Origin of the sequence: Grimontia celer, from assembly GCF_900055185.1 — a bacterium.
In the GTDB taxonomy this organism is placed as follows: domain Bacteria; phylum Pseudomonadota; class Gammaproteobacteria; order Enterobacterales; family Vibrionaceae; genus Enterovibrio; species Enterovibrio celer.
Genome location: NZ_FIZX01000005.1, coordinates 56057 through 170648 on the forward strand (window position 1 = coordinate 56057; position 114592 = coordinate 170648).

Annotated in this window: 113 protein-coding genes (2 of these 113 cut by a window edge); 59 read left to right on the top strand and 54 right to left on the bottom strand. The window is 50.4% G+C overall.

The window, feature by feature from the left end; translation table 11 throughout:
* The 8 genes from ftsY to glpD form a co-directional block, all read left to right on the top strand.
* A protein-coding gene (gene ftsY, locus GCE9029_RS21610) for a signal recognition particle-docking protein FtsY (RefSeq protein ID WP_062666844.1) crosses the window boundary here: on the top strand, positions 1-1004 show its 3' portion. Its footprint begins 592 nt before the window's first position; 1004 of the gene's 1596 nt are visible here — the last part of the coding sequence; its start codon lies off the left edge, out of view; the stop codon is at positions 1002-1004.
* A 5-nt stretch (positions 1005-1009) separates the two neighbouring features.
* Positions 1010-1675, top strand: coding sequence for a cell division ATP-binding protein FtsE (gene ftsE / locus GCE9029_RS21615; protein ID WP_062666845.1), 666 nt, complete (start codon positions 1010-1012; stop codon positions 1673-1675).
* A complete protein-coding gene (gene ftsX, locus GCE9029_RS21620) occupies positions 1668-2573 on the top strand; it encodes a permease-like cell division protein FtsX (protein WP_062666847.1) in 906 nt (301 codons plus the stop codon). Before ftsE ends, ftsX begins: the two co-directional genes overlap by 8 nt.
* A gap of 128 nt (positions 2574-2701) precedes the next feature.
* Positions 2702-3565 (top strand): RNA polymerase sigma factor RpoH, encoded by an 864-nt coding sequence (rpoH, locus tag GCE9029_RS21625; protein ID WP_002535417.1) that lies wholly within the window; start codon positions 2702-2704, stop codon positions 3563-3565.
* Positions 3566-3886: 321 nt separating this feature from the next.
* A complete protein-coding gene (glpE, locus tag GCE9029_RS21635) occupies positions 3887-4216 on the top strand; it encodes a thiosulfate sulfurtransferase GlpE (protein ID WP_062666851.1) in 330 nt (109 codons plus the stop codon).
* Positions 4217-4237: 21 nt separating this feature from the next.
* Positions 4238-5074, top strand: coding sequence for a rhomboid family intramembrane serine protease GlpG (glpG, locus tag GCE9029_RS21640; RefSeq protein ID WP_062666853.1), 837 nt, complete (start codon positions 4238-4240; stop codon positions 5072-5074).
* Between the two features lie 94 nt (positions 5075-5168).
* Entirely contained in the window at positions 5169-5930 is a 762-nt protein-coding gene (locus tag GCE9029_RS21645; RefSeq protein ID WP_062667108.1) for a DeoR/GlpR family transcriptional regulator, read from the top strand.
* Between the two features lie 151 nt (positions 5931-6081).
* Positions 6082-7617: a glycerol-3-phosphate dehydrogenase gene (gene glpD, locus GCE9029_RS21650; RefSeq protein WP_062666855.1), complete on the top strand. Its 1536-nt coding sequence runs from the start codon at positions 6082-6084 to the stop codon at positions 7615-7617.
* 221 nt (positions 7618-7838) lie between these two features.
* Here the strand turns inward: glpD and GCE9029_RS21655 are convergent, their stop codons facing one another.
* Entirely contained in the window at positions 7839-8246 is a 408-nt protein-coding gene (locus GCE9029_RS21655) for a flagellar basal body-associated protein FliL (protein ID WP_062666857.1), read from the bottom strand.
* 201 nt (positions 8247-8447) lie between these two features.
* Between GCE9029_RS21655 and GCE9029_RS21660 the strand changes: the two genes are divergently transcribed.
* Complete coding sequence (locus GCE9029_RS21660; RefSeq protein ID WP_062666858.1) at positions 8448-8984, top strand: chorismate--pyruvate lyase family protein; 537 nt, start codon at positions 8448-8450, stop codon at positions 8982-8984.
* Positions 8985-9845: a 4-hydroxybenzoate octaprenyltransferase gene (gene ubiA, locus GCE9029_RS21665; protein ID WP_062666860.1), complete on the top strand. Its 861-nt coding sequence runs from the start codon at positions 8985-8987 to the stop codon at positions 9843-9845.
* Between the two features lie 68 nt (positions 9846-9913).
* On the opposite strand, the gene plsB is transcribed toward ubiA, so the two are convergent.
* Complete coding sequence (gene plsB, locus GCE9029_RS21670; protein WP_062666862.1) at positions 9914-12346, bottom strand: glycerol-3-phosphate 1-O-acyltransferase PlsB; 2433 nt, start codon at positions 12344-12346, stop codon at positions 9914-9916.
* Between the two features lie 244 nt (positions 12347-12590).
* On the opposite strand from plsB, the gene lexA reads away from it, so the two are divergent.
* The gene (gene lexA, locus GCE9029_RS21675) at positions 12591-13214 is read left to right on the top strand and encodes a transcriptional repressor LexA (RefSeq protein ID WP_062666864.1); all 624 of its coding nucleotides are present in this window, start codon (positions 12591-12593) and stop codon (positions 13212-13214) included.
* Positions 13215-13238: 24 nt separating this feature from the next.
* Here lexA and GCE9029_RS21680 read toward each other — a convergent pair whose 3' ends face one another.
* The gene (locus tag GCE9029_RS21680; protein WP_062666866.1) at positions 13239-13604 is read right to left on the bottom strand and encodes a hypothetical protein; all 366 of its coding nucleotides are present in this window, start codon (positions 13602-13604) and stop codon (positions 13239-13241) included.
* A gap of 44 nt (positions 13605-13648) precedes the next feature.
* On the opposite strand from GCE9029_RS21680, the gene coxB reads away from it, so the two are divergent.
* The 4 genes from coxB to GCE9029_RS21700 are packed head-to-tail and all read left to right on the top strand — an operon-like array spanning position 13649 to position 17864.
* On the top strand, positions 13649-14797 hold the full coding sequence (coxB, locus tag GCE9029_RS21685; RefSeq protein ID WP_062666868.1) for a cytochrome c oxidase subunit II: 1149 nt from the start codon (positions 13649-13651) through the stop codon (positions 14795-14797).
* A 12-nt stretch (positions 14798-14809) separates the two neighbouring features.
* A complete protein-coding gene (gene ctaD / locus GCE9029_RS21690; protein ID WP_062666870.1) occupies positions 14810-16402 on the top strand; it encodes a cytochrome c oxidase subunit I in 1593 nt (530 codons plus the stop codon).
* A gap of 9 nt (positions 16403-16411) precedes the next feature.
* The gene (locus tag GCE9029_RS21695; RefSeq protein WP_062666873.1) at positions 16412-16960 is read left to right on the top strand and encodes a cytochrome c oxidase assembly protein; all 549 of its coding nucleotides are present in this window, start codon (positions 16412-16414) and stop codon (positions 16958-16960) included.
* A 16-nt stretch (positions 16961-16976) separates the two neighbouring features.
* Complete coding sequence (locus tag GCE9029_RS21700) at positions 16977-17864, top strand: cytochrome c oxidase subunit 3 (protein ID WP_062666875.1); 888 nt, start codon at positions 16977-16979, stop codon at positions 17862-17864.
* A gap of 9 nt (positions 17865-17873) precedes the next feature.
* Here the strand turns inward: GCE9029_RS21700 and GCE9029_RS21705 are convergent, their stop codons facing one another.
* Positions 17874-18080, bottom strand: a complete 207-nt coding sequence (locus tag GCE9029_RS21705) for a DUF2909 domain-containing protein (RefSeq protein ID WP_002535390.1) — start codon at positions 18078-18080, stop codon at positions 17874-17876.
* 31 nt (positions 18081-18111) lie between these two features.
* On the opposite strand from GCE9029_RS21705, the gene GCE9029_RS21710 reads away from it, so the two are divergent.
* The 6 genes from GCE9029_RS21710 to dinF are packed head-to-tail and all read left to right on the top strand — an operon-like array spanning position 18112 to position 23274.
* Positions 18112-18834, top strand: a complete 723-nt coding sequence (locus tag GCE9029_RS21710) for an SURF1 family protein (protein WP_082804416.1) — start codon at positions 18112-18114, stop codon at positions 18832-18834.
* The gene (locus GCE9029_RS21715; RefSeq protein ID WP_062666878.1) at positions 18831-19358 is read left to right on the top strand and encodes a redox-active disulfide-containing membrane protein; all 528 of its coding nucleotides are present in this window, start codon (positions 18831-18833) and stop codon (positions 19356-19358) included. The genes GCE9029_RS21710 and GCE9029_RS21715 overlap by 4 nt, the downstream gene beginning before the upstream one ends.
* An 11-nt stretch (positions 19359-19369) precedes the next feature.
* Entirely contained in the window at positions 19370-20428 is a 1059-nt protein-coding gene (locus GCE9029_RS21720) for a COX15/CtaA family protein (RefSeq protein ID WP_062666880.1), read from the top strand.
* Positions 20421-21338, top strand: a complete 918-nt coding sequence (gene cyoE / locus GCE9029_RS21725; RefSeq protein ID WP_062666882.1) for a heme o synthase — start codon at positions 20421-20423, stop codon at positions 21336-21338. Before GCE9029_RS21720 ends, cyoE begins: the two co-directional genes overlap by 8 nt.
* A 29-nt stretch (positions 21339-21367) precedes the next feature.
* Complete coding sequence (locus GCE9029_RS21730; RefSeq protein ID WP_062666884.1) at positions 21368-21886, top strand: GNAT family N-acetyltransferase; 519 nt, start codon at positions 21368-21370, stop codon at positions 21884-21886.
* Between the two features lie 50 nt (positions 21887-21936).
* Positions 21937-23274: an MATE family efflux transporter DinF gene (gene dinF, locus GCE9029_RS21735; protein ID WP_062666887.1), complete on the top strand. Its 1338-nt coding sequence runs from the start codon at positions 21937-21939 to the stop codon at positions 23272-23274.
* 50 nt (positions 23275-23324) lie between these two features.
* Here the strand turns inward: dinF and nfuA are convergent, their stop codons facing one another.
* Both nfuA and GCE9029_RS21745 read right to left on the bottom strand, forming a co-directional pair.
* Positions 23325-23909: a Fe-S biogenesis protein NfuA gene (nfuA, locus tag GCE9029_RS21740; RefSeq protein ID WP_002535379.1), complete on the bottom strand. Its 585-nt coding sequence runs from the start codon at positions 23907-23909 to the stop codon at positions 23325-23327.
* A 101-nt stretch (positions 23910-24010) separates the two neighbouring features.
* Positions 24011-24691, bottom strand: a complete 681-nt coding sequence (locus GCE9029_RS21745) for a ComFC family protein (protein WP_231870181.1) — start codon at positions 24689-24691, stop codon at positions 24011-24013.
* Between the two features lie 40 nt (positions 24692-24731).
* Between GCE9029_RS21745 and bioH the strand changes: the two genes are divergently transcribed.
* The 3 genes from bioH (at position 24732) to GCE9029_RS21760 (ending at position 26516) form a co-directional block, all read left to right on the top strand.
* On the top strand, positions 24732-25514 hold the full coding sequence (gene bioH, locus GCE9029_RS21750) for a pimeloyl-ACP methyl ester esterase BioH (protein ID WP_062666889.1): 783 nt from the start codon (positions 24732-24734) through the stop codon (positions 25512-25514).
* A gap of 98 nt (positions 25515-25612) precedes the next feature.
* Positions 25613-25945 (top strand): hypothetical protein, encoded by a 333-nt coding sequence (locus GCE9029_RS21755; protein WP_002535374.1) that lies wholly within the window; start codon positions 25613-25615, stop codon positions 25943-25945.
* A 97-nt stretch (positions 25946-26042) separates the two neighbouring features.
* The gene (locus GCE9029_RS21760) at positions 26043-26516 is read left to right on the top strand and encodes a hypothetical protein (RefSeq protein ID WP_063856923.1); all 474 of its coding nucleotides are present in this window, start codon (positions 26043-26045) and stop codon (positions 26514-26516) included.
* A gap of 64 nt (positions 26517-26580) precedes the next feature.
* Here the strand turns inward: GCE9029_RS21760 and GCE9029_RS21765 are convergent, their stop codons facing one another.
* Both GCE9029_RS21765 and greB read right to left on the bottom strand, forming a co-directional pair.
* Complete coding sequence (locus tag GCE9029_RS21765; RefSeq protein ID WP_062666893.1) at positions 26581-28920, bottom strand: Tex family protein; 2340 nt, start codon at positions 28918-28920, stop codon at positions 26581-26583.
* 38 nt (positions 28921-28958) lie between these two features.
* Complete coding sequence (gene greB, locus GCE9029_RS21770) at positions 28959-29444, bottom strand: transcription elongation factor GreB (protein ID WP_062667113.1); 486 nt, start codon at positions 29442-29444, stop codon at positions 28959-28961.
* Between the two features lie 239 nt (positions 29445-29683).
* Between greB and ompR the strand changes: the two genes are divergently transcribed.
* The 3 genes from ompR to GCE9029_RS21785 all read left to right on the top strand — a co-directional run bounded on the left by ompR (position 29684) and on the right by GCE9029_RS21785 (position 32263).
* Entirely contained in the window at positions 29684-30400 is a 717-nt protein-coding gene (gene ompR, locus GCE9029_RS21775; protein ID WP_062666895.1) for an osmolarity response regulator transcription factor OmpR, read from the top strand.
* Positions 30401-30403: 3 nt separating this feature from the next.
* Positions 30404-31747, top strand: coding sequence for a two-component system sensor histidine kinase EnvZ (envZ, locus tag GCE9029_RS21780; protein ID WP_062666897.1), 1344 nt, complete (start codon positions 30404-30406; stop codon positions 31745-31747).
* A gap of 144 nt (positions 31748-31891) precedes the next feature.
* On the top strand, positions 31892-32263 hold the full coding sequence (locus GCE9029_RS21785) for a GntR family transcriptional regulator (RefSeq protein ID WP_002535365.1): 372 nt from the start codon (positions 31892-31894) through the stop codon (positions 32261-32263).
* A gap of 46 nt (positions 32264-32309) precedes the next feature.
* Here GCE9029_RS21785 and recG read toward each other — a convergent pair whose 3' ends face one another.
* The 7 genes from recG to GCE9029_RS21820 all read right to left on the bottom strand — a co-directional run bounded on the left by recG (position 32310) and on the right by GCE9029_RS21820 (position 40707).
* Positions 32310-34391 (bottom strand): ATP-dependent DNA helicase RecG, encoded by a 2082-nt coding sequence (gene recG, locus GCE9029_RS21790; RefSeq protein ID WP_062666899.1) that lies wholly within the window; start codon positions 34389-34391, stop codon positions 32310-32312.
* A 38-nt stretch (positions 34392-34429) separates the two neighbouring features.
* Positions 34430-35122 carry a tRNA (guanosine(18)-2'-O)-methyltransferase TrmH gene (gene trmH / locus GCE9029_RS21795; protein ID WP_046307927.1) on the bottom strand — a complete coding sequence of 231 codons (693 nt, stop codon included), beginning with the start codon at positions 35120-35122 and terminating at the stop codon, positions 34430-34432.
* A 67-nt stretch (positions 35123-35189) separates the two neighbouring features.
* Positions 35190-37298 carry a bifunctional GTP diphosphokinase/guanosine-3',5'-bis pyrophosphate 3'-pyrophosphohydrolase gene (gene spoT, locus GCE9029_RS21800; RefSeq protein ID WP_062666901.1) on the bottom strand — a complete coding sequence of 703 codons (2109 nt, stop codon included), beginning with the start codon at positions 37296-37298 and terminating at the stop codon, positions 35190-35192.
* Between the two features lie 24 nt (positions 37299-37322).
* A complete protein-coding gene (gene rpoZ, locus GCE9029_RS21805) occupies positions 37323-37598 on the bottom strand; it encodes a DNA-directed RNA polymerase subunit omega (protein WP_002535357.1) in 276 nt (91 codons plus the stop codon).
* Positions 37599-37694: 96 nt separating this feature from the next.
* Entirely contained in the window at positions 37695-38315 is a 621-nt protein-coding gene (gene gmk, locus GCE9029_RS21810) for a guanylate kinase (RefSeq protein ID WP_062666903.1), read from the bottom strand.
* A 156-nt stretch (positions 38316-38471) separates the two neighbouring features.
* Positions 38472-39674 (bottom strand): M24 family metallopeptidase, encoded by a 1203-nt coding sequence (locus GCE9029_RS21815; protein WP_062666905.1) that lies wholly within the window; start codon positions 39672-39674, stop codon positions 38472-38474.
* Positions 39675-39843: 169 nt separating this feature from the next.
* Positions 39844-40707: a YicC/YloC family endoribonuclease gene (locus GCE9029_RS21820; RefSeq protein WP_062666907.1), complete on the bottom strand. Its 864-nt coding sequence runs from the start codon at positions 40705-40707 to the stop codon at positions 39844-39846.
* Positions 40708-40887: 180 nt separating this feature from the next.
* On the opposite strand from GCE9029_RS21820, the gene rph reads away from it, so the two are divergent.
* Positions 40888-41604, top strand: a complete 717-nt coding sequence (gene rph / locus GCE9029_RS21825) for a ribonuclease PH (RefSeq protein WP_002535353.1) — start codon at positions 40888-40890, stop codon at positions 41602-41604.
* 113 nt (positions 41605-41717) lie between these two features.
* Positions 41718-42359, top strand: coding sequence for an orotate phosphoribosyltransferase (gene pyrE, locus GCE9029_RS21830; RefSeq protein WP_002535351.1), 642 nt, complete (start codon positions 41718-41720; stop codon positions 42357-42359).
* A gap of 227 nt (positions 42360-42586) precedes the next feature.
* On the opposite strand, the gene slmA is transcribed toward pyrE, so the two are convergent.
* The 3 genes from slmA to coaBC all read right to left on the bottom strand — a co-directional run bounded on the left by slmA (position 42587) and on the right by coaBC (position 45085).
* The gene (gene slmA / locus GCE9029_RS21835) at positions 42587-43177 is read right to left on the bottom strand and encodes a nucleoid occlusion factor SlmA (RefSeq protein ID WP_062666909.1); all 591 of its coding nucleotides are present in this window, start codon (positions 43175-43177) and stop codon (positions 42587-42589) included.
* 208 nt (positions 43178-43385) lie between these two features.
* Entirely contained in the window at positions 43386-43841 is a 456-nt protein-coding gene (gene dut, locus GCE9029_RS21840; RefSeq protein ID WP_062666911.1) for a dUTP diphosphatase, read from the bottom strand.
* 20 nt (positions 43842-43861) lie between these two features.
* Positions 43862-45085, bottom strand: a complete 1224-nt coding sequence (coaBC, locus tag GCE9029_RS21845; RefSeq protein ID WP_062666913.1) for a bifunctional phosphopantothenoylcysteine decarboxylase/phosphopantothenate--cysteine ligase CoaBC — start codon at positions 45083-45085, stop codon at positions 43862-43864.
* 226 nt (positions 45086-45311) lie between these two features.
* Here coaBC and radC point away from each other — a divergent pair, with 226 nt between their 5' ends.
* The 5 genes from radC to mutM all read left to right on the top strand — a co-directional run bounded on the left by radC (position 45312) and on the right by mutM (position 48126).
* Positions 45312-45986 carry a RadC family protein gene (gene radC, locus GCE9029_RS21850; RefSeq protein WP_062666915.1) on the top strand — a complete coding sequence of 225 codons (675 nt, stop codon included), beginning with the start codon at positions 45312-45314 and terminating at the stop codon, positions 45984-45986.
* Between the two features lie 287 nt (positions 45987-46273).
* Entirely contained in the window at positions 46274-46510 is a 237-nt protein-coding gene (gene rpmB / locus GCE9029_RS21855; RefSeq protein ID WP_046307935.1) for a 50S ribosomal protein L28, read from the top strand.
* Positions 46511-46523: 13 nt separating this feature from the next.
* Positions 46524-46691: a 50S ribosomal protein L33 gene (rpmG, locus tag GCE9029_RS21860; RefSeq protein WP_002535344.1), complete on the top strand. Its 168-nt coding sequence runs from the start codon at positions 46524-46526 to the stop codon at positions 46689-46691.
* Between the two features lie 114 nt (positions 46692-46805).
* The gene (locus GCE9029_RS21865; RefSeq protein WP_062666917.1) at positions 46806-47312 is read left to right on the top strand and encodes a hypothetical protein; all 507 of its coding nucleotides are present in this window, start codon (positions 46806-46808) and stop codon (positions 47310-47312) included.
* Between the two features lie 4 nt (positions 47313-47316).
* Complete coding sequence (gene mutM / locus GCE9029_RS21870) at positions 47317-48126, top strand: bifunctional DNA-formamidopyrimidine glycosylase/DNA-(apurinic or apyrimidinic site) lyase (protein WP_062666919.1); 810 nt, start codon at positions 47317-47319, stop codon at positions 48124-48126.
* Between the two features lie 30 nt (positions 48127-48156).
* Here mutM and coaD read toward each other — a convergent pair whose 3' ends face one another.
* A complete protein-coding gene (coaD, locus tag GCE9029_RS21875) occupies positions 48157-48651 on the bottom strand; it encodes a pantetheine-phosphate adenylyltransferase (protein ID WP_062666921.1) in 495 nt (164 codons plus the stop codon).
* 184 nt (positions 48652-48835) lie between these two features.
* Between coaD and GCE9029_RS21880 the strand changes: the two genes are divergently transcribed.
* Positions 48836-49873, top strand: a complete 1038-nt coding sequence (locus GCE9029_RS21880; RefSeq protein ID WP_062666922.1) for a glycosyltransferase family 9 protein — start codon at positions 48836-48838, stop codon at positions 49871-49873.
* Here the strand turns inward: GCE9029_RS21880 and GCE9029_RS21885 are convergent.
* Both GCE9029_RS21885 and GCE9029_RS21890 read right to left on the bottom strand, forming a co-directional pair.
* A complete protein-coding gene (locus tag GCE9029_RS21885; RefSeq protein WP_062666923.1) occupies positions 49866-50648 on the bottom strand; it encodes a glycosyltransferase family 2 protein in 783 nt (260 codons plus the stop codon). The genes GCE9029_RS21880 and GCE9029_RS21885 overlap by 8 nt on opposite strands.
* Positions 50645-51700, bottom strand: a complete 1056-nt coding sequence (locus tag GCE9029_RS21890) for a glycosyltransferase family 9 protein (RefSeq protein WP_062666924.1) — start codon at positions 51698-51700, stop codon at positions 50645-50647. The genes GCE9029_RS21885 and GCE9029_RS21890 overlap by 4 nt, the downstream gene beginning before the upstream one ends.
* A 98-nt stretch (positions 51701-51798) precedes the next feature.
* Between GCE9029_RS21890 and GCE9029_RS21895 the strand changes: the two genes are divergently transcribed.
* Complete coding sequence (locus GCE9029_RS21895; protein WP_062667115.1) at positions 51799-52500, top strand: 3-deoxy-D-manno-octulosonic acid kinase; 702 nt, start codon at positions 51799-51801, stop codon at positions 52498-52500.
* On the opposite strand, the gene waaA is transcribed toward GCE9029_RS21895, so the two are convergent.
* From waaA to rfaD, 10 genes are all read right to left on the bottom strand, one after another.
* Positions 52497-53759: a lipid IV(A) 3-deoxy-D-manno-octulosonic acid transferase gene (gene waaA / locus GCE9029_RS21900; RefSeq protein ID WP_062667117.1), complete on the bottom strand. Its 1263-nt coding sequence runs from the start codon at positions 53757-53759 to the stop codon at positions 52497-52499. The two genes, GCE9029_RS21895 and waaA, sit on opposite strands and share 4 nt — an antisense overlap.
* 72 nt (positions 53760-53831) lie before the next feature.
* A complete protein-coding gene (locus GCE9029_RS21905; protein ID WP_062666925.1) occupies positions 53832-55133 on the bottom strand; it encodes a hypothetical protein in 1302 nt (433 codons plus the stop codon).
* A gap of 4 nt (positions 55134-55137) precedes the next feature.
* A complete protein-coding gene (locus GCE9029_RS21910) occupies positions 55138-55545 on the bottom strand; it encodes a GtrA family protein (protein WP_062666926.1) in 408 nt (135 codons plus the stop codon).
* Positions 55542-56522 carry a glycosyltransferase family 2 protein gene (locus GCE9029_RS21915; RefSeq protein ID WP_082804417.1) on the bottom strand — a complete coding sequence of 327 codons (981 nt, stop codon included), beginning with the start codon at positions 56520-56522 and terminating at the stop codon, positions 55542-55544. Before GCE9029_RS21915 ends, GCE9029_RS21910 begins: the two co-directional genes overlap by 4 nt.
* A gap of 20 nt (positions 56523-56542) precedes the next feature.
* Positions 56543-57421: a hypothetical protein gene (locus GCE9029_RS21920; RefSeq protein ID WP_062666928.1), complete on the bottom strand. Its 879-nt coding sequence runs from the start codon at positions 57419-57421 to the stop codon at positions 56543-56545.
* Between the two features lie 29 nt (positions 57422-57450).
* Positions 57451-58509, bottom strand: a complete 1059-nt coding sequence (locus GCE9029_RS21925; RefSeq protein WP_062666931.1) for a glycosyltransferase family 9 protein — start codon at positions 58507-58509, stop codon at positions 57451-57453.
* Positions 58506-59555, bottom strand: a complete 1050-nt coding sequence (gene waaF / locus GCE9029_RS21930) for a lipopolysaccharide heptosyltransferase II (RefSeq protein WP_062666933.1) — start codon at positions 59553-59555, stop codon at positions 58506-58508. The genes GCE9029_RS21925 and waaF overlap by 4 nt, the downstream gene beginning before the upstream one ends.
* A gap of 2 nt (positions 59556-59557) precedes the next feature.
* The gene (locus GCE9029_RS21935) at positions 59558-60112 is read right to left on the bottom strand and encodes an acyltransferase (protein WP_062666935.1); all 555 of its coding nucleotides are present in this window, start codon (positions 60110-60112) and stop codon (positions 59558-59560) included.
* A 28-nt stretch (positions 60113-60140) separates the two neighbouring features.
* Positions 60141-61082, bottom strand: coding sequence for a lauroyl-Kdo(2)-lipid IV(A) myristoyltransferase (lpxM, locus tag GCE9029_RS21940; RefSeq protein WP_062666938.1), 942 nt, complete (start codon positions 61080-61082; stop codon positions 60141-60143).
* A gap of 74 nt (positions 61083-61156) precedes the next feature.
* On the bottom strand, positions 61157-62101 hold the full coding sequence (gene rfaD / locus GCE9029_RS21945; RefSeq protein WP_062666940.1) for an ADP-glyceromanno-heptose 6-epimerase: 945 nt from the start codon (positions 62099-62101) through the stop codon (positions 61157-61159).
* 107 nt (positions 62102-62208) lie between these two features.
* Between rfaD and GCE9029_RS21950 the strand changes: the two genes are divergently transcribed.
* The 3 genes from GCE9029_RS21950 (at position 62209) to tdh (ending at position 65292) form a co-directional block, all read left to right on the top strand.
* Positions 62209-62871, top strand: coding sequence for a TetR/AcrR family transcriptional regulator (locus GCE9029_RS21950; RefSeq protein ID WP_062666942.1), 663 nt, complete (start codon positions 62209-62211; stop codon positions 62869-62871).
* Between the two features lie 177 nt (positions 62872-63048).
* Positions 63049-64245, top strand: a complete 1197-nt coding sequence (locus GCE9029_RS21955) for a glycine C-acetyltransferase (protein WP_062666943.1) — start codon at positions 63049-63051, stop codon at positions 64243-64245.
* A 6-nt stretch (positions 64246-64251) separates the two neighbouring features.
* Positions 64252-65292 (top strand): L-threonine 3-dehydrogenase, encoded by a 1041-nt coding sequence (gene tdh / locus GCE9029_RS21960; protein ID WP_062666944.1) that lies wholly within the window; start codon positions 64252-64254, stop codon positions 65290-65292.
* Positions 65293-65337: 45 nt separating this feature from the next.
* Here the strand turns inward: tdh and GCE9029_RS21965 are convergent, their stop codons facing one another.
* The 3 genes from GCE9029_RS21965 to gpmM form a co-directional block, all read right to left on the bottom strand.
* Positions 65338-66054, bottom strand: coding sequence for a divergent polysaccharide deacetylase family protein (locus GCE9029_RS21965; RefSeq protein WP_062666945.1), 717 nt, complete (start codon positions 66052-66054; stop codon positions 65338-65340).
* An 18-nt stretch (positions 66055-66072) separates the two neighbouring features.
* The gene (locus GCE9029_RS21970) at positions 66073-67236 is read right to left on the bottom strand and encodes a peptidoglycan DD-metalloendopeptidase family protein (protein ID WP_062667122.1); all 1164 of its coding nucleotides are present in this window, start codon (positions 67234-67236) and stop codon (positions 66073-66075) included.
* A 189-nt stretch (positions 67237-67425) separates the two neighbouring features.
* Positions 67426-68964 (bottom strand): 2,3-bisphosphoglycerate-independent phosphoglycerate mutase, encoded by a 1539-nt coding sequence (gpmM, locus tag GCE9029_RS21975; protein ID WP_062666946.1) that lies wholly within the window; start codon positions 68962-68964, stop codon positions 67426-67428.
* 448 nt (positions 68965-69412) lie between these two features.
* Between gpmM and GCE9029_RS21980 the strand changes: the two genes are divergently transcribed.
* From GCE9029_RS21980 to cysE, 4 genes are all read left to right on the top strand, one after another.
* Positions 69413-69853, top strand: a complete 441-nt coding sequence (locus tag GCE9029_RS21980) for a rhodanese-like domain-containing protein (RefSeq protein WP_062666947.1) — start codon at positions 69413-69415, stop codon at positions 69851-69853.
* A 100-nt stretch (positions 69854-69953) separates the two neighbouring features.
* Positions 69954-70427 (top strand): protein-export chaperone SecB, encoded by a 474-nt coding sequence (gene secB / locus GCE9029_RS21985; protein WP_002535289.1) that lies wholly within the window; start codon positions 69954-69956, stop codon positions 70425-70427.
* A 21-nt stretch (positions 70428-70448) separates the two neighbouring features.
* Complete coding sequence (gpsA, locus tag GCE9029_RS21990; RefSeq protein WP_062666948.1) at positions 70449-71465, top strand: NAD(P)H-dependent glycerol-3-phosphate dehydrogenase; 1017 nt, start codon at positions 70449-70451, stop codon at positions 71463-71465.
* A gap of 229 nt (positions 71466-71694) precedes the next feature.
* A complete protein-coding gene (gene cysE, locus GCE9029_RS21995) occupies positions 71695-72540 on the top strand; it encodes a serine O-acetyltransferase (protein ID WP_062667124.1) in 846 nt (281 codons plus the stop codon).
* Positions 72541-72621: 81 nt separating this feature from the next.
* On the opposite strand, the gene pfkA is transcribed toward cysE, so the two are convergent.
* The 3 genes from pfkA to GCE9029_RS22010 all read right to left on the bottom strand — a co-directional run bounded on the left by pfkA (position 72622) and on the right by GCE9029_RS22010 (position 75373).
* A complete protein-coding gene (gene pfkA, locus GCE9029_RS22000; protein WP_062666949.1) occupies positions 72622-73584 on the bottom strand; it encodes a 6-phosphofructokinase in 963 nt (320 codons plus the stop codon).
* A gap of 259 nt (positions 73585-73843) precedes the next feature.
* Entirely contained in the window at positions 73844-74740 is an 897-nt protein-coding gene (fieF, locus tag GCE9029_RS22005; RefSeq protein WP_062666952.1) for a CDF family cation-efflux transporter FieF, read from the bottom strand.
* Positions 74741-74890: 150 nt separating this feature from the next.
* The gene (locus GCE9029_RS22010) at positions 74891-75373 is read right to left on the bottom strand and encodes a CpxP family protein (RefSeq protein ID WP_062666953.1); all 483 of its coding nucleotides are present in this window, start codon (positions 75371-75373) and stop codon (positions 74891-74893) included.
* Between the two features lie 179 nt (positions 75374-75552).
* Between GCE9029_RS22010 and GCE9029_RS22015 the strand changes: the two genes are divergently transcribed.
* The 3 genes from GCE9029_RS22015 (at position 75553) to GCE9029_RS22025 (ending at position 79425) form a co-directional block, all read left to right on the top strand.
* Complete coding sequence (locus tag GCE9029_RS22015) at positions 75553-76248, top strand: response regulator (protein WP_062666955.1); 696 nt, start codon at positions 75553-75555, stop codon at positions 76246-76248.
* A complete protein-coding gene (cpxA, locus tag GCE9029_RS22020; protein ID WP_062666957.1) occupies positions 76248-77618 on the top strand; it encodes an envelope stress sensor histidine kinase CpxA in 1371 nt (456 codons plus the stop codon). The genes GCE9029_RS22015 and cpxA overlap by 1 nt, the downstream gene beginning before the upstream one ends.
* Positions 77619-77751: 133 nt before the next feature.
* Positions 77752-79425, top strand: coding sequence for a methyl-accepting chemotaxis protein (locus GCE9029_RS22025; RefSeq protein WP_231870182.1), 1674 nt, complete (start codon positions 77752-77754; stop codon positions 79423-79425).
* Positions 79426-79475: 50 nt separating this feature from the next.
* On the opposite strand, the gene GCE9029_RS22030 is transcribed toward GCE9029_RS22025, so the two are convergent.
* A complete protein-coding gene (locus GCE9029_RS22030) occupies positions 79476-79940 on the bottom strand; it encodes a tRNA (cytidine(34)-2'-O)-methyltransferase (RefSeq protein ID WP_062666959.1) in 465 nt (154 codons plus the stop codon).
* 114 nt (positions 79941-80054) lie between these two features.
* Positions 80055-80825 (bottom strand): triose-phosphate isomerase, encoded by a 771-nt coding sequence (tpiA, locus tag GCE9029_RS22035; RefSeq protein ID WP_002535276.1) that lies wholly within the window; start codon positions 80823-80825, stop codon positions 80055-80057.
* 280 nt (positions 80826-81105) lie between these two features.
* On the opposite strand from tpiA, the gene GCE9029_RS22040 reads away from it, so the two are divergent.
* Positions 81106-81459, top strand: a complete 354-nt coding sequence (locus GCE9029_RS22040) for a 5-carboxymethyl-2-hydroxymuconate Delta-isomerase (protein WP_062666961.1) — start codon at positions 81106-81108, stop codon at positions 81457-81459.
* 61 nt (positions 81460-81520) lie between these two features.
* Here the strand turns inward: GCE9029_RS22040 and GCE9029_RS22045 are convergent, their stop codons facing one another.
* The 3 genes from GCE9029_RS22045 to GCE9029_RS22055 form a co-directional block, all read right to left on the bottom strand.
* On the bottom strand, positions 81521-81859 hold the full coding sequence (locus tag GCE9029_RS22045) for a DUF3135 domain-containing protein (RefSeq protein ID WP_062666963.1): 339 nt from the start codon (positions 81857-81859) through the stop codon (positions 81521-81523).
* Between the two features lie 278 nt (positions 81860-82137).
* Positions 82138-82881: a ferredoxin--NADP reductase gene (locus tag GCE9029_RS22050; protein ID WP_062666965.1), complete on the bottom strand. Its 744-nt coding sequence runs from the start codon at positions 82879-82881 to the stop codon at positions 82138-82140.
* Positions 82882-82917: 36 nt separating this feature from the next.
* Complete coding sequence (locus GCE9029_RS22055) at positions 82918-83538, bottom strand: helix-turn-helix transcriptional regulator (RefSeq protein ID WP_062666967.1); 621 nt, start codon at positions 83536-83538, stop codon at positions 82918-82920.
* A gap of 302 nt (positions 83539-83840) precedes the next feature.
* Between GCE9029_RS22055 and GCE9029_RS22060 the strand changes: the two genes are divergently transcribed.
* Complete coding sequence (locus tag GCE9029_RS22060; RefSeq protein ID WP_062666969.1) at positions 83841-84869, top strand: HlyD family secretion protein; 1029 nt, start codon at positions 83841-83843, stop codon at positions 84867-84869.
* Positions 84853-86397, top strand: a complete 1545-nt coding sequence (locus tag GCE9029_RS22065; protein WP_062666971.1) for a DHA2 family efflux MFS transporter permease subunit — start codon at positions 84853-84855, stop codon at positions 86395-86397. The genes GCE9029_RS22060 and GCE9029_RS22065 overlap by 17 nt, the downstream gene beginning before the upstream one ends.
* Before the next feature lie 63 nt (positions 86398-86460).
* Here the strand turns inward: GCE9029_RS22065 and glpX are convergent, their stop codons facing one another.
* Together glpX and glpK are read right to left on the bottom strand one after the other, a co-directional pair.
* Positions 86461-87468 carry a class II fructose-bisphosphatase gene (gene glpX, locus GCE9029_RS22070; RefSeq protein WP_062666973.1) on the bottom strand — a complete coding sequence of 336 codons (1008 nt, stop codon included), beginning with the start codon at positions 87466-87468 and terminating at the stop codon, positions 86461-86463.
* Between the two features lie 161 nt (positions 87469-87629).
* Positions 87630-89135: a glycerol kinase GlpK gene (gene glpK, locus GCE9029_RS22075; protein ID WP_062666975.1), complete on the bottom strand. Its 1506-nt coding sequence runs from the start codon at positions 89133-89135 to the stop codon at positions 87630-87632.
* A 558-nt stretch (positions 89136-89693) separates the two neighbouring features.
* On the opposite strand from glpK, the gene zapB reads away from it, so the two are divergent.
* Positions 89694-89936, top strand: coding sequence for a cell division protein ZapB (gene zapB, locus GCE9029_RS22085; protein ID WP_062666979.1), 243 nt, complete (start codon positions 89694-89696; stop codon positions 89934-89936).
* Positions 89937-89993: 57 nt separating this feature from the next.
* Here the strand turns inward: zapB and rraA are convergent, their stop codons facing one another.
* The 7 genes from rraA to priA form a co-directional block, all read right to left on the bottom strand.
* The gene (gene rraA, locus GCE9029_RS22090) at positions 89994-90479 is read right to left on the bottom strand and encodes a ribonuclease E activity regulator RraA (RefSeq protein WP_002535263.1); all 486 of its coding nucleotides are present in this window, start codon (positions 90477-90479) and stop codon (positions 89994-89996) included.
* 155 nt (positions 90480-90634) lie between these two features.
* Positions 90635-91540: a 1,4-dihydroxy-2-naphthoate polyprenyltransferase gene (locus GCE9029_RS22095; RefSeq protein WP_062666981.1), complete on the bottom strand. Its 906-nt coding sequence runs from the start codon at positions 91538-91540 to the stop codon at positions 90635-90637.
* Between the two features lie 143 nt (positions 91541-91683).
* Positions 91684-93018: an ATP-dependent protease ATPase subunit HslU gene (hslU, locus tag GCE9029_RS22100; protein WP_002535261.1), complete on the bottom strand. Its 1335-nt coding sequence runs from the start codon at positions 93016-93018 to the stop codon at positions 91684-91686.
* A 15-nt stretch (positions 93019-93033) separates the two neighbouring features.
* A complete protein-coding gene (gene hslV / locus GCE9029_RS22105) occupies positions 93034-93558 on the bottom strand; it encodes an ATP-dependent protease subunit HslV (RefSeq protein WP_002535260.1) in 525 nt (174 codons plus the stop codon).
* Between the two features lie 412 nt (positions 93559-93970).
* Positions 93971-94537 (bottom strand): SPOR domain-containing protein, encoded by a 567-nt coding sequence (locus GCE9029_RS22110; protein ID WP_062666983.1) that lies wholly within the window; start codon positions 94535-94537, stop codon positions 93971-93973.
* 81 nt (positions 94538-94618) lie between these two features.
* Positions 94619-95647: a DNA-binding transcriptional regulator CytR gene (cytR, locus tag GCE9029_RS22115; RefSeq protein ID WP_255350073.1), complete on the bottom strand. Its 1029-nt coding sequence runs from the start codon at positions 95645-95647 to the stop codon at positions 94619-94621.
* Positions 95648-95807: 160 nt separating this feature from the next.
* Positions 95808-98003 carry a primosomal protein N' gene (priA, locus tag GCE9029_RS22120; protein WP_062666986.1) on the bottom strand — a complete coding sequence of 732 codons (2196 nt, stop codon included), beginning with the start codon at positions 98001-98003 and terminating at the stop codon, positions 95808-95810.
* A gap of 248 nt (positions 98004-98251) precedes the next feature.
* Between priA and rpmE the strand changes: the two genes are divergently transcribed.
* Positions 98252-98464, top strand: coding sequence for a 50S ribosomal protein L31 (gene rpmE / locus GCE9029_RS22125; protein ID WP_002535255.1), 213 nt, complete (start codon positions 98252-98254; stop codon positions 98462-98464).
* Positions 98465-98922: 458 nt separating this feature from the next.
* Positions 98923-100179: a malic enzyme-like NAD(P)-binding protein gene (locus tag GCE9029_RS22130; protein ID WP_062666988.1), complete on the top strand. Its 1257-nt coding sequence runs from the start codon at positions 98923-98925 to the stop codon at positions 100177-100179.
* 77 nt (positions 100180-100256) lie between these two features.
* On the opposite strand, the gene metJ is transcribed toward GCE9029_RS22130, so the two are convergent.
* Positions 100257-100574 carry a met regulon transcriptional regulator MetJ gene (gene metJ / locus GCE9029_RS22135; protein WP_002535253.1) on the bottom strand — a complete coding sequence of 106 codons (318 nt, stop codon included), beginning with the start codon at positions 100572-100574 and terminating at the stop codon, positions 100257-100259.
* Between the two features lie 238 nt (positions 100575-100812).
* Between metJ and GCE9029_RS22140 the strand changes: the two genes are divergently transcribed.
* From GCE9029_RS22140 to metF, 3 genes are all read left to right on the top strand, one after another.
* Positions 100813-101976 (top strand): O-succinylhomoserine (thiol)-lyase, encoded by a 1164-nt coding sequence (locus GCE9029_RS22140; RefSeq protein WP_062666990.1) that lies wholly within the window; start codon positions 100813-100815, stop codon positions 101974-101976.
* Positions 101976-104420, top strand: coding sequence for a bifunctional aspartate kinase/homoserine dehydrogenase II (locus tag GCE9029_RS22145; protein ID WP_062666992.1), 2445 nt, complete (start codon positions 101976-101978; stop codon positions 104418-104420). The genes GCE9029_RS22140 and GCE9029_RS22145 overlap by 1 nt, the downstream gene beginning before the upstream one ends.
* A 248-nt stretch (positions 104421-104668) precedes the next feature.
* The gene (metF, locus tag GCE9029_RS22150; protein ID WP_002535250.1) at positions 104669-105559 is read left to right on the top strand and encodes a methylenetetrahydrofolate reductase; all 891 of its coding nucleotides are present in this window, start codon (positions 104669-104671) and stop codon (positions 105557-105559) included.
* 69 nt (positions 105560-105628) lie between these two features.
* Here metF and GCE9029_RS22155 read toward each other — a convergent pair whose 3' ends face one another.
* Both GCE9029_RS22155 and ppc read right to left on the bottom strand, forming a co-directional pair.
* A complete protein-coding gene (locus GCE9029_RS22155; protein WP_062666994.1) occupies positions 105629-106201 on the bottom strand; it encodes a PadR family transcriptional regulator in 573 nt (190 codons plus the stop codon).
* A 352-nt stretch (positions 106202-106553) separates the two neighbouring features.
* On the bottom strand, positions 106554-109184 hold the full coding sequence (gene ppc, locus GCE9029_RS22160; RefSeq protein WP_062666996.1) for a phosphoenolpyruvate carboxylase: 2631 nt from the start codon (positions 109182-109184) through the stop codon (positions 106554-106556).
* A 478-nt stretch (positions 109185-109662) separates the two neighbouring features.
* Between ppc and argC the strand changes: the two genes are divergently transcribed.
* The 4 genes from argC to argH all read left to right on the top strand — a co-directional run.
* Entirely contained in the window at positions 109663-110670 is a 1008-nt protein-coding gene (gene argC / locus GCE9029_RS22165; protein WP_062666998.1) for an N-acetyl-gamma-glutamyl-phosphate reductase, read from the top strand.
* Between the two features lie 10 nt (positions 110671-110680).
* Positions 110681-111460, top strand: coding sequence for an acetylglutamate kinase (gene argB, locus GCE9029_RS22170; protein ID WP_046307669.1), 780 nt, complete (start codon positions 110681-110683; stop codon positions 111458-111460).
* A gap of 68 nt (positions 111461-111528) precedes the next feature.
* Positions 111529-112740 carry an argininosuccinate synthase gene (locus GCE9029_RS22175; protein ID WP_002535244.1) on the top strand — a complete coding sequence of 404 codons (1212 nt, stop codon included), beginning with the start codon at positions 111529-111531 and terminating at the stop codon, positions 112738-112740.
* A 40-nt stretch (positions 112741-112780) separates the two neighbouring features.
* A protein-coding gene (gene argH / locus GCE9029_RS22180) for an argininosuccinate lyase (protein WP_062667000.1) crosses the window boundary here: on the top strand, positions 112781-114592 show its 5' portion. The gene runs 66 nt beyond the window's last position; 1812 of the gene's 1878 nt are visible here — the first part of the coding sequence; its start codon is at positions 112781-112783; its stop codon lies off the right edge, out of view.

A 114592-nucleotide genomic window follows, 5' to 3' on the forward strand; every position in this document is an offset into this window, starting at 1 on the left:
CTGAAGCGCAAGCACAAGCCGAGGAAGAGACTCGTCTTGCAGCGGAGCAAGCGGCTCAGACTGAGCAGGAAAAACCGAAAAAAGAAGGCTTCTTTGCGCGCCTGAAACGCGGTCTTCAGAAAACTAAAGTCAATCTGGGCGCAGGTTTCTTTGGCCTGTTCAGCGGTAAGAAAATTGACGATGAGCTTTTTGAAGAGCTCGAAGAGCAGCTGCTGATTGCTGATGTGGGCATGGACACCACCACCAAGATCATCGACAGCCTCACTGACAAAGCGTCTCGCAAAGAGTTAAAGGACGGTGAAGCGCTGTACGGCATTCTCAAGCAAGAGATGGCAGACATTCTGAGCAAGGTGGAAAAACCACTGGACGTTGAGAAAAAAGATGGCCCATTCGTCATCCTGATGGTTGGCGTGAATGGTGTGGGTAAAACCACCACCATCGGTAAACTTGCCAAGCAATTCCAGCAGCAGGGTAAGTCAGTCATGCTGGCGGCAGGTGACACTTTCCGCGCAGCCGCAGTCGAACAGCTGCAAGTATGGGGCGATCGCAATAACGTTCCCGTGATTGCACAGCACACGGGTGCGGACAGTGCATCAGTGATCTATGACGCGATTGAAGCTGCAAAAGCACGTAATGTGGATGTGGTCATCGCCGATACCGCGGGTCGTCTGCAAAACAAAGCTAACCTGATGGAAGAGCTGAAGAAAATCGTCCGCGTGATGAAAAAGCTCGACGAGAATGCGCCGCATGAAATCATGCTGACCATCGATGCAGGCACAGGCCAAAACGCGATCAGTCAGGCGCGTCTGTTTAACGACATCGCACCGCTTTCCGGTATCACTCTGACCAAGTTGGATGGTACGGCGAAAGGTGGCGTGATCTTCGCGGTGGCTGACCAATTCAACATCCCAATCCGTTTTATCGGTGTGGGTGAAGGCATTGACGATTTACGTCCGTTTGTAGCGGAAGACTTTATCGAAGCTCTGTTTAGTCAGGAGGACTGATAGGCGTGATCCAGTTTCAGCAGGTAAGTAAGGCCTACCGCGGTGGGCAGCAGGCACTGCAAAAAGTGAGTTTTCACTTACCCAAGGGTGACATGGCGTTTTTGACCGGTCACTCGGGTGCGGGGAAAAGTACCCTGCTGAAATTGCTGTGTGCGATTGAACGGCCAAGTGACGGACAAGTTCTGTTTAATGACCACGACATCTCACGCATTGCGCGAAAAGATATTCCTTTTCTGCGCCGCCATATCGGTGTGATTTTTCAGGATCACAAGCTCCTGATGGACAGAAGCGTGTTCGACAATGTGGCATTGCCGCTACGTATCGAACAGGCGAGTGAAAACGACATCAAGAAACGTGTTTCTGCGGCACTGGATAAAGTAGGTTTGCTGGATAAGGCGGCCTGCTTACCGATTCAGCTTTCCGGTGGTGAACAACAACGCGTCGGCATTGCCCGCGCCGTGGTCAACCGCCCTATGGTGCTGGTGGCTGATGAGCCAACCGGTAATCTGGATGCGGATTTGTCGCAGCAAATCATGGAGCTGTTCCGCCAGTTTAACCAAGTCGGTGTGACCGTACTGATGGCGACCCATGATACGTCGCTACTCAACCGCTATGACATGCGCCGTTTTGAATTGAATCAGGGTCACCTGTCGGAGGTGGCACGTGGCTAACTTCATTTCTGTTCACAAACAGCAGGGCGGTCAGGCGTTTCGCGATTTGATGGCTAAACCTTTGGGTAACTTGCTGACTATTTTGGCGCTTGCGTTTTCACTGGCATTGCCAGCCACGCTGTTTATGCTGGCGAAAAACGTCGTTGCAGTGACACAAGAGTGGCAGGCACCCAACCAATTAACAGTCTATCTGAATCCAGTGTCGGAAAGCCGTGCGGAAGCCTTCGGCGAAGAGCTTGCAGCTTGGTCTGAAGTGACGACTGCTGAATACATCTCGCCGGAGCAGGGACTCACTGAACTTCGACAGATCCAAGGGTTTGAAGAAGCCGTAAGCCTTCTGGAAGATAATCCTCTGCCCGCGGTGGTGGTGTTGACACCTTCTAGTGATGACGCGGGAGCAGTGACAGCCCTTGCCGCGAAACTGCGAGCCACATCGGAAGTGGAAGAAGTGCGTCTCGACAGCGATTGGCTGCAACGTCTGTCTGCCATTGAATCACTGGTGCTGACATTAACTTGGGTGTTCTCCGGTCTATTGCTGATGGCGGTGTTCTTGATTATCGGCAACACCTTGCGCTTGCAAGTACAGAGCCAGAAAGAAGAAATTCAGGTGATGAAACTAGTAGGTGCAACAGATAGTTACATACTGCGCCCGTATCTGTATACCGGCGTGTGGCTGGCGTTGGCAGGTGCGATTGTTGCCTGGCTGGTGACCATAGTGAATAGCCTTTTGATGGATGCAGCTGTGGCAAAATTGGCTACATTATATAGCAGTGGTTTCAGGCTATCGGCGCTGACTCTGGAAGAAGGGCTGATTTTGCTGATGGTGTCAGGACTGATTGGCCTTCTGGCTGCGAGACTCGCTGCTGCAAAACATATGCGGGATATAGAACCTGTCTGATGTTTGAACCTATCCGATAAAAGCAGGTCACAAAATGGTACCTACTTGCAGTTTTTTTGAACTCGAGTAGAGTATCTGGTTCGCTTCGAAAGCGAAGAATAGTTCGATAAAGTCGAAAAGAGGTGAAAATGACAACAGAGATGTATGCACTGGCCCCCATCTCCCAAGATAGCCTTGATAGCTATCTGCAGCAGGTAAACGGCTACCCAATGCTGTCTGCGGACGAGGAGCGTGAGCTGGCAGAACGTCTTCACTACGAGGAAGATCTGGATGCGGCAAAAGGCCTGATCCTGTCTCACCTCCGCTTTGTTGTTCATATCGCCCGTGGTTATTCCGGTTATGGATTGCCAGTGTCTGATTTGGTGCAGGAAGGTAACATTGGCCTGATGAAGGCTGTGAAGCGTTTTAACCCGGAAGTGGGTGTGCGTTTGGTTTCTTTCGCTGTTCACTGGATCAAAGCAGAAATTCACGAGTACGTACTGCGCAACTGGCGTATCGTGAAAGTCGCAACCACTAAGGCGCAACGTAAGTTGTTCTTCAACCTGCGTAAGTCGAAGAAGCGTCTGGGCTGGTTCAACGCCGAAGAAGTGAATATGGTTGCTGACCAGTTGGGCGTAGATGCGGCAGAAGTGCGCGAGATGGAATCCCGTCTTGCGGCGCAGGATGCTGGGTTTGATGCTGGCGCAGACGATGATGAGCGTGAAGGCGGTGCAGTTGCTCCTGTCTTCTATCTGGAAGATAAAAGCTCGGATGTCGCCACCAACCTGGAATCACAGAACTGGGAAGACCACGCGAATCGTCGTCTGGCACAAGCCATGTCCGGACTCGACGAGCGTAGCCAGCACATTATCCGTTCACGCTGGCTGGACGATGACAATAAAGCCACGTTGCAGGAGCTGGCTGATCACTATCAGGTTTCTGCAGAACGTATCCGTCAACTTGAAAAGAACGCGATGCGTAAACTGAAAGAAGCGGTTGGCGACGCTTTGTGATCGCCTAATGAATATGTTGAAGAAAACCGGCAAATTGCCGGTTTTTTTGTACCTTAAATACTGCAAAAATCACCCTGCCAGAAATGTTTTCCACAGTTTTATTACGATCAACACTACATATAGTGGATCCGGCTTTCAGATCATACTTTATCAACGCAATCCACAGTGTTTTCCACAGGTGGTGAAAAAGCATACAAAGCCCCTGTGTTCTCCATGGCATGGAGAATGAAAAAGTCATGTACAATGCAGTTTTACGTGTCTTGGAGCCATAAGTAGCCGGGAGACGTACATTGATCAGGTCAGACGGGAGTGGAATAACCCATGGAACAATTTGCGCATATCTCTGTAACGGACGCTTTGGTAATGCTGGAAAGTGATGATCATCACGCTGTGATGGTGGATATCCGGGATCCTCAGTCATTTCAGTTATCTCATCCACAGGGCGCATTTCACCTTACCAATGACTCCATTGTGCAGTTTATGAATGACGTGGACTTCGAACAGCCTGTATTGGTGATGTGTTACCACGGCGTGAGCAGTCAGGGCGCAGCACAATATTTGATTAACCAAGGCTTTGAGCAGGTGTACAGTGTAGATGGTGGATTCGAAGCCTGGCACCGACAATCCCTGCCGGTGGAATCGGGCATCTGATCGAAAAAACGAAGAGGCACTATGATAAGGCTGACTGCACTTTCTAACCCCCGAGCCGCCCAGGCTTTTATCGATTACATGGCTTCAAGGAACATCGCGATTCAGATGATGCCTGAGGGGGAAGGGCAGTTTGCCTTGTGGCTGGCAGATAGCCAGTACCAGATTGAGGCAGAAGCGGAGCTCGCCGCTTTCCTGCAAAACCCGGGTGATGAGAAATATCAGGCAGCGTCATGGAACATGGCTGAAAGCCGTACCGCCAAGTTTTTCTATCCACGCCAGGGGCTGCTGACATCACTCAAACAAAATGCGGGGCCTTTCACGCTCTCCATCATGGTGGTGTGTATTGTGGTGTATGCCGGACTGACTTTGGGTTTCGGCAATGATGTGTTCTCTCTGCTTCACTTCCCGGCGACAGACGAACAGCAATGGCAACTTTGGCGGTTGTTCTCCCACGCCTTGCTTCATTTCTCAGCGACTCACATTGTTTTCAACCTGCTCTGGTGGTGGGTGCTTGGCGGCAAAATCGAAAAACACAGTGGTAGCGCCAAGCTCATGCAGCTTTTTCTGCTGACGGCACTTTTCTCCGGTCTTGGTCAGTACGCCTTTGAAGGCCCTGCTTTCGGCGGTATGTCCGGTGTCGTGTATGCGTTGTTGGGATACTTGTGGCTCATGGGAGCTTTGGCACCAGAGCGGGGACTTTCCATTGAACCAGCCTATGTTGGCTTTATGCTGCTTTGGCTGGCTGTTGGCTTTTTTGAACCCTTTGGTATGGCCATTGCCAATATGGCGCACCTTTTCGGTCTAGTGTCTGGGTGTGCACTTGGGGTCATAGACGCCAAACTGCGAAAAGCGAGGTAATGTGAGCTCTGCTCATCCTTGAACTGGCCTGATTGGCAATCCCAGTGCAGCCACGTAAACTGTGGGTGGTTTTTACTTTTTCGCAGGGGATGCCGTGAAACAGACATTACGCCACCAGGAAATACTCGATCTTGTTCGAAGCAAAGGATACGTCAGCACTGACGATCTGGTGGTTCACTTTGATGTCAGCCCCCAAACCATCCGCCGCGATCTGAACGAGCTTGCGGCTGAGAACAAAATCCGTCGCCAGCATGGTGGCGCCACCATCCCCTCCAGCTCTGTTAACACCGCTTATGATGCCCGTAAGGCAATGCAGCAGGAAGCTAAGAACAAGTTGGCACAGGCGCTTGTGGCGCATATTCCAGATGGCGCGACCCTGTTTATCGATATCGGTACCACGCCGGAAGCGGTCGCGCGTGCACTGCTGAACCACGAAGATCTGCGCATTGTGACCAACAACCTCAATGCAGCCAGTATTCTGATGGCCAAAGAAGACTTTCGTATCATCATGGCGGGTGGAGAAGTGCGCAACCGTGATGGTGGCATTATGGGTGAGGCGACGCTGGACTTCATTTCCCAGTTCCGTCTGGATTTCGGCATTCTGGGGATCAGTGGTATCGACCTCGACGGTAGCCTTTTAGATTTTGATTATCACGAAGTGCGTGTGAAGCAAGCCATTATGGAGAACAGCCGTTCAGTCATGCTGGCCGTTGACCACACCAAGTTTGGGCGAAGTGCCATGGTGAACGTTGGAGACATTGCGCAGGTCGATATGCTTTTTACCAATGCGCCTTTACCGGAAACGTTACAAGCGCGGTTGCAAGATACTGAAACTCAAATAGAAATGGTCGAGTGATTTTCCTTTCCGATGATGAAACCGCCTGATGGCGGTTTTTTTATGCCCTTAATGCGCGATTTTTCTTCATTTTGTCATTGGGAATGGCGCTTTTTTGTACTAGAATGCTCGAAAACGAAAGTTAAAATGTTCGTATGAGCGTGAGGGTGTAATGGAACAGGCAAAAGAAAATCAAAATAACGACGTGTTGGATGTGATTGTTGTCGGTGGCGGCATTAATGGCGCAGGTATTGCTGCGGATGCGGCTGGTCGTGGTTTAAGTGTTGGCCTTTATGAAGCGGCCGACTTTGCTTCTGCGACGTCTTCAGCCAGCTCCAAACTTATTCACGGCGGCCTTCGTTACCTCGAGCATTATGAGTTTCGTTTGGTCAGTGAAGCCTTGGCCGAGCGTGAAGTGCTTTTGAAAAAAGCCCCATTCCTTGCCTGGCCGATGCGTTTTCGTTTGCCGCATCGCCCACATCTGCGCCCTGCCTGGATGATCCGTATCGGCCTGTTTATGTATGACCATCTTGGAAAGCGCACGACATTGCCCGCCAGCAAAGGACTTCGTTTTGGTGCTGATTCTGTCCTGAAGCCTGAAATGACAAAGGGTTTCGAATACTCAGATTGCTGGGTCGATGACGCGCGATTGGTGATTCTGAATGTCATGGACGCTGCCGAGCGTGGCGCAGAAGTGCGTAACCGCTGTAAGGTCGTGCGCGCAGAGAGAAACGGTGATGTTTGGGACGTGGATATCCTTGATATTGTGACTCAAGAAGTCTTCAGCCGCCGATGCAAAGTATTGGTGAATGCGGCCGGCCCTTGGGTGAAATCTTTCTATGACGATAGCACCTCGCTCAAATCGCCTCGCGGCATTCGCCTGATCAAAGGCAGCCACGTTGTCGTGCCTCGCGCCCATAACGAAGAGGCCGCTTATATCCTGCAAAACGAAGATGGCCGCATTGTGTTTGTGTTGCCGTATCTTGACCGCTTCTCCATCATTGGTACGACTGATGTGGAATACAAAGGCGACCCACGTGAAGTGGCGATTGAACAGAAAGAAGTCGATTATGTGCTGAATGTTTATAACCAGCACTTTAAACGTCAGTTGAGTACGGATGATGTGGTGTGGACCTACAGCGGTGTGCGCCCGCTTTGTGACGATGAATCTGACTCACCACAAGCCATCACCCGTGATTACACCCTCGACCTGGATGACAACGGCGGTGATGCGCCTATGCTGACCATTTTCGGTGGAAAGCTGACGACCTACCGGAAACTGGCTCGTGCAGCGGTGAATAAGCTGGAACCTTTCTTCCCTGAGATGGGCGAAGACTGGACCGCAGACCAAGTGTTGCCTGGCGGTGAGGATATTTCAAGCTTCGACGATGTACAGCAGCGCTTGAAACAAGAGTGTCCGTGGATGGATGATTTCACGGCTAACCGTCTGGCCATCACATATGGTAGTCGCGTCTGGGTATGGCTTAATAGCGCGAAGACAGCTGCTGATCTGGGTATCGACTTCGGTGAAGGTCTGTCACAGCGCGAAGTGGAGTATCTGATGGCATCTGAATATGTGCAGGATGCTGAAGATTTGCTGTGGCGTCGCACCAAACTGGGTTTGTACCTTTCTAAGGAACAGCAACAACAGGTTGCTGACTACATTTCCACTGGCGCATCAGCAATGGATGAAGCCGCGACGGCCTGAGAGCAAACCCCAAACACACAAAAGGCGGCTAACAAGCCGCCTTTTCAGTTTCTAATGCTTATACCAATCGTAGTAAATATCTGCTCATCCTAGCTTGTTAAAATGCTCGATAACCGCGTTGAAAAATTTGATTGTAGAATAACTACTTATCGAAATTTTCTGCCTTGTTCTCGAGTATTTTTCCTGCGCTATTTCTGATCACCTACCTACTGTGATTGGTATTACTGGTACAAGTATTTTGTAAACAGCAGATCAGCAATGACTTTCTGGTTGGTTTCCGCCAACAGTATCTCGTTCACCTTATCCAGACATGCTTTGCGAATCGACTCGCGGCCAGATAGGGACTTCACACGCACTTCATTTTCCTGGCTCAACACTTCAATGATGGTGTCGCGGATCAGCGGCTGGTGATATTCCAGCATCTGTATCAGTGAAGGGTCATCCACCATTAGGTCAACTCGGACATTAATAAACCCAAGTTTGCGGCCTTCCGTAATAAAGTTAGTGGTGATCTCTGGCTCGAGCGTAAAATAGCTGAACTGTGCGGCATTCTCTTCCTCAGCCATGGTTGGAAGGGAAAACAGCAGAGACACGATTAAGGCGAAAACAGCAGTGATATTTTTTTTCATGGTTTTTGCCAAACCCCGGATTTCATCAATCTCTTATGGTAGTTTAGCTGCGCGAATAGGGGCACAGCTTGTACAATAGCGCAATATACCTAAACCACTTAAAGCCCGAATCTCTAAGTGGTTTAGGTATATTAATACTAAACACTATTGGCCGATTCGGCGAAAGTTTTGTGGTTTTTTTGCTCTTTGGCTCAGGATAACATGTCAGAATTCAAGGAATTACACTTACAAGCTCTCATGAATGCAAGGTGGGAGGAGCCAGACTGGCAAACACTTGAAACTACCCGCGAAGGGGCGTGGTTACTGGAACGCCACTCGATGACAGAAAGGCTGAAAGCGCACTGTCGTACGCTGGCCGTTGAAGTGTTGGGCTTACATGAAATAGAACAATCTGCCCTGACTGAGAACGAGCTCAGCCTGTTGGGTGAAGAGTCTTGTTTGGTACGTGAAGTGGTCCTGTCTGGTGATGGGGATGCATGGCTATGTGCACGTACTTTGGTGCCTAAATCGACCCTGACAGAAAAAGAGCAAGACATTGCCGATCTTGGCGCGGTGCCTTTGGGGCAGCGCGTGTTTAATCAGGCCAATGCCCGTCGTGATGCGATTGAAGTTGCGACTGTGGTGGTCGAAGGACAATCCCTGCTAGCGCGCCGCTCGCGTTTGTGGGTCAATGAAAAGCCGATGCTGGTCTCCGAGCTGTTTTTGCCGGATGCGCCGGTGTATCAGGAGGAAGGCTAAATGGATGCGGCCAAGGCGAGAGCGTATTGGCAATTAACGCGAATGGACAGGCCAATCGGCAGTTTGTTACTGCTGTGGCCAACCCTATGGGCATTGTTTCTGGCTGCAGACGGGGTGCCGAATCTGCATGTATTGGTCGTCTTCGTGCTTGGCGTTATTATGATGCGAGCAGCAGGCTGTGTGATTAATGACTTCGCTGATCGTAACTTTGACGGCCATGTGAAACGTACCAAAGCCCGCCCGTTGCCTTCTGGATTGGTGACTGCCAAAGAGGCATTAGCCCTGTTTGGCCTGCTGATTTTGGGCGCATTCCTGCTCGTACTGACGCTTGACCCGCTGACCATCAAGTTATCTGTAGTCGCCGCACTGTTGGCGTCTATCTATCCCTTCATGAAACGATTCACCCATATGCCGCAGTTGGTGCTTGGCATGGCATTCAGTTGGGCGATCCCGATGGCCTATGCGGCGCAGTCTGGCGAATTGCCGCCAGTGGCGTGGATGCTGTTTCTGGCCAATGTGTTATGGACCGTGGCTTATGACACCCTGTATGCCATGGTTGATCGCGATGACGATCTGAAAGTCGGCATCAAATCCTCCGCCATTCTCTTTGGCCGCTTCGACAAGATTGCCGTTGGTATCCTACAACTAATTACAGTCCTGTTGTTGGTTCTGGTGGGCTACCTCAGCGGGCTTTCACAGGTTTACTACTGGTTCCTGTTGGCCGCTTCGGCGCTGTTTGTTTATCAACAGTGGCTGGCGCGTGGTCGTGAGAGGGAGCTTTGCTTCAAAGCCTTCCTGAACAACAACTACGTTGGAATGCTGGTATTTATTGGTTTGGCGCTTGCTGTGTTGATTAAGTAATACGGTGAATGGCAGTAATAAAAAACCTCGCACATTGGCGAGGTTTTTTGTTTTGAGCGATCAGATGATTAGTCTTCTGATGGCTGGTTCAGGATAGCCTGAATGGTCAGCTGCACTTCCGGTGAAATCAATCCGAATACGCACTCGCGGAGCCCTTCAACGCGATCAGCGCGGGCGTGGTCATCATCATTCAGATAGCCTTGTTCACGCAGCGAGTTCAGTAAGGTCGCGAAAACGCCTTTGTCGAAGAATTCTGGTGCGTTGATACCGTGCAGACGGCTCAGACGTTGCGCCATCATCTGGCTTTGTTGCTCCAGATCGGACTTCGACGTATCCGGCTCATGGCTAAACAGCGTCAAGGTGATCGCGTAGCGCTGCAGGGTTTCTGCAATCGTGCGGCCCAGCAACTGAAGTTGTGTGAGCTTGCAGTTGTTACGGGCGATGGTGTCACCATCAATCGCGATAAGGGACTGACGCTCAAGCTCAATCAATGTCGCATCGATGTAGCTTTGCAGTGCGGCATCATCAAAGCTCATGAAGAGCTCGGCTTTCAGTAGAGGGTATAGCTGGCGAATCGAATCCATCAGGTTTTCACGTGAAACACTGGTCTTGAATACCAGCATTTGCGCGATCAGAGATGGCACCGCAAACAGGTGAATGATGTTATTGCGGTAGAAGGTCATCAGGATGGCCTGTTGACGATCCAGTGAAATCACTTCACCCAGCGAATCTTTCTCAACCACGAACTTGTTCAGGCTCAGCGCATGCTCAACCAGTTCCTGCGCAGAGTCTGTTGGCACTGTACTGGTCGCTGAATACGGTACCTGACGCAACAGCTCAAGATAAATGGTGATTTGTTCTTCCAGCGCTTCACGGCTGAGCGCGCTCTGACGGGAAGCGAGCAGGGCGGTCGCACAAAGAGTCAGGGCGTTGGCAGCGGCAGCATCATTGATTTTGGTCATCATGCGCTCTGCCAATTCGTTCACTGCTGGAAGCAGCCAATCTGGACGCTGTGGCTCAATCGGGTCGATGTCTTTTTGCCACTCTGGCACTTTCTCGTTCAGGAAGTGATTCACCGGAATAGGCTCACCGAAGTTCACGTAGCCCTTACCATAGTTACGCAGTTTGCGAAGAATACCCAGCACCTGGCCGAAGCTTTCTTTCTCTTTCCGCTTGCCTTGTAGCTCTTTAGCGTAAGTGCTCACTTCCATCACGTGTTCGTAACCGATGTATACCGGCACTAGGGTCACTGGGCGCTTGAGACCGCGAAGCATGGCTTGAATGGTCATTGCCAGCATGCCCGTTTTCGCCGGAAGCAGACGACCCGTGCGTGAACGGCCACCTTCCGAGAAGTATTCCACGGAGTAACCTTTGGCAAAAAGCTCAGCCAGATATTCGCGGAATACCGTGGAATAGAGGCGATTGCCTTTAAACGTACGACGCAGGAAGAAGGCGCCGCCACGGCGGAAAATTGGGCCCGCCGGGAAGAAGTTCAGGTTCACGCCCGCCGCGATGTGCGGTGGTACCAGTCCTTCCTTGTACAGCACGTACGAAAGCAGCAGATAGTCCATGTGAGAGCGGTGACAAGGCACGTACACAATCTCATGACCATCCTGCGCCAGCTTACGCACACGCTCAGAGTTATTAATATTAAGGCCTTGATACAACTTGTTCCAAAGCCATGTCAGGATGCGATCGCCATAGCGGATAAGGCTTGGCGAGAAGTCCGCGGCGATTTCTTCCATCATATCGATGGCTTCTTTGCGTACTTTCTCTACTGGTACATCACGGCTTGCCGCTTCATCCTGTACTGCCTTGTCAATGGCTTTGGAGGCCAGCAGGCGTTTGAACAGCAATTGGCGATCCGGCAGGCCAGGGCCAGATGCCGCCATTTTCTGGCGTGAGAAATGGATTTTCGCCACACGCGCCAGTTTGTTCGCGATTGTAGTATCCGTGCCGTGCTTGTCTGCCATATAACGCAGGGAAACCGCGTTGCTCAGGCGAACCATGCTGTCGCGACCCAGTGTCAAAATGGTGTAGCACTTTTGCAGGCCGTTCATCGCCTGAAGAGCAGGCGCTGCAGGGCGGGATTCATTGCCCGGATCGCGGTTCCAAACCACGGATGCAGGCACCATCTGTATATCGAGCTCAGAGTCGCGCTTGTGAAGCTCGAGCCACTCGGTAAACAGTTCGATGGAGTCTGCTGGGATAGGGTCGCTGTCCTTGAACATGCGCTTACCCTGAGAAATGAACACGTAACGTGGCAGGCTTTTTCCACCTAGCTCAAGTGGCTCAAGAGGGTCAGGCAATCCCAGCTGGAGACAACTGCTGCGAAGGGTAAGCAGATCCGTATGAGAGCGGAATGGCAATACATAAACCAGAGGTCGGGACACATCCAGGCCCAATTGGTTTATAGGATCTGACGGAATACTGATGGTTTTCACCAGTACCGACAGCGGTAAATTCAATAACTTCTGATAGATTGATTGGCAAGCAGACATCTGATCGCAGCCTCTTATGTTTTGTGCGTGGCAAGTCTAGCAGAAAACGTCTCCGAACTTGCAGGGAAATGACACCAATCCGGGGGCTTATGTCATGTATGAGCCAAGGTCTGGTGGCTTGGGCAGTCAGAAAAAATGTGAGCTGAATAGGCCCATTATTAGAGATTGGCGCAAAATCCGCCTTTTCAAGCGGTTAAACACTGGATATACTCACAGTTAACTGTATAAAAAGACAGGTCATGATATGAAGCCGTTAACCGCAAGACAACAGCAAGTCTTTGATTTGATCAAAGCAAAGATCGATGACACCGGTATGCCACCAACGCGTGCCGAGATCGCGAGAGAACTGGGGTTCCGCTCTGCCAATGCTGCTGAAGAACATCTGAAAGCACTGGCACGAAAAGGCGTGCTTGAAATCGTGCCTGGTGCATCACGTGGCATTCGCTTGCTGGTGGAAACCGAAGCGGCAAACGATGACGAAGGCCTGCCCTTGATTGGCCGTGTCGCTGCCGGTGAGCCTATTCTGGCGCAAGAGCATGTAGAAATGCATTATCAGGTCGATCCAAACCTGTTTAAACCGAATGCTGATTTCCTGCTGCGTGTCAGCGGTATGAGTATGAAAGACATCGGTATTATGGATGGCGACCTGCTTGCGGTACATAAAACGCAAGACGTGCGAAACGGCCAGGTCGTTGTCGCGCGTGTTGAAGATGACGTGACGGTGAAGCGTCTTGAGCGCAAAGGTAATCAAGTGCTACTTCATGCTGAGAATGAAGAGTTTGCCCCAATCGTGGTTGACCTTTCCCAGCAACATCTCACCATCGAAGGTATCGCGGTTGGTGTGATTCGCAACACAGACTGGATGTAATCGTCCCGCTTCGCGTTACAAGAGTTAAAGAAACAGGCAGCTTCGGTTGAAAAGACCGTGGCTGCCTTTCTTTTTGTGGATCTTTCTTGCTACAAGCCGCTTAACCCCTGCATTTTTGCACACTCGCAATTCTCTGTTCTGAGTGGTCACTTTCGCTAAAACCTGCCAGTAACTCTTCTTAAAACAAAGATTTTTCCGCCTTAATTTTCTCAGGGATTTTAAGAAAAGCGGCACAAAATCGTTGAAGGTGAAACAGTTGTCTTCATCTCGTAAATTCGTGGCTGGCATCATGTTTCGGCGCATTCTGCTGCTCAAATTTTGTTCTTTCCACGTTCCTTGCCTAGCTTTATTTGTAAACAGAGTGTTAATCGAACTTTCATTTTTTTGCATCCATTTACATTTTGCACTGCGAAGTGACTTTGAGGAGGGAACCGGTGAAGACTCGCCAACTTCTATACGCGCTCGCAATTTTCTCTTCGTTTGCAGCTCAAGCCGCGAACGAAGCGTCCTCGTTTAACCTGACCCCCGGCGTAACCGAGATCAGTGAGAAGGTGTATGGCCTTCACATGACGATTCTCTGGATCTGTGTCGCTATCGGTGTGGTGGTTTTCGGCGCCATGTTCTGGGCCATCATCCACCACCGAAAATCAAAAGGCGCGGTGGCCGCGAATTTTCATGAAAGCACCAAAGTGGAAATTCTCTGGACGCTGATCCCCTTCCTGATCTTGATAGGTATGGCTGTTCCGGCAACAAAAGTGCTGTTGGCCATGGAAGATCCTTCTGATTCAGAACTGACGATTCAGGTGACTGGCTCTCAATGGAAATGGCATTACCGCTATTTTGACCATGATGTGGAGTTCTTTTCGTTGCTGGCGACTTCTGCCGCGCAAATCGACGGTGAAGCGACCAAACGAGAAACTTACCTGTTGGAAGTTGACCGCCCTCTGGTGGTGCCAATTGGTAAGAAAGTGCGTTTCCTTATCACCTCCGAAGACGTTATCCACTCTTGGTGGGTACCAGATTTCGCCGTGAAGAAAGATGCTAACCCTGGCTTTATCAACGAAGCGTGGACGCGCATCGATAAGCCGGGGATCTACCGCGGTCAGTGTGCTGAGCTTTGTGGTAAAGACCACGGCTTTATGCCGATAGTGGTGATTGCCAAGCCGGTTGATGAGTTCGAGGCATGGGTGACAGAAACCGCAGCCGCACAAGCCAAGGTGAAGGAAGAAGAGCAGAAATTGCTGGCGATGAACATGGAAATGGAAGAGCTGATGGAGCTGGGTGAAGAAGTCTACAACTCTCGTTGTGCGGCTTGTCACCAGGTCAATGGTCTGGGTCTTCCAGGCGTATTCCCAGCGCTTGCCCAGCAAGGCATCTCAGCAGACCCTGACAAGGTACTCGACCACCTCAATATTGTTATTCACGGGAAGCCAGGTACTGCCATGCAGGCATTTGGCGCGCAGCTTGGCCTGAAAGAGCTGGCTGCGGTGATCACCTACGAGCGTAACGCTTGGGGCAACAACACGGGTGATGCCATTCAGGCATCTCAAATCAATGCTGTGCTCAACGGTGACGATCTTTAAGGAGAAATCGCAATGACGGATATGACGCCTGATCAGGTCGGTCACGATGACCACGACCATGATCATAAACCCCGAGGGTTGATGCGTTGGCTGTTAACGACCAACCATAAAGACATCGGCTCCATGTACCTGATTTTCAGCTTCAGCATGTTCTTGCTGGGCGGTGCGATGGCATTGGTTATCCGGGCGGAGTTGTTCCAGCCGGGATTGCAATTGGTTGATCCTAACTTCTTTAACCAGATGACCACAGTTCATGGTCTTATTATGGTGTTTGGTGCAGTGATGCCAGCCTTTACGGGACTGGCAAACTGGATGGTACCAATGATGATTGGTGCGCCGGATATGGCGCTGCCGCGCATGAACAACTGGAGCTTCTGGATTCTGCCCTTCGCGTTTCTGATGCTCATCATGTCGTTGTTTATGGAAGGGGGCGGTCCGAACTTTGGCTGGACCTTCTACGCACCGCTCTCGACTACCTATTCGCCAGACAGCACCGCACTGTTCGTGTTTGCTGTTCACATTATGGGTATCAGCTCCATTATGGGTGCGATCAACGTGATAGTGACCATCATGAACCTGCGTGCACCGGGCATGACCTACATGAAAATGCCGCTGTTCGTCTGGACTTGGTTTATCACCGCTTTCCTGCTGATTGCGGTTATGCCAGTGCTTGCCGGGGCGGTGACCATGGTGCTGACCGATAAGTATTTTGGTACGTCATTCTTTGATGCCGCCGGTGGTGGTGACCCGGTCATGTTCCAGCACATCTTCTGGTTCTTCGGACACCCAGAGGTGTACATCATGATCCTGCCAAGCTTCGGGATTATCTCTGCGATTGTGCCAGCGTTTGCCCGCAAACCCCTGTTTGGTTATGCGTCTATGGTTTACGCGACCGCATCAATTGCGGGTCTTAGCTTTGTTGTATGGGCGCACCACATGTTTACCACGGGTATGCCGGTGTTTGCCGAACTCTTCTTCATGTATTGCACCATGTTGATATCGGTGCCGACCGGGGTGAAAGTGTTTAACTGGGTGGCCACCATGTGGCGAGGGTCAATGACCTTCGAAACGCCCATGTTGTTCGCGCTCGCCTTTATCGTGCTGTTTACGATAGGGGGCTTCTCTGGCTTGATGCTGGCGATAACGCCAGTGGACTTCCAGTATCACGATACCTACTTCGTGGTGGCGCACTTCCACTATGTGCTGGTGTCTGGGGCCATCTTCTCCATCATGGCAGCGGCTTACTACTGGTTGCCGAAATGGACTGGGCACATGTACAACCAGACGCTCGCTAACTGGCACTTCTGGTGCTCACTGATTTCCGTGAACATCCTGTTCTTCCCTATGCACTTCCTTGGGCTTGCTGGGATGCCGCGTCGTATTCCGGATTATGCGCTCCAGTTTGCTGACATCAACGCGATAGTGAGTGTGGGGGCTTTCCTGTTCGGTTTCTCCCAGCTCATCTTCCTTGTGCTGGTGGTGAAATGTATCCGTGGCGGTGAGCCTGCGCCTGCCAAGCCGTGGGATGGTGCCGAAGGGTTGGAGTGGTCAGTCCCTTCACCTGCGCCTTATCACACCTTCTCAACGCCACCGAAAATCGATTAAGGATAGCGTATGGCAGAGCAAGAACAACAGACACAAAACTCAGGTCGCTCAGCTGCAAAGCTGGCGGGCTTGGCTGTGCTGATGTTTGGCTTTGCCTTCGCACTTGTCCCGCTTTATGACGTGTTCTGCGACATCACCGGAATCAACGGTAAAACCAGCGATGTTGCCGCGACGGAAAGTAATCAGGTCGATTTCTCCCGCACCGTTACCGTTGAGTTTGTTGCCTACATCAATCCCGGCCTTGGCTGGGATTTTGTGCCTGAGGTGAAAAAGCTCACGGTTCATCCGGGTGAGACGCGCACCATTGCTTACCGTGCCACCAACAATACCTTGGTGAACTCGGTCGGACAGGCGGTGCCTTCGGTCACGCCGGGTCTCGCCGCGCAATACCTGAACAAAATTGAATGTTTCTGCTTTAACCGCCAGCCCCTTGAAGCAGGAAAAGACGCAGAACTTCCATTGGTGTTTTATGTCGATCCGGAGCTGCCGGAAGACATCAGCACCCTGACGCTGGCATATACCCTGTTTAGCGCAAAGACTGAGCCTGTGACTCAGTAAATGCAGTGAGGTCATCATGACGACAGACACCAATACAGATGCCCAGTACGAAAACTACTACGTGCCCGCGCAGAGCAAATGGCCAATTGTCGGCGCTATTGCTTTGTTCTTTATTGCAATGGGCGCAGGTTCGACAGTCGCCGGATTGTTCGGTGGCAATGGTCCTTGGATGCTGCTGATCGGCACCGGCATTTTGATGTTTATGCTGTTTGGCTGGTTTCGCGATGTGATTCATGAATCGATGGGTGGATTGTATTCGGCGCAAATGGACCGTTCCTTCCGCCAAGGCATGAGCTGGTTCATCTTCTCGGAAGTCATGTTCTTTGCTGCTTTCTTTGGTGCACTGTTTTACGCCCGGGTCATTGCGGTTCCTTGGCTCGGTGGGGCGAGCAACAATGCCATGACGGCAGCGGTTCTCTGGCCTGATTTCATTCCAGGTTGGCCTTTGGTGAAAACGCCAGGTGGCACGGAAACCACGGCTATGGGGGCTTGGGGTTTACCGCTTATCAACACCATCATTTTGCTTGCTTCGTCTGTCACGCTGCACTTTGCACATGTGGCGATGGAAGAGGGCAACCGCCAACGCGTGAAACTGTTTCTTGGTGTCACGGTGTTGCTGGGGTGGATTTTCCTCGGGCTGCAGGTGGAAGAGTATGTACATGCATATCAGGAGCTGAACCTCAGGCTGGATTCAGGGATTTACGGGAACACCTTCTTCCTGCTTACCGGTTTCCACGGTATGCATGTTTTCCTTGGTTCGATCATTCTGTTCATTATTTGGCTGCGGGTACTGAAAGGACACATGACCCCTGAGCATCACTTCGCCTTCCAGGCCGGGGCTTGGTACTGGCACTTTGTAGATGTGGTATGGCTGTGTCTGTTCGTGTTCGTCTACATCTTGTAGCGAAGCGAATCAATAAGGGCGGCTGTTGGGTTCAATCACACCAGTCGCCAAAGCAACCAGCAAGATGACAAACACAAGCACAGAGAACAAAACGCGACGTCCCAAGAAGCGGGACATGGGAACGTCGGATTGACCCTTGAGCATAATCGGCAACGCTCGGAATAAGTTAAAGACGATAAAGACCAACAGGCAGACGAGGATCCCTTTGAGCAGCATATTGCCTCCTGAGAGTCAAAAAGGTGACCGGATGTCTTCTTCCAACATACGGCAAATAAGACGAATTGGTTTCCTTGTATTTACTCTGGCGATGACAGCGCTCTTGGTCAAGCTAGGGATGTGGCAAATGTCCCGCGGGGCAGAAAAAGAAGTCCTTTTGTCGCAACTTGCAGAGCGCTCCCAACAGGAAGTCACGACATTGGCTTCGTTGCCGCCGGACATCAAGGGAATCCGCGTTAACTTAAGTGGCCAGTTTGATGCGTCAAAGAGCGTGCTGCTCGATAACCAAACTTTTGAAGGTCGCGTGGGATATCGCTGGCTTCTGCCGTTCAGAAGTGACAATCAATGGATATTGGTTGAGCTGGGTTGGATAGCGGCTCCAGCAACAAGAGATACATTGCCGACGCTGCCGACGCTAGAAGGGCAGTTTTCAGTGAGCGGCACCATCGACTTTCCGTCAGACAGGGTAGTACTGGCGGAAGTGGAAACAGAGAACGGTTGGCCCAAGCGGGTGCAATCGGTGGAAATTAAAGGTCTGGAACAAGCTTCCGGGCTTTCCCTCAAACCCTGGCTTATCCGCGGTGATGTGATAAGCGACAGCAACGGAGAGAGCTTCAGTACAGGTGCGAAACCCATCTGGGAGCCTGTCGTGATGAAGCCGGAAAAGCACTATGCCTATGCCATGCAGTGGTTTGGTTTGGCGCTGGTGGTAGTGATTGGATTTGGGCTTTGGTGGAGGAAAGGACGCATATGAATGGGAAAAAAGCGCTGATACTGGTCACCGTGATTTTTGTTCTGCCAGTTCTGGCTGCCAAATTGGTGTTGGATTTTGGTTGGTACAATAAAGGCGTGACCAACAATGGCGAGCTTATCGCCGAAGAAGTGAAGGCTGATTGGCTGTCACACAACGGGCAATGGCGTTTGGTCTACTCCTACCCAAATGCCTGTGATGAGAAGTGCGAAAGTGCGCTGTTCCAACTTAACCAAATCCCGGTGGCGGTTGGACGTGAGCGAGAGCGGGTTGCCAGCATCCTGCTGACACCGGAAAGCTCGGCGGTGGAAGAAGGCACCAATGTCACCCGCCAAAACATCGATGCAACGCAACAACAAACCATGTCATCGCTGCCCTTTTCTGAGAACGCGATTTATCTTGTTGACCCTCTGAACAACCTTATTCTTGCCTATCCGGTGCCCGCTGAAAAATCAGCACAGGTGGCACAAAGCAAAGGACTCCTGTCCGATCTTCGAAAACTCATGAAACTCTCTAAAGTCGGGTAAGGGAGGTCGCGATGGAAAAAGACAAACGCTATCTCGGACTGATATACGGCGCACTGGCTCTGGCATTGGTCGTGGTTGCCCTCGGTGCCTTCACACGTTTGACGGAAGCTGGCCTGGGGTGCCCGGATTGGCCCGGTTGCTATGGTTTTCTGACTGTGCCGCAATCGGCAGTGAAAATCGCCCAGGCCACGGAAGCTTTCCCCCATGCTCCTGTTGAAATTCAGAAAGCCTGGAATGAAATGATCCATCGCTATGTAGCGGGAACGCTGGGGTTAGTGATTGCTGCCATTGCCTTTCTGGCTTGGCGTCGTTCTGAACGTAACCGCATGCTCCCGAGTGTGCTGCTGGCGGTAGTGACCTTTCAGGCGGCTCTGGGTATGTGGACCGTGACCATGAACCTGATGCCGATCGTGGTGATGGGGCATTTGCTCGGTGGTTTCACCACCGTGACTTTGTTGTTCATGTTGGCGCTGCTGGAAAGACGACGTATTAAAGAACCGACACAGCTAAAAGTGGGTCTCCAAAAGGGCTCTGTTGGCGGAAAGCTTAAGGCATTGTCAGTCGCGGCGCTTTTGGCAGTGGTGATGCAGATTGCGCTCGGTGGCTGGACATCAGCCAACTATGCAGCTCTCGTTTGTACTCAACTGCCTGTCTGTGAAGTCGATTGGGCAGAGAAATATGACGCCTCGGCGTTCCATCCCATCAGCCCGAAAAACGAGACCTACCAATATGGCGTGTTGAACTTCGATCAGCGCGTCACGATTCATGCTACTCACCGAATTGGTGCCATGGTGGTCACGGCGCTCATTTTACTGCTGGCGTTTGCTGTCAGAAAACCGCTTGGTGCCGGCGCATCGCTACTACTCTTAGGCACGCTGGGTATTCAGATAACGCTTGGCGTTACCAATGTGGTCGCCTTGCTGCCGCTGTCAGTAGCGGTGGCACACAATGTTTGCGGATTACTTTTACTTTTAGTGACTGTCAGGACGGTGATTGGCGTGTTCGCGCCCGTTTCGATGACCGCTGCTCAGTCGTCTTTGAGAGACTCAGGGAGGTTAAGCCATGGCTAAATTCGACACGCCTTCGCTGGCAAACAGCGCCCCGAATACTGAAACCGCTCAATGGCGGGATTATCTGGAGCTGACCAAGCCCAAAGTGGTGGCCATGCTTTTGCTGACCGCCATGGTGGGAATGTGTCTCGCGGTACCGTCTTTGCCTCCTGCTCACGTCGTGATTCTGGGGCTGTTGGGAATTGGGATGCAGTCGGCTGCAGCTGCGGTGTTCAATCATGTGATTGATCAGCGTATTGATAGACAGATGCAGCGCACTATTCACCGCCCCGTTGCGAAAGGCCGGGTAGGTACGTCACAGGCTCTGGCCTTTGGTGGCTTACTCATGGTCGCTGGCTTTGCGCTCCTGTGGGTGTTGAACGCGTTGGTGGCATGGCTAACTTTTGCCAGTTTGATTGGTTATGCTGTGGTATACACCGTATGGCTGAAGCACGCGACACCGCAGAATATCGTGATTGGTGGTTTGGCAGGCGCAATGCCGCCGCTGCTCGGTTGGGTGGCGGTGACAGGAACGCTCGACCCACATGCGCTGTTGCTTGTGATGCTGATTTTCACTTGGACCCCACCGCATTTCTGGGCGCTCGCGATTCATCGTGAGAAAGATTACGCCAAAGCCGGCGTACCCATGTTGCCAGTGACCCATGGTGTGGAATTCACCAAGACCATGATTTTACACTACACCCTGCTTTTGGTGGTGGTGGGCCTACTGCCATGGCTGGCGGGAATGAGTGGACTGATTTACCTCTTCGGTAGTTTGGCGCTCAACCTCGGTTTTGCTTGGTACGCGTGGCAGTTGAAATTCAATGATCGCAAAGGGTTGGCTTGGCAGACGTTTAAATACTCCATTTGGCATGTGTTTGGTTTGTTTGTGGCTTTGCTCGCCGATCATGCGTGGCGTGCGATAGGATAGTTGCACACCCAAGCAGACAGTGAGCAGGGATGATGCTTTCCCATCTTCAATTTTCAACGCCGCGGCTGGATGTCGCGGCGTTATCGTCTGGTTCAGAGACCTCCGGTAATCTCGCTAAGGAATTAGCAGCCCTATTGACGCCAGCAGTGAAGCAGCATTTACCGCCGGATATCCAATCGGTGAACGATTCCCAAAGCGCTGCGGTTTGGCTTCAACAGGCTTTAACAGAGTCCACTTTTCTAGCCGTGACTGAGCGGGATTCGCAATCTCTCGCGGGGTTTATTTTGCTGTATGCAGAAACCAATACAGAAGGTTTACTCGATCTTCGGTTGGGTTATGTGGTGAGTGAAAGGCTGCAGGGAAAGGGATTGGCCAGTGAGATGCTGCTCAGCTTGGTGAGCTGGTGTCAGCAGAGCGGCAAGGTCGCGACGCTTTCCGGTGGGGCTGAAGAGAACAATCTGGCCTCTGTCCGCGTGTTGGAGAAAAACGGATTTGTGCGTGATGGCGAAACCATCAATGGTACCGTCTTTTTAACCCGCACATTCTGATAAACTTCCGCCACTTACTCTCTATCTGTCGATAACCACTGAGCCAATTTATGCTGTCAGCGCTGCAACAAAAAGCCCTCCACATACGCGTATTCTCGCTCGCGTTCCCTATGGTGCTCTCCAACATTACCGTGCCTTTGCTGGGACTGGTGGATGCGGCCGTGATTGGCCACCTCGACCATGCATGGTACCTCGGTGGCGTGGCGGTCGGCAGCACCATGATCGCGGTGACTTTCTGGCTGCTCGGTTTTCTTCGTATGGCTACCACGGGGCTTACCGCACAAGCTTATGGCGCTGACGATAAGGCGGGGCTGGCGAATGTGTTCCTGCAGGGTATCTCTCTTGCTTGGTTACTGGCATTAGCGATTATCGCCGTGCATCCATTGATTGCGGATTGGGTGTTTTCCTACAGTGACGCAAGTGCAGAAGTGAAGCGCTATGCCGACCAGTATTTCTCTGTGCGTATCTGGAGTGCACCTGCTGCGCTGACCAATCTTGTGATCATGGGTTGGCTATTGGGAGCCCAGAACGCGAAAAAGCCGATGATGCTGCTGATTGTTATCAACGTCATCAACATCGTTCTTGATGTGCTGTTTGTTGTGGGTTTTGGCTGGAAAGTGCAGGGCGCTGCAGCAGCGAGTGTGATTGCTGATTACAGCGGTATGGCACTGGGCTTGTATTTCGTGGCGCAGCGCTGGAAGCAAGAGATGTTGCCTGCCCCATTGGCGCAGTGGAAAAAAGCTTCTGCGGGCATGGGGCGGCTGTTAAAGCTTAACCGGGACATCTTCCTTCGAAGCCTCTGCCTGCAGCTGGCCTTCACCTTTATGACCTTTCAGGGCGCGACACTGGGCGATAATGTGGTGGCAGCCAATGCAGTGCTGATGAACTTTCTGATGCTGGTCTCTTTCGCAATGGACGGTTTTGCCTATGCGATGGAAGCCATGGTAGGGAAGGCAATTGGTGCCCGGAATAGAAACGAGTTGATGGACTCACTCACTGCAACCACCTTTTGGAGCTTGGTGATCTCACTGCTTATCACTGCCGCTTTCCTTATCTTCGGTGAGCAGATTGTCGGGGTGATTTCCGATATTCCTGCTGTGCGTGAACAGGCATTTGTGTATCTGCCTTGGCTCATTGCCATGCCGCTGGTGGCCATGTGGTGTTTTCTACTTGATGGTGTCTTTATTGGTGCGACGCGCGGACGTGAAATGCGAAACACCATGTTTGTTGCGATGGCAGGTTTCTTTGTGATTTGGTGGCTGTTAAGTGGCTGGGGCAACCATGCGCTTTGGGCGGCGATGCTCGGATTTATGGCATTGCGCGGATTGACGCTGGGGGTACTTTTTATCCACCAGTGGCGAAGGGATACCTTCCTGGCGGCAAACTAACCAGACAAAAAAGGCGCCATCGGACGCCTTTCTTCTCACGATAATCGCTCTTAATAGTAAGAGTGATCACCATGCGCGTGCTCAGTGACGTCACGAACGCCGTTAAGCTCGCCGCTGAACTCTTCCAGCAGTTGCTTCTCGATGCCGTCTTTCAGGGTGACGTCAACCATTGAACAGCCATTACAGCCGCCACCGAATTGAATCACTGCCACTTTGTCTTCAGTGATTTCAATCAGATTGATGTGACCACCATGGCCTGCCAGCTGTGGGTTAACTTGAGTCTGGATCACGTACTCAACGCGCTCCATCAGTGGCGCGTCGTCAGACACTTTACGCATTTTTGCGTTTGGTGCTTTCAGCGTCAGCTGTGAGCCCATTTTGTCAGTGACAAAATCAATCTCGGCATCTTCAAGAAACGGAAGGCTCAGTTCATCTACGTAGGCAGAAAAACCTTCGAATTTGAGTTCGGTATCAGTCGCTTCCACTGCATCCTGAGGGCAGTAAGAAACGCCGCACTCTGCGTTTTGCGTGCCAGGATTAACCACGAATACGCGGATGTTTGTCCCTTCCGGCTGCTGCTCAAGCAGTTTACCGAAATGGCTCTGTGCACTTTCTGAAATAATAATTTGTGACACGGCTTCTTACCTGATTTATCCAGTATTTGTTTACATTGTACGCTTGTTTTTGTCCGCTATCACCCCTCAAGCTTCGAGGTTACTTTTCCCTCACTTTTCAATTAAGTGGCTTCCGGTGGTGTGCGACAAAGACAATACACATCAATACGTTCCACGCCATGCTGCCGGAGCAAGCGGCAAAGCTGGGCGACAGTCGCACCCGTGGTGACAACATCATCAACCAAGGCGATGTGTGGCGGCAGTTTTCCTTCGATAGAAAATGCCTGCTTTAAGTTTGAAAGACGGGATTGTCGATCTAATCCCTGCTGTTGGCGAGTGGCACGAATGCGTTTTAAGACATTGGGCTCAGATTGAACCTTCAGTTGTCTGGCGAGCTCTGCGGCCAGCACACTGCTATGGTTAAATCCGCGCCAAAGCCTGCGTTTCCAATGCATGGGTACGGGAAGAAGGAGAGGCGCAGGTGATTCAATCTCTGTCGCGAGCAGTTTAGCGAGAGCAGGGGCAAGCCAGTAATGTCCTTGATACTTGAAGCGGTGAAGCAGCTTGTCATAAGGAAAGGAATAGGCACCGACACAAACCAAACTGTCCCACGGCGGCGGCTTTTTCAAACATCTGCCGCAGCTTTCAATCACGTAAGGGGTAGGCAAACCGCAATGCAGGCAGCGTGGCTGACTGGGCAAGCTGGCGTGACAGGCATGACACCAAGGATAAGCATGCTGCTCCAACCTGTGGTGGCAAAGCTGACAACGCAGCGGCAAGGCACGTAAGATAGTGCTTAACATCAAGGACATGCTTGTTGATAAACGAATTTAGGCAGTGTAAATGACGACTTCTCTGTACTGGCATACGGAAGGCCAGGGTTCCGATCTGATTCTCATTCATGGCTGGGGGATGAACAGCGCCGTATGGCAAAACATCCTGCCTGCTCTCACCCCGCATTACCGCGTTCATTGTGTTGACCTGCCGGGCTATGGCTTTAGTCAACCCACCGATGCCTTTTCCTTAGAGGAAATGGCACAGTGCTTGCTTGATAATTCACCGCAGGAATCTGTTTGGGCCGGTTGGTCTTTGGGGGGAATGGTTGCAACTCAGGCTGCACTGCTCGCACCGGAACGTGTGAAAGGTTTGGTCACGATTGCCAGCTCACCAAGATTTGCTGCAGAACATGGATGGCGAGGGATAAAACCCGAGGTATTGCAGGCGTTTACGAAGCAATTGGCTGAAGACTTTCAGACGACGGTTGAACGCTTCATGGCGCTTCAGGCAATGGGAAGCCCAACAGCACGGCAGGATATTAAGTGGTTGAAACAGGCGGTCCTCTCTCACCCGTCTCCTCAGCCAGAGGCGCTTAGCGCCGGCCTTGGTATCCTTGCTGACGCTGATTTGAGGCCAAACTTGCATGATATTTCAATGCCTTGGCTCAGAATGTACGGTCGGCTGGACGGCCTTGTGCCTGTCAAAGTGGCGCAAGAGTTGGATGTTCTGGCACCGCGTTCGCAGCGGCAAATCTTTGCCAAAGCGTCGCACGCACCGTTCATTTCTGATCCCGACCATTTTTCGCAAGAACTTTTAAGGTTCTGCGGACAATGCTTGCCGTCCTGTTAATGGAAAGTAGCGAAATTAAGTGAATTGGGGCTAAATTTTAATCTGAAGCCGCCGATACTTTAATCAAGTTACTTGCTATGGCATCAGGAGAGACCATAATGAATATAGGTAACGTTGGGTATTCTCAGCACGCTTACGCTAAGCCAATGCAGCCAAATCAGGCGGCAAAGGGCAATGAAGCGCAGGCGGCAGAGGGTGCCAAGCAGTCTTACGAGCAGGTCGCGAAGGAAGTGTCGGACGGTAAGACTGTTAACAAAGCAACGGAAGCCGAAGGCACGAACACTTCGTCTAAAGTTGAGTCTTTCACCTATGGGGCGCTTGGCATGGACCACCCTGAAGAAGTGAAAAGCAACGACGATGCTGCGTATTCCGCCGGTCAGGTGCTTTCCGCACTGGGTACCATTGGTGGATTGATCGCAATATTGGTCTAGTTTCGCTATAGAGATATAGCTCGCGCATTCGCGGGGATTACCCCGCCTATGCTCGCAGGCGACGCGCCTTCGGTCGGTGTTGGGAGACAACATTGGCATGAACATTTCGCCCGCTAACGTCAGCATCCCTGCTGTCGTACCGTCAGTAAACCCGCCAACGGAGCAAGTTGCGCGGGAAAATCGCGTGCGCGAAAAAATTGTCCCGCCCAGTCAGGCAAATGCCACTGCTGAAGAAAAACCCGTACTCTCTGAAGAGAAACAACTTAAGAACCCATCCTGGGATCCTTCTGAGCACCCCGATTACGCCGATCTGGAACAAAACCCAAGACAGTTCAATGGTGGTGGTTTTGCTGCACATGAAACGCTCAGCCAACTGACAAACATGCTTTCCAGTGGTTCGTATGTACCGCAGAACGAAAACGGCTATGCCATGCGCATTAAGCTGCCGAAAGAGATCCTGGATAAAATCGACGAGCTGAAAGCTTCTCAACGCACAGGGGCGGTCGTTGCCATGCGTTATCAGCAATCGTCAGCCGCGAATATTCCATCAGAAGTGCTGATCGTGATTTGACGGTAAGTGATGCAAGCAGATAAAAAAACAGCGCCTTTGGCGCTGTTTTTTTGTTTCTCAGCTATCAGTTACGCTTCGCTTTGGCAAAGGCATCTGCAAATGCACCACCGAAACCGGTCTGCTGACCGCCACGGTTATCACGGCGGCTGTTATCATTGCGGTTATTGCCGCTAAAGCTGCGTTCCTGTTGGCGAGGACGTGATTCGCGGGTAGGTTTGTTATCCGAACCTGGCTCATCGCTGAGGCGCATCGATAGACCAATACGCTTACGCTGCAGATCCACTTCCATCACCTTAACTTTCACCACATCGCCGGCTTTGACGACTTCACGTGGGTCAGAAATAAATTTGTCTGACAGCGCAGAGATATGCACCAAACCGTCCTGATGTACGCCGACATCAACAAAAGCGCCGAAGTTAGTGACATTGGTGATGACGCCTTCCAACACCATACCCGGGATCAGATCTTTCACTTCATTGACGCCATCGGCAAAGGTGGCGGTCTTAAACTCTGGACGTGGGTCGCGGCCAGGTTTTGCCAGTTCTGCTAGGATGTCGGTCACGGTCGGGATACCAAAGGTATCGTCAGCGTAGTCTGCTGCTTTCTGTGCACGCAGGAAGTCGTGGTTGCCAATCATGGCATCAACGCCTTTACCGGATTTCTCGGCGATACGTTTCACGACAGGATAGGCCTCTGGGTGAACGGAAGAGCCATCCAGTGGGTTTTTACCCTTCATGACACGAAGGAAGCCCGCACACTGTTCAAAGGCTTTCGGGCCAAGACGCGGCACTTTCAGCAGGGTTTTGCGATCTTCAAAGCGGCCATTTTCGTCGCGGAAGGCCACAATGTTGGCTGCCATGGTGGTAGAAAGGCCAGCGACGCGGGTCAACAGCGCTGCAGAGGCACTGTTTACGTCGACACCGACGGCGTTTACACAGTCTTCCACGACGGCGTCCAGACGCTTGGCCAGTTGGCTTTGGCTAACATCATGCTGGTATTGGCCTACACCGATAGATTTCGGATCGATTTTCACCAGCTCAGCGAGTGGGTCTTGCAGACGACGGGCGATAGAAACGGCGCCACGAAGTGACACATCAAGGCCCGGGAACTCGGTCGCGGCAAGCTCAGATGCGGAGTAAACCGACGCACCTGCTTCACTGACCATCACGGTTTGGATTTTCTCACCCGCATCTTTCAGCATGCCAGCCACAAAGGCGTCGGTTTCACGGGAAGCTGTGCCGTTACCAATCGCAATCAAATCCACATTGTGCTTTTTCACCAGTGCCATCACCACGCGTGCAGATTCTGCAATTTTGTTTTGTGGCGGCGTTGGGTAGATGGTGGCGGTATCTAAAAGCTTACCGGTGTTGTCGATCACCGCGACTTTACAACCGGTGCGAAGGCCAGGGTCGATACCCAAGGTGCAACGAGGGCCCGCAGGTGCGGCCATCAGCAAGTCTTTCAGGTTATCGGCGAAGACCTTAATCGCATCAGTTTCTGCCATTTCGCGTAGGTTGCCCATCAGTTCGGTTTCCATGTGCATCAAAATCTTGATACGCCATGCAAAGCTCACAACCTGCTTACGCCAGCGGTCAGCGGCTGCTGCGCCAAGGGTCACGCCGTAGTGGTCACTGATGATGGTTTCACAATATGAGCCGGTAGATTTTTCATCCTGACCGGGATCGGCATTCAGTGACAGTTGCAAGATTCCCTCGTTGCGACCGCGAAACATGGCGAGTGCACGGTGCGAAGGCACCTTGCTGAGAAATTCATCATGGGCGAAATAGTCTTTAAACTTCGCACCTTCTTCCTCTTTACCTGCCACCAAACGGGCTTGAATTTCCGCGCTTTGGTTCAGGTGACGGCGGATTTTATCCAGCAGCGCGGCATCTTCGGCAAATTGCTCCATCAAAATCGCACGGGCACCGTCGAGTACGGCTTTGGTATCAGCAAAGCCTGCATCAGCGTTGAGGTATTTCGCTGCTTCGGTTTCTGGATCGTGGTCTGGCTGTTCCCAAAGCAGAGTCGCCAGTGGTTCGATGCCGGCTTCAATCGCGATTTGACCTTTGGTGCGGCGTTTGGGTTTATAAGGTAGGTACAAGTCTTCAAGACGGTTTTTACTGTCTGCATCCAGAATGTCTTTTTTCAGTGCGTCGGACAGTTTGCCTTGCTCATCAATCGATTTCAGGATCACCTGGCGGCGCTCTTCCAACTCACGTAGGTAGCCCAAGCGGGATTCAAGGTTACGCAACTGGGTGTCGTCGAGGCCGTTGGTCACTTCCTTACGGTAACGGGCAATAAAGGGGACGGTATTGCCATCATCCAGCAGGGTTACTGCCGCAATAACCTGTGCATCGCGTACATTCAGTTCTGTCGCGATCTGTTGGTAGATTGAAGTTGTCATGGTGTTCCTTAGATTCATTGTCACGCCGGAGCGTAACCTTAGTGTTCGTCTTGCTGGTAGCGGATACTGTTGATGTACCAGACTTTCGGCCCTTCCGGTGTGGTCACCACCGCTTCGTCATCCACTTCTTTTTTAATCAAAGCGCGCGCCATAGGGCTATCGATAGAAATGTAGTCTTTCCGGCCATAAATTTCGTCGGGACCGACAATGCGGAAGGAGAGCGTGTCGCCATCTTCGTTTTCGATATCGACCCAGGCACCGAAAAACACCTTACCGTCCTGTTGAGGGCTATAATCGACCACACGCAGGATTTCGAGACGTTTACGGAGGTAGCGGACGCGGCGGTCTATCTCGCGCAGCAAGCGCTTGTTGTAGGTGTAATCTGCGTTCTCTGAACGGTCGCCAAGACTGGCGGCCCAAGAGACAATCTTGGTGATTTCCGGGCGGCGCTCTTTCCAGAGGTAATCGAGCTCTTGTTTGAGTTTGTTGTAGCCTTCCCGGGTGACCAAATCGGTTTTTTTCATTCTGCTTTCCGAGCGATTGTTTCGTTTTCCGGCAAGAGTTATAACCGCTTTGCTGCCATGATTAAAGCGAAGCAGCCCGGCAACGTTAAGCTGAGGCATGAATTTCGCATTCAATTTTCTGGGGCAGGGTTACAACTGGTAACAGTTTTTCTTCCCACAGGACGTTACTCTGATGTTTTATATCAGAGTCCGAATTTATTATTGGTGGCATTTCCACCACACGGAGAGAAAGGTAAGTCATGCAAGATAATCATAAGATCCTGGTTGTTGACGATGATATGCGTCTTCGCTCGCTGCTCGAGCGTTACTTGTCTGAGCAAGGTTTTCAGGTGCGCAGTGTGGCGAACGCCGAGCAAATGGACCGTTTGCTCTCTCGTGAGAATTTTCACCTGATGGTGTTGGATCTGATGTTGCCGGGTGAAGATGGGCTCTCCATCTGCCGCCGACTGCGTCAGGCGAACAATCAATTGCCGATCCTGATGCTGACGGCGAAAGGCGACGAAATTGACCGCATCGTGGGTCTAGAAGTGGGGGCAGATGATTACCTGCCGAAGCCATTTAACCCACGCGAACTGCTGGCACGTATTCGTGCGGTATTGCGCCGTCAGACGGTGGAAGCACCGGGTGCGCCTTCCAGTGAAGAAAAAATTGTTGAGTTTGGCCAGTTCCGTTTGAACCTGGGCACCCGCGAAATGTTCCGCAACGATCAGCCGCTCACGCTGACATCAGGAGAGTTTGCGGTATTGAAGGCGCTGGTGACCAATGCCCGTGAACCTATGTCGCGCGACAAACTGATGAACATGGCACGTGGTCGTGAGTACTCTGCGATGGAGCGTTCGATTGACGTTCAAATCTCGCGTCTTCGCCGCATGATTGAAGAAGATCCAAGCAAACCTCGTTATATTCAGACCGTTTGGGGTCTGGGCTATGTGTTCGTACCGGACGGAGAAGCCTAATTAATGCGCTTCTCTCCACGCAGTAACTTTGCCCGTACGCTCGTGGTACTGGCTGGCCTTCTGATTGCCAGCCAGATCTTCTCCTACCTCACCATCCTCAATTACGCTCTGCTGCCAAGCATCAAGCAGTTCAACAAAATCCTCGCCCATGAGATCCAGGTGATGCTGGACGACAACCTGTTGCTATCGAATGGCAAGGTTTATCACATGGATGAATTGCTGCGCCGCCAGTTACTCGAGAAGCTCGGTGTGACCATGCACGATGACAATGAGCCAGCGATGATGGAGGAGTTTGATAACGCCGCGTCGGTGGATTACCTCAGTGCGGACATGTCTGAGAAGCTCGGTGCCCCGACAGAAGCGCGTATCAGTCTGGAGTCCAAAAATTATGTACTCTGGCTGGAAAGCGAGGCTTTTCCCGGTTACGTGATGCGAATACCGCTCTCGGAGTTGCATCAGGACGACTTCCAACCCCTGTTCTTCTATTCCATGTTTATTGCCTTGCTGGTGATCGGTGGCGGCTGGATGTTTATTAAGGTGCAGAACCGTCCGTTAGCGGCACTGGAACGTGCAGCGCAGGATGTGGGACACGGAAAATTCCCTGAACCTTTACCGGAACGCGGTGCGTCAGATATTCGTGCGGTGACGAAAGCGTTTAACCAAATGAGCGAGGGCATTCGCAAACTGGAGGAAGACAGAGCACTGCTGATGGCGGGTGTCAGCCACGATCTTCGTACGCCGTTGACCCGTATCCGTCTTGCTACTGAAATGATGTCACCGGAAGACAGTTATCTGGCTGAGAGCATGATTAAAGACACTGAAGAGTGCAATGAAATCATCAACCAGTTCATGGATTATCTGCGTTCAGTGCAATTGCAGGACATGACAGAGATTGACCTGAATGTGGTGGCAGAAGATGTATCGGTGGCTGATGGTGCGACAGGCCATGACCTTGAAGTATTAAAAGGTGAGTTGGTTGGTCAGCTTGACGCCAACGAAGTGGCCATCCGCCGCGCGGTGACGAACTTAGTGGTTAACGCGGTGCGCTATGGTGGTGGCTGGGTCAAAATCAGTACCGGTACCTCGGCTGACCGTCGTCATCAGTGGATTGCGGTAGAAGATAATGGGCCAGGTATTGCCGCTGACCAGATTGAAACTGTACTCCAGCCTTTTACCCGTGGTGATACGGCACGCGGAAGCGAAGGTACCGGGCTTGGCCTTGCCATCGTCAAACGTATCGTCGAGCAACACAACGGCGTTCTTAAGCTTAGTCAGCGCTCTCAAGGTGGGCTTCAGGCACAGATAGTCTTGCCATTGACCAAGCGCCAACCTAGAAAGCGTCGATAGACCCAAAGCCTAATATGATAAAAAACGCGGATGTTTCATCCGCGTTTTTTCATTGCTACATATGAAATTTAACCCATAAACTTGTCTCACATTTGAATCATCTGCTAATACTGTAATAAAGCGCCGATACAGCAGAGATGAAACATGAAGATAGTCATCGACCCGCAGGATCCGTCACCGAAGTTCAAACAATTGATGACGCAGATCCAGCGTCAGATTGTTGCCGGGACGCTCATTCCTGGGGAGAAGCTGACTTCTGTCAGAAAGTTAGCGGCAGAGTTGAATATCAATCCGATGACGATTTCACGTTGCTACCAAAACATGGAAGAAGAAGGCTGGTTAGAACGTAAACGCGGTGTGGGCATGATTGTCGCGCGGCAAGGACTGCAGGGCCGGATGGAAGACCGCTTTGGATTTATAGAGCCGACGCTGAAAGCGCTGATTGATGATGCCCGGGAAGTCGGTTACAGCAAATCAGAAGTGATGGCGTTGGTGATGCAGTATTGGGAAGACTGATTAGCAACATTGGCTGAATGAAGAAAGGGCGGATATCCGCCCTTTTTTATGCGTTGCTGTACTTGTCGTTGTTACCAAGCCAGCGGGTAATAATGGCTTTGGCGTTGTCCGGATAGTTTTGGTGCAGATACAACGCGAGCTTCTGCACTTCCGGGATGAGTTTCTGATCGCGGACCAGATCGGCAATCTTAAATTCTGCCATCCCTGTTTGTTTGGTGCCCAAGAGCTCACCTGGACCACGAATTTCCAAGTCGCGCTGGGCAATCACAAAACCATCGCTACTTTCACGCAATACACCTAAACGCTGGGTAGCGGTTTTTGACAGCGGTGCGTGATACAAGAGTACACAGTGGCTGGCGACGGAACCACGTCCGACACGGCCACGAAGCTGGTGAAGCTGCGCCAGACCGAGACGCTCTGGGTTTTCGATGATCATCAGACTGGCGTTTGGTACATCCACGCCAACTTCAATCACGGTAGTGGCGACCAAAAGATGAAGCTCACCGGATTTAAACGCCTGCATCACCTCCTGCTTTTCTGCCGCTTTCATCCTGCCATGTACCAGACCGATTTTTAGATCGGGCAGGGCGCGCGCCAAATCATCTGCAGTTTCTGCTGCAGCTTGCGCTTCCAACACCTCGGACTCATCAATCAGGGTGCAAACCCAATACGCCTGACGTCCTTCTTCCAAACAGGAAGCGTGGACACGATTAATGATGTCGATACGTCGGGTATCCGGCACGGCAACGGTTTGAATCGGCGTTCTTCCCGGTGGCAGTTCGTCGATGATGGAGGTATCTAGATCAGCATAGGCGGTCATCGCCAGCGTACGTGGAATAGGTGTAGCCGTCATGATGAGCTGGTGAGGATGAATGCCTTGCTTCATCCCTTTCTCGCGAAGCTCAAGGCGCTGGTGGACGCCAAAGCGATGCTGCTCATCGATGATGACGAGCGCAAGTTTGTCGAACTCGACATGCTTTTGGAAAAGGGCGTGGGTGCCCACTACCATTTTGGCTTCGCCGCTGGCGATTTTGGCAAGTTCCGCTTCTTTGGCTTTGCCTGTCAGTTTGCCTGCGAGCCAACCAACGGAAATGCCCAGAGGCTCCAGCCAGTTGGCAAAGTTGATCGAATGCTGCTCAGCAAGGAGTTCCGTCGGTGCCATCAAAGCAACCTGATAGCCTTGCTCAATCACCTGCAAAGCGGCGAGAGCGGCCACTAAGGTTTTGCCTGAGCCCACATCACCCTGTACCAGTCGCATCATGGGCTTTTCCAGTCCCATATCGCGTTCAATATCTGCCACCACGCGTGACTGCGCGCCCGTTGGCGTAAATGGCAAAGATTCCAGGAGTTTTGGCTTTAACTTGGTGGAAGGCGGCAGTGAAAATGTCGGATCTTGTTGCAACTTGCTGCGAACTGCGAGCATCGATAGATTTTGCGCTAACAGTTCTTCTAGGATGAGGCGCTTCTGGGCAGGATGTTCACCTTTTTCCAACTGAGTCACTGAAATATCTGGCGTCGGGCGATGCAGGATTTTCAGTGCATCACGCAAGGTGATTTGCCTGTCGTATAAGCCTTCCGGTAAAAGCTCCTGTACGGCAGCACCATCAAGTAGCTCAAGCGCCTGATCGGTCAGGTTTCTTAGCGTCAACTGGCGAAGGCCTTCTGTAGTCGGGTAAACCGGCGTCAATGTTTCTTCCAGCGAGAGCTCAGTGGGTTCAGAGAAGACTTTATATTCAGGATGGATGATCTCAAGGCCACCCTGACCGCGTTTGATTTCGCCATAAGCTTTCACGCGTTTGCCTTGCTCTAGGCTGTTTTTCATTGCGGCATTAAAGTTGAAAAAACGTAGCGTGAGTGAGCCTTTACCGTCTGTGATTTTCACTGTCAGCATGCGGCGACGGCCAAAAACGGTGTTGTTGCTGATCACTTCACCTTCAACGGTGGCATGCTGGCCCGGCATCAGACTCATGATAGGCCAGATACGGGTGCGGTCTTCATAGCGGTAGGGGAGATGAAACAGCAGATCCTGCACCGTGAAAAGCCCCAGCTTTTCCAGCTTCTCTGCCATTTTGCCGCCGACTCCAGTCAGCGAGGTAACGGGAACGGCATCTAACATTGACGCGCGCATAGTGTGTTCATCTCTCCTAAATCATTACGAGCACAGACTTATTTTGCTGCCTGCATCTTAGCCCACCAGGCTTCATCGGCAACGATTTGGCCTTCTTCATCCAAATCTGGGTAAGGCAGACCTTTACGTTTTGCGACTTTTGCCAACACTGGATGACCACGCTCGAAGATGATGCGGTCAACTTCCGCTTGTGGGATCAAAGTGCGTGTACGTTGGTACATGCCTGCGTTTTGGCGTTGGCGCTGTGCTTCATACAAAATCAGCGCGCTGGCGACCGAGACATTCAACGACTGTACCATACCTATCATGGGAATGATGATGTCTTGATCTGCCAATTCAAGCGCTTGCTTGCTGATGCCGGTCTTTTCCTGACCCATTACGATGGCGGTCGGTTTGGTGTAATCAATCTCACGAAAATCAACGGCGGTATCAGACAGGTTGGTCACCAGTATCTGCATGCCCTTGGCTTTCAGAGTTTCAAATGCCTCTGGCGTGTTGTCATGGGTAACAACATCCACCCAGTTTCGTGCGCCCGCAGAAGTGCCGCCTAATGCGCGCATTTTACTGTCTTTCGGCCATACGGCATGAACCTGATGAACTCCAACAGCATCGGCAGTGCGGATAATGGCGGAGATGTTGTTGGGTTTATGGACTTCTTCCATGCACACAGTAAGGTCTGGTTGGCGGGTAGCCAATACTTCATGGATGCGTGCAAAACGTTCTGGTGTCATGGTTTTTTCTCGTTTATAAAAACGCCCGCAAAGGGCGGGCGTTTGTGTTTGGTGCCTGGGTATGAAATCAGTTTTTCTGGCGGCTGACTTTCACCACATTCGGCATGATACGGATGCGGCGCATGATATTGGCCAGATGCACACGGTTTTGCGTCGTGAGCTTCACGTAAATCGTGTACAAGCGCCCATCACGCTCTTCCGTGGTCAAACCCTGGATGTTAGAGCCCGTTGCGGCAATAGTGTTGGTCAAATCGGCCAGTGCGCCCTGATGGTTGAGCATGTCAACGCGCAGTGCAGTCGCAAAGTCCTGATCAATGTCATCTCCCCACTCGACAGACATGTATTTATCTGGCTCCTGGCTATAACCACGGATGTTGGCACATTCTTCGCGGTGGATGACCAGACCTTTACCTGGGCTGACGTGACCGACGATGTGATCGCCCGGAATAGGACGACAACAGTTTGCGTAAGTCAGCAAGATACCTTCAGCGCCACGGATTGGCAGGCATCCGCCTTGCTCTTCAAGACTGTCAGCATCACCAAGCAGACGCTTGGCAATCACCACGCTCATCAGCTCACCCGCACCGATATCTGCCAGCAGATCTTCCTGGCTTTCGAGCTTGAGATCATGCAACACCTTGTCGATGTTTTCCTGCTCAATATCCTGAACGTTCTTCTCGCCAAGGGCATGGTTCAGAAGGCGACGACCCAGAATCACAGACTCTTCACGGCGTTTGGTTTTCAGTACCTGACGAATCTTGGTACGTGCACGGGAAGTGACCACATAGTTGAGCCACGCCGCGTTTGGACGCGCCCCAGGGGCAGTGATGATCTCGATGGTCTGGCCGTTTTTCAACGGTTGGCTGAGCGGGTAAGACTGACGGTTCACCCTTGCGCCGACACAAGAGTTACCGACGTCCGTATGCACGGCATAAGCAAAGTCCACAGCGGTTGCGCCAACAGGCATTTCAACAATGCGTCCTTTCGGTGTAAACACGAACAGCTCGTCCGGGAACAAATCTGATTTCACGCTCTCGATAAACTCAAACGAGCTACCTGCACTTTGCTGAAGTTCCAGTAGGCTTTGCATCCAACGTTGCGCGCGTACCTGCGCGGTAGTACCACCGCCGCCAGCACGATCTGCACCGTCTTTGTATGCCCAGTGAGCCGCAACACCTTTGTCCGCCATCTGATCCATGTCTTCGGTACGGATTTGTACTTCAACAGGGACACCGTGAGGGCCGATCATGGAGGTATGTAGCGACTGGTAGCCGTTGGCTTTTGGTACCGCGATGTAGTCTTTCATGCGGCCCGGGCGTGGCTTATACAGATTGTGCATTTGTCCCAGCACGCGATAACAGGTATCAACCGAATCGACAATCACACGAAAAGCGTAGAGATCCATGATGGTGTGGAAACGCTGTTCCTTGTTCTTCATCTTGTTGTAGATGGAGTAGAGGTTCTTCTCACGACCCAACACCTTGGCATTGATACCTGCATCCTGGAGGCGGCCTTCAATTTCGGCGTGGATTTTCTGGATCATCTCTTTGCGGTTGCCGCGCGCATGAATCACTACCTCACGCAATACCCGGTATCGGGTCGGATAGAGGGCTTCAAAGCCAAGCTCTTCCAGTTCCACTTTGATATTGTGGATACCCAGTCGGTGCGCCAGTGGTGAGAAAATCTCGAGGGTTTCGCGGGCAATGCGGCGACGTTTGTCAGGACGCAATGCGCCTAGCGTACGCATATTATGCGTACGGTCAGCGAGTTTGATGAGGATAACGCGGATGTCATGGGCCATGGCCATGATCATTTTGCGGAAGTTTTCCGCCTGCGCTTCCTGACGGTCGCGGAATTTGAGCTTATCGAGCTTGGAGACGCCATCTACCAGATCGGCGACGGTATCGCCAAAACGTTGTTGCAGGTCTTCTTTGGTAACGTCGGTGTCTTCAATCACGTCATGCAGCAGCGCTGCCATCAAGGTTTCGTGATCGAGGCGCATCTCCGCAAGAATACGGGCAACGGCGATAGGGTGGATGATGTATGGTTCCCCGCTTGAGCGGGTTTGCCCTTCGTGGGCATCTCGCGCGACCAAATACGCTTGCCGGAGTGCCTCTAAGTGCGACTCCGGCAAGTATTGTGCTGCGACTTCTTTCAGGCTATCGAAGAGATACAATCTGCCTGTTTCCCTGAAGTTAGATTAGCGAAGAGTACCTGTGATGGTGCTTACAGCAGCCATCTCTGCAGCTTCTTGTTCTTGCTGCTCTTGGCGCTCACGTGCATCCAGGATCTCTTTAGTGATCAGGCCTTCCTCAATTTCACGCAGAGCGATAACAGTTTGCTTATCGTTCTCTTCCTGAACCAGTGAGTCTTTACCACCAGTTTGCATTTGGCGTGCGCGACGAGCTGCTACCAATACTAGATCGAAGCGGTTGCCAATTTTTTCAACAGCGTCTTGAACGGTTACGCGTGCCATGAAGAACTCCAGTAAGTAATAAAATCAAAATGACCGAAAATTATACAAAAGCGAACTCGCCTAAACAACAAACATCTTTCGTTGTCAGAGTGCTTATTAGTCCAACAGCCTGTCAATCATGTCGTGGTGACGGCTGTATTGCTTGTCTTGCTTCATTCGCTCGGCGCGAAGGATGGCTTTGATGTCCATCAGCGCCACATCGAAATCATCGTTCACAATAACGTAATCATACTCGTTATAGTGGGAGATCTCAGAACGGGCTTCTTCCATGCGTTTTGCGATGACCTCATCAGAGTCCTGACCACGTGCATTCAGGCGGCGCTCAAGCTCCTCACGGCTTGGCGGCAGAATGAAGATGCTTTTTGCGTTCGGCATTTTCTCGCGAATTTGCTGAGCGCCTTGCCAGTCGATGTCGAGAAAAATATCGACGCCTTTTGACAGCATTTCTTCAATCCACAGGCGTGACGTGCCATAGAAATTACCGAACACTTCGGCGTATTCAAGGAAAGCTTCTTGTTCGATCAGCGCTTTAAAGTCGTCAACTGACACGAAGTGGTAGTGAACTCCGTTCTCTTCACCCGGGCGGGTTGCGCGCGTGGTGTGAGAAACAGACACTTTCATGTCGTAACGAGGGTTGTCTTTCAGCAACGCCGAAATCAGGCTTGATTTACCGGCACCGCTTGGCGCTGAAACGATGTAAAGCGTACCTTGGCTCATGGTCATGATCACTGTGAGGTTAAAGGGCGCGCAGGGTACCATGACCCGCGCAAAATTTGAATTCCACTTTTAGGATAACTCAATAATGGCAGCAACCTAAAGCGGGAGTATAAGTAGAAGCCAAAAGCCTGAAGAAAAGGGCTTGTATAGGGGAAATTAAATCAGTAACTCTTTTTCGAAGGGGTAAGTCGACAGACGTTCGAACCCTGTAGCGGTTATCAATACCATTTCTTCCAATTTAACGCCGTCGGGTTCCCCTTCTGCGCCAGAGTAACTTTCCACCGAGAGAACCATGTTTTCCTGCAATTCACCGGGGCAATTGTTGTGTCGAGCATCTTCGGGGTAATAAATTTTGGGGTACTCATCGCACAAACCAACGCCATGAAATGCACATACATAACGTCTGTCTCTGTACTTTTCGGCTCTCTTAAAGGCGCGCTCGGTCAGCTCAGCAAAACCAACGCCCGGCTTTAATAAGGACATATTGTGGTGAATCTCATCGTATGAATGTCGATATGCTTCTCGCTGCGATCGGCTGCCAGTTCCTCCGCCGCAAATCCAGGTTCTTGAAATGTCAGCGAGATAACCATTTGGGCCGACCATATCTGAATCGAATGCAACAGTATCTCCCAGCTCTATTTTGCGGTGCGTTGCCTCTTGAAGCCATGGATTGGTTCTGGGGCCTGATGCGAGCATGCGGCCATCTATCCAGTCGCCGCCATGCGCGATATTGACCTGATGCAATATCGACCATACCTGTAGTTCAGTCAGGCCAGGGCGAAGGTATTCCCGCATTTTATCCATTCCGTATTGTGCAACATTGACGGTATGGCGAAGGCACTGGATCTCAGTCGGGCTCTTTATCATGCGTGCAGACTCAACCAAGGCTTCGCCATCTATTAGCGAGTAACCCTTTTCCAGTAGTAAGCGGCTAAGTATTGGTGATGTTCGCTCTAGTGCAATATGGAAGCCTGCACCTGAAAGGTTGTTCTGTCTGAGCGTTTGTTCAATGTCTTCAACTATTGTCTGGCAGCTTCCGGTAAAGTCGAGGCCACCATCAAAAGGTGTCGCCATTCGTGAGGGCTGATAGATGTCGATATTTGGGTGATGTCGCTGGCTTGCGCCGAAAACCGTAACAGGCCCTTCTATTGGCACGATCATCATGGTTGTGGGGATGTGCGATTGGAATAGCTGGTATTCATCGAAATTCGCTGCATAGCGCATGCTGACTGGGCTGAATAATACTGCGACTGAGGCTTTTTGCTCGGCCATGGCTGCTCTGATCCGACCCAGACGGTAGGTATACATCTGGTGCAGCGCGGCTTCGCTGATATCAGGTAAAGGGATCAGATCTGTCACTCAAGCCTCCTTACTTTTCCCGAAGTGTCGGCTTTGTGCGCATTGATCGTCAACGCAATTTCTTGGAGTCAGATATCAAGTTTTTCGATATATCAGGGGATATGAGACGGGAATGTAAGAGAAAACTGCCCAGTACAGACCCTAGGATCTGCATGGGCAGTAGTAAACATCACTCGATGTTCTGAATTTGCTCGCGCATTTGTTCAATCAACACTTTCAGTTCAACGCCAGAAGCGGTGATGTCCGTGCTGATGGATTTTGATGCCAGGGTGTTCGACTCGCGGTTGAATTCTTGCATCATGAAGTCCAGACGACGACCACAAGCGCCACCTTTTTTCAGGATCTTCTTGGTTTCTGATACGTGAGAGTCAAGGCGGTCCAGTTCTTCCGCGACATCAGATTTCTGAGCCAGCAAAATGATTTCCTGCTCCACGCGGTTGGCGTCCAGTTCGATTTTCGCTTCTTCCAGCTTGGTCAGCAGTCGCTCACGTTGCCATTGCAGGATTTCCGGCATTTTCGCACGTACTTTCACTACTTCAGCGGCAATGCCTTCCAAACGCTGTTCAATCAGCGCTTTCATGTTGTCGCCTTCGCTGGCACGTGCAGCGATAAAGTCATCAACGGTTTTGTCGAAACCTTCCAACAGGGCTTTGTTGATCACATCCATGTCCTGCTCTGGAGTTTCCATCACGCCAGGCCACTGAAGTACCTGGAAAGGTCCAATATTGCCTTCACCAGACATTTCTTTGATCCACTTCGCCGCGTGAATCACTTGTTTTGCCAGTTCTTCATTGATTTTGAGCTCAGTATTAGCCGATTGGTTGGCTTCAAAGCGCAAGTTGCATTCCACCTTGCCGCGGGCAAGACGGGAGCGGAATCGCTCACGAATGATAGGTTCAAGGCCACGGAACTGCTCTGGCATGCGGATATAGGTTTCGAGGTAACGTTGGTTAACCGAGCGGATTTCCCAAACGGCTGTGCCCCATGTGCCCTTGATTTCCCGACGGGCGTAGGCAGTCATACTGTGGATCATTGAAGTTCACTCATTGATGAAAGTTGTGATGATTATACGCAGTCGCTGCCTTTTATGTCAGCAGCATGACGGGAAAGAGAAGAAAAAAGCAGACATGACTGCTTAGTATTAGCGTGTAAAAGGTGAAGCCGTTATAATCGCCGGTTAACGAAATTCAGCATTTATAAACAGGTGAACCCTATGCGTCCTAGCGGCAGAGAAGTTGGTCAAATTCGTCCAGTCACAATTACCCGTCATTTTACCGCCCATGCGGAAGGTTCTGTGCTGGTGGCATTTGGTGACACCAAAGTTATCTGTACCGCAAGCGTTGAAGAAGGCGTACCACGTTTTCTGAAAGGGAAAGGCCAAGGTTGGGTCACCGCTGAGTACGGTATGTTGCCGCGCGCAACCCATACCCGTAACCGCCGTGAAGCGGCAAACGGCAAGCAGGGCGGCCGCACCATGGAAATCCAGCGCCTGATCGCCCGCAGCCTGCGTGCTGCAGTAAACCTTGAAAAGCTGGGTGATTTCACTATCACCGTTGACTGTGATGTGATTCAGGCTGACGGTGGTACCCGCACTGCATCGATTACTGGTGCAAGTGTGGCGATGGCCGATGCGTTGAACAAGCTGGTGAGCGAAGGCAAACTGGCAGAGAACCCAATGAAGGGTCATGTTGCCGCAGTCTCTGTGGGGATCTTTGAAGGCACGCCAATCTGCGATTTGGAATACGTGGAAGACTCAGCAGCAGACACGGATATGAACGTAGTGATGCTGGAAGATGGCCGAATGATTGAAGTGCAGGGTACTGCAGAAGCGGAACCGTTCACTGCCGATGAGCTTAATGCCATGTTGTCCCTGGCAACCAAAGGTATTCAGGACATTGTAGCGATTCAGAAAGCATCGTTAATTGATTGATGAGAAAGCGGCTTCTATTAGAGCCGCTTTTTTTTAACCTAATTTTAAGGCGAGGCGGATGTGCCTCAGGTAAAACCGGCAAGCTAGCCGACTTTTGTTCGACAGGAGAGAAAATGAAAGCCTATCAGCGTCAGTTCATCGAATTTGCATTGGAAAAAGAAGTATTGAAGTTCGGTGAATTCACTTTGAAGTCGGGTCGTAAGAGCCCTTACTTCTTTAATGCCGGTCTGTTCAACACAGGCAGGGATTTGGCGCGTCTGGGCCGTTTCTATGCTGAAGCGTTGGTTGATGCGGGCATCGAATACGATCTGCTGTTTGGACCTGCGTACAAAGGCATCCCAATTGCAACCACCACAGCGGTTGCGCTGGCAGAGCACCACGATGTGGATACGCCTTACTGCTTTAACCGTAAAGAAGCCAAAGATCACGGTGAAGGTGGCAATCTGGTGGGTAGCGCACTGGAAGGTCGTGTGATGCTGGTGGACGATGTAATCACCGCAGGCACAGCGATTCGCGAGTCGATGGAAATCATTCAGGCGAACGGTGCTGATCTGGCCGGTGTATTGGTGGCAATTGACCGTCAAGAACGCGGTAAAGGCGAGCTTTCTGCCATTCAGGAAGTCGAGCGTGACTTCGGCTGTCAGGTGGTTTCTATTATCAGCCTTGGCGATCTGGTGACGTATCTGGAAGAGCAGGGCGGTAACCCAGAACAATTGGATGCAGTAAAAGCATATCGCGCCGAATACGGTATCTAATACCAATCGTAGTAAATATCTGCTCATCCTAGCTTGTTAAAATGCTCGATAACTGCGTTGAAAAATTTGATTGTAGAATAACTACTTATCGAAATTTTCCGCCTTGTTCTCGAGCATTTTTTCTGCGCTATTTCTGATCAGCTACCTACTGTGATTGGTATAATCAACCTTGAAGAAAACAAAAAGGCTGCATTATGCAGCCTTTTTTTATGCTTTTCGCAGCACAATCAATTCAGTTGAGCGCTCAGAAGCTGCCAGTACTGGTCAAACTCTGCAGTCGGTGCGTATTTGAAGTTTGAACGCACAAAGCGGTTCAGGCTGCCTTCGACTTGTCCAAGGAGCTGAGCAGCCAACACTGTCTCATCAACGGGGAAACCTTTGCCTTCACGAAGGCGGCGCTCACGCAACACTTGACGCAGTTGGCTTTCGATTTTTTCGAACAACTGGTTGATACGTCCCTGCAGTCTGTCCTGCTCAAACATCAAGGCATGTCCGGTCATGATGCGTGTCAGTCCAGGATTGCGCTCACCGAAAACTAACAGTAATTGAAGAATCAAGCGTAAACGGGTCATCGTATCTTTTTCATCACTTTGGATACGGTTGATGCGGGTGATCAGTGACTCTTCGATAAACTCAATCAAACCTTCAAACATGCGCGCTTTGCTTGGGAAATGGCGGTATAGCGCGGCTTCAGAAACGCCTACCTGCGCAGCAAGTTTAGCGGTGGTAATGCGTTGACTGCCCTGATTGGACTCCAGCATTTGCGCCAGGGCCTGGAGGATTTCCTCTCTGCGATTCTGCTTTTTTTGGCCAGCCATGAATAGATGGTTCCTTTATTGTTCTTGGGGTCACTGACCCGAAATCTAGGCTGAAGAGCCGCTATATTAACGACGGCCTCTCTGTATTAAAAGAATAATGCACCTTGATTGCAGGTGAAGCCTACAGTAATTCCCGAAACCGTGAATACGGCATAAAAAACGCCACACTCATGTGGCATTTTTCTGACTTTTCACCGGGTTAACGCTGTTATTTTGTACCAGAGTGTCCAAATCCTCCGGCACCACGCTCGGTCGCGTCGAAGTCTTCAACAATATTGAATTCTGCTTGAACAACCGGCACAAAAACCAGTTGCGCAATACGTTCACCTGGTTCAATGGTAAAGGTTGTGTTGCCGCGGTTCCAGCATGAGACCATAAGCTGGCCTTGATAATCGGAGTCGATAAGGCCAACCAGATTACCCAACACAATGCCGTGTTTATGACCAAGACCTGAGCGTGGCAGGATGGTCGCAGCCAGTGAAGGGTCGGAAATGTGAATAGCAAGACCAGTAGGAAGTAGCTCTGTTTGACCTGGTTCGAGAGTCAGCGGCGCGTCCAGTACAGCGCGAAGGTCCAGACCCGCTGAGCCTTCAGTGGCATAAGCTGGTAGTGGGAATTCGTTACCGACGCGTGGGTCGAGGATTTTCAGATCGATTTTTTTCATAACCTAGTTCCGCTGTTTACTTATTTGATGTTGTAAAGTGCTGTAATTTCGCTGACAAGCTGGTTGCCAATATCTGATTTGCTCGCCAGAGGCAGTGCTTTATCGCCTTTTGGCCAGTATAGGTGCAGCGCATTCTGGTCGCTGTTAAAGCCTTGTCCTTCCTGAGAGACATCGTTAGCGCAAATCAGGTCCAGATTCTTTTTCTGAAGTTTACCGCGTGCGTATTGCTCCACATCCTGGGTTTCAGCAGCAAAGCCGACGGTAAACGGGCGATTTTCTACCAATGAGGCGACAGAAGCGACGATGTCAGGGTTTTTCACCAGCGTGATGGTCATTTCATCTTTGCCGTCTTTCTTCTTCATCTTTTGATCGGCAACATTGGTGGGTTTGAAATCGGCGACCGCCGCGCAGGCAACAAATATGTGATGCTTGGTAGCGTGAGCGTGAACAGCGTCATGCATTTCTTGCGCACTTTCGACATTTACTCGGTGAACGCCATTCGGCGTTGGCAGATTCACGGGGCCACTGACCAAAGTGACACTCGCGCCTCTTTTTGCGGCGGCTTCTGCAATCGCATAACCCATTTTGCCTGAGCTGTGATTGGTGAGGTAGCGTACCGGGTCGATGGCTTCGCGGGTTGGCCCAGCAGTAATAAGAAAAGAGGTGCCAGTGAGATCGCCTTCGGTAAAGTGAGCTTCAACCAGACCGACCAATTGCATCGGCTCTAGCATACGGCCAGGACCTATATCACCACATGCCTGTTCACCGCTTGCTGGCCCCCAAATGGGATATCCGCGACGCTTGAGGGTCGCTAAGTTTTCCTGTGTGGCTATGGCACGGTACATTTGCTGGTTCATGGCAGGTGCTACAGCTATCGGCGCATCTGTTGCCAAGCAAAGTGTGGTCAGCAGATCATTGCCCATGCCTGCAGACACCCGCGCAATCAGGTCAGCTGTAGCAGGTGCCAACAATACCAAATCTGCCCATTTGGCAATTTCGATATGACCCATTGAGGCTTCAGCGGCAGGGTCAAGCAGACTATCAGACACAGGGTGGCCTGAGACAGCCTGCATGGTCAGCGGGGTGATAAATTCCTTCGCTGCATGGGTCATCACAATGCGTACATCCGCACCACGTTCAATCAGGCGTCGCGTCAGATCTGCACACTTGTAAGCTGCGATTCCGCCGCCGATACCTAAAACAATCCTTTTGCCCGACAGGGTCTGAGTGATTTTCTGAGCCATAACTAATTTAGCCAATGGATAATGAGTGGAAAGATAACACAAAAGACCGGGAAAGCGTCTGTTGCACTATGACGAATGTGAAAGCGGCATTATTCGATAACAAAATGTAAATAAGTAGCCACTCAAACTCGCCGAGTTTGTATGTCCATCGCAGTGTTTTGACGTCAATGTTGACGGTTTTCGGCGCGGGATTGACGCTCATGACTTTTGTTTCATCGAGATTGTCATGTCGCTAAAAAATATGCCTGAAGAGTGCCGGCCACGTGAGAAGTTATTGGCGAGAGGCCCTGAGTCTCTGACCAATGCTGAGCTTCTTGCTATTTTCCTTCGCACCGGTGTGACGGGCATGAATGCGATTGAACTCGCTAGCTACCTTTTGGAAGATTTTGGTTCACTCAGAGGGCTAATGCAGGCTGAACTGAAGCAATTCAGCGCGCGCAAAGGGCTGGGCTCGGCGAAATACGCCCAGCTTCAGGCTGTTTTAGAGCTCAGTAAGCGACATCTTGGCGAGACACTGGTGAGAGAAGATGCACTTTCCAGCCCTTCCCATACGGCAAGGTATCTTTCCATCAAACTGCGCGATCGTCCGAGGGAGGCGTTTTTGGTGTTATACCTTGATAACCAAAACCGTCCTATAAAGGACGAAATTTTATTTGAAGGCACGATCAATGCGGCGGCTGTTTACCCAAGGGAAGTGGTAAGGCGTTGTCTTGATTTGGGGGCCAATGCCGTGATTCTGGCGCATAACCATCCATCAGGCGTTGCGGAGCCGAGTGCTGCAGATAGGCATATTACAAACAGAATCGGTGATGCTTTGGCTTTAATGGACATTCGTTTACTCGACCATATGGTGATTGGGGACGGGGATGTGGTATCTTTCGCCGAGCGTGGTTGGATTTAAGAGTATTCACTTACTCTGGTCGTCTTTAACACCTTCTCTCTAATTCGGTAGAAAGCTGCTTACATGGCGTTTTTTCTGGGGACGAGTGAGGTTTACCTCAGGTCAACGCCACCTAGGTTGCTAAAAAACGATCAAAAACTGTCAAAAGGATCTGCTCGGGACTTGAGCAATGGAAAGACAGTTAGTATAATGCGCCACCTTTGATAGCCTTGACGTAGAGCCTGACCTTGTTTGCAGGACTGGCGGACAAGGTTGATATCGAGCTGAAACGATTTGGAGAGACATTCATGTCACGAGTATGCCAAGTAACTGGCAAGCGTCCTGTAGTTGGTAACAACCGCTCTCACGCTAATAACGCCACCAAGCGTCGTTTTCTGCCGAACCTGCAAACTCATCGTTTCTGGGTAGAAAGCGAAAACCGCTTCGTTAAACTGCGTCTTACCCCTAAAGGTATGCGCATCATCGACAAGAAAGGTATTGATTCTGTTCTGGCAGATATCCGTGCCCGTGGTGAGAACGTTTAAGAGGACTTAAAGAATGGCTAAAGGCATTCGCGAGAAGATCCGCCTGGTATCATCTGCTGGTACTGGTCACTTCTACACTACTGATAAGAACAAACGTAACATGCCGGGCAAGTTCGAGATCAAGAAATTTGATCCAGTTGTTCGTCAACACGTTATGTACAAAGAAGCAAAAATCAAGTAATTGGTTTTCGCCTCTTATAAAGAACCCGGCTTTGGCTGGGTTTTTTTATATCTGTAAATCAGAGACTTCCGGATATACACTTTGAGTGACGATTGATGACACTGAGAGTGAGCGATGGCTACACCGTCCCGCAGAACATTCAATAATTTCCTTATCCTAGGTATTTTGGCGTTTATCACACTGATAAACCTGCCAACCTATCTCAGAAGCCAGCTGGAAGAAAGTGAGGCCGAACAACTGGTTGAGCAGGTACTGCCTGATGGGATCATTGCTTTGATGCCATCCGATGTGGAAGTCAAAGCGCTGCGTTTTCCGAAATTTACCCTCACCAATGCAATGCCCTGGCAAACAGATAGAAAGCTTTCTATCTCGGCCACTGAATTGGCAAACCGATGGATTAACCTGTCTGGCACAGAAATCGACACGGACACCTACGACAAGTTAAAACCAGGTCTTCGTGACCCGGCGACTTTGGTGGTGGATAGAGGTGAATCTGTTGAGCCTTTACGTCTGACCTACTATCAATTGCCTCAATTCTGGCTCATTCAAAACTGGGAAAACCGTTGGCTTGCGGTCTCAGTTGATCCAAACTACCTGTTCCCATTCGCCAACCAGAATTAGCAGGATGCCAGAATTACCGGAAGTTGAAGTGAGCCGTATGGGTATTAAGCCCCATGCGACGGATCAGGTAGTCACCAAACTGGAGGTCAGACAGCCCAAACTACGTTGGCCTGTTCCGGACACCTTATTTGATATCGAAGGCCAGACAATTCGTGCAGTGAAACGCCGCGCAAAGTACTTGATATTGGAAACGGATATTGGCTATGCGCTGGTGCATTTAGGAATGTCAGGCAGTTTACGTGTACTGTCGCAGGCGACAGCGCCTGATAAGCACGATCATGTCGATTTACACCTCTCCAATGGAAAAGTGATTCGCTACAACGATCCACGCCGATTTGGTGCCTGGCTTTGGCAGGAAAAGGGCGGTGATCACCCTGCTTTGGAAAAACTCGGTCCCGAGCCACTCACTGACGCGTTTACCGGTGAGTATCTGTTTGAAAAGGCGCAGGGGAAACGCACGGCGATTAAGCAATTTATTATGGATAACGCCGTCGTTGTCGGGGTGGGGAACATCTACGCCAATGAATCCCTGTTCACCTCTAGAATTCACCCAAAGCGTCCAGCAGGACAGCTTAATCTTGATGAAGCTAATACACTGGTGGCTGATATCAAAGATGTTCTGGCAACTGCCATCAAGCAAGGTGGCACGACGCTGAAAGATTTCACTCAAGCTGATGGCAAGCCTGGCTACTTTGCGCAAGAGTTGTTGGTGTATGGCAGGCAAGGTAAGCCGTGCCCAGAGTGTGACACTGAGCTTGAGAGCGTCAAGATAGGGCAGCGAAATACGGTGTTTTGCCCCGAGTGCCAAAAATAACAAAGCCCGCTTAAGCGGGCTTTGTCGTTGTTAATTCTCCAGTTGAGATTTCAATGCCTCCAGCACTTTGGGATGAACAAAACCACTGGTGTCACCACCATGAAGCGCTACCTCTTTCACCAGCGTGGAAGAGATAAACGAGTTTTCTTCAGAAGGTGTAAGGAAGACGCTTTCCAGCTCCGGCATCAAACGGCGGTTCATGTTTGCTAGCTGAAACTCATATTCGAAATCGGACACTGCACGCAGTCCGCGTACCAGAATATTTGCGTTGTACTGCTTGGCAAAATCTACCAAAAGGCCTGAAAAACCGACTACGCTGACATTGTCGAGGTGCTCGGTCACTGCTTTTGCCAACTGGACACGCTCTTCAAGATCAAACAGGGGCTTTTTGCTTGGGCTGGCAGCGATACCCACGACGACTTCATCAAACATTGAAGCCGCGCGCTCAACCAAATCAACGTGGCCATTGGTAATCGGATCAAAAGTACCCGGATAGATCACGCGGGTAATGGCTTTCTTGCTCACAGTCGTATCCTGCAATTTTCTAAACTGGCGACATGCTATCAAAAACTCGTGGAATTTGATTCCCTACTACAACCCAAGATGATGAAAATACCAACAGATCCGACACTTTTTCTTTCCATCCAACCCTTAGCGACAAGCCGCTCATCAGGTATGATCGAGGGAGTCTTGGCGTTAGGTAGCGATAATGAAAAAAATCCTTGTCATCAGAAACGATAAAATTGGCGATTTTATGCTGGCATGGCCGGCATTTGCCATGTTGAAGCAATCTATGCCAGACGCAGAAATTACCGCTTTGGTGCCGTCCTACACCAAAGCGTTGGCTGAGCTTTGTCCTTCGATTGACAAGGTACTGGTAGATTGCGGCAAGAAAGCGGATAAGCTGAGTAAGAAAGAGCTTGTCAGCCAAATTAAAGCCGAGCAGTTTGATGCTTCAATTTGTCTGTTTTCAGACAGCTACAATGCAACGCTGGTTTGGAAAGCGAATATTCCTTTCCGATTGGCACCAGCGACCAAAATCTCCCAATTCCTCTACAACCACAGGGTAACGCAGCGCCGTTCGCAATCAGCCAAGCCGGAATTTGAATACAATATCGACCTTATCCGTGCTTTCCTCAGCAAGCAGGGGGTTGATGCAAAAGAAGTTAGTGCGCCTTACCTGTCTTTTGCTCACGAAACACTGTTAACGCAAAAGCAAAAACTCTCTGCGGCATTAGGACTCAGCGCCGATAAACCTTGGCTTTATGTACATGCAGGGAGTGGCGGCTCAGCGAACAACCTGTCACTGACACAGTACACAGATTTGGTCGTGGGTATTGCCTCAGATAAAGAGATTGAAGTGGTGCTTACCGCGGGTCCAGGGGAAGAAAAGAAAGCTGCGGAACTGCAATCCCTGCTAGCGGAAAAGTCGGTTCACTCTGTCGTCTATGACAAGAACGATGGCTTGCAGGATTTCACCCAATCCATAGCGTGTGCAAATGCATTTATTGCAGGTTCTACAGGGCCTTTGCACATAGCAGCGACGGTTGATGTGCCAACCATTGGCTTTTTCCCTGCCAAACGCAGCGCCACACCACTTCGCTGGAAGCCAATTAACAGTGAAGGAAGCCACATTGCGTTTGCGCCGCCAGCAGCGAAAGACAAGGAAGAGGCGGCAGACATGTCTAAGGTTGCAATCGAAGCCATTCTGCCAGAAGTGAGAAATTTCTTGGGGCGCGTTATTTAGCAGCGCGACTGTCGTTAGCCCGGATCCACAAATCGGCGTACTTCACAAAGGTGGAGTGCGCTGAAAGTACCGCAATTAAAAAACCCTGCTTGCCATCCAAGAAACCACGTTTCAGTACATACATCTTAAGAAAACATCCCAATGCATGAAGGATTCCTTGGCTGATACTGCTTTTCTTTCCCCGAGCCTGGCGTCCGTCTGCCCATGACTTGGCATAGAATGCAGACTTCACCAGATACTGGTGCAGATCCCGATAAGAATAATGCAGCATATCGCCATTAAGCGTTTGCTTGGTAGAGCCTTCCGGCTCAATGATTTTCTCGTGCACCAGTGCGTCGTTGTAGCCAGTTAGCTTGCGAGGATACAGGCGCACGATTTTGTCGTACCAACCCGAGTGTTTGAGGAACCGGCCAAAGACCCACGTCGTACGGCGAAGAATAAATAGCGTGTTTTGCGGTGGATCGGCAAGTACGCCAAGAATACTGTTTTTAAGCTCTTCAGTGATCACTTCGTCCGCATCAATCGCCAGTACCCAATCTTTGGTGGCATAGCTTTGTGCGAGCTGCTTTTGCTTACCAAATCCGGGCCATTCTGCGTTCACATGGACCTTAGCACCCGCGGCTTCAGCAATAGCTATGGTGTTATCTGTGCTGCCAGAATCGACAACAATGATTTCGTCTACCCAGTCTAGAGAAGCGAGGCATTCAGGCAATATCTGCTCTTCGTTTTTGGTGATGATAATTGCGCTGATGGTGGCGCGCTGAGCCTGGCTCATAGCAGTTCCTCTTTGTCGGTGACTTCATCGAATCGAGCTATCACCGACTCAATCGTAATGCGTTGCATGGCGTCCTCGTCTTTCACTCTGGTGCGCCAAGAGACCTCTTCAACTGTTTTACCCGTCTCCGCGTTTATCGCTTCGGCATAAGCACTGACAACATAGTGCCGCCAGTTATAAGGGCCGGTTCGTGCTGGATTGTGATGGGCATAGAGTCCAATCACGGGTGTGCCGACAGCATTGGCAAGGTGAGCCGGGCCGCTGTCGGGTGCCAGTACCAAAGAAGCGTGTTTTTCCAGTGCCAGTAATTGAAGAAGGGTGGTTTTGCCAATGAGGTTTTTCACGGACTGTGATAGCTGGCGTTCAATCGCTTGGCCCAACTCGACCTCAATTTTTCCGGGGCCACCTGCGAGGATAACGTCAAAACCTTTACGTAATGCATGCTCGATGACACCCGCATAGCCTTCTGCAGTCCAGTTTTTGAAAGCCTTGCTGGCCGCAGGTGCCACTATCAGAGTGGGTTTACCGCTCAATTGATCTTTCGCCCAAGTGAGCTCCTCGTCAGCAATGGGCAAAGACCATGTTGGTGTTTGGGGCTGGAGCCCCAGCGTTTCAGTGAACGCCATAAAACCATCTAGTACATGCAGTGATTGTGGTGATGGCACTTTGATATTGGTAAAGAAGGATTGGAGGTCGCTAGCCCTTACTTTATCGAAACCTAGTCGGTATTTGGCTTTGATACCGATGGAAAGCAAGCTGGCACGAATGGCGCTTTGCATGTGCAGAAGTGCATCAAACTTTTGCCCTTTCAGTGATTGCCAAACCGCTTTCATGCCCTTGAACCCTTGCTTCTTATCAAAAGCAATAACAGTGACATTCGGTAAAAGAGGCGTTAGTAAAACGGCCTCTGCTTTACCTGCTATCCAGGTGATCTTGGTTTTTGGCCATTGCGTTTGAATAGCCTGAACTGCGGCCACGGCGTTGCATACATCACCAATCGCAGAAAGACGAAGGATACAAAGAGACTGAGGTGCGGTGGAAAAAAGGGCCATGATGCTGCTTATGTGGTTATCTTGCCTGAAATTATGCAGTTGCCGATCTGCAATGTAAAATGCCTTCGATGAGAATAGGCCGATTAATGGGAGCGCCTGTGGAATTGCTGGCTGATAACAATATCCGTGTTTGGTTCGACGAGGCTTTGCTGCATGAAGATGCATTGAAAAGTTTCGACATTGTTTTTTGGCAAGACGAAGGCGCGGTGATCGGTTCAGCCACAGGCCGCGGTACCACTTGGTTTGTGAAAACGAAAACCGTTCCTGCGGCGCTGCGTCACTATCGCCGCGGTGGGCTATTTGGAAAGTTAGTCAGCGACAGCTATTTCTTTACCGGATGGGAAAGCACCCGCTCTGCCGCAGAATTTAACTTGCTCCACTACTTGCGCGAACAGGGCATTCCCGTGCCACGTCCGTTGGCGGCAAGAGCGATTAAAGATGGGTTGACTTATCAAGCCGATATTTTGGTCGAAAAGATTGATGGTGCGAAAGACTTGGTTGATGTGTTAAAGGGCTCACCGCTCACTGAAGACAAGTATCGCGACATAGGAAAGCTAGTTCGAAAGCTCCATGATGCAGGCGTTTGCCACACTGATCTGAACATTCATAATATCCTGCGCGATGACAAAGGTGCTTTTTGGCTTATTGACTTTGATAAGTGCGGTCGTCGCTCAGGAGAGGGCTGGAAAGCTGCAAACTTAAGCCGGCTGCAGCGATCGTTTCGCAAAGAAGTGGGCAAACGCCAAATCCAATGGCAGGAGTCAGACTGGCAGTTTTTGCTTCAAGGCTACGGCCATTAACGTTCAATCCACTGGCTAACAGTGTCGAGCGTTTTCGAGACGGCGCCTCTGTTCTTCTCCATGACTGATAATGCCGCTTTGCCAGCTTTTTCACGCTGTTCATTGTTATTTAGCAGCGAGACAATCTGAGCGGCTATCTCTACTGGGCTTTCTTTTACCGTGCATGCACCGACATCGATAAGCTGCTCAGCAATCACTTGAAAGTTGTAGTAGCTTGGGCCAGTTACCAGCGGCTTGGACAGCGAAGCCGGTTCCAAAAGGTTATGACCGCCAACTTTATCGCCAATAAGACTACCCGCCATGAAGGTCACATCGCTTGCTTCAAAGAGGTTCATCATTTCGCCCATCGTATCGCCAAGATAAACCTGGGTCTCGGGGATGATGGACTGCCCAACGCTTCTTCTTGCCAGAGTAAAACCGCTGGAGGAAACCAAGTTTGCCACGTCGCCAAAGCGTTCGGGATGTCGAGGAACCAAAATCATCAGGGCGTTTGGTAGGCTTTCAAGCACAGATTTGTGGGCGTCTAACAGGATGCTATCTTCCCCAGGGTGGGTGCTGGCGGCTATCCAAACCGGTCGGTTGGTTAGCTGATTTTTCAAATCAATCACGGCAGGTGCGTGCGTATCGAAATCAGGCAAGTCAAACTTTACAGAGCCGGAAACCGAGACTTTCTCCTCGCGGACCCCAAGTTCGATGAAACGACGAGCATCGTCATCGAACTGACAAAGAATATGATCGATGTTGACTGAGAGTATATTGAACAACGGTTTAACACGTTGATATCCACGCTTCGAACTTTCGGATAAGCGCGCATTCATCACGACAACTGGAATACCCGCCTTTTTAACTGTGACCAATGTGTTGGGCCAAAGCTCGGTTTCCATAATGAGCATGACGTTAGGATGGGTGCGCTTTAAGAATCCTTTTACGGCAAAGCCAAAATCAATCGGCATGTATCTGTGCTCGATACCCTCTATCTTTGCTGCAATTTCTGCTCCAGTAGCTGTGGTAGTGGTCACAAGAATTGCTTCATCGGGGTAGCGCTTTTGCAGTGCTTGAATGACAGGCTTAGCGGCTATAACCTCACCAACTGATACTGCATGGATCCAAATGGGATTTTTCCCTTTTATGGCGGGCGTGTAGCCAAAGTGTTCAACCCAGCGTTTGCCGACCTTGGGTTTCCCGTCTTTGGCGCGGTAAAGACCAAAGAGCAGAAATGGAGCGGCAATAAGCAATAAAAAAGTATAGAGAAAGCGCACGGTTGGGCCTTTTTCGAAAGTTGAAAGGCTAGTGTACAAAGGGCTCTCCTTAGAGAGAACCCTTTATCGAAACTATCGTTGTTTGGTGATGCCTTCTTGTACGAGAAGCACTTGGACTTGCTCTGCATAACTCACTTTGTGGGTATACTTTTCGCTGTCACAGGCGGCGACAAGGTTCACGACTAGAAAAAATGCTGCCAGCCCGACAAGCCCTTTGATGAAGTGCTCTGGAATTTCAACGCGCCATTGCTCCGCTGCAACCAGAATCGGAATTAAGGCAATAGGAAAGGTCAGTATTAAGTGCCAATAGGAGAAGGTAATGGGTGAAAGCATGGCATTGATTATGATGGCCATTACTGCAGCCGCCGCATAGAGCAATAGCCATTGTTGCTTCTCAATTACGTCAGTACGCCGCTTAATGTAAGGCTTGATAGCTTTCCAAGCTTGCCAATTGACTTTGGCAGCGATAACCACAGTTGTTGCTCCTACTACGTATAAAATGGCTTGCCAAAGATACTGAAAGACAAGTTGTAGCCAAGCTATTGTCGTTAGCCAATCAAAAGAAGTGTCCGTAATAATCCGGTTTGAAAAGAGTGTTGACGCGTATCGAAGCCAGTAAAACAGTGCTTTTAGAACAGGATATACATGCACCAAGCCGTATCCGATGTAGCGATCGCTTTCACCTTTTAGCCCCTCATTCACAGCATATTCCTGAAAGTAGGGGATGAGCGATGCCAATATAACAAGACCTGCTGTTATGACACCTGTCCAATTAGGGTGTGACATTTTCCTGTAGAGCAAGTAACAGGAAATAACTGCCAATACTGGCCACGAATAATGAAATTGCATTGCGCCGCCAATGGCTATGACATGCAGGAAGCTAAATACAAAGTTCGATTGCTCACGAAGCTTAAACGCGCTCCAGAAATGTAGTGCTGTGAAAAAGCAAAGATAAGCCGGGTTGTATAGTTGGCTGTCGTAAAGAAGCCAAGGGTTTAGCCAATATGCCACCATAAATAGCAGCCTTACTTGTTGGCTGAATACTTGTTTGATGACAGCATCCAACATCAAATAAGAAAGTACCCGCAAACCGATTAACAACAACATTGGTGCCCATGGGTTATCCCAAAGTAGTAAAGGGCCACCCACCACCCAAGCAGACAACGATCCTGGTACATTTCCAACTGCACTAGCCGCGTTACCAAAAGCTAGCCAAATATCCTGATACGCACCCAGGTAGCCTTTATGGAGCATCTGCCACTGGTCACCCGTCATGATTTGATGTTGTGCGTAGAGCAGAGCGAGAATGAGTCCCAGAACAAACCCACAAAGCTGGAGTAAAGAATGGTGGAGGTCGAGTTTCTTCAGATTCATTGCACTACTTTTTGTTTTCGGTGTTATCGGTATCTTTGTATGTCCACGTTTTGTGGATGATATAAGTGACCATTGGGATAAGAAAAACCACCAACAGCACACGAAGATATTCATTTATTCCAGAAAAGAGTTCACTGATCAGTTGAGAAATCATGAGTGCTGAGAATTGTACGATGAAGAAGCGCCAAGCATTTTGTAATGAAAGCCTGCGTCGAAAAACGAAAACGGACTGCATCAAATAAGAGAGCCCAAAAGCACATAGAAAGCCAAAGAGGTTTGCGATAAATACCGTGGATGCAAAAAAATGTAGCAATCCGAATGCGACAACGATATGTGTAAGGGTCGCCACTCCGCCGGTAAGGCCGAATCGAACGATACGAAGGGACAAAAGGTTATCTAATCTGGCTTTCATTTGTCTTGGGTGTTTTCATGGCTGTCATGCTCAATGATGTAGACAGGCCTTCTTTTGGATTCCATATAGAGGCGTCCAATGTACTCTCCCATTACGCCAAGCCCAATCAATTGGACTCCACCAAAAAATAGTACGATGGTAAGTAACGACGCATAACCCGGTAAATCAATACCAAGCATTAGGGTTTTAAGAATGATGATGCTGCCGTAGATAAATGCGATAGAAGAACAAAATACGCCGAGATATAGCCACACCCTTAGCGGTGCGGTACTGAAACTGGTGATCCCTTCTAAAGCAAAATTCCACAGTCGCCATCCGTTAAAGCTGCTCTCCCCAGCTGCACGTGCTTGTCGCGTATATTCTACAACAGAGGTGCTAAACCCAACCCATGAGAATATTCCTTTCATAAAACGCTGGTTTTCAGGAAGTAGTTGAATAGCTTGAACAACTCGTCTTGATATAAGACGGAAGTCACCTACATTGTCAGGGATTTCTACATCCGCAATACTGTTGTGAAACTTGTAAAAAAGGCTGGCGGTTATTTTTTTTGCCAGAGTATCGCTGCTCCTATCAACCCGCTTTGCAACAACGACATCGAATCCTTTTTCCCACTCACGTAGAAAGTCGAGAATCAACTCTGGAGGGTCTTGTAGGTCCGCATCAATAGGAATAACAGCATCGCCTTTTGCGCGATCAAGGCCTGCCGTCAGCGCAGCTTCTTTACCAAAATTTCGGGACAGATTGATGACTCGGATACAGGTATGCTTTTCTGCAAGTTCATTCAATACCTTCAAGGTATTGTCATTGCTACCATCATTAACGAATAGAAGCTCAAAGCTGTAGGAGGTCTTGCTGATGATAGAGAAGATTTTATCAGTGAAGGTATGCAACACCTCTTGCTCATTATGGCAAGGGCAGATGATGGAGATTAAGGGATGGTTTCGCGTGTCTGGCTTATTTCTATTTTCACTAACCATATTGGCACCATCCCCGATTGTTAAATTGCTTTCCCTTTGAAATATTGCACTTCTTTTGGAGGAAACAGCTTATTAAGGAGTCGATTAACTTTGCCTTTAATACTTTTCTCTTTATAAACAGTTGGCAAGTTTTCTAAATCAACTTCTTGAAGTCTTAACAAATCTTCTTTCATTCCTGAGTTGGAGAGCTTGGAATACATGAAAAACTCGATAATTTTTGCATTCCATGCTTCCTTGTTACCCCAATAGTGACCAATTTGCATTTCTGCAGCTGTTAGCTTGGTTGAATGTGCAAGTGCAACCGAGAAAGCGAACTGTTCTACCAAACGTCTAGTGCAATCGGTTTGACAAATTTCATCACAAATAGAAATGGCATGCTCAATAATATCTTGAGCATGGTTTCCACTTAGTGCGATAACACCAGCGTTCCACATCTCGGAACTTTCATCTATTTTGACTCCTGCAAACGTACGCCCAGCGATAGACCGCCACATTTTGTTGAACGTATTGCTCGTGCTGCCAGCAAGTTTGCCCTCTTTTTCATGCATAAAAGAGAGATTGTCATCTAGTCCTTGCTTAATGACATTTAGATCCTTCACATAAAACGTATCTGAGTCGACATAGAGTAAATCCTTACCAGGATTTTTCTTCGCTGCGGCTTCAATGCCTTTCATTTTTATGCGCCAAAAGAAATCATGCTCTCCGCGCCAGTCATTCATGATGTCATTGTTGATTTCAATGATGTCGATTCTTTCATCAAAGTATGAGTAATACCGAGGCCGATCAGTAACCACACATACACGTGAAATCAGATCACTTTTCAGGAAAGTTAAAATGGCAAAAGAAGCCTGATAGTGATTCTCTAATCGGTCGCCAAAAGTTAAAAGCGTAAGGATCATTTCTTGTCTTGTCCCCTAAAACTGTGAGTTTAAGTTGCTTCTGGCAACAAGCCAGTAGAGGCCATGGTATGCAGTATTTGCGTTGTGGTAGGTATAGAAGCGTCTGCATTCATCGCAATGAAATGGATAGGTTCGTACCGAGGTGTATACCGGAAAGGAACCGTCGCATAGAAAATTCCCACAGTTGGGGTGTGGGTCGATATGGCAACATTCCTGACGCCGGTATCTGGGGCCACTACCATGGTTGCACCAGCGCAATATGCCAGTAACTCATCAAGTGGCAGGCAGGGTTGAACTTTGAAGTTTTTGTACTTTGACAGGTCCGAAAGATACTCGCCCTTTTCATTGTCTTTTACACCCTCAAGGAAAACATGCTCAATATTCGGGTGCTTCTTTATCGCGGCTTCTAACAGTGTTTTCATTTGCTCATTCTGCAACACTTTTCTTGGTTGAGACGCGCCGTTGAAGTAGACGATATACGGGGTCTTCTTATTCACCAACTCTTGATGGTCAGGATAGGCAAAGTCCAAACGAAGCGCTGGGGTATGACCAAGTAGGCGCAGCATATCCAGCATAGTTTCAACCTCTGGGCTGAAATCAGAGCGCCATACTGCAACATTGTAGAGTTTTCCATGAAGCCAGCTTTTATATGGAAAGCCTACCTTGAGCTTGGCTTTGTTTAGGATGTTGACCCAATAGGAGCGGTTCGTGCAAGCAAGGTCAAAGATGATGTCTTGATCGCCAACTTCTTTAAAGTTAGTCATCTTGTCGGAGAATGAAACCTGCCCCTTTTTGTCTCGCCCATGCAGCACTACGGTGCGATCTGCTAAATCAGATGGCATTCCATATTGGTATGTAGAAAGGGCCACTAGAGTGATTTCGGCATTGGGAAAGAATTTGCGAGCTTCCACCAGAAATGGTCGAGTAATCACCTGATCGCCCAGTGCAGCGTGCCGAATTACAGCCACTTTCTTTATCGTGTTTGGATCAAATTCGTTGTTCAGGTAGTACTTCGCTGATTTGGAGGCGTAAGCCCCTTTTTCAAAGCAGGCATGTTTAGATGAAATTTTAGGTTCGCTGAATTTCATGATGTTTCCGTTTGCGCGCTCGATGTTAGGGACAGGTAAGCATCCCAAACCATGTTAGGGGAAAGTTCTGTCAGGCATTTCAAGTGGTTGAATTGGCACTCACGCTTGAAGCAAGGTCGGCATTCAATATCCGTGTTAACCATGACCACATTATCTGAGAGTGGAGGTGTGTACTTGGGAGAACTAGAACCATAGATGGCAACAATGTTTACACCTACAGCAGCAGCAACATGCATCAGACCAGAGTCGTTAGAAAATACGGTGTGGCATGCTGCGAGCAAATCAACTGCATCTACAAGAGCTGTTTCCCCTGCCAAGTTAAAGCAATGTTTTTGAGCCTCTTGTGGAAGTTGACCAATGATAGTTTGAGCAACTTCTCTATCTTTTGGGCCGCCAAACAAGCATATCTGATTGCCTTCCGCGATAAGTTTATTGGCGACATCTGCGTAATGAGAATCAGGCCAGCGTTTCGCTGGTCCAAATTCAGCACCCGGACACAGGCCGACAATTTTTTCATTTGGTTTGATACCAAACTTGGCTAGACAAGCAGCCTGATTTGATTCGTTTACGGTCAGCAAGGGGTATGGAACGTTTTTCAGCTTAACGTCATTTAACATGGAGGCTTTTGGGTGGGCGAGTGCTACGTAGCGCTCGACCATATACTGAAAAACCTTGCGGTCAGGGCGTAAATCATTGAGTAGGCCATAGCGCATTTCGCCTTTCCAGCCTGTGCGCAGGGGAACGTTGGCAAAAAGTGGTATTAGTGCAGATTTTGCGGAGTTAGGTAAAACAAAAGCGTGATCGTATGCTTCAGAACGCAGTGATTTACCGAGTTTCCAACGGGTCACCAAACTAAATTCACCGTGCCCCACTGGCATCTCTATCGCTCGATTTATCTCAGGCATGCGCTCAAGAATGGGTTTACACCAAGCCGGGGCAAGTACGTCTATTTTTGCATTTGGGTGCTGCTCACTCAGTCTTGTATACAGACTTTGAGACATCACCATATCGCCAACCCAAGATGGGCCAATAATTAGTATTTTCATGGCTAGTAGGTCAGTTTCTCGTCCCAAATAATGCCGCTTTTTACAGTTCGCGCTGGATTGCCTGTCGCAATACTGTTTTCTGGGACTGATTTGGTTACTACTGAGTTGATACCAACGATACTTCCATTTCCAATGTTGCAGCCCTTTAAGACAACAGCACTGTCAGCCAACCAAACCCGGTCGCCGATTTGAATATCTTTGGCATAGTTGATGCGAAGGCCGTCTGAAAGAATATCGTGCCCATCACTGGTCATGACTTTGACATTTCTAGATAACATACAGGCTTTGCCAATGCGAAGGCTTGTGTTGTTTTCACGTGCTGATAGGTAACAGCCTTCCCCTATCACGCTCTTTTCACCGACAACCAGAGTGCACCCTTTACCATCAAGCTCTATTTGCACGCCTTTCAAATTGGCGCCATCTTTGATGACAAGCTTATTGCCAGAACCTTTTATTGATATATGGCATTGGCGAACCCGAGTGTCAGAACCCAATTCAATCTCGTTACCGGTTTTAATTTTGACTTTATTTCGAATTCGGAAAAGGACGTTTGACACCTTGCCTCCGAGCTAGTGGATGAGTCGATTAGTAATTCTGACTACCATCTGGCTTTGAGCGGAGTAAATTCATAATCCACATATACTGGCCAGGGTCGTTTTCCAAAAACTGTTCAATGCGTTCGTTCATCATGCGCGCATCTGTTTCTTCGCTACCTGATGGGAACGGAGCCAGTGGCGGCTGCACAATCACCTCAAAGTTTCCGGTTTCACGGTTATAAACAGGCATCAATGGAACGATTTTGGCGCGGCTTAATGTCGCAAGCTTGCCTAAACCAGACAGTGTTGCTTTCTGTGCGGCGAAGAAAGGCACAAACACGCTGTAATCCGGGCCATGATCTTCATCCGGCAGATAGTAGCCAAGGTAGCCCTCTCGCACGGATTTAATAAAGGGCTTAATGCCATCTGCACGCTCGTGAGTGCGACCACCATATTTCAGGCGCTGCACGTTCATCAACCAGTCTGCCACTTTGTTCTTTTGTTTCTTCACCATGGCTGCGACGGGTAGGCCGCGCGAAGCCAGTTGAACCGCGGGGTAATCAATCGCCCAGCTATGAGGTACTAACAGAATGACTTTCTCGCCGTTCTCAACAAGCTCTGTCAGGATTTCCTCATTACGGAATAAGGTGCGTTTTTCCAAATAACGTTTGCTGCGCATCATAATGGTGGCGAAACCAAGCAGAACACATCCCGCATTAATATAGCTTTGCTCTAAGATGGCTAAACGTTCTTCTTCGGTTTTTTCTGGAAAACATTGCTGAAGGTTGATCACTGCACGTTTTTTGGCGCGGTTATTCATTTTCACCAGGCGTTTGGCCAGAAATTCAGCGAATTTGTCGCGAAGTCTGAATGGTACAAAAGCCATAATTGCAGCGAAGAGAATACCCAGCCAGGTACCCCAGTAACGCGGGTGCAAAAAGGCCCATTCAAACGTTGGTAAATAAGAGCTATTTTTAAGGTCTTGGCTCATAGAGTCGGAACTACAAAAATCGAACTTAGGAAGAAAAAACGGGTGGCGTTGTTACTCCACCCGTTTTCAGTCAATTACTTATTAAGAATTGCCATGTACTCGGCAACGCCTTCCGCGACGGTTTTAAACTCGTCAGGGTAACCGGCTGCGCGAACTTTGGTGAGATCTGCCTGAGTGTAAGCTTGGTATCGGCCTTTCAGGTGGTCTGGGAATGAGATTTCTTCTACTTCGCCTTGACCATGGTGCTTGATGACGGCTTCAGCGACCGCACGGAAGGGTTCTGCGCGACCGGTACCACAGTTGAAGATGCCTGATTGGCTGTTTTGCCAGAACCAGATGTTCATTTTGCACACGTCACCAACATATACGAAATCACGCTTGAAGGTGTCGCTGCCTTCGAACAGTTTCGGGTTTTGGCCGTCTTTGATTTGATTATTCAGGTGGAAAGCCACAGACGCCATGCTGCCTTTGTGGTTCTCGCGTGGGCCGTATACGTTGAAGTAACGGAAACCGGTAATTTGAGACAGCGTCTCACCATGCGCTTCAGCGTCTGCCCAAATGCGACGAACGTAGTTGTCGAACAACTGCTTGGAATAACCGTAAACGTTCAGTGCGCCTTCGTATTGTGGCTCTTCGATGAAGTCGTGGTCGCGGCCGCCATAAGTTGCAGCCGATGATGCATACAGGAATGGAATTTCGCGCTCAAGACAGTAATGCAGCAACTCTTTTGAATACTCATAGTTGTTGAGCATCATGTATTTGCCGTCCCACTCAGTGGTTGCAGAGCACGCACCTTCGTGGAATACCGCTTCGATAGGACCGAAATCGTCACCCGCCATGATTTGTGCGATGAAGTCTTCTTTGTCCATATAATCAGCGATATCCAGGTCAACCAGATTCACGAATTTGGTGCCGTCTTTCAGGTTATCAACCACCAGAATGTCGTTGTAACCTTGTTCGTTCAGCGCTTTAACCAGATTGCTGCCGATCATGCCGGCGCCGCCAGTCACTATAATCATATCTTTACCTAAATTCTGTTGACCTGAATTATGAGAAGACCCCACCAGTAATTCAGTGAGGCTATGGTAATATTTCCCTTTCTGGGCTTGAGGATAGCAGTTTAACCATGAAAACCCGTGATCGCATTATTCATTCAGCGCTGGCGCTCTTCAACGAGCAGGGTGAGCCAAACGTCACCACTAACCATATTGCTGCCGATCTGGGGATCAGCCCGGGAAACCTGTATTACCACTTCCGTAATAAGGAAGAGATTATACACAGTATTTTCGATCAATACGCGCTCGATCTTTCAACAGGTTTTCAGCCGGAAGTCCCAGCGGAATCTGACGAACAGCGGCTGCTTGCATACCTCGATGCCACCTTCCAACTGATGTGGAGATATCGTTTCTTCTACGCCAATCTGCCCGATATCCTAAGTCGCGATGCCGAGCTTCAGAATAAATACCTGGAAGCGCAGCAGGCATTGAAAGCCAATCTCTTTGCTATGCTGAGCCGCTTTCGTGAAACGGGATGGCTGGATATGGACGATGAAGCGCTGCAATCGCTGTGCAGCACGCTGAAACTGGTCGCGTCGAGTTGGATATTCTATCAAAGCGCGCAGTCACCACAGGCGAAGGTGACGCCAGTGGTGATTTATCAGGGCGTGCTGCAAATCCTCAATATGGTGTCACCGATGACGACCGATAAAGGCAGAGCAGTGGTATCAGGCTTGATTGAGCACTACCGCGAACAAATGGAAAGCACCAAGGCGGCTTCCGACTCAGCGTGATCGAGCACAATAAGATGTACTAATTCAATAGACGCGACCTTCCTCAGAACTCTATCATCTACACTCTTTCTAATATGTCATACTGTAAGCTGGGTGTTATTTAGACACTTTAGCTTTCAGTGGTGCAATAATCATATTGATATCAACCTGTTCCTGTTTCCATCGATGGAGTAAGCGATGACTGCCGCTTTTTACCAGCAAATCCGCCAGCAGCTTGAAGAAGTAAAAGCTGAAGGCCTGTACAAAGATGAACGTGTGATCACGTCAGCCCAAAAGGCAAACATCTCAGTAACGTCCGGTGACGAAGTGCTGAACTTCTGTGCCAACAACTATCTGGGTCTGGCTAACCACCCTGCGCTGATTGAAGCGGCAAAAGCAGGAATGGATGAGCACGGCTTCGGCATGGCGTCGGTGCGCTTTATCTGCGGCACCCAAGATTCGCATAAGGTATTGGAAGAAAAGCTTTCTGCCTTTCTCGGTATGGAAGACACCATCCTTTACTCTTCTTGCTTCGATGCCAACGCTGGCCTGTTTGAAACTATTTTGGGTGCAGAAGATGCGATCATTTCCGATGCGCTGAACCACGCTTCTATCATCGACGGTGTGCGTTTGTGTAAAGCGATGCGTTTTCGCTATGCCAACAACAATATGGAAGAGCTGGAGCAACAGCTGATTGCTGCGAAAGAAAAAGGTGCTCGCAATACACTGATCGTGACAGACGGTGTGTTCTCGATGGACGGTGTTGTCGCAAACCTGCCTGCTATCTGCGATCTGGCAGAAAAATACGGCGCACTGGTGATGGTGGATGACTCTCATGCTGTGGGATTTATGGGTGAAAATGGTCGTGGTACCCACGAATACCATGACGTGATTGACCGTATCGACATCATCACCGGCACCTTGGGTAAAGCCATGGGCGGCGCGTCAGGCGGTTATACGTCAGGTAAGAAAGAAGTGATTGATTGGCTGCGTCAGCGTTCACGTCCTTACCTGTTCTCGAACTCACTGGCACCAGCGATTGTTTCTGCGTCTATCCGTGTGATTGATCTGCTGGCAGAAAGCGGCGATCTGCGTGACAAGCTGTGGGATAACGCCAACCACTTCCGTGCACGCATGAGTGAAGCGGGCTTCACGTTGGCAGGTGCTGACCACGCCATCATTCCTGTGATGCTGGGTGATGCAAAAGTAGCGGGCGAATTTGCAGAACGCATGATGAAAGAAGGTATCTACGTAGTCGGTTTCTCCTTCCCTGTAGTACCGAAAGGTCAGGCGCGTATTCGCACGCAAATGTCAGCGGCACACAGCCGTGAACAACTAGACAAGGCAATCGACGCCTTTATCAAAGTCGGCAAAGACATGGGTCTGATTGGATAAGCAACGATGACGAACAAAATGAAAGCGCTGGCAAAACTGAAAGCAGAACCAGGGATCTGGATGACAGAGACCGAGTTGCCAGAGCTGGGCCACAACGATCTACTGATCAAAATTCGTAAAACCGCGATTTGTGGTACCGACGTGCATATCTACAACTGGGATGAATGGTCACAAAAGACCATTCCTGTGCCTATGGTTGTTGGGCATGAGTACGTGGGCGAAGTGGTTGGCATCGGCCAGGAAGTGCGTGGTTTCGCTATTGGCGATCGCGTATCGGGTGAAGGCCATATCACTTGTGGCCACTGTCGTAATTGCCGTGCTGGCCGTACGCATCTTTGCCGCAACACCATTGGTGTGGGTGTAAACCGCGAAGGCGCGTTTGCCGAGTATCTGGTGATCCCTGCATTTAATGCATTCAAAATCCCGGAAGACATTTCAGACGATCTGGCTTCTATCTTCGACCCATTCGGTAACGCGGTTCACACTGCGCTGTCTTTTGATCTTGTTGGTGAAGATGTCCTGATCACAGGTGCTGGTCCTATCGGCATCATGGCGGCAGCAGTCGCGAAGCACGTGGGTGCCCGTCATGTGGTGGTCACCGATGTGAATGAATACCGTTTGGAGCTGGCACGTAAGATGGGTGTGACCCGCGCGGTGAATGTGGCAGAAGAAAAACTGGAAGACGTGATGTCAGAACTGGGCATGCGCGAAGGCTTCGATGTGGGCCTTGAGATGTCCGGTAATCCGTCCGCGTTCAACGGCATGCTTCAAACCATGAACCACGGTGGTCGCATTGCGCTGCTGGGAATTCCACCGTCAGACATGGGTATCGACTGGAATCAGGTGATTTTCAAAGGTCTGGTGATTAAAGGTATCTATGGCCGCGAAATGTTTGAAACCTGGTACAAGATGGCAAGCCTTATCCAATCTGGTCTGGACCTGAGTCCAATTATCACGCACCACTACAGCGTGGATGACTTCCAGAAAGGCTTCGATGTGATGTGCTCTGGACAGTCGGGTAAAGTTATCCTCGATTGGACCAAGTAATCGTCGACTGTTGCTTGGGTCTTAAAACCCGCTTCGGCGGGTTTTTTATTGCCTGAGAGCCAGTGAGATTGGCACCAGTTCTACTTCTTTTTGAAGCTCAGGAAGTTGCGCTTGTAAGGTTTCTAACGTGATAGGGAAGGGGTGGGCGATCACCACAGCAACACCGCGGCGCTTGGCTTGTTGTACCGCAAGTTTGAGCTGGTTTTCGATGAAAGCTTCATTGGGAAAATGGTCAAGAAATACATGACGGCGATTGGTGGCGAGACCATGTTCGCGGGCAATCCGCTGGGCAACGGTTTTGGGTGTGGTGCGGCTGTCGATAAAGCCAATTTCACGCTCTTCAAGAAGCTCCATGATCCAATGCATAGGTGCCTTGTGTTGGGTCAGCAGGCTACCCATATGGTTATTGACAGCCACTACCTGCGGTACGCGATACAGCGCCTCTTTCACTGAGCCCTGCATTTCCTTTTTACTCATGGCAAGCGTCAGTGAGTTGGGCTCTTGTGGCGTGCCATCTGGGCTTTGCATCGGAAGGTGAAGCAGGACTTCGCGCTGTTGGCTCAAGGCAGTTAGCGCAACCGCAGTATCGAATTCGGTGAAGGGGATGATGGAGACACTGATTTGCGGCGGCAAAGCGGCAATCTCTCTTGGCATCATTTCGTAGCCAAGATCATCGATAATAAAGGCGATTTTAGGTTTGGCTGCGACGGGCGCAGCCAGAAAGAGAAGGAGTAAGGTGGTAACAGCAACAATCCTTTGCATCTGAAACCTACAGTGCCTTTACCGCGTCAGCCAGGGGCTGGGGTTGGTGGCGTTACCTTTGCGCCGGATTTCGAAATAAAGCGCCGAGGCATCCTGACCGCCACTGTTTCCGACAAGGGCAATCGGATCGCCAGCTTTAACGGTATCGCCGACATTGCGCAGCAAAGCCTGATTGTAACCGTAGAAGCTCATGTCTCCTTTGCCATGGTCGACCACCACCATCAAGCCATAACCGCGTAGCCAGTTTGAAAGCACCACAGTACCATCGTGGGCCGCTTTGACTTCACTGCCTTCTTTGGCGGCGATGACCATGCCATTCCAGCGCAGTTGTCCAGTTTGTGCCGTACCGTAGCGGTGCAAAATTCGCCCTTTCACTGGCCACTGCATCTTGCCTTTGTATTTGCCGAGGCCATCCATTTTGACTTTCGCTTGCTCGGCGGCAATGCGTGCTTGTTCAGCGGCACGTTCAAGCTCTACTTTCAAACGCTTCTCGTTATTACGAAGCTCAGCAAGATAACCCTTGTCACTGTTGATTTCACGGCGGATAGCGCCAGCCGTTTTTTTCTGTGCCTGCTGCTCTTTTTCCAGCTTAGCTTTATCAGCGGCAAGAGAGGCAATCAGCGTCTTCTGCTTTTCGGTTTGCTGTTGCAGGGCGCGGCGTTTTAGTTGTAGCTCGGTATCGGTAGCAGCGAGTTCGTTGATGGCATCTGTGCGAGCTTTGGAGAGTTTCTCTGCATATACCGTCATGCGATCCATGTCTGCGGAGTCTTCACCACTTAATAGCGCATTCAGTTGGCTGTGTTGGCCTTGTCGGTACTGGCTGTTTAAGAGCTCTTTCAAAAGCTCCATCTGGCCCAGCTTGAGCTGTTCAAGACGCTGACTCTCACGGTTTAATGTGGCGATATCTTTTTCGATAACGCTTAAATCAGCATTGGCATCACGCATCTGTGTTGCGATAGCGGCGATGGATTGCTCTTGTGATTTGAGATTGGATTGCAGCGCGTTGAGTTTTTTCGATTTGGAATTGAGCTGCTGTTCCTGACGGGAGATTTCACTTTTCATGCCAGAAAGCTGCTCGTCACTGGCGAGAGAAGCTGGGCTGGTAAGCAGGCACAACAAAACGCCAGCGCTTATGGCACTGACGCGCAACAATTTTAAATGGCGCAACGTTCTTCCCTTCATGGCAGGCAGTATATCAAGCCGATCTGGAGTTGGCATTACTCTGCCTGTCTCAGCATCGCAAGTTCAAGAATAAAATCGGTGAAGTTTACTTCCTCTATTTTAAGAGAAAATCAGGAAGTGAGTTGTCAGAACTGCATAAAAAAACGCGCTCCGAAGAGCGCGCTTTTCATCACTGAAAATGGTGGCTAATTATTTAGCAACGAACAGTGGTTTACCGGTCATGTCCGCTGGCGCTTCAACACCGGTCAGTGCCAGCATCGTTGGAGCCAGGTCAGACAGTTTACCGCCGTCAACCAGGTCGATGTCTTTGCTGCCCGCATAAATCAGTGGTACTGGCAGGTTAGTATGCGCAGTGTGGATACCACCGGTTGTTGGGTCAACCATCATTTCCGCGTTACCGTGGTCAGCAGTGATCAGCAATTGACCATCAACTTCTTTGATCGCTTCAACAACACGGCCAATGCAGTGGTCGATAGCTTCAACGGCTTTAACTGCAGCATCGTAAACGCCAGTGTGGCCAACCATGTCACAGTTCGGGTAGTTACAGATGATTTGGTCAAACTTACCGCTCTTGATCGCGTCAACCAGCTTGTTAGTCAGCTCTTCAGAGCTCATTTCTGGTTGCAGGTCGTAAGTTGCGACTTTCGGAGAAGCAACCAGTGCACGTTCTTCGCCTTCGAATACGGACTCAACACCGCCATTGAAGAAGAAAGTGACGTGCGCGTATTTTTCGGTTTCAGAAATACGCAGCTGGGTTTTGCCTTGCTTAGACAGCCACTCACCCAGAGTGTTAACCAGGTTTTCTGAAGGGTAAGCACATGCGGTGTCGATGTCTGCCGCATATTCTGTCAGCATCACGAAATCTGCCAGCGCAGCAACCTTGTTACGAGCGAAGCCGTCAAAACCAGGCATGAATGCGCGGGTGATTTGACGCGCGCGGTCAGCGCGGAAGTTCATGAAGATCACTGCGTCGCCGTCGTTGAAAGACGCAACAGTCTGGCCTTCAGTGCGGATTTCAGACGCTTGAACGAATTCATCGTTTTCGTCACGTGCGTAAGCGGCTTCCAGCGCTTCTACTGCAGAGCCGTAAGTGAACGCACCTTTAGCTTCAACCATCAGGTCATAAGCTTTTTCTACGCGATCCCAGTTGTTGTCACGGTCCATGGCGTAGTAACGACCTACGATAGATGCCGTACGGCCTTTACCAAGTTTCGCGAACAAGGCATCAAAGCGTTCCAGTGACGCTTTCGCGCTGCGAGGTGGGGTATCACGACCGTCCAGGAAGCAGTGCAGGTACACTTCCTCAGCACCACGCTGAACCGCCATTTCAACTGCCGCTGCAATGTGGTCTTCATGGCTGTGAACGCCGCCTGGAGACATCAGGCCCATGATGTGAACCGCTTTGCCTGCTTTCGCTGCTTTGTCGATAGCACCGGTCAGTACTGGGTTATCGAAAAACTCACCATCTTGGATAGCTTTGGTGATTTTAGTCAGATCTTGGTAAACGATGCGGCCTGCACCAATGTTGGTGTGGCCTACTTCTGAGTTACCCATTTGACCGTCTGGCAAACCAACATCCATACCTGATGCAGAGATCAGGGTGCTGGTGCCCGCCATCAAGCCATCAAGAACAGGTGTATTCGCGTTTGCAACTGCGTTGTCGCTGTTGTCTTCGCGGTAACCCCATCCGTCCAGAATAACGAGTGCCAAAGGCTTCTTAGCAGACATACGGTGTCCTCTTTATGTCGATTTCAATATTCGTGAATTAGCGTAACTTTACTACATTTTATTGGTTAAGCAGTAGGCAAACTTTTTCGCTAAATCTTCAACAAAAACTGTAATGGAGGGTGATGAGTCCCTATTTCACTGGCTTGACGCTGTGTCTTACCTTTTTCAGTGGGTCTCGAGAATGAAGCCAGCGGAATAAAATTTTGTAGTAAGTAAACAGATCAGTCGTTTAGCTATTGTTGGAGAACAATCGAATCAGCCGAAAAACGGCCAAAAATCACATTCTCCCTATTTGTTAGTTATTGAGGCGAATGTGATCGATTTCAAGCTTTTTGATCCTGTTGTCAGTGAGTGGGGGCATGGAAATCCAAGCCCATGCTGTATTTGCACAGTTTGAAGGTTATACTCGGGTTCGATTTTTTGTGCCGACACTTAGTAGAAGCGAGCCATGCAGCAGTTTATTGAATTTGTACAAGCCAACTTGATCTTGTCCCTAGTGTGGGTGGGTCTGGTTGTTGCGCTGATCCTGTCAGTCATCAAACAGAAAACCGCACTTTATAAAATCATCACGCCAAGCGATGCGACCATTCTGGTTAACCGTGAAAAGGGTGTGTTTGTTGACGTTCGTAGCCGCGATGAGTACCGCGCGGGCCATATTGCGGGCGCACTTCACGTTTTGGCGAAAGACATCAAAGCGAACAACGCCGCTGAGATTGAAAAACACAAGTCTGACCCAATTATCTTGGTGTGTAAGACTGGGCAAACAGCAATTGAAAGTGCCAACGCACTGGCAAAAGCAGGTTTCGAGAACGTGAACGTTCTGAAAGATGGCCTGATCTCGTGGAATGAGGCGAATCTGCCACTGATCCGCAGCAAGAAGAAAAAGTAACCACGCAACAGGTTCACTATTCTGAAGGCAGCTCAGTGAGCTGCCTGAATCGTTTTAAAATGCGTGAAAGCATTTGTTTAAATAACAAGGATTTATCACTATGGCTGAAGCAGCAACCAACCCACAAGCGCAACAGAACTTCGCGATTCAACGCATCTTCCTGAAAGATGTTTCTTTCGAAGCGCCTAACTCTCCAGAAGTGTTTCAGCAAGAGTGGAACCCAGATGTAAACCTGGACCTGGATACCCAAAGCCGTGAGCTGGGTGAAGGTGTTTACGAAGTGGTTCTGCGCCTGACTGTAACCGTGAAAAACGGCGACGAGAACGCATTCCTGTGTGAAGTTCAGCAAGGTGGTATCTTCTCTGTAGACGGTATGGAAGCCCCTCAACTGGCACACTGCCTGGGTGCATTCTGCCCGAACATTCTGTTCCCATATGCGCGTGAAACTATCTCTAGCTTGGTAGTGAAAGGTACCTTCCCACAACTGAACCTGGCGCCGGTTAACTTCGACGCACTGTTCATGAACTACCTGCAAAGCCAACAAGCGCAAGAAAAAGACGGCGCTGACGCGTAATAGTAATTTTAAGGTCGACACATGACAGATATCGCCAACGCCAATGTGGCAATGACCGTTCTGGGCGCAGGCTCTTACGGTACGTCTCTCGCAATCTCACTGGCCCGAAACGGCGCCAATGTGGTGCTGTGGGGGCATGAGCCTGAGCATATGGCGCAGCTCGAAATTGATCGCTCAAACGAAGCGTTTCTGCCGGGTGTCGCATTTCCTGACTCACTGATCCTGAGCGCAGATCTTGAAGAAGCGATTCAGGCCACTCAGGACATTCTGGTGGTGGTGCCAAGCCATGTGTTTGGTTTGGTACTGGCACAGGTGAAACCTTTCCTTCGTGATGACCAGCGTATTTGCTGGGCGACCAAAGGCCTTGAGCCAGAAACCGGTCGCCTTTTGCAAGACGTTGCGCGCGAGCAATTGGGTGAGGACATACCGCTGGCGGTGTTGTCTGGCCCAACGTTTGCGAAAGAATTGGCTGCGGGCTTACCGACCGCCATTTCTGTTGCTTCACCAAACACTGAGTTTCTGGCTGAGCTCCAGGATAAAGTGCATTGTGCGCGCTCTTTCCGCGTTTACGCCAACAGCGACTTTATCGGTATGCAGCTTGGTGGCGCAGTGAAAAACGTCATTGCGATTGGCGCGGGGATGTCGGACGGTATTGGTTTTGGTGCTAACGCACGAACGGCGCTCATTACCCGTGGTTTGGCAGAGCTGACGCGTTTAGGCGTGGCACTCGGCGCAGAGCGCGAGACATTCATGGGTATGGCGGGTTTGGGCGATCTGGTACTGACCTGTACCGACAACCAATCCCGTAACCGCCGTTTTGGTCTGGCACTGGGTCAAGGTAAAGGCGTTGATGAAGCGCAGGATGAAATTGGTCAGGTGGTCGAAGGCTATCGTAATACCAAAGAAGTTCGTGCGCTGGCAAAGCGGACTGGTGTTGAAATGCCGATTGTTGAGCAGATTTTCCAGGTGCTGTATGAAGGTAAAGATGCCCGACAGGCAGCGCAGGATTTGTTAGCACGTCAACGCACCTCTGAATGATTCTTCCGTTCAGTCGGGTCTAAGAAAACGCGGGGCTAAGGTCTCGCGTTTTTATTTTTGCGACAAACAGCAAGGAGAAGGTCAACCGAGCTGACAGACTGATTGGTAGTGTTGGGTTGTTTGACGTTCTATGTCACACTTAGGTCAATGTTTCGCCGAAATACCTCACGGAGAAAGAGGTGACGCAGAAACGCAAAGCAATGTTATGACAGCAGATATGGGTAAAAAGATGCAAAGGATGTGCGGTGAAGGCCGCGATAAAAAATGCCAGCAGGAAAAAGTCTGGAAGGCCATCAAGCTTGAGGCAAAAGAGCACTCAGAGCGTGAACCTATGCTCGCGAGTTTCTTCCACGCCACCATCATTAAGCATGACTCACTCGGCGGTGCGCTGAGCTATATTCTTGCCAACAAGCTCGCCACGCCTAGCATGCCTGCAATGGCTGTGCGTGAGGTTATCGAAGAGGCATATGCCGGTGACAAGCGTATTGTTGAATCAGCAGCCTGCGATATTTGTGCGACGGTAGAGCGCGACCCTGCGGTTGAGCTTTATTCTACGCCATTGCTTTACCTAAAAGGCTTTCATGCACTGCAAGGGTTTCGCGTGGCTAACTGGCTGTGGCATCAAGGCCGCCGTGAATTAGCTGTGTACCTGCAAAACCAGATTTCTGTGGCGTGTCAGGTGGATGTTCACCCGGCTGCGCGCATTGGCCGCGGTATCATGTTTGACCATGCAACGGGTATCGTTGTCGGTGAGACAGCTGTGATTGAAGACGATGTCTCCATCCTTCAGGACGTGACCTTAGGCGGTACCGGTAAAGAGTCCGGCGACCGTCATCCGAAAATACGCACAGGTGTCATGATTGGTGCCGGGGCAAAAATCCTTGGCAACATTGAAGTGGGCGAGGGAGCCAAAGTGGCAGCATGCTCAGTGGTGCTTATTCATGTGCCGCCGCATACCACGGCAGCGGGCGTACCAGCCAAGATTGTTGGTGCACCAAGCAGCGATAAGCCTTCGTTCGACATGGATCAGAAGTTCAAATGCGGACAGAGTTTTAATGAAGGCGACGGCATTTAAGCCTTAAGCTTTAACGCTACTCTGATAACAGATACAAAAACGGAGCCATTTGGCTCCGTTTCTTTTTCGACAACCGCTGGATTAGAACAGCTTGGTTGCTACGTCGTACAGATCCTGACGGAATGGACGGCGCATGTTGTCGATAGCATCGATGATGTCGTGGTGAACCAGCTCTTCACGCTGAATACCCACGCAACGGCCACCTTCGCCCTGCATCAGCAGGTCAACCGCGTAAGCACCCATGCGGGACGCCAAGATACGGTCGAAAGCACGTGGCTGACCGCCACGCTGGATGTGGCCCAGGATGGTCGCACGGGTTTCACGGCCGGTTTCTGACTCAATGTAAGCTGCCAGCTCGTTAGTGTCCGTCATCAGCTCAGTAATCGCGATGATAGCGTGCTTCTTACCCTTGTAGATACCTTCTTTGATCTTGGCAACCAGTTGCTCTTTATCCAGACCAATTTCAGGAGTGATCAGGTACTCACAGCCACCTGCAATCGACGCAGCCAGAGTCAGATCGCCACAGTGGCGGCCCATCACTTCAACGATAGAAATACGCTGGTGAGAGGAAGACGTGTCACGCAGACGGTCAATTGCTTCAACAACGGTGTTCAGTGCAGTCAGGTAACCAATGGTGTAGTCAGTACCTGGAATATCGTTGTCGATAGTGCCCGGCAGACCGATACATGGGAAGCCCATTTCAGTCAGCTTCTTTGCACCCATGTAAGAACCGTCACCGCCGATCACAACCAGTGCGTCAATGCCGTGCATCTTCATGTTCTGGATTGCCTGCTCACGCACCTTCTCGTCTTTGAACTCAGGGAAGCGTGCAGAACCCAGGAAAGTACCGCCTTTGTTGATAATGTCTGAAACGCTGGTGCGGTTCAGTTTCTCGATGCGATTCTGATGCAGACCCTGATAGCCGTCGTAAATACCGTAAACTTCCAGACCTTCGCTCAGTGCGGCGCGAACAACGCCACGAATCGCTGCATTCATACCCGGGGCGTCACCGCCACTGGTCAAAACACCAATTTTACTAACCATGGTTACCCTCTGACTTTGGGAATTGAAATTTCAAATCCATTTACCGCATGTCGAAACTGCCATCCCACCCCAGCTTTCCGGTGAAAGTCTTAGCAGGTAACGCGGGTTTGCCCCAACACACGAGACGTGCCAGTTTAGCTTGCTGACCTCGCCTTTGAAACTGTAACTTTCCTACTTATGAAAGACTATTACAATTTTGCTAACGTTTTTCGTTGATAAATATCAGTAACCGTTGCAAATATTCGTGCGCTGGCGTGTATTAAATTTGTTCACGCGGTGATTTTCCTACGATTGAGACCGGATCCTGGTGAATCAGTATGTCTGCGCCCGGGTAGGCCACCTCCAGGCGGTCTTCCACGGCGTCGGCAATTCGGTGTGCATCAACCAGTTTGAGGTTGTCATCCAGCTCCAGGTGAAGCTGGATAAAGCGCGTCGCACCTGCCTGACGCGTACGCAAATCGTGTACACCTTCCACGCCCGGCACTGTCGATGCCAAAGTGTAAATCTTCTCCTGGTCTGCTACAGGAAGCTGGTGGTCAAGCAGTGACTGCACGGCTTCATACGCCATTTTGAAAGCACTGACCAGAATGAAAATACCGATACCAATGGCGAAAATTGCATCTGCCATCGGGAAGCCATACCAAGCCAACCCAAGCGCAACGATAATGGCAATGTTCATGAAAAGGTCAGACTGATAATGCAGGGAGTCCGCTGCTATCGCCTGACTGCCTGTCTTGCGAACCACCCATTTCTGGAACAGCACCAACCCACCAGTAATAAGCGTCGCGATCGCACTGATGAGCACTCCGGCTTCTGGGTGATGCAACTCGGTGGGCTTAAACAGACGCTCAACGCCATTGAGCAGCAGGAAACAGGCTGAGCCAACAATAAATGCTGATTGGGCGAGGGCGGCGAGAGACTCGGCTTTGCCATGTCCGAACCTGTGTTCCTCATCGGCAGGTTGCAGTGCATAACGCACCACCACCAGGTTGGTGACTGAGGCAAGAAGGTCAATCAAGGAGTCGACTAAGGATGCCAGCAAGCTGACTGAACCTGTGTACCACCAAGTGAAAAGCTTCATCAGAAGGAGGAAAGTGGCGGTAATGGTCGCTGCCCAGGCAGCGGCCTGAACGAGTCGGGCGTATCTTTCGGTCATGAGCACTATCAGCGTGATTTAAGTATGTGCAGTATAACGCTTTTTTAAAATGAATTAACGCATTGCTCTGTTGCTCAATAGCATCGCCCTGAAACGCCGAATGCCGGCAAGTGCCGGCATTCAGGGGAACCTATTGGTGTGAAAGGGCAATTAGCCGCGTTTCTCCATGCGTTTTTGCATGCGCTCAGCCATTTTGTCCATATTTTCTTTTACCTGAACTTTTTGCTCAGGGGTCAGAATGGTCATCATTTCGTGCTGGCCTTTCATCATGGCTACACGGCGCTCAACCTGTTGGTCGACCATCTTCTCTGCCAGTGCACGCACCGCAGCTTCGTCGAAATTATCTGCCAGCATCAGCGCTTGCATTTGTTGGCGGTCAGCCATCATCTGAGTGCGGAATTCGCCCTTGCTCGCCTTCATGTCTTCGCGTTTTTGTTCACGCAGTGTTTTGAGTTCTGCTTTTTGCTCGTCGGTTAGGTCTACGCCACGCAGAAGGTGTTTACCCATCATGCCCTTACCGCCGTGCATACCTTCACCATCGTGATGTTTGCCGCCAAATGCCATGGCAGACATTGAGCCCATCATCAGAGGCAGGGCGATAACAGTTGCAGCAATACGTTTTGAAAATTTCATGGTGTTCTCTCCGGTTTTTGTTGTGTCGCTTGATGGGAGTAACTTTACCCACTGGGATGTAAACCGGTGTTCTGCCTACGTAAAGCAATGTAAAGGCGGGTAAACCTAAGACTTACACATGGAATCAGTTCAGGGATTGGCGGATACTAGCTTTAATGAAATCGTATTAGGCGCACACCATGGCAAACATTCTTCTTATTGATGACGACACAGAACTGACCAGCCTGCTTCACGACTTGCTGGAGCTTGAAGGCTATCAGGTGGACATCGCCAATAACGGTCAGGAAGGTCTGGATAAGATCAGTGAAAGCACCGATTTGGTGCTGTTGGATGTGATGATGCCGGTATTGAACGGAATGGAAACCTTGCGCCGTCTTCGTGATACCTGGGAAACTCCGGTATTAATGCTGACCGCTAAAGGTGAAGAGATTGACCGCGTGATGGGGTTGGAACTCGGCGCGGATGACTACCTGCCCAAACCGTTCTCTGATCGTGAGTTGCTTGCACGCATGCGCGCTATCCTCCGTCGCACTGCGAAAAACGGTGATGAAAAGCGCGCAGATGACCCACAGGACAAGCTGGAATATCAGGATATCGTGATTTATCCGGGTAAGATGGAAGTGTACTGCCAGTCTCAGTTAATTGAGATGACAGGGACAGAAACGGCCTTGCTGGCTTACTTGGTTAAGCAGCCGGGCAATGTCGTGGCCAAAGCTGATATCAGCCTGAATGTGCTTGGAAAGCGTCTTGCCCCGTTTGATCGCGCCATCGACATGCATATCTCCAACATCCGGAAAAAATTGCCTGAGCGTGAAGACGGTAAGCCCCGCATAAAAACTTTGCGTGGCCGTGGTTATTTGCTGGTGGAGGCGTAATGAAGCTGCCGACCATTAAAAGTCTTTATGGCCGTATCTTTGCCATTTTCTGGCTAACGCTTTTGTTGGTATTGATTGCAGTATTGGCCGCACAAAACAGCGACCCACGCCAGCAACATACCTTGCCGACAGCGGTGAAAGCTGAGTTTGCACAGCTGTCAGAAAAAGTATCAGCTGAGGTGTCCCGTATGCATGGGACACTGAAACAAAAGCTGATCAGGCTGCAAAAGAAACAACCAGACCGCAAGCCCGTGAAGTTTTACTTCACCACTCTTGATGGCGAATTGTTGGAAAGAGGACATCATGGCAGCAGCCGGATGTTGAAGAATTTCACGTCGCTGGCTGATGACCCGGAAGACCCGATGCAACGCCTCTATGGCCGTTGGATGCTGGCTGGTCCTTTTTTGATTGATGATGGTAGCGAACAGGCGTTGATGTATGTCGGTAAACTTTGGCGAGAGAAGCCGCCATTTTACGTGCAAATTCTCGACAGGCCATTTCAGCTTCTTCTGGTAACCATGGTGGTGAGTACACCTTTGTTGCTTTGGTTGGCATGGGCGGTGACACGTCCGGCACGTCGCTTACAGGCAGCGGCAGAGCGTGTAGGAGAAGGGCGTTTTGAAACTGATCCCTCTTTGGAAAAAGGGCCGCGTGAGTTCGTGCAGGCCGGTGCCAGCTTTAATCAGATGGTGACAGCTCTGAATCAAATGATCAGCGGTCAACAGCGATTGCTATCGGACATATCCCATGAGCTTCGATCTCCTCTGACCCGACTGCGAATGGCCAATGCACTGGCCATTCGAAAGCAGGGCGAAAGCCCTGATTTAACTCGTATTGATACCGAAGCTGAACGTATGGAGCAGATGATCGCTGATTTGCTCTCTCTTTCCCGTATGCAGCTCAACAGCCATGCTGAACGGGAAGAGTTTACCCTTACTGAGCTTTGGGAAACCTTGCTGCAGGACGCTGAATTTGAGGCAGGGGAGAGTGGAAAAACGCTGGTGTATAACACGATCCCTGAGGCAAAAATTGAAGGTAATGGAAACCTATTGTGCAGCGCACTGGAAAATGTGGTGCGCAATGCCATCAAGTACGCGGATGCCAAAGTGGATGTGGTGTTTTCACTCTCGGGCCGTGAGTTGACGGTAAAGGTCAGTGATGACGGTGAAGGCGTACCGGAAGAAATGTTAGATGACATTTTCCGCCCGTTTTACCGGGTCTCGACGGCGCGAGACAGGCAAAGCGGCGGCACTGGATTGGGGCTTGCAATCACTGACAGTGCAATGCGTCAGCATAATGGCAGTGCTAAAGCGACGCTGAACAGCCTAGGTGGTTTAACCGTTCACCTGACACTGAAGACGTTAAGCTGATAATTTAGTCAGCAAAATTTACGATAAACCTCTCATATTTGAAACACTTTGCTAACCTTATTGATAAGTTTGATGGAGAGAGGTTGCCTCTCTCCCTACCTATGTAGTTGAAGGCTTAGCGGAGAGGCTACTCATGTCAGCAAAGAAAATGACGATTAAACAGCGTCTGACTATGTTCGTCGCTTTAGTATGTGGAATACAAATTCTTGTTGGAGCGTTTGTCTTCTATAAGTTGGCTTACATCGAAAGCCATGTTCAAGGTGTCGCTCACCGCGATATTCCCGTTCTAGAATCCCTCAGTAAAGCAACCGAGCATCAAGTCGAGCAACGTGTTCACTACAACAAAGCCTTCCGCTATGCGCTAGAAATCGGCAAAGAGCCGAACGCTCAGGAAAACTACGACAAAGAAAAAGCCTATTTTTATGATTTAGGAACGAAAGTCGGAGAAGACCTGACCAAAATAAAAGCGCTTTTTTCTGATGGTATGGCAAACGGCACCGCTGAAGAAATTGCCGCATTTGGAGCGGCGAACGAGAAAGTGAGCGCTGTTGAGGCACTACACGGCAAGTGGACCGTGCATGTTGATGAAGTCTTTACTGAACTGGACGGCGGTCATTTTCACGAAGCTGAATTGTTGGATCAGGTAGTGGGCGATGAAGCTGAAAAAATCACGAAATCAGTAGATGGCTTGCTAAGCGATTTGGGAAAATTTACTGAAAACGCTGTGCTCGATATTGAAGAAAAAGCGATCATTCTGGAAATGACGGTTATTGGTTCGGTGATTGTGGCGTTATTGGTGGCTATCACTATTGCTAAGATCATTCTTAACCGCATCTATGAAGGTTTAAGCAAAGTGTCGGCGGCGCTGAAAGTGCAGGCAGACGGGGACTTCAGCAAGCCAACCATTTCGGACGAGCCGGGTATTATCGGGGAGCTGCAGAAAAACCTCGAAGGTACCCGCCAAAGCACAAACAGTATGATTGCCAAAGTGGCACAGGAAGTGTCAGAGGCCGTGCATTTACTCAATGAATCGGCGCAGGCTGTGAAGCACAATTCAGACGCGCAAAGTGGAGAAATCATGCAGGTCGCGACTGCCGTTAACGAGATGTCGGCGACAGCACAGGAAATTGCCAATAACGCCACCCAAACCCAGCACGCCACCGAAGAAGCCTCGAGCAAATCGTCTGAGTGTATGCGCATCAATGATGAAGCGGTGAGTCAGACACAACAACTGATTGAAAGTCTGACCCAAAGCAGTGCGGCGCTGACAGAGCTGGAAAAAAACAGCGCCAACATCACCTCTGTATTAGATGTGATTAAGGGGATTGCCGAACAAACCAACTTGCTTGCACTGAACGCAGCCATTGAAGCGGCGCGCGCCGGTGAACAGGGTCGTGGTTTTGCCGTGGTCGCGGATGAAGTACGAAGCCTTGCACAGCGTACCCATGATTCGACCTCAGAGATTGAAACCATGATTGCCCAGCTGACCAGTGTCACCAAAGACGCAGTGGACACCATGCAGCAAAGCTGTGAAATGGGTGATAAGACCATCGCGCTGTCTAATCAATCCGCAGACTTCCTCAACCAGTCCAGCCAAGCGACGTCGACGGTAACGGACATGAATTTGCAAGTCGCCAGTGCTGCGGAAGAGCAAAGCGGTGTGGTGGAAGAGGTTAACGTGAACGTTAACAAGATTAGCGAAATGGCGGAAGAGAGTGCCCATCAGGTCGCGAACTTGGTCAATGCCACAGACAAGCTAAATGTGATTGCGAAAAACCTTAGAAGCTCGGTGGGGATGGCTTCCTGACGCAACGAAAGCACGAAATGAAAAAGCAGGCCAAGGCCTGCTTTTCTTTTTTAGAGTCCGCCTTCAAAGCCAAGCTGGCGCCAGGCTTCATAGCAAATTACTGATACCGAGTTTGCCAGATTCAAGCTGCGGCTGTCCGGCACCATAGGAACGCGGATGCGGTGATCCGGTGTGAAGGCGTTGCGAACCTCATCGGGCAGGCCGCTGGTTTCCGAACCGAACAGAAACACGTCATCCGCTTGATAGCTGACATCAGAATGTGGGCGGCTGCCTTTCGTGGTGCAAGCAAAGATACGGCGATCACCCATCGCATCTAAGAAGGTCGCGTAGTCAGGATAACGGGTGACATTGGTCAGGTCGTGATAATCGAGCCCAGCACGGCGCAGTTTCTTCTCTTCGAAGTCAAAACCCAGTGGTTCAATCAAATGGAGTTTGCAGCCTGTGTTAGCCGCGAGACGGATGATGTTGCCGGTGTTCGGGGCAATCTGGGGTTCATGAAGCGCAATGTGAAACATGGAAGCAGGCTCGCCGTCAAAAGAAAAACGCAGTATAGCGGGCGAGAAAGGTCGGATAAAGAAACAAAAAAGGAGAAGCCTTGGCTTCTCCTTTCGGTTCAGAACGGGTCTGAATTACGCTTTTGCTGCCGCCGCTGCTTTTGCGATAGCTGCAAAGCTTTCTGCGTTCAGTGCTGCGCCACCAACCAGTGCACCGTCGATGTCTGGTTGTGCGAAGTACGCTTCTGCGTTCTCAGGCTTAACAGAACCGCCGTATTGGATAACAACGTTCTTCGCCACTTCTTCGCTCTTCGCTGCGATGTGTGCGCGGATTTCAGCGTGGATGCGTTGTGCATCTTCAGCAGTCGCAGCTTTACCGGTACCGATTGCCCAGATTGGCTCGTACGCGATAACAGCGCCGTTCAGTGCTTCAACACCTTGAGTGTTGATCACAGCGTCAAGTTGACGTGCACATACTGCAACAGTTTCGCCTGCTTCGTTTTGTGCTTCAGATTCACCGATACACAGAACAGGAACCAGACCGTGCTCTTTCAGGAATGCGAATTTCTTAGCAACGTACTCGTCAGACTCTGCGTGGTAATCACGACGCTCTGAGTGACCGATGATGATGTGAGTCGCACCGAAGTCTTTCAGCATTTCCGGAGAAATGTCGCCAGTGAACGCGCCGCTAGCGTTAACGTCAACGTTCTGAGAGCCCAGCAGGATTTTGCTTTCTGCTTTGCCCAGCAGTTGCTCTGCCAGATCCAGGTACATTACTGGTGGTGCAATCGCTACGTCTACACCTTCAACGCCAGCAAGTTGTGCGTCCAGACCTTTGATCAGATCTGCTACCATGGCTTTACTGCCGTTCAGTTTCCAGTTACCCATTACCAATGGACGGCGCATAGGGAATTCCTCCGTAATCCAATTATCGAAATTCAGTTTCGGGAACGATAACAGCACCGCTGTCAGCGTTTCCTGTCCAAAATCATAAATGCCATCGTTTGTACTCGTTTTGCGCGCAAATGTGAACCTTTGAGTAACAAAATTTCGTTATAAATTTTCGGATTAGCGCAAGCGAGTGAAAGACGGCGTGGTGTGATCTGAGGAGAATATTCTTCTCTTTAGTAACAATCGCCCGAAATGCTGCGGTAAAGTGGCTCATTATCGTAACAAGGAGTGAGTTATGCCCCATATTGTCATGGAGTACAGTGATCCGGTTTCAGAGCGGGTCAGCGTTGGCCAGCTCTTGGAAGATCTGCATCAGACTGCGATTGGTAGCGGTATTTTCGATGTCAGTGACGTTAAGTCACGAGCTTATGCCTGCCATGATTGGCTGGTTGCGGATAAGGATGATCAGGAAAACTTCATCCACGTCACCTTGTGGCTGTTGGACGGACGTGACGAAGAGCAAAAGCGAAACCTCAGCCATGCGTTTTTAGATGTGATGCAACAGCATGCGCCGGAAGTGGCAAGCTTATCAGTAGATGTCAGGGATATGGACAGACGCTGGTATGCGAAGGTAAAGCGCGACGCTTAGCTTAGTGCGTGATTGAAGGCAAAAAAGGGCGGCGGTGGCGAACCACCGCTCAAAAACTGAGTTAGCCTTCAATCGCAACGGTTGCTTCGTTACGTTTCGGGTGCAATGTAGTGACGGTTGCGCTTCGCTCAGTTAAAGCTTGTGGGTTATTGATGGCGGTTGAGAAGCGGTCAAATTGACGCATCAACTCTTTCATCAACAACGCATTCACGTGGTTTGGGTTTTTCCCTGACGCGATCACTCGGTTGATATGGCTCATCTGTGCACGCAGCTTTGGCTGCATACTTTCGCTGGCGCTCTCGATGATCTCTTCGCTCATTTCAATCCTCAGCGCTTCCAGTGCTTGCGGATCGTTTTCTGCTAACGCTTTTAATTCGTCAAATGAAGGCAACGTTTTCATGGCATTACTCCTCTGGCTGCGCATGACTTGCCTTAGACTATACGGTTAAAAAATGAGCGATCAATCACACTTGTGATTCATAAGTGAGACAATAACTGTTAATGGATTGGGTGTGTTTTGAGTCTGATACAGGTAATTGGTTGATTGCGCCCAAAAACACGATATACGGTATTTTCCAGTCTCAATAATAAGAATGAGTGTGAAAGTTTGTGATTTTTTCTTTGAGAGGGAAAAACGGACGTTTTCCCCTCAAAAGTAGGCAGGATAAGTAGTCAGTTTTACCAATATTGTTCGGTCGTGATGTTGCCAGGCTTGCGGCGCAGGTTCTTCTCTAACCCTTTTTCTATCAAAATGGCGCGAACATCTTTAACCATCTGTGGGTTACCGCAAAGCATTACCTGACTTTTCTCTTGGGCCATATTCAGCCCGACAACCCGCTCTAATAGACCATCTTCAAGCGCGTGTGTAATGCGTCCCGACAGTGCCCCAGCCTTAGGCTCACGGCTGACAAAAGGTTGTACGATGATTTGATCGCTGCGCTTTTGTTTGAGCTCGTTAATTTCTGCTTGATAGCTAAGATCAGCAGAAAAACGCACGGCATGTACCAACACCACTTTTCGAAAACGTTGCCAAACTTCGTCTTCTTGCAAAATAGACAAGAAGGGACCAATAGCGGTGCCGGTGGACAACATCCATAAGTCTTCCCCTTCAGGAATTTCTTCCAATGTGAAAAAGCCGCTGGCTTCTTGAGTGATCAAGACGGAATCGCCAGCTTCAAGTTCATGTAAGCGGGGAGAGAGCAAGCCATCCGCGACGCGGGTGGCGTAAATTTCAAGGTATTTGCTGCTGGGAGGATTAACGAAGGAGTAAGCGCGTTGAATAATTTTGCCGTCAATTTCCAAGCCGAGCTTAGTAAATTGCCCCGCGGTAAAGGGAGCCACATCGGCATCGAGGACGAGGCTGAACAGATCTTTACTCCAGCGACGATTTTCAATAACTTCCGCTTTGATCCAAGTAGCCATGCAACCCCCTCATTAAAATTTAGTTTTTTGTGCGCATTACTCTCGTGCTTGAACTTTGTATGTACAACGACGCTGCCCTTCAATAATGTGCTCTTCGCGCGTGACCTGATACTCGTCACCGAGTACGGATCGGAAGATATTTTTTTCTGATTTACACAATGCCGGGCAACGCTTGGCGGCCTGACAGATAGGACAGTGATTTTCGATTAACAAGAAACCGTCATCGATTTCCTGCAGCTCAGCCATGTAACCTTCGCTCTCTCTAAGATACGCCAAGGTTTCAAGTTTAGCCTTTAAATTGTGGCAATCTTTGAGCGCGTCGCGGTAATGCTGCAACGTTTTTTCTTCCCGTTGCTGAATCACTTTCTTAAGGCCGGCCTCGCCAAACAAAGACTCCACTGAGTCGATCACTGAAATGGCGAGATCGCCGTGGCTATCGGCAAAGCGGCGATGACCTTCTGCTGTCAGCGACCAATGGCGGGTTGGGCGGCCAACTTTGACGCGAATATCACTAAAATCCAACAGGCCTTCGTCTTCCATAGCCTGAAGGTGCTGGCGTATGCCCATGGTGGTTAAGCCCATTTCATCTGCCAACACTCGCGCACTCACGGCGCCTTCACGTTTTATCTTGTGCAGGATTTTATCGACTGTTTTCATCGCATCTTCGTCACTGATTTGGATACTTCATTATGCGGGGATGTAGGTAAATAAAGCAATGTCTTTACTAATTTAATGCTAATTCATTGGGGCAAGGGCCGCCATTTCAGTAACGGAAAATCAAACGGCGCTGCCCCATGTCGTCAAAGTGAGATGCACTGTCACATCCTTAAAAATCACACCTGAAAGTCAACTGATCGCATAAGGTGGCGGTACGAAGGTGTATTTCGCTGTCTAGACTCTCCCGATGTTTTAAGAATCAGGTTATCTGTTCTCAGCTTTTGGCGGTCGCAGGAGGTCGCATGACGGAGCAAAAAAAATTCCCCATTAGAAATCTCATCATTCTGGCTGGGGTTGCCGCGATACTGGTGATTGCCGCCTATTTCTATATTCGTCATCAAGAGCAGTATCCCAGCACTGACGATGCCTATGTGCATGGCCACATTCTTTACATCGCGCCCCAAATAAGCGGTCAACTGACGGAAGTGAATGTGGTTGATTTTGACCATGTGGACAAAGGGCAGGTGATTGCCCGCATTAATCCTGCGCCTTACCAAGCCAGAGTCGAGCAAGCTAAGGCTGCATACGAAAACGCAGTGGCCGCCAACAAAGCAACCAGTGATGCGATTGTTGGTGCGAGTGCGCAAATCCAATCTGCCTCCGCGCAACTGAATGACACCGAAGAGAAGTACCGACGCAATATGGCGCTGGTGGAACGTGGTGTGCTGCCAAAACAATCCGGTGATGATTTAAAAGCAGAACTGGCAGCGGCGAAAAACAACCTCGACGCCGCGCGGGCGAGAATGTCTCAGCTCATTAGTGAGCAGGGTGCATCTGGTACTGAAGCACCCGCGGTGCGGCAGGCGGCAGCTGCACTTTCAGAAGCGTCTTTAAATCTTTCCTACACCACAATTATTGCGCCGACTTCCGGCACGCTGGGGGATGTGAAAGTGCGTCCGGGCAGTGTGGTTGCGCCGGGACAGTCCTTAATGCCGATGATTGAGGATAATTCCCTCTGGGTGGAGGCCAATTACAAAGAAGATGCGCTGGGTTATATCCAACCTGATATGACGGCCACGATCGTGTTGGATATGTACTCTGATGTGACCTTCAAAGGCGTGGTGCAGGCGATTTCGCCGGCAAGTGGTACCTCTTTTTCCTTGTTGCCACCCGAAAATGCCACCGGTAACTGGGTGAAAGTGCCGCAACGATTTCCGGTGAGATTGACCATCACGAGAGAGGCTGACGAGCCGCCACTGAGGGTTGGGGCAAGTGCGACGGTAACCATTGATACCCTTGCGAAGGCGAAAGCCAATGACAGCCAACAGTGATGTTTCTCCGCAGCCGATGGAGGCTGGCAGTGCGAGGTTGATGGTCACTTTGGCGGTGATGCTCTCCGCCATCATGGTGTTGCTGGACATGACTATCGCCAATGTGTCGCTGCCGCATATGATGGGCGCGCTGGGTGTGACCTCTGAGCAGGTAACCTGGGTGCTGACTTCTTACTCGATGGCAGAGGCGATATGTATTCCCCTGGCGAGCTACCTCAGCCTGAAATTCGGTGTGCGTAAGCTGCTGTTGGTGTCTGTCGCGGGATTTATTACGACTTCTGCACTTTGTGGGCAGGCGGACACCCTGACTGAAATGATCATCTTTCGCATTATGCAGGGCGCATTTGGGGCCGCCGTCATCCCACTTTCTCAATCCATCATGGTGCAGATTTATCCCAAGGAAGAGCGCGGCAAAGCGATGGCGCTCTTTTCTGTCGGGGTTTTACTTGGCCCGATTCTTGGCCCCACGGTGGGCGGTCTTATCACCGAGAACATGGACTGGCGCTGGATTTTCTACGTAAATGTGCCTGTCGGAGCTTTGTGCCTGTCATTGCTGTACTTTTTTGTACACCTGGATGGTCGGGGTAAAACCACTGTCGATTGGCCCTTGGTGTTTGGTATGGCCATCGGTATTGGTCTGCTTCAGATGGTACTTGAGCGAGGAAATGAGGATGGCTGGTTCAGCTCGAACACTATTTTGTTCTCGATGGTGATTGCGGTGCTGGCGTGGGCATTCTTTCTTGTGCGATCGTTTCGTACCAAAGGCGAAATTGCCCCCATGTGGCTGTTGAAAGATCGAAATCTGCTGCTTTCGTGCATTGTCATGACGGGCTTTTCCATGGGTATGTTCGGTATCACCCAATTGCAGCCGATGATGCTTGAGCAACTGTTGAATTATCCGGTAGATACTACTGGCTTTGTGATGGCACCCAGAGGACTGGCCTCCGCCATTGTGCTGCTTTCTATTTCCCGGATTATCGACCGTTTGGATCCGCGAATGCTGATTGTTATTGGACTGGTTCTGAATGGTATCGGCAGCTTTATGATGATGCGCTACTCGCTGGATATCGATATTTATTGGGTGCTGCTGCCAAGCATCATTCAAGGCGCTGGAATGGGCTTGGTCTTTGCGCCACTGAGCCAACTGGCATACGCGACGCTCGCGCCAAATCATGCGGTAGGCGGGGCGGTGGTGTTTAATCTTTGCCGGACACTGGGTGGTTCATTCGGTATCTCTATCGTTAACACTTACTTCAGTCGCATCCAGCAAAAAGAATGGAACTCTCTAGGGGGAGGGATCACGCCCGAAAACCCGGTGGTTCAGCAATTTGCGGCAGCGCAGGGGCAGTCGGTCACTGATCCAGGGTTTATTGCGACGGTGACCAATATGCTTCACCAGCAATCAACGTTGCTCGCCTTCGTTTACACCTTCGGATTTATCATGGTGTCCTACTTCTTTTTGGTGCCTTTATTGGCGCTGTTCAAAAAAGGCGAGAAACGGGAAGGTGATTTGCCGGGCGGCCATTGAGTGCTCTGACCTATAAACAAAAAAGCACGCCTTGGCGTGCTTTTTTGTTGTCCATCTCTGCAATTACAGGATGTTTGCTTTCACTGCGTCGTCTTTACGATCCAGATAGTGGATAGACTTAATACGGCGGATAGTGCGGCACTTACCTCGGATCAGCAGGGTCTCAGTGGTCGCGATGTTGCCTTTGCGGGTGATGCCTTCCAGCAGATCGCCTTTGGTGATGCCCGTCGCGGAGAAAATCACGTTGTCGCTGCTCGCCATGTCTTCCATCTTCAGGCGGACATTGGTTTCGATGCCCATCTCTTTGCAGCGCTCGATTTCCAGTTCACCCATGCGGCGGTTTTCTTCGTTATCTTCTTTCACTTCATGGCGAGGAAGAAGACGGCCGTTCATGTCACCGCCCAGTGCGCGGATAACCGCAGCAGACACCACACCTTCCGGTGCGCCGCCGATGCCATACATCACATCTACTTCACTGTCTGGCATACAGGTCAGGATGGAAGCCGCTACATCGCCGTCAGGAATCGCGAAGACCTTGATGCCCATTTGCTGCATTTCGCGGATGGTGTCGTCGTGGCGTGGCTTCGCCAGCGTGGTGACAACCAACTCGTCCAGCGATTTACCCAGCGCCTTGGCAATGTTGATCAGGTTGTCGCGAAGCGGCAGTTCAATGTTGATGACGCCTTTGGCTTCAGGGCCAACCACCAGTTTTTCCATGTACATGTCTGGGGCTTTCAGGAAGGTGCCTTTCTCGCCTGCTGCCAATACAGCCAACGCGTTGGACTGACCCATTGCCGTCATACGGGTACCTTCGATTGGGTCAACCGCAATATCTACCGCGTCGCCACCCAGTCCCACTTTCTCACCGATGTAGAGCATTGGCGCTTCGTCGATTTCGCCTTCACCGATAACAATTTCACCTTCAATGTCGGTTTTGTTCAGCAAAACGCGCATCACTTCTACGGCAGCGCCATCAGCGGCATTTTTGTCACCGCGGCCAAGCCACTTGTAACCCGCCAGTGCTGCGCCTTCTGTGACGCGTGAAAAAGCCATCGCTAAATCGCGTTTCATCTTAACTCCAGAGAATTTAATACATGAAAGTGGGGCGTTGCCGACATCTTTGAGCGGCAACGAAAAATCTCGGCGCGGATTCTACCATAAGGAAAAAGGAAACGTTTGCGTTTTTGAGACGAAGGCGCGCCCCTCCGTTGGAAAGGCGCGTCAACAATAGGTTAGTGTTGCTCCCAGCCTTTGGCGCATTCCACGGCGCGCTGCCAGCCGCTATGGCGGCGCTCGCGTTTGCCGTCGTCTGCGCAAGGCGTAAACACGCGGTCAATCTGGGCTTTGTCTTTCAGTTCATCAATCGAGCCCCAGAAACCCACCGCGAGACCAGCGAGGTAGGCCGAACCAAGTGCGGTGACTTCCGTCACTTTCGGGCGCTGCACTTCAGTGTTCAAAACGTCAGACTGGAACTGCATCAGGAAGTTATTTGCTACCGCGCCACCATCGACTTTCAGAAAATCAAGTTTAATACCGGAATCTGCTTCCATCGCGGTCAGTACATCGAGAGACTGGTAGGCAACACTTTCCAGAGTCGCTCGGATGATGTGGTTGGAATTCACACCCCGCGTCAGGCCAACGATGGCACCACGCGCGTACGGGTCCCAATGTGGTGCACCCAAACCGGTAAAGGCGGGTACCACATAAACGCCATTGCTGGTGTCTACCTTAGTGGCGAAGTATTCAGAATCGCTGGCGTCGGTAATGAGCTTCATTTCATCACGTAGCCATTGGATGGATGCGCCGCCCATAAACACGGCACCTTCCAGCGCATAAGCCACTTCGCCTTTCGGCCCACAGGCCAACGTCGTCAGCAAACCATTGTGAGAGGTGACTTTCTCTTTGCCGGTGTTCATCAGAAGGAAACAGCCAGTGCCATAGGTATTTTTCGCCTGACCGGCTTCCACACACATCTGACCGAACAGGGCGGCTTGCTGATCCCCTGCGATCCCGGCGATCGGTACGCGGGTGCCGCCTTTGCCGCCGAGGTTAGCCTGACCATAGACTTCAGAAGAAGACTTCACTTCCGGCATCATGGAAAGCGGAATATCGAGCGCTTTGAGCAGGGTTTCGTCCCACTCGAGCGAGTTAATATTAAACAGCATGGTTCGGCTGGCGTTGGTGTAGTCAGTGACGTGGACGCGTCCTTGAGTCATCTTCCAAATCAGCCATGTATCGACAGTGCCGAACATCAGGTCGCCGTTTTTTGCGAGCTCATGCGCGCCATCGACATGGTCGAGAATCCATTTAATTTTGGTGCCGGAGAAATACGGGTCTACCACCAAACCAGTGTTGTCACGAATGTACTCTTCGTAGCCGTCGGCTTTAAGCTGCTCACAAATCGGTGCGGTGCGGCGGCATTGCCAGACAATGGCATTGTAAATCGGCTTTCCGGTGTGGCGGTTCCAGACGATGGTGGTCTCACGCTGGTTGGTAATACCAATAGCAGCGATCTCATCGGAGCGTATTCCCACTTTGCCCATGGCCTCTACCAGTGTTGAGGTCTGGGTGGCGAAGATTTCCAACGGGTCATGCTCAACCCAGCCGGACTCAGGGTAGATTTGGGTGAATTCGCGTTGGGCGACCGTCACGATATTGGCATCGTGGTCAAGGATAACGGCTCTTGAGCTGGTGGTTCCCTGATCGAGGGCGACAATATATTTCGGTTCGGTGCTCATGAAATCTCCTCGCTGTTTTCTTAAATCATAGCGTTTATCGTCCGGGACCATTACCGGAGCCTGGCATCATTACTTTATCGGCGAAACAGTTTTCGGAAAGTGGCGGGCAAGCAAAATGTGCGTTCGCTCATTGTTTGTTCGTTTGGTGAGCGTTTTCGCGCATTGGATGCTTAGAAATGAGAAAGAAGGCGGTGAGATTCCCAGAAAAGAAAAAGGCTGACAGCAAAGTGTCAGCCCGGCCGAGTTCGGCAAGTCTTGGAGTAATCCAAGAGAGATACGATCGCCATTACCCTAACACGGGTTTAGTGAATAGAAATTGCTTGCGATCGCATTTTTAGTCATTCTTGTGAGTGGCAGAGCATAATCATAAAGAATCAAAGGGTTAGGAATTCGCATAAATGGTGATTTTTTGTCCGCTTGTGACCGAAATTGGAAATCCGAAGGTGCGACACATGTCATGGGCAGTTAGAATAGCTCTTTGGGACGCACAAGGCGTGAAACCAGAGATGGCGAGCCTTGGCGAGAGAATTGATAAGTTGGAACACATAGGTGGCCTTGATGTCATTGGAAATTTTAGAGCAGCTTGAAGCCAAGGTTCAGATGGCAGTAGACACAATTTCTCTGCTGCAGATGGAAATCGAAGAACTGAAAGAGAAGAACGAAACACTGAGCACTGAATCAAACTCGATTCGTGAAGGCCGTGAAGCGCTGGAGCAGGAAAATGCTCGCCTGAAGGCTGATCACGAAGCATGGCAACAACGCATTCGCAGCCTGCTTGGTAAAATCGAAGAAGTCGAATAAGCCAAAACAAAAACAGAGCTTTAAGGCTCTGTTTTTCTCTCTGCAGGAAGCAGCGAATTACTCGATATCAATGGCTTCCTGAGAAAGGATAACGCCTGTGGTATCTGCATATAGGTGGTCTTCCGGCAAGAAAGTCACGCCACCGAAATTCACTGGCACATCCACTTCACCAATACTTTGGCTGTCTGCTCCCACCGGAATAGATGCCAGCGCCTGAATACCGATATCCAGCTCGTCAATGGTATCGACATCGCGTACACAACCATACACCACAATACCTTCCCAGTTGTTGTCAGCAGCCATGGCGGCAATGTCTGCATCAACCAATGCACGGCGCAGTGAGCCGCCACCGTCTACCAGCATCACACGGCCTTCGCCGTCCTGCTCGGCCACTTCACGAATCAGTCCATTGTCTTCAAAGCACTTGATGGTAGTTACCTGACCACCAAAAGAGCTGCGGCCACCGTATGAACTCATCATCGGTTCAAGAACATCAACCTGATCCAGGTACATGTCACACAGTTCGGAGGTATTGTATTCCATAGTCAGACTTCTCTTAGGCAATTGGAGCTGAATCGTTGTGGCGCCAAGATTGGGTTTCGCGTCACCCTCAGCAAAAAAGTATACGACAAGCTAAGGCTTTGCAATGACTCACGGCACAATTCATCAGGCCGTTTGTCATCACCTTTGTCACTGTATCAACTAATTAAGATGCCTGCCGCAAACAAGGCGTTAGTTAGCAGTGCGACTTTTACAATATCGCCCATCATCGGACGAAGGGTTTCGCCATCCGGCGATTGCCAAACGGCAATACCGTGTTTTGCTGCCAATGGCAGTGCTAACAGGAACAGCCAACCTGACCAACCCACAGGTTGAAGCAGTGAAAAGAGGGCAAAGCTCGCGAAAGCAGCAATGAGCAACACTTGATGATAGGCGCGGCTCCATCGTGGCCCCATTCGGACTACCAATGTGTGTTTGCCGCAGGCGCGGTCATTATCAATGTCGCGCAGATTGTTGATGTTCAGTACGCCGACGGCCAATAAACCACACGCCGTGGCAGGCAGCAGAACGACGGAATTTAACGTGCCTGCTTGCAAATAATAGGTACCAGCCACGCCGAGCCAGCCAAAGAAAATCAGTACCGACAGGTCGCCCAATCCTTTGTAGCCATAGGGTTTGTTCCCCACGGTGTAGCAAATAGCTGCGACAATCGCGAGCGCGCCAAGGCCGATAAAACTGAGGATGTCAGCAGTTTTGTCGAATGCCGTCAACACCAGTGCCCCGCCTACGACGATAGTCAGGACCACGTTTAGAATCATGGCCTTTTTCATCGTGGCTGGTGTAACAAGACCTTGCTGAATCGCACGTTTAGGACCAAGACGGTCATCATTATCTGTGCCTTTGATGGCATCACCGTAATCGTTGGCAAGGTTCGAGAGGATCTGCAGAAGCAGCGCGGTCACCAGTGCCAATACCGTGAGGGTGATGGAAAACTGCGAGGTCTGCGCTGCCACAGCACTGCCACACAGAATGCAGGCTATCGCCAGTGGCAGGGTTTTCGGACGGGCGGCGTCGAGCCAGGTTTTGAAAGTAGATGCGGACATATCGCCTTGGCATTGAATGATTTAAAGCAGGTCACATTATTGGTGTTTTTGTCGCAGTGGGCAATGCTAATCCCGGATGTGGTGTCTCCAGATACGAGAAAGGGCAGCGATATGCTGCCCTTTGAGTAACTTTACCTGAACAATTACAGGATGAAGCGGCTCAGATCTTCGTCGTCGACCAGCTCTTCAAGGTGGCTGCGCACGTATTCTGAGTTGATTTCGAAAGACTCACCGCCACGCTCGCTCGCGTCGAAGGAGATTTCGTCCACCAGACGCTCCATCACAGTGTGCAGACGACGGGCACCGATGTTCTCGGTTTTCTCGTTCACACGCCATGCAGCGTTTGCGATCTCTTCAATACCATCTTCGGTGAAGGTCAGGTTCACTTCTTCGGTACCCATCAGTGCTGAATATTGCGCCGTCAGGGAAGCATTAGGTTCAGTCAGGATACGTTTAAAGTCAGATGCAGTCAGCGCTTCCAGCTCAACGCGGATTGGCAGACGGCCCTGAAGCTCCGGGATCAGATCTGACGGAGACGCTACCTGGAATGCGCCCGACGCGATGAACAGGATGTGGTCAGTTTTCACCATGCCGTGCTTGGTAGAGACGGTACTGCCTTCAACGAGTGGCAGCAGGTCACGTTGCACACCTTCACGGGAAACGTCTGGACCTGAACTTTCACCGCGTTTACAAATTTTGTCGATTTCGTCGATGAATACGATACCGTTGTTTTCCACTGACGCGATGGCCTGATCTTTCAGCTCTTCCTGATTGACCAGCTTCGCCGCTTCCTCTTCGGTTGCGGCTTTAAGCGCGTCTTTCAACTTCATCTTGCGCTTTTTCGCTGTGGTGCCACCACCCAGGTTTTGGAACATGCTCTGCAGCTGGTTGGTCATTTCTTCCATACCAGGAGGCGCCATGATTTCCATGCTCATCTGTGGAGCCGCCAGATCGATCTCTATTTCTTTATCGTCCAGCTGGCCTTCACGGATTTTCTTACGGAAGCTTTGGCGGGTTGCCGAGTCAGCTTTTGGCTCTTCATTCTGGCCCCAAGCGTCACGTGGCGGTGGAAGAAGTACATCGAGAATGCGCTCTTCTGCCAGCTCTTCCGCGCGGAATTTTACTTTTTCCATCGCTTGCTGGTGGGTCATCTTGATCGCCACATCCGTCAGATCACGGATGATGGTTTCAACTTCCTTACCCACATAGCCCACTTCGGTGAACTTGGTGGCTTCTACTTTGATGAACGGCGCATTAGCCAGTTTGGCCAGACGGCGAGCAATTTCGGTTTTACCAACACCGGTTGGGCCAATCATCAGAATGTTTTTCGGGGTCACTTCTACACGCAGATCTTCATTGAGCTGCATGCGACGCCAGCGGTTACGAAGTGCGATAGCAACGGCGCGCTTAGCTTTGTCCTGACCGATAATGTGTCGGTCAAGCTCGGAAACGATTTCACGTGGGGTCATTTCAGACATGCTTTAGATCCTGTCTTAATAATCGAGTTCTTCAACGGTGTGGTGCTGGTTGGTGAACACACAGATGTCACCCGCGATGGTCAGCGACTTTTCAGCGATTTCGCGCGCATCCAGCTCAGTATTTTCAAGCAGTGCAGTGGCTGCTGCCTGCGCGAAGTTACCGCCTGAACCAATCGCAATTAGATCGTGTTCTGGCTGAACTACATCACCGTTACCTGTGATGATCAGCGACGCTGTTTCGTCTGCGACTGCCAGCAAGGCTTCAAGGCGTCGCAGTGCGCGGTCAGTACGCCAGTCTTTGGCGAGCTCTACTGCTGCTTTGGTCAGGTGACCCTGATGCATTTCCAGTTTGCGCTCGAAACGTTCGAACAGAGTGAATGCGTCAGCCGTACCACCGGCAAAACCTGCCAGTACCTTGTTGTTGTACAAACGACGAACTTTACGGGCATTGCCCTTCATGACCGTATTACCCAGTGACACCTGGCCATCACCGGCGATCACTACTTTGCCGTTGCGGCGAACAGAAACGATAGTTGTCACGGAAGAACCTCTACTTTTCTCTCTGGTTATTACCAGTATGGGTTGTTACTGCAGAGGTGGGGACGGGGATAAATAAATTCAAGGGTAAAGCCATCGAGATTATGGCTTTACCCTTGATACCCAAACAAACTGAAGATGCAGGATTCAGCGAGATTGACTGGCGTTGTGATCGTGGCGTCCCTTTGCAGGTGTAGTCATCTCCATCAAAAAGGGACAACAAAGAGCGCGATGGCAGTCAACTCGCCCGAAGGGAGGCCCTCAATGCGCCCACTTCTTTGTTAAATTCCACGGAAATAGAATGACTATTCCTCGCGAAATTTGCCTTGAATTGAACGCATTGATGACCTCTGAATGAAAGCATCTTCAGGTTGCTTGGGTATAAGTGTTCAGAATCAGTTCAGGCTTGGGGAAATCAGTTCCAATACCAGATAGCGCAAGGCTCGATGCCAGCACGGCGAAGTAGGTTGCGATCGCGCTCTGCTTCACGCTTCATTGGGTAAGGGCCAAGTACCACACGGTACCAGAGGCCTTTTTCACCCTGACTGGTTTTGATATGGCTTTCGAGACCCTGGAAAGCAATCATGGCTTTGCGCTCGTCTGCTTGACTCGCACTGCGGTAAGCGCCGCATTGCATCAAATAAGGGCGGCTGGAAAGTTCTGGCTCGCTGGCCTCGACTTTCACTTCTTTGTTTTCCAGCTCTTCAATGTAGCTCCACTTCTCCTCAGGTTTTGGCGGGATCACTTTCTCGTCTTTCTTCTGAGGTTTGACAGTTGGCTTCGCTGGTTTGGTTTCAACAACAGGCTCTGCGGGAGGTTCACTGGTGGAAAGGTAATAGAGACCATAGCCAAAGCCTGCCACCAAGATCAGAGCGAGAAAAGCCCATTTGAAAGGGAAAGCAGGTTTAGGAGGCTGCTTCTTGGTGTTTCGGGTTGGTTTACGTGGTGCTTTGCCACGTTTGACATAATCTCTGGTTGCCACTGATTTTCGTGTCTTTTCTGCTCTATAAAGGCTATATGGTACTGGCTCGCGAACTTGCGCGCCAGTACCAGTCTGACCAGATTAGCGTGATGGTGGTGCCACACTCTCGCGGATAACGAGCTGAGCATCAAGAAGGCGTGAACCTGCTTGCACATCATTGCCTTTGAGGATTTTCAGCAGCATTAACATCGCTTGGCGGCCAATGTCGTAGCGTGGCTGGGAAACCGTGGTCAGGGCCGGGTCACAGTATTCTGCGAACTGGATGTCATCAAAGCCGACAATCGAAATGTCATGCGGCACGCGGAAACCCAGTCGTTTTGCTTGCTGCATAGCACCAATCGCCATCACATCTGAGTGACAGAACACTGCGGTCGGTGGGGTTGGCAGAGAAAGCAAGGTGGTCATTGCACGTGCGCCTGCTGCAAAGGTGAAATCACCGGTCACTGTGTAGGCAGGATTGATGGTCACGCCACCACGGCGCAGCGCCTGTTGGTAACCCTGTACACGGAACTGGGTGAGCGCAGCATCAGGATCGCCGGTGATCTGCGCGATCTGCTTGTGGCCGACCTGAGTCAGGTAGTTCACCGCTTCAAACGCTGCAGTCAGGTTATCGATGTGAACGGTAGGCAGTTCCAGTTCAGGCGCGTATTCACAGGCCATGACCAGTGGAGGCAGGTTCTTCTGCTCCGGCTTGCTGACGTCAAAGGGAAGATCAGTACCTAAAAGGAGCATACCGTCAGCTTGCTTGGTGAAGACCAGGTTAACGAACGAACTTTCGCGGCTTTCCTGTTGACCGCTGTCACCTAGCAGCACGAGATAGCCGTGCTCCATCGCCGCTTCCTCGATACCGCGGATGATCTCTGTAAAGTAGGGATCACAGATATCGGGCACGATAGCCACGATGGTTTTTGATTCATTGCGACGTAAGTTTCTTGCCAGCGAATTGGGGCTGTAGCCCGCTTCCATTACCGCTTGCTCAACTTTCTTTCGGGTAGACGCCGAGACTTTTTCCGGGTTCATCAGCGCGCGAGAAACCGTCGCCGTAGAGACGCCAGCCAGATGGGCAACATCCTTCATTGTCGCCATAGTGTAATTCCTCTTTCTCGTTATGATTGGCGATGCTTCCCAGATGACCGGGACCTTCAGCAACGGGACAATTTTTGTCCACACGCCCTATCTTAATCCTATGGAGATGTATTAAACATGGTCATGTTAACAGTAATTGCAAGAATACCGTGATCTCGGTCGGTTTAAGTGAATGAAATTGCATTCAGCTCATATCTTGCGGTTCGATATCGAGTGACCAGCGGACTTTTTTTGACAGCGGCAACTGGCGAATCGCCGGCAGTGCCATGGTTAATCTTTGCTGTAAAATCTTGCGGTTAGGCGCTTGGAAAACCAATTGCCAGCGAAAACGCCCTGCTCTGCGGTGCAATGGAGCTGGAGCAGGCCCCATGACTGCGCATTCATCTTCCGGGATTGGTGATGCATCCAAGACAGTTCTCGCCTGATGCAGAAACTGCTCCACTTCTCCGCTGTGGTGGGATTCGGCGCGGAGTAAGGCGAAATAGCTATATGGCGGCAGATGCGCCATTTTCCGCTCATTCAATGCCTCGGCAGCAAAGCTGTCGTAGCCTTTGTGGATGAGTGACTGCAGCAGAGCATGATCCGGGTGATGGGTTTGGAGTAATACATACCCGGGTTTGCTGGCGCGTCCTGCACGTCCTGCTACCTGAACAAACAGCTGTGCCAGACGTTCCGGTGCACGGAAATCGTTACTGAAAAGCGCGCTGTCCACATCCACCAAAGCCACCAAAGTGACATCAGGAAAGTGATGGCCTTTCGCCAGCATTTGGGTGCCAATCAGGATTTGGTATTCCTTGTTGTGAATGGCATTGAGATAGGCTTCGAGCGCGCCTTTACGACGTGTGTTATCACGGTCGATTCGGATGGTTTTGTATTCCGGAAACAGGGTTTCCAACTGGGCTTCCAACTGCTCGGTGCCCACACCGACACTGATCAATTGCGTTGAGCCACAACTTCCACATTGGTGCGGAATAGGGCGCTGCGATCCGCAATGGTGACAGCGAAGTTCGTTGCTGCTCTGGTGCAGGGTGTAATAGGCGTCGCAGCGTTTACATTCTGCCAGCCAGCCGCATTCATGGCACATCAATGCCGGAGCATAGCCGCGGCGGTTCAGGAACAACATCACTTGATTGCCTTGAGAAAGGTGCTTTCGCATCTCAGCAATCAAAGGGGCGGAAAGTCCTGCTTCTAAATAAAGGCCGCGAATATCCAACACCCCGTTTTGGGTTTTGAGTGCATTACCTGCACGCACAGATAAAGTCAGATGATGGTATTTGCCAGTTTTGGCGTTGTGCAGGCTTTCAAGACAAGGTGTGGCGGAGCCGAGTACTACGGGCACATTCTCTTCATGCCCACGCATGACGGCCAGATCGCGGGCGTGATAACGGAAGGAGTCCTGCTGTTTATAAGACGCATCATGCTCTTCATCGACAACGATAATACCGAGTGATTTACACGGCGAAAACAGGGCGGAACGGGTACCGATAATAATGGCAGCTTCATTGTCGCGGGCTGCCAACCAGGCGTTCAAGCGCTCGGTATCATTGAGCCCGGAATGCATCACCACGACAGGTACATTGAAGCGGCGTTTGAAACGGTTGATGGTTTGCGGCGTCAAGCCAATTTCGGGTACCAGAATGAGTGCTTGCTGCCCTCTTTTTAGCACAGGCTCCAAAAGGTTTAAGTAGACCTCTGTTTTCCCTGACCCGGTGACGCCTTCTATTAAATAGCAGGCAAATTCCGGATTGGCATTGATAGTGGCAACCGCCATCGCCTGCTCGCTGTTGAGCCTTGGCTTGTCTTCCACGACTTCATAGCTTTGTTGCCAAGGCTTTGCGCGCTGCTCTTTTACCGCTTCAATCCAGCCTTTTTCTTCCACCGTTTTGAGAATGGTGGCGCTTAACTCTTCTTCCAGCAGATCGCCGTGTGTCATCGCACTCTGGCGTAATAAGGTGAGAACGCGAGCTTGCTTTGGCGCGCGGGTGAGGGCAGACAATGGCTGCTCTTTCCCGGCTTCGGTCAGTTGCCAGCACTTTTCACGGTCTTTGACTGCTGGTTTGCCTTTCCGCAGCGCACCCGGCATGACAGTCGCCAGTGCATCACCTAATGGATACTGGTAGTAGCGGCTTGCCCAGTTCAATACCTTATATAAAGAGGGCGTCCATAGCGGGGTGCTATCCAAAACCGCATTGATGGGTTTGATTTGTTCGAGCGGAAATTCAGAGGTGTCGGTCAATGTGACGACAATGCCTACTTTATATTGCTTACCAAACGGGACACGCACGCGACCACCCACAACCGGCATTTCATTGGCAATGCGATAGTCGAAGGTTTTATGAAGCGGAACGGGCAGCGCCACCTGAGCAATCGTCGGGGTCATTGTGCGATAAGGTCTTGGAATTCAAATAAGGTTGGCGACAGTGTACCCATGCTGCTGGCGGGCGAAAAGCACAGGGTGAAGATTCTTTGGCCCTGCCCATTGAAAGTGCATGGAAATGAATTGAACAAAAAAGTTGCGATCGCAGGTCACCTTGATTAGAATCCGCGCCTTACAAACAGTTTGTTAACGACGTGTGGTGCCCGATAGGCTCGGGAGAGCGACACGGCCTTAGATAAGAGGTAATCCCTATGAAAGCTGGTATCCATCCAGAATACGCTGCAGTAACTGCAAAATGTTCATGTGGCAACACTTTTGAATTCAAAACGACTCTGGGTAAAGACATCAACCTGGACGTATGTGACAAGTGTCACCCATTCTACACCGGTACTCAGCGTGTAGTTGACACTGGTGGTCGTGTTGACCGCTTCAAGAAACGTTTCGGCGTTCTTAGCAGCAAGTAATTGCGAATTTAATAAAAAAGGGTGCGTAAGCACCCTTTTTTTGTTGCCTGATACAGCTTGTAAGACCTTTTACACCCTTCAGTATAGGTAGACTATTACAGTTTATCCAAGCGAGTTTTGCCAACTTGGTTCAATCCTTACTAGCTCTGGCTTTCGCGCTGCGTTAACATTTTAAATTCCTTTATCTTCCGCCCAATGACCTGAAAGTGTCATAAGAAATGACGACACTTGTCTTTTATTTGAGTCCGCTAAACTCAATTGAGGAATAAGTCGTTGCCTGTGTGGAGATACAGGCAATGAGCGGGAAGATGCAACCCGGATAAACATGGGAATGCGCAAATTCCGCCACTTGTTGATTGTAATGCCCAGCTTGCGGGAAGGCAGTCAGCAAGATAATGGGGCAGGCAGAGGGCCCCTTATTATATTTAGCCAATAACAATTACAGTCAGGAACAATACATGTCTGAAGACAAACGCCAACAGGCGCTGGATTATCATGAATTTCCAGTGCCGGGCAAAATCTCCGTAGAACTCTCCAAACCCGCTGATACGGTAGAAGATCTGGCGCTGGCGTACAGCCCAGGTGTTGCTGAACCCGTCCGCGAAATCGCACAAGATGCCGACAACGTTTATAAATACACTGCAAAGGGCAACATGGTTGCAGTGATCTCAAACGGCACCGCGATCCTCGGTCTGGGTAACCTTGGCCCGCTGGCATCAAAGCCGGTGATGGAAGGTAAAGCACTGCTGTTCAAACGCTTCGCTGGTCTCGATTCTATCGACATCGAAGTGAAACACCGCACTATCGAAGAGTTCGTCGACACCGTCGCGAACATCTCCGACACTTTCGGTGGTATTAACCTGGAAGATATCAAAGCGCCAGACTGCTTTGAGATTGAAAAGCAGCTCATCGAGCGCTGTCATGTACCAGTATTCCACGATGACCAACACGGTACCGCGATTGTGACTGCCGCAGGTATGCTGAATGCGCTTGAGCTTCAGGGCAAAGACATCAAAGAGTCGGTCATCATTTGCCTTGGCGCAGGTGCTGCTGCAGTGGCGTGCATGGAACTGCTGATCAAATGCGGCGCGCAGCGTGAGAAAATTTACATGCTGGACCGCAAAGGCGTGATTCACACCCGTCGTGATGACATCAACGAATACAAGCAACTGTTCGCCAACAACACGGACAAGCGCACGCTGGAAGACGTGATTGAAGGCGCGGACATTTTCCTTGGTGTATCCGGCCCAGACCTTTTGCCACCGGAAGCGCTGAAGCTGATGGCGGACAAGCCAATCGTGTTTGCGTGTTCAAACCCTGACCCGGAAATCAAACCAGAACTGGCACACGAAGTGCGTGATGACCTGATTATGGGGACGGGTCGTTCAGACTACCCGAATCAGGTCAACAACGTGCTTTGCTTCCCATTCATTTTCCGCGGCGCGCTGGATGTTCGTGCCAGCCGTATCAACGATGAAATGAAACTGGCGGCGGTAGAAGCTATCCGTGCACTGGCGAAAGAGCCGGTACCGGAAGGTGTTCTGAAAGCTGCACGTGTTGATAAGCTGGAGTTTGGTAAGGAATACATCATTCCAAAACCAATGGATCCGCGCCTTTTGCCACGCGTTGCGAAAGCCGTTGCTGAAGCCGCGGTGGAGTCAGGTGTTGCACGTATTGAAATGCCGGAAAACTACATGGCAGATAAAGAAGCATAATTGCTGCTTTATCTGAATAAAAAAACCAGCCGATTGGCTGGTTTTTTTGTTTGAATCTTTTCGAGAAGTTAACGAAATCAATACTCTTCTTCGTTAAACTCGATGCCTAATTCCTTCATAATGCGCTTAACTTCCGCTGGCACACTATCGCTTTTATCTTTGCGAATATCGTCGTCCGTTGGCAGTGGCTGTCCGGTGTAGGCATGCAGAAATGCTTCGCAAAGCAATTCACTGTTGGTGGCATGGCGTAGATTGTTGACCTGGCGACGGGTACGTTCGTCGGTCAGGATTTTAAGCACTTTTAGCGGGATAGAGACGGTGATTTTCTTTACCTGCTCTTTCTTTTTACCGTGCTCGGCGTAAGGGTTAATATACTCGCCATTCCAGTCTGCCATTGTTCACCTTCTGTAGCAGTTTAGGGTCTAAAATCGCTGCCAACACGGGGAACAAAATGCCCAGGTTGGATGAAACACAAATTCTAGCGATATTAACTGCTACATGTAAAGACATATGGACGTCTAGAAGTGTTGACGTCTCAAGTTTGAATGGTTAAGGTTGACCAAATACCAATCAGATCACATTTTGATTTAAGATTGCGCTGAATACGATCATATAAAGACAGGGAAGCACGCCATGAGCGACAAGAAGTCCGCAACCATCGCCGTCCGCACCGGTATCACTACAGATTCACAGCACCACGCCGTTGTGCCTCCACTGTACCTTTCGACGAATTATGAATTCCCTGAGTTTGGCGAAGTGCCGACTTATGACTATGCCCGTGGTGGCAACCCAACCCGTTCTTTACTGGAAAAAGCGTTAGCTGATCTGGAAAACGGCGCAGGTGCTGTGGTCACAAACTGCGGCATGGCAGCAATTAACCTTCTACTGTCACTGGTTTCACCGGATGACCTGATTATCGCACCGCACGATTGCTACGGCGGTACCTACCGCTTGTTTGATTCCCGGGCAAAGAAAGGCGCTTTCAAGGTGGAGTTTGTAGACCAAACTGACTCTGCAGCTCTTGATGCCGCACTGGCGAAGAATCCTAAGCTGGTCTGGCTTGAAACGCCATCGAACCCATTGCTGCGCGTGGTTGATGTTGCAGACATCTGCAAAAAAGCCAAAGCCATCGGCGCTTGGGTTGGTGTCGATAACACCTTCCTGTCTCCCGCTTTGCAGCAGCCACTGAACCTTGGGGCTGATTTTGTTGTTCATTCAACCACCAAATTTATTAATGGCCATTCAGACACCGTCGGCGGTGTTGTGGTGGCGAAAGAAGCTGAGCTTTATGAAGAGCTGAAATGGTGGGGTAACTGCATTGGGGCTACCGGTAACGCATTCGATAGCTACATGACGCTGCGTGGTCTTCGCACTCTGAACGCAAGAATGCGTCAGCATGAGGAAAACAGTGCAGAAGTACTGGAATACCTCAAACAGGAATCTCTGGTGAGCACTATCTACCATCCGGCTCTGCCAACGCACCCGGGCCATGAGATTGCGAAGAAACAACAATCAGGTTTTGGCGGAATGTTGAGCTTTGAGCTTAAAGGCGGTGAAAGTGAGCTGAAACTTTTCCTATCCTCCCTTAAGCTGTTCACTTTGGCCGAATCATTGGGTGGCGTGGAGAGTCTGGTGACACATCCCGGCTCAATGACGCACCGTGCCATGTCGGACGAAGCGCAGGCGGAAGCAGGCTTGGCGGCCACACTGCTTCGCTTGTCTATCGGTTTGGAAGACAAAGCCGATCTGGTCGCCGACCTGAAGCAAGCATTCGATAAAGTAAGAGAGAGCCAGTAATGAGCGCGGTTGAAGTCGTATCTCCTCAGCAGTCGCAGTCCCGTCAGTTACATAAGTTCGGGGGCAGCAGCCTAGCCGACCCTGATTGTTTTCGCAGAGTCACGCGTATTCTTGCGCAATACAGTGGTGAAACGGACATTATCGTGGTGTCTGCTGCGGGCAAAACCACGAACCGTCTGATTGAATGGCTGGATCTGCTTGGCAAAGACGGTCGGTTGGCCCATGAAGCACTGCAAAGCTTGCGTAAATATCAGCAGGATTTGATTGAGAACCTGATTGAAGGCGAGCAAAAGCAATCGCTGGTGGATGCATTGTATGAAGACTTCAGCGTCTTGGCGCAGGCGGCGGAAAACCCACTGACTGGAGCTCAACGCGCCTGGGCGCAAGGCTTTGGTGAAGTCTGGTCAGCGCGTTTGTTGTCTGCACTGCTGACACAGCTTGAATTACCTGCCGTGATGCTCGACTCCCGCTCTTTCCTACGAGCTGAACGTGGCGCACAGCCAGAAGTGGATCGCGCAAGCTCGTGGCCCCTTCTGAAAGAACAACTGGTTCAACATACCAAACGCCGCGTTGTTATCACCGGATTCATGGCACGTAACACTGAAGGTGAAACCGTGCTGCTGGGGCGCAATGGCTCCGATTACTCAGCAACCATCATTGGTGCCTTAGCCGATGTCAGCCGTGTGACCATTTGGAGTGACGTCGCTGGTGTATACAGTGCAGACCCACGCATTGTTGGTGACGCCTGTTTGCTGCCGCTGCTGCGCCTTGATGAAGCGGCTGAACTGGCGCGTCTTGCAGCACCTGTGCTGCACACCCGAACGCTGCAGCCAGTAGCACAAAGCTGTATCGACCTGAATCTGCGCTGTAGCTATGACCCAGAATCAGGCTCAACCCGCATTGAACGTGTTCTGGCTTCTGGCCGAGGCGCGAAAATTATTACCTCATTGAGTGATGTCTGCCTGCTTGAACTGGATGTTCCTCGCTCACACGACTTTGATACCGCGCGCCGCGATATCGAACGACTGTTGACCCGAAACCAAATCCAGCCGCTGGCGTCATCATTCAGTGCTGACCAACACCGTATCCAGCTCGCTTATACAGGCGAAGTGGTCAACAGCGTATTGGAGCAGTTGCAAAACGCCGGCATTCCCGCTGATATCCGTCTCCGTGAAGGCTACAGCATGGTCGCTGCGGTGGGCGCGGGTGTAACGGCAAACCCTGTTCATTGTCACGGTTTTTACCAACAGCTTCGCAGCCAACCGATAGAGTTTATCTGTGAGTCTGGCAGTGGCCTCAGCATCGCGGCGATTTTGCGTAAAGCGAACACATCGGCGTTGGTGTCAGATATTCACCGCGCACTTTTTCAAGCGCAGCGTCGTATTGGCTTGGTGTTGCTGGGTAAAGGCAATATCGGTAGTCGTTGGCTGAATCTGTTTGCGGAGCAAAAAGCGGCACTCGAAAAACGCCATGGCATGAGCTTTGAGCTTATCTCGGTGCAAGACAGTGATAACCAATGGGTCGATTTCGATGGTATTGATGCAGATAGTGTCATGACCCGTTTTGATGAAGTTGCCAAACCCTATGAAGGGAGCGATTGGCTGACTGCATTGCTCAATCACCCTTACGATGACATTGTCGTGCTGGACGTGACCGCAAGTGCACCGCTGTCGATGCAATATCCGGAACTGGCTGAACATGGTTATCACCTGATTTCTGCGAACAAGGTAGCAGGCTCTGCGAGTGGCGAGTTATACCATCAGGTTCAGGATGCGTTTGCGAAGACAGGTCGTTTCTGGCTGTACAACGCGACAGTCGGTGCAGGCCTTCCCGTGAACCATGCGGTGCGTGATTTGCGTGAAAGCGGCGATCATATTATTGCGATTTCAGGCATCTTCTCTGGAACCTTGTCTTGGCTGTTCCAGCAGTTCAACGGCGATATCAAATTCAGTGAGCTTTTGGAACAGGCGTGGCAACAAGGTCTGACCGAACCTGACCCACGTGAAGATCTCAGCGGCTCAGATGTCATGCGTAAGCTGGTGATTCTGGCGCGTGAGTCTGGCCTGGATATCGAGCCGGAGCAGGTACAGGTTCAATCATTAGTGCCTGATGCGCTTGCTGCACTGTCGTTGGATGCCTTTCTGGATAACAGCAGTCAGCTGGATGAAGCGCTTGAAGATTGGCTTGAGCAGGCGAAAAGAGAACAGGGCGTCCTTCGTTATGTAGCAAGACTTTCTCGCGATGGAAAAGCGCGTGTTGGGATTGAAGTGCTGCCTGAAGAGCACCCTCTTGCCAACCTGCTGCCTTGCGACAACATCTTTGCTATCGAGAGTCAGTGGTATCGTGAAAACCCATTGGTTATTCGCGGGCCGGGCGCGGGTCGTGATGTGACCGCAGGCGCTTTACTCTCTGACTTGAATCGCATCGCATCTTTGTTGAAATAGTCGAGATACGAATAGAAAAAGCGGAGCCTATGCTCCGCTTTTTTGTACTCTGTGCAGTGTGACTCAAGGTTTACGTGAGCTCTGAGATATTTTGCGTGAAAGACTTACATGATCATCATGAATAAAATTCAAGTTAAGTAAGTTGACTTTAAAATGCGCGCAATTCAATATCTAGACATATAGACGTCTATATGGATGTCGGCTTTAAAGGATTTTTCGGTAGGATGTTACCGAAGTAGGGAGACGTTATGGGATATTCACACGCCAGTCATTTGGACGCACTTAATCAAAACCTTTCTGATTTGAACGGCGATATCAACGTTTCGTTTGAATTCTTCCCGCCCAGTTCTGAAGCCATGGAGCAAACGCTTTGGGCTTCGGTACAACGCCTGAAAACCCTAAAGCCTAAGTTTGTTTCCGTGACTTACGGTGCGAACTCCGGTGAGCGTGACCGTACCCATGGCATCGTGAAAAGCATCAAGCAAGAAACCGGTATTGAAGCTGCTCCTCACCTGACCTGTATCGACGCGAGTCGCGATGAACTGCGTGAAATCGCACGTGACTACTGGAATAGCGGTATTCGTCACATCGTGGCCCTGCGTGGTGACCTGCCAGAAAAAAGTCAGAAGCCGGATATGTACGCTGCAGATTTGGTAGAGCTTTTGAAAGGCGAAGCGGACTTTGACATTTCTGTCGCAGCTTACCCGGAAGTTCACCCTGAAGCGAAAAGTGCGCAAGCAGATTTGATAAACCTTAAGCGTAAGGTTGATGCGGGCGCAAACCGTGCAATCACCCAATTCTTCTTTGATGTAGAAAGCTACCTGCGTTTTCGTGACCGCTGCGCCGCGGCAGGTATTGATGTTGAAATCATCCCGGGCATCTTGCCTGTATCTAACTTCAAGCAGGCTTCGAAGTTTGCCAACATGACTAACGTGCGCATCCCTGCTTGGATGTATAAGCAATATGAAGGTTTGGAAGACGATGCGGTGACCCGTCAGATGGTTGGTGCGAGCAACGCTATCGACATGGTGCGCGTATTAAGCCGCGAAGGTGTGAAGGATTTCCATTTCTATACCTTGAACCGTGCAGAGCTGACCTACGCGCTTTGCCACACTTTGGGTGTACGTCCTACGGCATAAACGACATTTCAGCTAACCAGAAACAAAAAAACCGTCGCAATGCGACGGTTTTTGCTTTCTGGAAAGTCCTTACTGAGCAACGACTTTCTTGCCCATCGACATGTTTTCCATGGCGTTGAGTTCAAACAGGACTTCCTCTGCCCACGTCAGCCATGCTTCTTTGCGAAGAATGTTGCGGCGCAGTGTCAGTCGCTCCAGACGGCCTTCACGAGTCAGCAGGGCGGTGTCAGCGTAGTTGCTGCGCTCCATGTCTCGGTATTGACTTAACTGCAAGCGGCTTTCGTCCATCAGTGCGTGCATATGTTCGATCATTGGGGTGGGGTCGAATATGCTGCACGTTAGCAGTTTTGCAGAAACTTCATCGCGGTCAGTGGGATGTTTTGCCGGCATTAAGAACCACTCATAGAGGCTCTGCCTGCCAATGTCCGTGATGGAGTAGACCTTTCTGTCCGGTTTGCCATCCTGTGGTTCTAAACGACAACTCACTGCGCCCATATCGGCCAGTTTATTGAGTTCGCGATAGACTTGTTGGTGGCTGGCTTTCCAGAAGTGCCCGATAGCATTTGAAAACTCTTTGGTTATATCGTAACCAGTTGCATCACGATGGCTAAGCACCGTGAGTATTACATGCGGTAGTGACATCTCTTCTATCCAAAATCTTAAAAGGCGATCCTTAGCCCTGGGATGCCGCTCTTTGGCGAATTTATTTTTTCCACAACACTGGGCGGATCGACACGTTTTTCGTTGCCGAACATACTTTGCCTCTTGCCAACAATGCACCGAAAAAACGCGGTGCGAAAAGCGCAGTATGAAGACACTTAAACGGTTATTTATACTTCGGTGTTTTGCCTATACCTTTGTCACGATAACGTCACGAACAGGCAAGAAAACATATTAATAACATTATCAATGCAACAACAATCGAAAAAGACTCTCGAAAAATAAAAAAGGCTGCAACATGGCAGCCTTTCTTAATTTTGAATCAGTTTCTCATTTATCCGGTATTTCGCATGCCAGCAGCAATACCTGCGATGGTCACCATCAACGCTTCATCCAATTCAGTATTTTCCTCTTCTGTAGCACGTGTACGGCACAGAAGCTCAGCCTGAAGCATATTCAGCGGTTCAACATAGATGTTACGCAGACGGATAGATTCGGCACCCCAAGGGTTCTGTTCCATCAAGTGGTCGCTGTTCTCAACCATTAGTACCGCTTTGATGTCTTGCGCTAAACGATCGCGCAGTTCGTCACCCAGTCTCCAAAGAGATTCATCCACCAGTTTCTCATCATAGTATTGAGAAATGGATGGGCTGGTCTTGGTGAATACCATCTCCAGCATACCCAGACGGGTTGAGAAGAATGGCCACTCGCGACACATCTCCTCAAGGAACTTGAGGTGACCGTTATCGATAGAGAACTGAATCGCCTGACCAGCACCCAGCCAAGCTGGCAGCAACAAACGGTTCTGACTCCATGCGAAAATCCATGGGATAGCGCGAAGGCTTTCTACGCCGCCATTCGGGTTACGTTTAGATGGACGGGAACCCAATGGCAGTTTACCCAGTTCCAACTCTGGTGTTGTCGCTCGGAAATAAGGAACGAAGTCTTCGTGACCACGAACGACGCCACGGTAAGCTTCACAGGAAACTTCGCTTAAGGTTTCCATCAAGTCGCGCCATTCCTGCTTAGGTGCTGGTGGTGGCAACAGGTTCGCTTCCAGAATTGCGCTGGCGTAAAGATTCAGGCTCTGAATGGCAACGTCCGGCAGACCCAGCTTGAAGCGAATCATCTCGCCCTGCTCAGTCACGCGAAGGCCACCTTTCAGACTACGAGGAGGCTGGGACAGCAGTGCAGCGTGCGCAGGCGCACCACCGCGACCAATAGAACCACCACGGCCGTGGAACAGCACCAGATCGACACCGGCGTCTTCACACAGCTCAACCAGTTGCTCCATAGCTTTATATTGGGCCCAACCTGCCGCCATCACACCTGCGTCTTTGGCGGAGTCCGAGTAGCCAATCATGACCATCTGGAAATTTTGGATAAAGCCGCGGTACCAGTCGATGCTCAGCAGTTGGCTGATCACAGACTTGGCATTGTTGAGGTCTTCCAGGGTTTCAAACAGCGGACATACGTCCATACGAAACGGACAGCCAGCTTCTTTCAGAAGAAGATGAACCGCCAGCACATCAGACGCTGTGCGTGCCATAGAGATGACGTAGGCACCCAGAGCTTCACGAGGCTGCTGCGCTACGATACGGCAGGTATCCAGCACTTCCTGTACTTCATCAGAAGGCTCCCAGTCACGTGGCAGCAAAGGACGCTTAGAGCTCAGCTCACGAATAAGGAACGCTTGTTTGTCCTGCTCGCTCCACTGGCTATAGTCGCCCATGCCCAATGTGCGGGTCACTTCAGACAGCACATTCGCATGGCGGGTGCTTTCCTGGCGGATATCCAGCTTAATGAGGTTAACACCGAAGGTGCGGATACGGCGCAGCGTATCAAGCAGCAGACCATCAGCAATAATGCCCATGCCACATTCATGCAGTGACTGGTAACACGCGTGCAGCGGTGTCCACAGCTGGTCAACGTTGGTGAGGATGTCTTTTTCATCGCTACGACGGCCATGGATTTGTGCATCCAGGTAATCCAGGGTGTTGGTCAGTGTCTTGCGCAGCGATTTCAGGATTGCTCGGTAAGGTTCGTGCTCGTCACCAGCCATGGCGCGAACCACGTCGTTGCAGCGTGTCATCGACAGTTCGCTGATGAGCTCCTGAATATCGCCCAAATAAAGATCAGCGGCTTTCCAACGGGACAGCAGCAGTACTTCACGGGTGACTTCTGATGTCACGAACGGGTTACCGTCGCGGTCACCACCCATCCAGCTTGAGATCTGGATGGGCGAAGCTTCAACGGTCAGACCACGGCCAAGGTGACGCTTCATCTTCTGGTCAAACTGACGCAGGAATTCCGGTACAGCTTGCCACAGACTATTTTCAATCACCGCATAACCCCATTTGGCTTCATCAAGCGGGGTTGGGCGTTGCTTACGGATAACGTCAGAGTGCCATGCCTGGGAGATCAGTTGTTCAAGGCGAAGTTCTGCTTTATCACGCTCGCTGGAAGAGAGGTCGCCAAGTTCAAGTTTGGACAAACATTTGTTGATTTGAACCAGCTTATGAATGGTAGTACGACGCGCGATTTCCGTCGGGTGTGCTGTCAGCACCAGTTCGATCTTCAGGTCATCAACGGCTTTATCACGCTCACCGTCAGACACATCTGCGTTTTGCAGTCGCATAAACAGATCGTCCAGTGAGTCAGGGTTACATACCTGCTCTTCACAGTGGCGAGAAACAGAATGGTACTGTTCAGCGATATTGGTGAGGTTGAGGAACTGGCTGAATGCGCGCGCTACAGGAAGTAGTTGGTCATTCGGCAGGCTTTGCAGCACATCGATCAGCTTGGCGTGATCGTCTTTATTACCCGCAGAGGCGGATTTAGAGAGCTGACGGATCTCTTCTACCTTGGCCAGCAACTCTTCACCGTGGGCACCTTTAATGGTGTTGCCCAGAAGGTGACCGAGCATGCTGACATTGCTCTTTAGAGCGTCATACTTGTCATTCATAGTGCGTCCGTTTCGTAACTTTGTTACATCCAAATTGCAATCGTAATGGCTCAATCTAGCCAATGAGTGGCATAAAGGTCAATCACCCACCGTATTATTTCACCGCATTTTTTTGTCTATCCCTTGAGCAATAAGGCATTGCGGAAGTTGTAACAAAATTACATTTAAAGCACTGGGTTTAGGCAAAAACGCTAGCCTGTCGCAGGTGGGTGACTTTATTTTAAACAGACTGTTGACATTAGTCATTTATCACGCTAAAAAGCACATATAAATTCATTTAAAATGAATAAACAATTATAATTCGCCAAAAAAAGCTCATGGAAGCAGCGAAAAGGTACGATACGAATATGGATAAGTTCTCAAACTCCCTTCTCCAGCGACGACGCCGACGTTAAAAGCGTTGGGCGTATCTGCCCCTCCTGCAGCTGAGCGAGCTGAATGTTTCATCATTCTACCCAAAGAAATAAACGGACTTTTCATGTTAAAGACAGTGATTGTCGGTGCAAGTGGATACACAGGTGCCGAGCTGACCAAAATGGTATTTCTCCATCCTGAGCTTGAGCTTTCAGGATTGTATGTCTCTGAAAACAGTGTGGATGCGAATAAACCTATCGGTGATTTGCACGGCGCACTGAAAGGTCTGATTGACCTTCCACTTCAGCCTCTTAAAGATGTCAGTGCTGTCGCAAAATCTGCGGATGTGGTGTTGCTGGCAACGGCTCATGAAGTTAGCCACAACATCGCACCAACCTTCTTAGCCGAAGGCTGTAAGGTCTTTGATTTATCCGGCGCTTTCCGCGTTCAATCTGACAGCTTCTATACCGACTACTACGGCTTCGAGCACCAATACGGCGAGTGGCTGGAAAAAGCGGTTTATGGACTGGCAGAGTGGAACGAGGCAGATATTGCAAAAGCCGACTTGGTTGCAGTGCCTGGTTGTTACCCAACGGCTTCACAGTTGGCGTTGAAGCCACTGCTGGATGCTGGACTTATCGACACCCAACAATGGCCGGTGATCAATGCGGTAAGCGGTGTGTCTGGTGCGGGTCGCAAAGCGTCTATGACTAACAGTTTCTGCGAAGTTAGCCTTCATGCTTACGGTGTATTCACCCACCGTCACCAACCGGAAATTTCTACTCACTTGGGTTGTGATGTGATTTTCACACCTCATCTTGGCAACTTTAAGCGCGGCATTCTCGCGACCATCACTGCCAAACTGGCAGAAGGCGTCTGTGAATTGCAGGTAACAGAAGCACTGGAAAAAGCTTACGAAAACAAAACTTTGGTTCGTCCTTTGGGCGCGGGCCAAAGTGCGAAGCTGCAATCGGTTCAAAACACCGGATTTTGCGATATTGGCTGGTCTGTGAAAGGTCAACACGTGATTCTGACGTCAGCAATCGATAACTTGCTGAAAGGTGCTGCCAGTCAGGCGGTGCAGTGCATAAACATTCGCTTTGGATTCTCGCCGCTCACGGCGATTGTGTAGGAGAGTGGCAATGAGTTTACGTCCTTTGGTAGTCAAACTGGGTGGTGCAGCGCTGTCTTGCACAGAGACTCTGGATAAATTATTCGCGTCAATCAGTCAGTATCAGGCTTCTGCGCATCGCCAATTGGTGATTGTTCACGGTGGGGGCTACCTGGTTGATGACTTGATGAAAGCGCTGAACCTGAAAGTGGAGAAAAAGCAGGGTTTGCGAGTCACTCCAAAAGATCAGATCAATGTGGTCGCGGGTGCACTGGCGGGTACGGCCAACAAACTGCTGCAGGGCGAGGCAATCAAATGTGGCATTAACGCAGTTGGTCTGAGTCTGGCTGACGGCGGTTTATGTAAAGTGACCCAACTTGACCCTGAGCTTGGCAATGTGGGTAAGGCAACACCGGGCGATTCGTCCGTCGTACAAGCGATTTTGTCAGCAGGTGCAGTTCCAATCATCAGCTCTATCGGTATTGATGCTGAAGGTGAACTGATGAATGTTAATGCGGATCAGGCGGCAGTGGCAGTAGCAGCTGCATTGGATGCTGAACTGGTTCTGTTGTCAGACGTGAGTGGCGTACTCAATGGCAAGGGAAAACTCATGCCAACGCTTGATGAGAAGTTAGCAGATGAATTAATTGAAAGCGGCGTGATCACCGACGGCATGATCGTCAAAGTGAAAGCGGCGTTTGAAGCGGCAAACGCGTTGGGGCGTCCTATTCAGGTCGCGAGCTGGCGTTACCCCGAGAAGCTCGCTGAGATGTTCGGCGGCAGCAATATCGGCACCCGTTTCACCGTTTAAACAACACAGAATTTATTAGTCATTACCGCCTGTACTGACCGTCAGAGCGGTGAACATGGAGAATTTAAATGAGCGATATCAAAAAGGTAGTACTAGCATACTCTGGCGGTCTGGATACGTCTGCGATCATTCCTTGGCTGAAAGAGAACTATGACTGTGAAGTCGTGGCATTTGTTGCGGATGTGGGCCAGGGCGAAGAAGAGCTGGTTGGTATTGAAGAAAAAGCGATCGCTTCTGGCGCGTCAGCGTGTTACATCGCTGATCTGAAAGAAGAGATGGTCGCAGATTACATCTACCCAAGCCTGAAAACCGGTGCAGTTTACGAAGGTAAATACCTGCTGGGTACGTCAATGGCACGTCCAATCATCGCAAAAGCACAAGTGGAATGTGCGCTGGAAGTCGGCGCAGATGCACTGTGTCACGGCTGTACCGGTAAAGGTAATGACCAGGTGCGTTTCGAAAGCGCGTTTGCTGCGCTGGCACCACAACTGAAAGTGATTGCACCTTGGCGTGAGTGGGACCTTCGTTCTCGTGAAGCCCTGCTGGATTACCTGGCAGAACGCAACATTCCTTGTACTGCAAGCCTTGAGAAAATCTACAGCCGTGATGCAAACGCATGGCACATCTCTACCGAAGGCGGTGTACTGGAAGATACCTGGAACCAGCCAAACGAGCTTTGCTGGGTATGGACTGTGGATCCAGAGCAGGCACCTGACCAGTCTGAAACCGTTTCTCTGTTGATTGAGAAAGGCGAAGTAGTAGCTGTTGACGGTGAGCGTTTGAGCCCATACCAAGTGCTGACCACGCTGAACGAGAAAGGCGCGCGTCATGGTGTAGGCCGTATCGATATCGTTGAAAACCGTCTGGTCGGCATGAAGTCCCGTGGCTGTTATGAAACTCCGGGCGGCACCATCATGATGGAAGCCCTGCGTGGTGTTGAGCAGCTGGTTCTGGACAAAGATTGCTACGAATACCGTGAAGAGATTGGCCTGAAAGCGTCTCACCTTATCTATGATGGCCGTTGGTTCACGCCGCTGTGTAAGTCACTTCTGGCTGCAGCAGAATCACTGGCTGAGCCAGTAAGTGGTGAAGTAGTAGTGAAACTGTACAAAGGACAGGCTACAGTAGTGCAGAAGCGCTCGCTCAACAGCCTGTACTCCGAAGAATTCGCGACTTTCGGTGAAGATGACGTATACGATCACAGCCATGCTGGTGGTTTTATCCGTCTCTACTCGCTGTCGAGCCGTATTCGTGCGCTGAACGAGAAAAAACAAAAATAAACAGCAGCTGGAAGCAATAGAGTTTTAAGGAGAAGTAAGTATGGCGTTATGGGGCGGAAGGTTTAGTCAGGCAGCAGACACGCGGTTCAAGCAGTTTAACGATTCGTTGCGTTTTGACTATCGCCTCGCGGAGCAGGACATCGTAGGTTCAATTGCCTGGTCAAAGGCACTGCGCTCAGTGGGCGTATTGTCTGAGATTGAGCAGCAACGCCTCGAGCTTGCACTGAATGAAATCAAGCTGGCTGTGATGGAAGATCCAGAGCAGATCCTGCGCTCTGACGCTGAAGACATTCACAGCTGGGTCGAGCAGCAACTGATAGCCAAAGTGGGCGATTTGGGTAAAAAGCTGCACACCGGTCGTTCGCGTAACGATCAGGTCGCCACTGACCTTAAGCTTTGGTGTCGTCAGCAAGGTCAACAGCTTCTCCTTGCACTCGATAAACTGCAAAACCAGATGGTAAAGGTCGCGGCAGAAAACCAGAACACGGTTCTGCCGGGCTATACCCACCTTCAACGTGCCCAGCCAGTGACATTTGCACACTGGTGTCTGGCTTACGTTGAAATGTTCGAGCGTGATTACTCGCGCTTGAGCGATGCACTGAACCGCTTGGACACCTGCCCATTGGGTTCTGGTGCTCTTGCAGGTACCGCATATCCGATTGACCGTGAAGCACTTGCTCACAGCTTGGGTTTCCGCCGTGCAACCCGCAACAGTCTGGACTCGGTTTCTGACCGTGACCATGTGATGGAGCTGATGTCTGTGGCATCGGTGTCTATGCTGCACCTGTCGCGCATGGCCGAAGATCTGATTTTCTACAACTCTGGCGAGTCCAACTTTGTCGAGCTCGCAGACGCTGTGACATCAGGCTCATCCCTGATGCCACAAAAGAAAAATCCAGATGCGCTTGAGCTTATCCGTGGTAAGACGGGCCGCGTTTATGGCGCTATGTCTGCGATGATGATGACAGTGAAAGCACTGCCGCTTGCCTACAACAAAGACATGCAGGAAGACAAAGAAGGGCTATTCGACGCGCTCGACACCTGGTTTGACTGTATCGAAATGGCGGCGCTTTGTTTTGATGGCATCAAAATCAACAAAGACCGTACGCTGGAAGCGGCGATGCAAGGTTACTCCAACGCGACTGAGCTTGCAGATTACCTGGTTGCCAAGGGCATTCCTTTCCGTGAAGCGCACCATATCGTAGGTGTCGCAGTGGTCGCCGCCATTGAAAAAGGTTGTGCACTGGAAGAGCTTTCTCTTGAGGACATGAAGCAGTTCTCGCCAGTGATTGACGAGGATGTTTATCCTATCCTCACCATCGAATCGTGTCTTGAGAAGCGCTGTGCGCTGGGTGGTGTGGCGCCGAATCAGGTGGAATACGCCATTAGTCAGGCAGAGAAGCGTTTGGAAAAACGTTACTCGCCAAGCGTGAAAGTGCGTGGTGCGCGTCTTACTGACCTTGATGCGATTGAAGGCATGGTGGTTTACTGGGCGGGACTGGGTGAAAACCTGCCGCGTGAACGTAATGAACTGGTTCGTGATATTGGTTCGTTTGCGGTTGCGGAGCATCAGGGTGAAGTGACAGGTTGTGCATCGCTTTATGTTTATGACTCGGGTCTTGCGGAAGTGCGCTCTTTGGGCGTGGAAGCAGGCTGGCAGAATCAAGGGCAGGGCAGCGCGATTGTTCAACACCTGCTGAAAAAAGCGAGTGGCATGGCCATCAAGAAAGTGTTTGTGCTGACCCGTGTACCAGAGTTCTTTATGCGTCAGGGCTTTATTCCAACGTCTAAATCTTTGCTGCCTGAGAAGGTGATGAAAGATTGCGACCGCTGTCCACGCCTTCATGCGTGT

Coding starts and splice junctions, on each gene's coding strand:
- secB (WP_002535289.1), top strand. CDS start 69,954: ATGGCTGAAGCAGCAACCAACCCACAAGCGCAACAGAACTTCGCGATT.
- rpmB (WP_046307935.1), top strand. CDS start 46,274: ATGTCACGAGTATGCCAAGTAACTGGCAAGCGTCCTGTAGTTGGTAAC.
- GCE9029_RS21885 (WP_062666923.1), bottom strand. CDS start 50,648: ATGAGCCAGGCTCAGCGCGCCACCATCAGCGCAATTATCATCACCAAA.
- GCE9029_RS21715 (WP_062666878.1), top strand. CDS start 18,831: ATGAATGGGAAAAAAGCGCTGATACTGGTCACCGTGATTTTTGTTCTG.
- recG (WP_062666899.1), bottom strand. CDS start 34,391: ATGCGCGCGTCAATGTTAGATGCCGTTCCCGTTACCTCGCTGACTGGA.
- GCE9029_RS22045 (WP_062666963.1), bottom strand. CDS start 81,859: ATGAAAACGTTGCCTTCATTTGACGAATTAAAAGCGTTAGCAGAAAAC.
- GCE9029_RS21950 (WP_062666942.1), top strand. CDS start 62,209: ATGAAAACCCGTGATCGCATTATTCATTCAGCGCTGGCGCTCTTCAAC.
- tpiA (WP_002535276.1), bottom strand. CDS start 80,825: ATGCGCCGTCCATTGGTAATGGGTAACTGGAAACTGAACGGCAGTAAA.
- metF (WP_002535250.1), top strand. CDS start 104,669: ATGGGATATTCACACGCCAGTCATTTGGACGCACTTAATCAAAACCTT.
- GCE9029_RS22010 (WP_062666953.1), bottom strand. CDS start 75,373: ATGAAATTTTCAAAACGTATTGCTGCAACTGTTATCGCCCTGCCTCTG.
- GCE9029_RS22040 (WP_062666961.1), top strand. CDS start 81,106: ATGCCCCATATTGTCATGGAGTACAGTGATCCGGTTTCAGAGCGGGTC.
- GCE9029_RS21905 (WP_062666925.1), bottom strand. CDS start 55,133: ATGAATCTGAAGAAACTCGACCTCCACCATTCTTTACTCCAGCTTTGT.
- GCE9029_RS22095 (WP_062666981.1), bottom strand. CDS start 91,540: ATGTCCGCATCTACTTTCAAAACCTGGCTCGACGCCGCCCGTCCGAAA.
- GCE9029_RS22140 (WP_062666990.1), top strand. CDS start 100,813: ATGAGCGACAAGAAGTCCGCAACCATCGCCGTCCGCACCGGTATCACT.
- glpX (WP_062666973.1), bottom strand. CDS start 87,468: ATGAAACGCGATTTAGCGATGGCTTTTTCACGCGTCACAGAAGGCGCA.
- gpmM (WP_062666946.1), bottom strand. CDS start 68,964: ATGTCTGCTAAGAAGCCTTTGGCACTCGTTATTCTGGACGGATGGGGT.
- lpxM (WP_062666938.1), bottom strand. CDS start 61,082: ATGAGCCAAGACCTTAAAAATAGCTCTTATTTACCAACGTTTGAATGG.
- waaF (WP_062666933.1), bottom strand. CDS start 59,555: ATGAAAATACTAATTATTGGCCCATCTTGGGTTGGCGATATGGTGATG.
- argC (WP_062666998.1), top strand. CDS start 109,663: ATGTTAAAGACAGTGATTGTCGGTGCAAGTGGATACACAGGTGCCGAG.
- GCE9029_RS21760 (WP_063856923.1), top strand. CDS start 26,043: ATGAACATTTCGCCCGCTAACGTCAGCATCCCTGCTGTCGTACCGTCA.
- GCE9029_RS21700 (WP_062666875.1), top strand. CDS start 16,977: ATGACGACAGACACCAATACAGATGCCCAGTACGAAAACTACTACGTG.
- GCE9029_RS21710 (WP_082804416.1), top strand. CDS start 18,112: ATGTCTTCTTCCAACATACGGCAAATAAGACGAATTGGTTTCCTTGTA.
- GCE9029_RS21820 (WP_062666907.1), bottom strand. CDS start 40,707: ATGATCCACAGTATGACTGCCTACGCCCGTCGGGAAATCAAGGGCACA.
- GCE9029_RS21910 (WP_062666926.1), bottom strand. CDS start 55,545: ATGAAAGCCAGATTAGATAACCTTTTGTCCCTTCGTATCGTTCGATTC.
- GCE9029_RS21680 (WP_062666866.1), bottom strand. CDS start 13,604: ATGCAAAAAAATGAAAGTTCGATTAACACTCTGTTTACAAATAAAGCT.
- coaBC (WP_062666913.1), bottom strand. CDS start 45,085: ATGGCTCAGAAAATCACTCAGACCCTGTCGGGCAAAAGGATTGTTTTA.
- ctaD (WP_062666870.1), top strand. CDS start 14,810: ATGACGGATATGACGCCTGATCAGGTCGGTCACGATGACCACGACCAT.
- cyoE (WP_062666882.1), top strand. CDS start 20,421: ATGGCTAAATTCGACACGCCTTCGCTGGCAAACAGCGCCCCGAATACT.
- GCE9029_RS21865 (WP_062666917.1), top strand. CDS start 46,806: ATGGCTACACCGTCCCGCAGAACATTCAATAATTTCCTTATCCTAGGT.
- metJ (WP_002535253.1), bottom strand. CDS start 100,574: ATGGCAGACTGGAATGGCGAGTATATTAACCCTTACGCCGAGCACGGT.
- gpsA (WP_062666948.1), top strand. CDS start 70,449: ATGACAGATATCGCCAACGCCAATGTGGCAATGACCGTTCTGGGCGCA.
- slmA (WP_062666909.1), bottom strand. CDS start 43,177: ATGGCTGGCCAAAAAAAGCAGAATCGCAGAGAGGAAATCCTCCAGGCC.
- bioH (WP_062666889.1), top strand. CDS start 24,732: ATGACGACTTCTCTGTACTGGCATACGGAAGGCCAGGGTTCCGATCTG.
- GCE9029_RS22055 (WP_062666967.1), bottom strand. CDS start 83,538: ATGAAAACAGTCGATAAAATCCTGCACAAGATAAAACGTGAAGGCGCC.
- GCE9029_RS22145 (WP_062666992.1), top strand. CDS start 101,976: ATGAGCGCGGTTGAAGTCGTATCTCCTCAGCAGTCGCAGTCCCGTCAG.
- GCE9029_RS21785 (WP_002535365.1), top strand. CDS start 31,892: ATGAAGATAGTCATCGACCCGCAGGATCCGTCACCGAAGTTCAAACAA.
- glpE (WP_062666851.1), top strand. CDS start 3,887: ATGGAACAATTTGCGCATATCTCTGTAACGGACGCTTTGGTAATGCTG.
- ompR (WP_062666895.1), top strand. CDS start 29,684: ATGCAAGATAATCATAAGATCCTGGTTGTTGACGATGATATGCGTCTT.
- GCE9029_RS21720 (WP_062666880.1), top strand. CDS start 19,370: ATGGAAAAAGACAAACGCTATCTCGGACTGATATACGGCGCACTGGCT.
- GCE9029_RS21970 (WP_062667122.1), bottom strand. CDS start 67,236: ATGAAGGGAAGAACGTTGCGCCATTTAAAATTGTTGCGCGTCAGTGCC.
- fieF (WP_062666952.1), bottom strand. CDS start 74,740: ATGACCGAAAGATACGCCCGACTCGTTCAGGCCGCTGCCTGGGCAGCG.
- GCE9029_RS22030 (WP_062666959.1), bottom strand. CDS start 79,940: ATGTTTCACATTGCGCTTCATGAACCCCAGATTGCCCCGAACACCGGC.
- GCE9029_RS21755 (WP_002535374.1), top strand. CDS start 25,613: ATGAATATAGGTAACGTTGGGTATTCTCAGCACGCTTACGCTAAGCCA.
- GCE9029_RS22050 (WP_062666965.1), bottom strand. CDS start 82,881: ATGGCTACTTGGATCAAAGCGGAAGTTATTGAAAATCGTCGCTGGAGT.
- rph (WP_002535353.1), top strand. CDS start 40,888: ATGCGTCCTAGCGGCAGAGAAGTTGGTCAAATTCGTCCAGTCACAATT.
- GCE9029_RS22060 (WP_062666969.1), top strand. CDS start 83,841: ATGACGGAGCAAAAAAAATTCCCCATTAGAAATCTCATCATTCTGGCT.
- cysE (WP_062667124.1), top strand. CDS start 71,695: ATGCAAAGGATGTGCGGTGAAGGCCGCGATAAAAAATGCCAGCAGGAA.
- rfaD (WP_062666940.1), bottom strand. CDS start 62,101: ATGATTATAGTGACTGGCGGCGCCGGCATGATCGGCAGCAATCTGGTT.
- GCE9029_RS21955 (WP_062666943.1), top strand. CDS start 63,049: ATGACTGCCGCTTTTTACCAGCAAATCCGCCAGCAGCTTGAAGAAGTA.
- envZ (WP_062666897.1), top strand. CDS start 30,404: ATGCGCTTCTCTCCACGCAGTAACTTTGCCCGTACGCTCGTGGTACTG.
- ppc (WP_062666996.1), bottom strand. CDS start 109,184: ATGAATGACAAGTATGACGCTCTAAAGAGCAATGTCAGCATGCTCGGT.
- cpxA (WP_062666957.1), top strand. CDS start 76,248: ATGAAGCTGCCGACCATTAAAAGTCTTTATGGCCGTATCTTTGCCATT.
- gmk (WP_062666903.1), bottom strand. CDS start 38,315: ATGAGCCAAGGTACGCTTTACATCGTTTCAGCGCCAAGCGGTGCCGGT.
- GCE9029_RS22155 (WP_062666994.1), bottom strand. CDS start 106,201: ATGTCACTACCGCATGTAATACTCACGGTGCTTAGCCATCGTGATGCA.
- greB (WP_062667113.1), bottom strand. CDS start 29,444: ATGAAAAAAACCGATTTGGTCACCCGGGAAGGCTACAACAAACTCAAA.
- GCE9029_RS22175 (WP_002535244.1), top strand. CDS start 111,529: ATGAGCGATATCAAAAAGGTAGTACTAGCATACTCTGGCGGTCTGGAT.
- priA (WP_062666986.1), bottom strand. CDS start 98,003: ATGACCCCGACGATTGCTCAGGTGGCGCTGCCCGTTCCGCTTCATAAA.
- zapB (WP_062666979.1), top strand. CDS start 89,694: ATGTCATTGGAAATTTTAGAGCAGCTTGAAGCCAAGGTTCAGATGGCA.
- GCE9029_RS21745 (WP_231870181.1), bottom strand. CDS start 24,691: ATGTTAAGCACTATCTTACGTGCCTTGCCGCTGCGTTGTCAGCTTTGC.
- rraA (WP_002535263.1), bottom strand. CDS start 90,479: ATGGAATACAATACCTCCGAACTGTGTGACATGTACCTGGATCAGGTT.
- radC (WP_062666915.1), top strand. CDS start 45,312: ATGTCGCTAAAAAATATGCCTGAAGAGTGCCGGCCACGTGAGAAGTTA.
- GCE9029_RS21915 (WP_082804417.1), bottom strand. CDS start 56,522: ATGGTTAGTGAAAATAGAAATAAGCCAGACACGCGAAACCATCCCTTA.
- rpoZ (WP_002535357.1), bottom strand. CDS start 37,598: ATGGCACGCGTAACCGTTCAAGACGCTGTTGAAAAAATTGGCAACCGC.
- GCE9029_RS21660 (WP_062666858.1), top strand. CDS start 8,448: ATGTCAGAATTCAAGGAATTACACTTACAAGCTCTCATGAATGCAAGG.
- GCE9029_RS22130 (WP_062666988.1), top strand. CDS start 98,923: ATGTCTGAAGACAAACGCCAACAGGCGCTGGATTATCATGAATTTCCA.
- rpmE (WP_002535255.1), top strand. CDS start 98,252: ATGAAAGCTGGTATCCATCCAGAATACGCTGCAGTAACTGCAAAATGT.
- mutM (WP_062666919.1), top strand. CDS start 47,317: ATGCCAGAATTACCGGAAGTTGAAGTGAGCCGTATGGGTATTAAGCCC.
- GCE9029_RS21765 (WP_062666893.1), bottom strand. CDS start 28,920: ATGACAACTTCAATCTACCAACAGATCGCGACAGAACTGAATGTACGC.
- GCE9029_RS21880 (WP_062666922.1), top strand. CDS start 48,836: ATGAAAAAAATCCTTGTCATCAGAAACGATAAAATTGGCGATTTTATG.
- dinF (WP_062666887.1), top strand. CDS start 21,937: ATGCTGTCAGCGCTGCAACAAAAAGCCCTCCACATACGCGTATTCTCG.
- GCE9029_RS21655 (WP_062666857.1), bottom strand. CDS start 8,246: ATGAAAAAAAATATCACTGCTGTTTTCGCCTTAATCGTGTCTCTGCTG.
- plsB (WP_062666862.1), bottom strand. CDS start 12,346: ATGTCTGCTTGCCAATCAATCTATCAGAAGTTATTGAATTTACCGCTG.
- GCE9029_RS21705 (WP_002535390.1), bottom strand. CDS start 18,080: ATGCTGCTCAAAGGGATCCTCGTCTGCCTGTTGGTCTTTATCGTCTTT.
- GCE9029_RS21920 (WP_062666928.1), bottom strand. CDS start 57,421: ATGATCCTTACGCTTTTAACTTTTGGCGACCGATTAGAGAATCACTAT.
- GCE9029_RS21925 (WP_062666931.1), bottom strand. CDS start 58,509: ATGAAATTCAGCGAACCTAAAATTTCATCTAAACATGCCTGCTTTGAA.
- lexA (WP_062666864.1), top strand. CDS start 12,591: ATGAAGCCGTTAACCGCAAGACAACAGCAAGTCTTTGATTTGATCAAA.
- glpG (WP_062666853.1), top strand. CDS start 4,238: ATGATAAGGCTGACTGCACTTTCTAACCCCCGAGCCGCCCAGGCTTTT.
- pfkA (WP_062666949.1), bottom strand. CDS start 73,584: ATGGTTAGTAAAATTGGTGTTTTGACCAGTGGCGGTGACGCCCCGGGT.
- pyrE (WP_002535351.1), top strand. CDS start 41,718: ATGAAAGCCTATCAGCGTCAGTTCATCGAATTTGCATTGGAAAAAGAA.
- dut (WP_062666911.1), bottom strand. CDS start 43,841: ATGAAAAAAATCGATCTGAAAATCCTCGACCCACGCGTCGGTAACGAA.
- GCE9029_RS22025 (WP_231870182.1), top strand. CDS start 77,752: ATGTCAGCAAAGAAAATGACGATTAAACAGCGTCTGACTATGTTCGTC.
- GCE9029_RS22015 (WP_062666955.1), top strand. CDS start 75,553: ATGGCAAACATTCTTCTTATTGATGACGACACAGAACTGACCAGCCTG.
- glpD (WP_062666855.1), top strand. CDS start 6,082: ATGGAACAGGCAAAAGAAAATCAAAATAACGACGTGTTGGATGTGATT.
- glpK (WP_062666975.1), bottom strand. CDS start 89,135: ATGAGCACCGAACCGAAATATATTGTCGCCCTCGATCAGGGAACCACC.
- GCE9029_RS21980 (WP_062666947.1), top strand. CDS start 69,413: ATGCAGCAGTTTATTGAATTTGTACAAGCCAACTTGATCTTGTCCCTA.
- GCE9029_RS21965 (WP_062666945.1), bottom strand. CDS start 66,054: ATGCAAAGGATTGTTGCTGTTACCACCTTACTCCTTCTCTTTCTGGCT.
- GCE9029_RS21695 (WP_062666873.1), top strand. CDS start 16,412: ATGGCAGAGCAAGAACAACAGACACAAAACTCAGGTCGCTCAGCTGCA.
- hslU (WP_002535261.1), bottom strand. CDS start 93,018: ATGTCTGAAATGACCCCACGTGAAATCGTTTCCGAGCTTGACCGACAC.
- trmH (WP_046307927.1), bottom strand. CDS start 35,122: ATGACACCAGAACGTTTTGCACGCATCCATGAAGTATTGGCTACCCGC.
- rpoH (WP_002535417.1), top strand. CDS start 2,702: ATGACAACAGAGATGTATGCACTGGCCCCCATCTCCCAAGATAGCCTT.
- argB (WP_046307669.1), top strand. CDS start 110,681: ATGAGTTTACGTCCTTTGGTAGTCAAACTGGGTGGTGCAGCGCTGTCT.
- ubiA (WP_062666860.1), top strand. CDS start 8,985: ATGGATGCGGCCAAGGCGAGAGCGTATTGGCAATTAACGCGAATGGAC.
- rpmG (WP_002535344.1), top strand. CDS start 46,524: ATGGCTAAAGGCATTCGCGAGAAGATCCGCCTGGTATCATCTGCTGGT.
- GCE9029_RS22065 (WP_062666971.1), top strand. CDS start 84,853: ATGACAGCCAACAGTGATGTTTCTCCGCAGCCGATGGAGGCTGGCAGT.
- GCE9029_RS21730 (WP_062666884.1), top strand. CDS start 21,368: ATGATGCTTTCCCATCTTCAATTTTCAACGCCGCGGCTGGATGTCGCG.
- GCE9029_RS21890 (WP_062666924.1), bottom strand. CDS start 51,700: ATGGCCCTTTTTTCCACCGCACCTCAGTCTCTTTGTATCCTTCGTCTT.
- tdh (WP_062666944.1), top strand. CDS start 64,252: ATGACGAACAAAATGAAAGCGCTGGCAAAACTGAAAGCAGAACCAGGG.